Source organism: Allobosea sp. R86505 (assembly GCF_042466375.1).
Lineage (GTDB): Bacteria > Pseudomonadota > Alphaproteobacteria > Rhizobiales > Beijerinckiaceae > Allobosea.
In genome coordinates this window covers 1-112130 of sequence record NZ_JAXHPY010000002.1, presented here as the reverse complement: position 1 = coordinate 112130, position 112130 = coordinate 1, and the positions used below count along the sequence as shown (strand labels likewise).

Below are 112130 nucleotides of genomic sequence, written 5' to 3'. Positions count from 1 at the left end.
CCGATCCAGCTCCTTTGACGAGTTTCACACCCGCTGCGACTTCCTGCCCCGAGTTCGTAATCAGCTTCTTGATATCATTGGCGGCTTCGCTCGATCGTTGCGCCAATGCCCGAACTTCCGATGCGACAACCGCAAAACCTTTTCCGGCATCGCCGGCGCGGGCTGCTTCAACGGCTGCGTTCAGCGCAAGGAGATTGGTCTGAAACGCTATGTTGTCGATAACCGTGATAATCTCGGCGATATCACCAGACGCTTTCTCGATCCGCTCCATCGCGATCACTGCGTCGGCGACGATTGTGCCACCACGGTTGGCGATCTCATTGGCGGCGATGCCCTGCTTGGTCGCCTCCTGCGCTCGTTCGGAGCTGTGTTTGACCGACGCTGCAAGCTCTTCTGTCGTTGCCGCTGTCTCCTCCAAACTGCTGGCCTGCTCTTCAGTGCGTTGCGCCAATGCGTGACTGTCGGCATTGATGCGGGTCGTCCCGTTGGAAATTTGGCCAGAAATCTCCGAAACCGTCCGAATAATGCCTGTAACTGTGTCGAGAAGATCGTTCACGCCGCTGCAAAGAATTGCGATGTCGCCGCTTTTGCCATTCAGCGGCACGCGCCCTGTCAGATCATTCGATTTTGCCGCCTGAACAACACGCATTGTCTCATCGACAGCCGCACTGAGCATGTCTTGGGCGTGTTTGGCGGCAGTGATGTCGGTAAGATACTTCACCACCTTGGAGGGTTTGCCGGGCGCATCGAGGATGGGATTATAGGTCGCCTGAATCCAGACCTCACGGCCAGATTTAGAAATGCGTAGATATTGCGCAGAATCATAATTGCCTTGTCCGAGCTTTTGCCAGAAGCGTTTGTATTCGTCGCTGCGGCGATCCTCCGGCCTGACAAAAATGCTATGATGTTTTCCTTTGACCTCGTCGAGCGTGTAGCCAAGAGCATCAAGGAAATGCTGATTCGCGTATAGAATATAGCCTGTCAGATCGAACTCGATGACGGGTTGGGATTTCCGGATTGCGGTTGGCTCACCTGCGAAGCTGGCGATGAGGCCCGTGATATCGGTCGCGAATTTGATCACCTTCACCGGTTTGCCCGAACGTACGCATACGAGGAGGGCCGCATGACGGAAGCCTTCGCGCGAGGGCCACGGGGGCTATGATGGCGGCACGTGAAGTTCAGGCGGCCTTCTGATCTGCGGGCTTTTCGGCTTCGCGCAGGAGGCGCCACTGCCACGGCAGCAGTTCGTGCAGACATGAGACGGGCAGATCGGCGATGCGCGCCAGGACGTCGGCGAGCCAGGCTTTCGGATCGACGTCGTTGAGGCGAGCCGTGGCGATGAGCGTGAGCATGACGGCGGCGCGGTCGGCGCCGCGCTGGCTGCCGGCGAAGGTCCAGTTGCGCCGCCCCAGAGCGATGCCTCGTAGCGCTCTTTCGGCCGCGTTGTTGCTGAGGCAGATCCTGCCGTCGTCGAGGAAGCGGGCGAAGTCGGCCCAGCGCTTGAGCATGTAGTTGATCGGCTTCAGGACCTCGGCGGAGCGCGAGAGTGTCTCTCGCTCATGCAGCAGCCAGGCATGCATCTCGTCGAGAAGCGGCTTGCTCTTCTCCTGCCGCACTGCCCGCCGCTCCTCGGCACTGCGCCCGTTGATCGCGCGCTCGATCTCGAACAGCGCGTCGAGGCGTTTCACCGCCGCCAGGGCGACCGGGGAGACCGGCTTTCCCTTCACGCCATCGCGGGCCTTTTTCGCGATGTCGGCCAGCTCGAAGAAGCCGCGCCGGGCATGGGCGAAGCAAAAGGCCGGCGTGATCGGCTGTTCCTTCCGCTGCGGGTCGAACAGCGGCTCGAAGCCATTGTAACAGTCGCACTGAAGGATGCCGGCGAACCCGGCCAGATGCTTTTGAGGGTGCTCGCCGCGGCGATCGCTTGAGGCGTAATACACCGCCGCCGGCGGCGCAGGTCCGGCGAAGGGGCCATCATCGCGGACATAAGTCCAGATCCGCCCGGTCGCGCATTTGCCCTTCGCCAGGATCGGGACCGTCGTGTCGTCGCCATGAAGGCGCTCGGCCGCCAGCACATGGGCCTCGATCAGATCGAAGACCGGCTTCAGGGCGAAGGTGCCGTGGCCGACCTGGTCGGCCAGCGTCGACAGCGGCAGGTCGATCCCCTCGGCCTTGAAGCGCGTGCTCTGACGGTTGAGCGGAGCGTGCATGCCGAACTTGTCGAAGAGGATCGTCGCCAGCAGTTGCGGGCCGATGAAGCCGCGCGGCGTCGCATGGAACGGCGCCGGCGGCTGGCTGACCTTCCCGCAATCCCGGCAGCTGAACTTCTCGCGCACCGTCTCGATCAGTTTGAAGCGGCGCGGGATTTCTTCCAGCGTCTGCGTCACGTCCTCGCCCAGCTTCGACAGCCGCGATCCCCCGCAGCAGGCGCAGGCAGAGGGTGGATCGATGATGATCCGCTCGCGCTCGATGTCCTCGGGCCAAGGTTTGCGCACCGGCCGCTTGCGCGTGAAGGCGCGCACGGTCCCGCTCTTCGTCGCCGCGGCGGCGGCGATAAGCTCGTCCTCGCTCGCCGCGGTCACGAGTTCGTCGAGCTGAAGCTCCATCTGCTCGATCAGCCGTGCCGTGCGTTCGGAACGCTGGCCGTATTTCTCGCGCTTCAGCTTCTCGATCATCAGCTGCAGATGCGCGATCAACGCCTCGGTGTCCGAGAGTTTCGCCTGCGCGCTGGCGGCCACCGCCTCGGCCTGCAACCGCGCCTCGCGTTCGGCCCGCAGCGCCGCCAAGGCACTCGCGAGGTCCGAAGGAAGATCGTCCGGCTTCACCATCACGAAGCCAGTGAATCAGATTTAGCCTGCGATTTCAAAGGCAAATCCTAGCCGACCCGCGTCGGACGCCAAGTTTCCTGGGGGCTACGCCAATCGATTCCCGACAAAAGATAGCCGAGCTGAGCCGTAGAGATCGTCACTGCCCCATCCGCCGGACTCGGCCACAAAAAGCGTCCCCGCTCCAGCCGTTTGGTGAACAGGCAGGCCCCTTGGCCATCATGCCAGATCACCTTCAAAAGATCGCCGCGGCGCCCTCGGAAACAGAACAGATGCCCGCTCAGCGGATCACGGCTAAGCACTTCCTGAACCTGCAGCGACAGGCCCGGAAAGCCACGGCGCATGTCGGTGTAACCCGTCGCAAGCCAGACCCTCACCCCCGGCGGGACCGGGATCATCGCAGCGTCTCCAGGCCGCGTATGATACGAAGCAGCGTATCAACATCAACCCTTCCGTCGACGACGACACGCCGCCCGTTCGACGTCACGATCTCGATCCGGCTGCCATCCACCGGCAGCGGGCTGGTCGTCGCCGTCACCTCCGGCACGATCACAGCCGGAATGAACCCAGCGCTTGAAGCGGGACCAAGCCGACCGGCACGTGCGGCATCGCGCCAATCGTTCAACTGCGAGCGCGTGATCGCGTACTTGCGCGCCGTCGCCGAGCCCAGTCGCCGACCCGAATAGCTCTCCTCAACGATCCGCAGTTTCGCTTCATCGCTGAAGCGCCGCCGACCGCCCCGCTCAACGATCTCAAGCCGACTGATCGGTGTGCCTGTATAGACGTCCATACAGACACATTCTCACCCCCAAGCATCAATCCTCAAGACGGCCGAGCTCGTAGGGGTACGCCCGAACGGTCGAGGACAGGGGTGTAGGTTGCTTGCAACCAAATCAGCTTTCCACCCTTCCCGACGCGCATGAATTCAGCGGTGAATGGTTCACCGCGTCCGAGTCGTTGCCAAAAGGACTTATAATCTGACGAAGCTGCGTGACTATTTTCGAGAAAGATCGAATGGTTTTGTCCGATAACTTCATCTCTGGAATAGCCAACAACCTTCAAGAAATTATCGTTTGCATCGAGAATCTTGCCTTCGAGTGTAAATTCTACGACCGCTTGGGCGCGACGAATAGCCGCGGCTTCGCCTGCAATCGAATTTGTATTATTTTTGAAGAATGAGAACGCCATTGTTTCCTCCCTTGTCCGATCGATAGATGCCGATCTGGGACGAGGCAGTTAGGTAAGGGCTTCTCAGTTAATTTTCTCGAAAGCACGGCTTTCGTCCACGTCTGGTCGACCTTGCCGAGGGCTTTTTGCCGTCAGTTTTGGGCGGATCGGGGTTCCTATCGTCGGAAAAGAGACCTTCCGCACGACCTTTTAAAACCCGCGGGTCGAGACGAAGATCGCATAAAGCGACGTTTGCGCACAAATATAGATGCGATTGCGCTTGAGCCCACCGAAGCAGAGATTCCCGACGATCTCCCCGACCGTGATCGTGCCGAGATGCGTGCCGTCGGCGGCGTAGCAGAGCACGCACCGCCCAGCCGACGTCCAGACGTTGCCGAGCGTGTCGCAGCGAAGTCCGTCGAAGAAGCCGTCCGTGCTGGTCGCGAACACGCGCGGTGGACCTAAAGCCGCCCCATCTTCCAAAACCGGATAGGCGTGAATCGTAACCGGGAGACCTGCCTGATGCGAAGCCCCGGTATCGACGACGTAGAGCAAGCTCTCGCCAGGAGAGAAGGCAAGGCCGTTAGGCTGAACGCGGTCGAACGCCATGGCCGCAAGCCGCCCGTCCGGTGTCAGCCTATACAGCAGGCTCGCCCCGATCTCGCTTTTGGCCGCGTCTCCCTCGTAGTCGCTGTCGATGCCATAGGTTGGATCTGTGAACCAGATCGACCCATCGGACGCGACGACGACGTCGTTGGGCGAGTTCAGCCGCCGTCCCTCGAACCGATCGGCCAAGACCGTGATCGAGCCGTTATGCTCGGTCCGGGTGACGCGACGATGCAGGTGTTCGCAGGTTAAGAGCCGGCCCTCTTGATCGGTCGTATTGCCATTGGCGTTGCCGGAAGGCTGCCGGAAGACCGAGACCGATCCGTCGGTTTCGTCGAAGCGCATCAACCGGTCGTTGGGGATGTCGGACCAGACCAGATAGCGCCCTGCCGGGAAATACGCCGGACCTTCGGCCCATCGGCTTCCAGTCCAGAGCTTTTCAAGCTTGGCATGCCCGATGATCAGCCGGTCAAAGCGCGGGTCGTGCGAAACGACAGTGTCCACTATATCCTCCAGCCGTACTGCTCATTGCGGGCGTCGCAAGCCGATTCCAATTGGCTTTCGACGGTTTCCCGGATGTTGAACGTCTGGCCCCCAGATCGCCTGATAGGTATCGATTGCACGGCCCTGCCGCTGGAGGATTGCGAAGCAGGCCAGGAGGCCGGCCCACCACACCGGCAGCGCGATCCACATCCAGCGCGGCGCGTTCGCGGTCCAAAGGCCAGAGAGAACGGCGGCTACCGCGAGCAGTAAGGCGAGGTATCCGACGCTCTTGTGGACATATTCGAACAGCAGGCGTCGCGGCGTCATATCGTAGTGATCGCCGCGCAGTTGCTGCTGCGTCGGTCCGCCTTTGGAGCCTCTCAGCCAACCGGCCAAAAACTGCAGGGCGCCAAAGGCAAGAACGGCGTAGCCCAGCCAAGCGTGAAGGCCTGACATCTGGCCAGTGCGACCTGTGCTCCAGATCAACCAGAAACCCAGCAGCATCGCAAACCCGGCGCTGTATTGCAGCGTCAGGTGAGAGCGCCACCAGCGCTTGTCGTCGAGTTGGTGTGGCCAGTCCTGCCCCGGCGCGATCTTGAAGAAGCGCGCAACGAGCACGCCAAGCGGGCACAGCACGGCCCAGGCCAACACCATGAGCCGTCCATGCCAGGCAACAAGGCCCGCCACTTCGTGCTGGCGGGTCGCATCAATGGGCAGGGTGAGCCAGTCCAGCATCAGCCCTTGACCGCGCCGGTGGTCATGCCGGTGATGATCTGGCGCGAGGCCATGAAGGTAAAGATCAGCGGCGGTATCGCGATCAGCGTGCCGATCGCCATGATCTGCCCCCATTCGATGTTGTGCTCGTTGATGAAAAGCGAGACCTTGACCGGCATGGTCCGGGTGAAGCGGTTGGTCAGCACGAGCGCCAGGATGAACTCGTTCCAGGCGATGCGGAAGGTGAAGATGGCAGCGGCCGCCAGCCCCGGCTTGATCAGAGGCAGCACCACCAGGAAGAAGACCTGATAAGGGTTGGCGCCATCGATGCGCGCCGCCTCCTCGAGCGGGCGCGGCACCTGAGCGATGAAACTCTGCAGGATCCAGACGACGAAGGGGAGATTCAGCGCGGTGTAGACGAGGATCACGCCTGTCAGCGTGTTGGTGAGATTGTACTGATAGGTCCAAATCGTGAAGACCGGCACGGTCAGAACGGCTGGCGGCACCATTCGCATGAGCAGCGTCGAAGTCGAGACGACGTCGCGGCCGATGAAGCGAAAGCGCACCAATGCATAGGCCGCCATGCAGCCGAAGGTCAGTGTCAGCACGGTCGAGACCGACGCGACGATCAGCGAATTGCTCAAGTAGCGCAGATTCTGCGGATCGGCGAGAACCTCTGAGTAGTTGCTCAATGTCGGCGCGAACAGGAGCATCGCGCTGCCGTCGAAGATCTGCGTCTTGAATTTCAACGAGGTCGCGAGCATCACGACGATGGGCGCGAGCGAGATCCCCGCCAGCACGGCAACAAGCAGATAGCTGCCGAGCGAGGCCTTCCGGGTCGTCGAAGCTGACATCGCTCAGACCTCCCGCGCCGAGGCGCGGCGCGCGGCGGCCTCGCGCAGCTTGGTGACTGCGACCAGTGCCAGTGTGATCGCCATGACGATCAGCAACAGCAGATTGGAGAGCGCCGAGGCGCGGCCGAGTTGCTGGCTGACGAAGGCGGTCTTGTAGATGTGCAGCGACAGGATCTCGGTCGAGAGCCCGGGCCCGCCTTCGGTCAGGATATAGACGACCTCCAGCACCTTGAAGGCGTCGATCAGGCGCAGCAGGGCCGCAACCACGATCACGGGCGCCATCAGCGGCAGCTTTATGAAAAAGATCATCTGCCAGCCATTGGCCCCGTCGATCCGTGCCGCCTCGATCGCGGAAGCCGGCAGCGACTGCAGTGCCGCCAGAGCCAGGATGAAGATGAAGGGCGTCCATTGCCAGATGTCGGCGATGATGACCGAAGCGAGCGCCATATCGGGCGAGGACAGCCAGGGTACGGTCGGGAGGCCCAGCGCCTGGAACAAGGTCGTCAGGGTGCCGAACTGCTCATTGTACATGAAGCGCCAGATCAGCCCGACGACGATCGGCGCGATCATCATCGGCAGGATGAAGATGGTGCGGATCATCGACATGCCGCGCAGTTCGCGGTCGAGCGCCAGTGCAAGCGCAACGCCAAAGACCGTCTCGAGCACGACGACGGCCGCAGCAAAGATCAACGTGACCGAAACCGAGGTCCAGAACGCCTGCGAGGCCAGAAGCCAGCGATAGTTCTCCAGGCCGACGAAACGGGTCTGGTCGGGCGGCGTGCCGATCGACCATTCGTGGAAGGAGAGCCAGACCGATTGCATAACCGGATTGACCAGCGCGACCAGCATGACGGCGGCAGCCGGCGCCAGGAAGACGTAGGGACTGGCGCGGTTGAGGGCCTGCCGCGAGATCATGCGCGAACCTTGGGAAAAAGGGGGCGACGCCCGAAAGCGAGCGCCGCCCCAGTCGACCTGTCCGCGAGGGCAGGTCCGGGAGGATCGTCGGGCGTGGCTACTTCGGCGCGTTGGCTCCGTAGTAGCCGCCCTTCTCCATCACCGCGCGCACGCGCGGCATGATCTCGTCGAGCGCGACCTTGGGCTCTTTCCTGCCGGTGACGATCTCGCCCATGGCGACGCCGAAGATCGGGGCGTTGAGCTCGTCCCATTCGCGGATGATCGGCCGCCAGTCGGGATCGGCGTGCTTGAGCGCTTCGGCAAAGGTCGCGTAGTGGGCGTACTTCTTCTGCAGGTCGGCGTCCTGGTAGGTCGAGAAGCGCGAGGGAGAGCCGCCGGCCGCCGCGACCATGCGGTCGCCCTTTTTCGAGGTCAGCCACTGCATCAGCATGAAGGCGGCGTCCTTGTTGGCGGCGTTCTTCGGGATCGCGATGCCAAAGCCGCCACTCTGGGAGCCGCGCCGGACGTCGGCGGGATGTGGCACCCAGCCGACCTGTCCGACGATTTTCGACTTCGTCGGATCCTCGACTTCGGCCGCCACGGAAATCGAGTCGAGATACATCGCGGCGCGGCCTTGCATGAAAGCAGTCTTCATCTCGTCGAAGCCGAACGCCGCGCCACCTTGCGGGCCGGTGTCGATGATCCGCTTCAAGAAAGTGGCCGCCCTGACGCCGGCCTCGTTGTTGAAAACCGGCTGCCATTTCTCGTCGAAGATCATGCCGCCCATCGGGGCCATGTGAAGAAGCCATGCATGCACGACCTGATGGCCGGTCTGGCCGCGTGAGGTCAGCGCACCCATCCCCTTCTCGGCCTCGGGGATCTTCGTCAGCAGCGCCTGCAGCTCAGCATAAGTCTCGGGAGCCTTCAGCCCGTGTTTGGCAAAGATATCCTTCCGGTAGCCCAAAACCGACGTCTCGGCGCCGAAGGGGATACCGTAGAGCTTGGCGCCGGGACCGGCGAGATAGCCCTTTCGGCCACCAACAAGGCCGAGGTTCTCGACATAACCCGGGATCAGGTCGTCGAAATCATAGTCGGGTAGGGCCAGCTTCTCGTTCTTGAAATAGGGCCCGATCTCTTCGATCAGGTTCTTGCCGGCGTAGTCGGATTTCCAGAACACGACATAGGCGAGCAGGTCATAGTCGCCATTGCCGGGCTTGGCCATTTCGAGCATCTGCTTATCGCGCATGCGCAGGTACTGGAGCTTGTCGACCTCGACCTTGATGCCGGTTTCCTCAGTAAACTTCGGCAAAACGGTAGCCACAGCGTCGAAATGCGGGTGCGCCGGGAAATTTACGACCAGCGTCTTGCCCTTGAAGGCGGCATAGGGGTTTGCACGGCCGCGCGAGGGCCATAACGCTGTAGGCAGTGCAAGCGCGGCCGCGCCGGCAAGAACGGTTCTGCGTGTCGTCATCTAGTTTCTCCCTCAGTTGAGGCCGGGTCTTGAGCGCCCGGCTCGGTTGATGGTCACAGGGCGGCTTCAGTTTTGGGATCGAAGACGTGCAGACTTTCAGGGTCGAAGCTGAACAGCGCCGGCCCGGTGCCCGCATAGGGCGCGTCGGAATTGATTTCGACGCTGACGCGCTGGCCCGCGCAGTCGGCGACCAGCACGGAATGCGCGCCGACATATTCGGTCAGCAGCACTTGCAGAGGCAGCGCGCCCTCGGCCATGCCGCCGAGGCGGATCGACGATGGCCGCAGCCCCACTATGATGCTCCGGCCGGCGGCGAGGCTGCGGCGCAGTCGTTGGGGAAGAGGCAGATCGACCCCCTCGCCGATGGAGGCAATTGCGCCATCGACATCGGCGACAACCTCGGCAGCTAGCAGGTTCATCGGCGGCGCGCCGATGAAGCCGGCGACGAAGAGATTGGCTGGGTGCTTGTAGAGTTCCTCCGGCGTGCCCTGCTGCTGGACCTTGCCGCCGTGCATCACCACGATCCTGTCGGCGAGCGTCATCGCCTCGATCTGGTCGTGGGTGACGTAGATCATGTTCTTCTCGACGCGCTGGCGCATCAGCGCGAGTTCCGCGCGCATCTGCGTACGCAGCTTGGCATCGAGATTGGAAAGAGGCTCGTCGAATAGGAAGACGGAGGAATCGCGGACGAGGGCACGGCCCATCGCGACGCGCTGTCGCTGGCCGCCCGACAATTCGCGCGGTTTGCGCGACAGCAAATGCGAGATCGACAGCATGTCGGCGACACGCCTTACCCGCTGCTCGATCTCAACTTTCGGCAACCGCGCAAGACGTAGCGCAAACGACATGTTTCGCGCCACATCCATATGCGGGTACAGCGCATAATCCTGGAAGACCATTGCGATGTCACGGTCTTTGGGGTCGAGCGCGCTGACCTCCCGATCACCGATCCAAATCTCGCCGCCCGACGCATCCTCCAGGCCGGCGATGATCCGCAAGGTCGTCGACTTGCCGCAGCCGGACGGACCGACAAGCACGGTGAATTCCTTGTCGTCCATGGCAAGGTCAAGGCCATCGATGACCGGCACGTCGCCGAAACGCTTCTGCAGACCCTGGATCCGGATCGATGGCATGCCTGTCCTTGAGCTTCCCATGTGAGCCCGGCGACGATGTCGCGGCTTCTTTTGTTATCGATAACATCGTATCCAGAATGGCGAGCTTGATGCAAGTGGGGTGTCCGTTATCCTTGTGGCAGTGAACCCGCGCAGTCGATCCGGCCGGTTATCGACCTGGTCGACACGAACCGGAGTTGTGATGACGATCAGGCCCGAACACCGCCAATCCGAGATCGCAAAGGCGGACGGCCCAATGCGGATGCGCGATGTCGCGCGTGTGGTCGGCGTCTCTTCCATGACCGTTTCTCGAGCGCTCCGACAGGATACGTCGATTGCGCCGGCGACCCGCGCTGCCGTGCTGGAGGCGATCGCAGCCCTTGGTTACGTCCCGGATCAGATGGCCGGCGCCTTGTCTTCACGGCGCTCAGGCTTCGTCGCGGCGCTGATCCCATCTCTGAACAACCCGCACTTTAGCCTGACGGCCGCAGCTTTATCCGACACGCTGCAAGCTGCGGGCCTGCAGCTTTTGCTCGGCTTCACGGAATATGACCGTGACCGGGAAACGGCGCTGGTTCGCGCAATGCTCCAGCGCAAACCGGAAGGCATCATCCTGACACATGATGGTCACGCCGCAGAAACCAAGGCTCTGCTATCGCGCGCGCGGATTCCGGTTGTCCAGATCTGGGATCTCCCAGTGGAGCCAATCGACCATGTCGTCGGCTTCTCCAACACGAACGCGATGCAGGCCTTGGTTCTGGCGCTGGGATCAAAGGGGTATCGCCGCTTGACCTATATCGGCGAGGTCGACGATGCCGGATCGCGCGGTGCCGCGCGCCGCGAAGGCTATCTTAACGCGATGCAGCAGCTTGGTTTCGAGCCTCGCATTTTGACGGCAGGCGCGCCCCCGGTAACGATGACGGATGGCGCGGCGGCGCTGGAGATGCTTCTTGCCCGATTTCCAGATACCGACTGCGCCGTCTGCGTGTCCGACCCACTCGCATTCGGCCTGGCGATGGCTTGCCTACGTCGCGGCATAGCGGTCCCCGGCAACCTTGCCATCGCCGGGTTTGGCGATTTCGAGATCGGCCGGATTTCGCGTCCAACAATCTCGACCGTAGCCGTCGATGCAAGTGAGATCGGCCGCAAGGCAGGCAACGTTGTTCTATCAGCCTTGGCTGGTCAGCATCCAGTAAATCGAAATGACACGGAAATCGCGACGTTCGTGAAATTGCGGGAAAGTACTGGATAAAATAAATATTTGTGTGTCGCATCAGTTGGTTGCAACTGGAAGTCGCCTGTGAAATTTTACTGTAACTCGATTTGAATGCTTTCATTGGGCCGGTTGGACGACAATCAGCGACGACAACAGCGGGTTCTTGAACCGTCGCTCGAGAGTGACTGCGTAGAATCGTTCGTAAAGCGATGGAAGAACAGCGGCCTCGACCAGGAGGCCTTGGGCGAGTTCGTCGCGAATAACGATCGGCGGTAGGCACGCCAAACCGACGCTCTCCCGGACGAGAAGCCGCATCATCGCCATATCTTCGACCTCGGCCGCCACGTTTGGCACGATGCCAAGCCGGTCGAACAAGGCGTCGAGATCGTCGCGCAGAGCCGACCCCACGATCGGCAGCACGAGTGGAAGACGCGATAGCAGGTCGGCAAGCGATCCGCCGACACCGACGAGATCGCGATTGCCAACGATGCTGACCGGCTGTTCGGAAATCTTGTGGGTTATCAGATTGCGTTTACCATCGGCCACCGGAGGCTGGTTGGTCAGGACGACATCGAGGAGATGGGTCGAAAGCCCCCGCAAAAGATCGGCCGGGGATCCTGAGCGCAGGACGATTTCGACATCTTGTCGGCCAAGCAGCGGTTGCAGGAACGAGAGCTGGAAATTGCGCGAAAGAGTCGCCTGGGCCCCGACGCGCAGGATCGCGCGGTCGCGCCCGCTCTCGCGCAGCGTGCTGACGAGATCCTCGCCGGTGGCGAAGATGACCTCGGCGTGGTCGAGCGCGATGCGGCCGGCCTCGGTCAAGTGCAGTCGGCGCCCGGCGCGCTCGAACAGCTTATGACCTAGGCGCTCTTCCAGGCTCTTGACTTGGACCGATAGAGCCGACTGCGTGAGGTTCAGCTTTTGTGCGGCGCGGCCAAGGTGACCTTCGCGCGCCACGGCCTGGAAGTAACGGAGATGGTTGTAGTTGAAATGCATCGTTCGATAATAGCGAACAATGTCGCGCAAACAATGCATTTTTACCCATCGGACCCAGGTGCTATCGCAGCGCAGCCCACCGCTGCGGAGCACGACGATGACGCCTGCCGACGCCCTGATCCTGTCGCCCGCCGCGCTTATGGCGTCGGCTGTGGTGTCCGCCTTCAGCGCTCTTGAGACAGTTTAGGGGTTTTCGGGAAGGGAGGATTTCTGGATCATCGCAGCCATTCAGGAGCGCAGATGAGACAGAAATCGGGGCCGGAGAAAGCACCGGCAGAGCAAGTCGTGAAGGATATTCGCCGAGCGACGCGGCGGCAGTTCTCGGCCGAAGAGAAGATCCGCATCGTGCTGGAGGGCGTGCGCGGCGAGGAGAGCATCGCGGAGCTGTGCCGGCGCGAGGGGATCGCCTCGTCGATGTATTACGGCTGGTCGAAGGAGTTCCTCGACGCCGGCAAGCGCCGTCTCGCCGGTGACACGGCCCGCGCCGCGACGTCAGACGAGGTGAAGGAACTGCGTCGCGAGGCGCAGGCCCTGAAGGAGGCTGTGGCCGATCTGACCCTGGAAAACCGCCTGCTTAAAAAAAGCATGCTCGCGGATGGGGAGGACGACATATGAGGTATCCCGCCTCCGAGAAGGCCGAGATCATCCGCCTGGTCGAGGGATCGCACCTGCCGGCGCGTCGCACCTTGGACAAGCTCGGCATCCCGCGCGCCACGTTCTATCGCTGGTACGATCGCTATCTCACCGGCGGGATCGAGGCGCTTGCCGATCATCGCTCGCGGTCGGATCGTGTCTGGAACCGGATTCCCGACCCGATCCGGGCCGAGATCATCGACCTGGCGCTGCGCGAAACGGAGCTGAGCCCACGCGAGCTGGCGGTGCGCTTCACCGACGAAAAACACTACTTTGTCTCGGAAGCATCGGTGTACCGGCTGCTGAAGGCGCATGATCTGATCACCAGCCCGGCTTACATCGTCATCAAGGCGGCGTCCGAGTTCAAGGACAAGACGACGGCGCCCAACCAGCTCTGGCAGACCGACTTCACCTACCTGAAGATCACGGGCTGGGGCTGGTATTATCTCTCGACAGTGCTCGACGACTTCTCCCGCTTCATCGTCGCCTGGAAGCTCTGCGCCACGATGCGGGCTGACGACGTCACCGCCACGCTCGATCTGGCTCTGGCGGCATCGGGGCTCGACCAGATCACGGTCGCTCATCGACCCAGGCTGTTGAGCGACAACGGCAGTTCCTACATCTCGGCCGACCTCGCCACCTGGCTCGACGGCAAGGGCATGAAACACGTTCGCGGCGCGCCCTATCACCCTCAGACACAGGGCAAGATCGAGCGCTGGCACCAGACCCTGAAGAACCGCATCCTGCTGGAAAACTACTATCTGCCCGGCGATCTCGAACGGCAGGTTGCCGCCTTCGTCGAGCATTACAACCATGCCCGCTACCACGAGAGCCTCGGCAACCTCACCCCGGCCGACGTCTACTTCGGCCGCGGGCAGGCCATCCTCACCGAACGCGAAAGGATCAAGCGCCAGACAATCCAGCGCAGACGCTTGCAGCATCAGCTGCAGGCCGCATAACCTCAAACCCAGATGAGCCAGAACCTCCGTTCCTGAGACGCCGCAACAGTCTCAAATCATCTGACGACGGACACTCGGTTCTTGCGGAAACCCTACTGGCCGAATGACGTAATTTCGGCGCTTGAGGCTGCCGCCTGAATATCGCAAGGGGGCGTTGTCACCTTAACTCTGGCGAGACGCGCTGGCCGCACTCATCACATGATCAAGCAGCGATGGTGACCGCTTTCCACTGGGCGAACGCATTGAGTCGGTGGAGATGGATGCCGAGGGCGGAGCGTTTCTGGCGAGGCGGGACGAAGAGGTTTCGGAAGGCTGAGAAGACGGAGACGAAGCGTTGCAAGGCTCCGGCCGCTCAGAAATGCTGCGGGATCCGTTCTCGCTTTCGTAGAGGGACGTGGCTGTTCTCGGCCCGATTGTTCAGGCCCTTGTGGGATCGATGCTCGACGCCGGGCATGACCTGCTTCCTGGCCGCGCCGTAGGAGCCCAGCTTGTCGGTTATGATGCGCTTGGGTCTGATGCCCTGCTTCTGCAGCAGGCGGGTGAGCAGCCGCTTGGCAGCCTTGGTGTTGCGGCGGGTCTGCACGATCTCGTCAAGCACATAGCCATCCTGATCGACCGCTCGCCACAACCAATGCGTCTTGCCGGCGATCGTGATCACGACCTCGTCAAGATGCCAGATGTCGTCTGACCGCGCCGGCTTGCGGCGGAAGCGGCGGGCGTAGTCCGGCCCGAACTTCAGAGCCCAGCGCCGGATCGTTTCGTAGGAGACGACAATGCCTCGCTCGAGCAGCATCTCCTCGACCATGCGTAAGCTCAGCGGGAAGCGGTAGTAGAGCCACACCGCATGGGCGATGATCTCAGGCAGGAAACGGTGGCGCACGTAGCTGACGGGTGTGATCATCCGACCCGCGATAGACCTTCAACCTTCAGCCGAAGTTCAGTTGATAACGCCCCTTCCTCGGCGTCGTCGTTGTTCAGGCCGCCATCTACCGGTTCCTCGCCGAACAAAACCTCGAACCGAGGCATTTTTCGCGCAAACAGGCGCATCGGAATGGGAGCGAGATACTAGCCCGAGCGCCTCTCGATCCTCGACGAGGTTTCAAGCACACAACGGCGGTGGACAAAGACGGACTTGCGCCCCGACGGTATTTCATCGTATAACCTATTAGTTAAATTTTAACGCAGAAAACCGTGCCCTATGCGCATCTAAATCCCAAAGTGGCTGCGGGTCTGCGCGCCATGGAGCCCCGTGAGGCTGTTGAGACAGCAATCAAGCTTACGGCTTCTCTAGTGGCGGGCGTTGCATTCATTGGATTCAATCTTGATAAGCAGCACCCCATCAATCGAGCTATAATCGATTTGATTGCGTGGGTAAATCAGCATGCAGACAACGAGACCGTCTCACTCGAAGACCTTATCGCATTGCTGGAGCGCGTCTGTTTCCAGATATGGCGTCTTGCAGCATTTCAGAGTGGCGATAATAAATTAAGATTGATTGAATTAGTCGATGTCATATCTACGAAACCAAATATAATGTTGGGTTAGTTGATTACACGGCGTCTTGCGTGCGCCCCGTGAAGAGCGCTTGCCATAGGGCATCTCCTCCTGACGATTTAGGATTGTTAGGCGCCACGACAAACTGCCCCTCTGACGCCATGAGGAACTGACCCCTCTGGAGCGGAGGTCGGCATGGAAGAGCAAGAGGTTCAGAGTTCGCCGCGGTCGGGTTTGCCGCGGAGGAACGAGATGAAGACGCCGGACAACGTGTCGGCGATTGTGCGTCTGAAGGGGTTGGGGCGGGGCACGAAGCGGATCACGGCCGAGCTTGCCTGCTCGAAGAACACGGTGAAGCGCTGGCTGAGATACGGCGATTAGCGACCTTGTGTGACGCCGTCGCGCTCGAAGGAGCTGGACGGTCTGTCGGATTGGTTGGCCGAGCGCTTTCGGCGCCATCGCGGGAACGCCGACGTGATCCGCCAGGAACGGGCGCAGGAGAAGGACATCCACGTCAGCCTGCGCACGGTAGAGCGGACCGTTGCGCCGTTGCGCCGGGAGTTGGCTGCCGAGGCGCGGGCGACGGTTCGCTTCGAGACGCCGCCCGGCGAGCAGCTGCAGATCGATTTCGGCGAGCGCCGTGTCGAGATCGCAGGTGTCGCGACCAAGGCTTTCTTCTTGTCGCGATGCTGGGCTATTCGCGCCGACACGTCGAACCTCTCGATGACGTGGTCGATGCACCGACCGCGCCGGGCGGGGCTCAGTAGTTTCCCGAGGCAGTTTCCTTCAGAATGAGCTTCTCCAACGTCAGATCCGCGACGGCTTTGCGGGGGCGATCGTTCTCCTTCTCCAGGTCCGTCAGCTGCTTCAACTGATAAGACTTCAGCCCGCCAAACTCCTTGCGCCAGCAGTGATAGGTGAACGCCGTCATGCCGATGGCCCGGATCGCTTCCGCGGCCGGGCGCCCCTGGGACAACAGCATGTCGACCTGACTTAGATGTTTGATCCCGGGATTTGATGGTGCATTATTTTCGCCGGCAGCGAGGGATGCGCTATGGGCCAGGTTCTTCACGGGAGCGCCACGACGACTGATACCAACGGCCATAGCGGCTGACTCACGGGGGTCTTTTCGGCGGCTCGTTTCGCTGATTCCATGTGCGCGAGGAGGATTCGCGCCATGGCTGCTGCGGTGAAGCTTCGAACGGACTACTCGGCCCTCGACCTGCGTCGGCTTGCGGCGGGGTCGAGGCACGCCAACCAGAGCCGCCGGCTTCTGTCGCTGGCGGCGGTTCTCGACGGTATGGATCGGGAGCAGGCCGCGCGGATCGGCGGCATGGATCGCCAGACGCTGCGCGACTGGGTTCACCGGTTCAACGAAGGCGGCCCCGACGGGCTGAAGGACATTCGTTCCAAGGGACATCCGCCCAGGCTCTCGACCGATCAGCTCGCCGCCTTGGCGGCCATCGTCGAGACGGGCCCCGACCGGGCCGTCAATGGCGTGGTGCGCTGGCGGCGCATCGACCTGCAGAAGGTCGTTCGTGAGCGCTTCGGCGTTGATTATCACGAGCGCACGATCGGGAAGCTTCTGAAGCAGATCGGCTTTTCCCACATCAGCGCGCGCCCGCACCACCCGGCGCAGGACGCGCGCGTGATCGAGGCGTTCAAAAAAACTTCGCGGTGACGCTGGGGGCCCATCTCGCCCATGTGCCGAAGCGCAAGCCGATCGAACTCTGGTTCCAGGACGAAGCCCGCATCGGCCAGAAGAACGGCCTGGTCCGGCAATGGGCCAGGCGCGGAACCAGGCCGCGCCAGCCCGCCGACCAGCGCTACGAGAGCGCCTATCTGTTCGGGGCGATCTGCCCGGCCCGCGGCGTCGGCGCGGCGCTCGCCATGCCCTTCGCCGATACCCACGCCATGCAGGCCCATCTCGACGAGATCGCCAGGACGGTCGCGAAGGGCGCCCATGCCGTCCTACTGCTCGATCGCGCCGGATGGCACACCACGGCCAAGCTCGTCGTGCCGAAAAACATCTCGCTGATCTTCCTGCCCTCGCGCTCGCCCGAACTGAACCCGGTCGAGAACATCTGGCAGTATCTGCGCGCGAACTGGCTCTCAAACCGCGTCTTCGACACCTACGACGACATCATCGACGCCGCCTGCGACGCGTGGAACCGCCTCGTCGATCAGCCCAGGACCATCACATCCATCGGGAGGCGTGAATGGGCGCATATCGGTCAGGAATGAGGGCCGTTGGTATGAGGCTGTCCGTCGAGCGATACAGCATAGTCAAGAGAGCCTGAGGACGCTGGCGAAGCGCCACGGGATCAACCAGAAGACGGTGGCGAAGTGGCGCAAGCGAACCTCGGTCGCCGACGAACGGACCGGTCCGAAGGAGCCGAAGTCGACGGTGCTGACCGTTGAGGAAGAGGCGGTGATTGTCGCCTTCCGACGGCATACGCTGCTGCCTCTCGACGATTGCCTCTACGCTCTACAGGCGACGATCCCGCGTCTGACGCGCTCGTCCTTGCACCGTTGTCTGCAACGCCATGGCATTGGCCGGCTCCCCGACGTCGATAGCGAGAAGGTCGCGAAGAAGAAGTTCAAGGCCTATCCGATCGGCTTCTTCCACATCGACATCGCTGAGGTGCAGACGGCGGAAGGCAGGCTCTATCTTTTGGTGGCGATCGACCGGACGTCCAAGTTCGCCTTTGTCGAGCTGCACAAGAAGGCGACCCGGCGCGTCGCAGGCGACTTCCTGCGCCACCTGGTCGAAGCCGTTCCCTACAAGGTCCATATCGTGCTGACGGACAACGGCACGCATTTCACCGAGCCGACCGGCGACGGCTGGACGCCTGCCGAGATCAAGGCGATGCGGGCCGAGGGCGTGCTGTTCCGCTGCCATTCCTTTGAGGCCGCCTGCGCCGACCTCGACATCGAGCATCGGCTGACGAAGCCCGCGCATCCCTGGACGAATGGGCAAGTCGAGAGGATGAACCGCACCATCAAGGAGGCGACCGTCAAGCGCTACCACTACGACGACCATGCACAACTCGAACGGCATCTCGCCGACTTCATCGCAGCCTACAACTTCGGGCGGCGGCTGAAGACCCTGAAAGGCCTCACGCCTTATGAGTTCGTCTGCAAGCGCTGGGCTGCTGAGCCTCATCGCTTCAGGCTAAACCCGCTCCACCAGATGCCGGGACTAAACATCTAGCTTAGCGACGATCTCTTCGGACTTATACTAATTCTGCGGCATCAGGCGTCCTCAAAAAGGCTCAAAAGCATACTTCACGGAGGGCCACTTTGTTGGGGTGCAGGCCACACCCCAACCGCCGGCTAAGGCGAAATTCGCTGTACAGGATTAACTCCCCTGAGGCGCCCCATCTCCAAAGCCCGACGCTGATTAATTCACGCGCATCAACCAATTGTCGACGATTGTCCGTTAACGGTAGGTCCTTGGTACTCCGGCCGGAGCTCGGATTGGGACAGACATGAAGACACGTGCTCCTAAGGCAGTCCTTTATGATCCTGAACTCCGGAGCGTCATGGTGCGTGCGCTTTACGGCACGCCGTTGGCGATCCCGGTGGGGATGGCGATCGCCACAACGGTCATTGCGGCTTGCGCGGGCATCACAGGTGACTTGAATTTTGCCCTCTTAAGTGCGGCGATGGGCTTGATCGGCGCATTCCGCCTCGTTGCCCAATATCTTTACAGACGGAGACAATCATCAATCTCAACGGTTGCGTTCGAACGCCTGGCCTATGCTGGTGCATGGGCGACTGCCTTCACGATGAGCTGCTTTGGAGCCTATGCCGTCACGGCCCACGCTGACGACCGTATAGCGACTTTGGCCGTTGCGCAGACCATAGGCTACATCGCTGGAATTGCCGGTCGGAATAGCTCACGTCCGTTCATCTCGAACGTTCAAGTTACCTTCGCAGCACTCCCGTTTGCCGGCGCATTGATCGCGTCCCAGATACCAGCTTTCGTCGTGATTGCGGGCGCGCTATTGATGACGGCCATGCTGACCATTTCGTCTTCAAACGTGATTCACCGCGTATTCGTCTCCAATTTCCTTAAAACGCGCGATCTGCAGACAATGGCAACGACGGACAGCATCACCCTGCTCCTCAACAGGCGCGGGTTTATCGTTGAAGTCGAGAAGCGGTTGGCGTCCCGCGAGCGCGTCCACATACTGTCGGTCGATGTCGACGACTTTAAAAAGATCAATGACACATTGGGACATGACGTTGGCGATGCGCTCCTGTCAGAGGTTGCCCTGCGGATCGCATCCGCGCTGGCACCCTGCGACAAAGCGGCGAGGATCGGGGGCGACGAATTCATGATTGCCTGTGGCCGCGCGAGCGATGAAGTCGCTACCCTGGCCGCGCGGATCGTGGACCTGTTCGAAGAACCCGTCAGCATCGCTAACGCTACGCTGTCTGTGTCGGTCAGTATTGGCGTGACCAATGCCACCGGTGAATCGGTCGAGCGTGCGCTTAAGCACTCCGATCTCGCTTTGTACAAAGCCAAATTTGAAGGCAAAAACCGCTGGCTCTCGTATGCGCCTGAAATGAGTGAAGCTTACGACAACCGCGTGAGACTAGAGAAGGATCTTTCAAAGGCTATCACTGATAATCAAATGACTCTTCACTACCAAGCGATCTACAATCTGCGCGGTAGAACGATCATTATGTGCGAGGGCTTGCTTCGCTGGAATCATCCTACGCGGGGCTTGATCAGTCCATCAGACTTCATTCCGCTCGCGGAGCAGAACGGCTTCATCAAGATCCTTGGAGCTTATGCGATCGAGCAAGCCTTGACGGATGCGATGACCTGGCCGGAGCCGATCGGTGTCAACGTCAACGTCTCTGCCAAGCAATTCCATCGCGATCATGATCTCGTCGGCATCATTCAAGATGCACTGCGAAGGACCGCCGTCGCACCGCACCGGTTGACGATGGAGGTCACCGAGACGACGCTTGCGGAAGACAAGGATTTCGTCATTGAAACCCTGCATCGCATACGGGCGCTGGGTGTCAAAATTGCGCTGGACGATTTTGGCACGGGATACTCGTCGCTCAGTTATTTTGCCGAGCTCCCGATCGATCTGTTGAAGATCGATCGCGCCTTCGTCGGCAGCATCGCCATCAGCAGCAAGGCGAAATCCTTGATGAAGGCCATCACGGGGCTGGCTGGCGACTTGAATGTACCGATGGTCGTCGAGGGCGTCGAAACACCCGAGCAGTTCGACGCAGTGACCCGCTTCAAACCCCATGGCATTCAGGGCTTCCTGTTGGCGCGCCCGCTTCCGAAAGACGCCATCGATTTGATCATCGATCGGCGCGTCGCACTTCCTGCGGTCGACCGGCCTGCTCCCTCGGTGGCCCATCAGGACCGTTCCTCCGCTGCATAATCAGGCTATGTTTGGCTTTCGAGCAACGGGAGCCAGATCCGATGACCGGCTTTAGCGTCAAAGATCTCCTGTCGGCCGATGACATCGACGAAGCCGATCTGGCCGACGTCCTGAGCAGGGCTGCAGCCATTGCGGACGGCGCGGCGCCCGATAAGACAGGCGCCAAGATGATCGGCCTGTTCTTCGAGCAGGAGAGCACGCGCACCAGGATTGGTTTCGACGTTGCGGCTTCCCGGCTCGGCCACCATGTCGTGGATGTCTCAGCTTCGCCAGGCAGTCGGCTTGGAAAGGCCCAAGGCGAAGATCTCGAGGATCACATCCGGACCATATCAGAGTACTGCGACCTCATCGTCGCAAGGACGCAGCACGTGGCGACCGTCGAGGAGATGGCGCGCTTGACGCATCTTCCCGTCATCAATGGCGGAAACGGAATCGGCGAGCACCCGACGCAGGCACTCGTGGACCTCTTTACGATGCAACGACGGCTCGGCGATGTCCGACAGCTGTCAGTGGCGCTGTCCTGCGATCCAACCGCGCGCCATGCTCTGTCCTTCATGAAACTGCTGAGGTTGTGCCCCCCGAAGCGGTTCACGCTCTGCCTTGCGCCAGAGACCAAGTTGTCGAACGTCGCCGCGGCGGTGATCGATGATCTGCGCCAGAATGGCACGATCATCGACCGGGTGGACAATGTCGAAGGCGCGCTCAACCATGATGTTCTTTCAATTCAGACTCAGAACGCATCGAGCATCATCAGTGGGCGGATCGGCGATACTGATGCGGCCCAGCATGTCGAGGACGAAAAATTTACTCTGACTGCCGAGAAGATACTTCGATTACAATCTAAAACAATGATCCTCAATCCTTTGCCCCGGCATTCCGAGACCGATAAGTCATGCGACAGCCTTCCAAACGCCGCCTATTTCGAACAGGTTCGGCTCTCGGTCCCCATTCGGATGGCGGTGCTCAGCCGCATGCTGGCAGGCCGGCGTTGGGCGGGCCGATCCCGCTTGCACTTGCAGCCTGGATGGCCGGCAACATCGTCGCCTATCTCCTCCTCGCTCTCGCCATCCGTCAGCTCAAGTTAGACCTCTCGTTTCCTGAGATCCTCGCCATACGCTCGGCAGGCGGGCTCGCGATCGGGATCGTCCTTGGGGTCCGCGACCCGACCCTGTTTCGAGAGGTTTGGCACTCCCGCCTTCCGTTACATGTCTTCCGCAGCGCGTTGCATGCCGCAGGCTCGCTCGCTGTCGTTTGGAGCGTTGCGAACCTGCCTCTTGGCCTTGTGGCCAGCATTGACTTCAGCGGCCCGTTGTTCGCGGCCGCCATCGGCATCCTCGGATACAGACATTGGCCGGCCCGATGGACATGGATCGGGCTGGTTTTGATATTGGCCGGCGCGACGATCATCGTTCTTCAATATCAGGAAGCGATCGGGCCGGCGATCATCATCCCCTTCATTGGCGTGTGTGTGCTCACATCCACAAATATCCTTCTTGCGGTCCTCAGCCGCAGGCAATCAACCCGGTCAATTCTGTTCTTGATGAACGGAACGCAATTGGTGATTTTTGCGATCCTGAGCGTTCTGGGCGCCGAGCATCTCAATCTGCCGAGCTCTGCTCTGGCGGGCGTGGCCGCGCTGCCTCAGGGATCGATCACTTTCGCCCTCGCCATCCTCGCGATGGCTGCCTCGGGCTACATGACGCAAGCATCTTTGAGCCAAGCGACGCGGCATGGAACGGTCGTTCAGGTGTCAGCGCTCGATACGCTTCGCATTCCGGCACTCGCGGTTGCTGGCGCACTCCTCTTGGGCGAGCCGCTCAATGAGACGCTCATCGTCCCAGCTACTGTGATCATGTGTGGTGCGATTCTCACGGCAGTGCTCGATCATTCGAGACGACGACAATAGCGCGGTGTTCTCAGGCCACGGCCTTGAGCGGCGGTGTGGCGTAAGCCCATGGCAGCAGATCGTCGATCTGGCTCTGGGGATGGCCGGCGACAATGCGGGCGATGACGTCGGCGAGGTAGGCTTGCGGATCGACGCCGTTGAGTTGGCAGGTCTCCACGAGCGAGGCGACGACGGCCCAGTGCTCGGCGCCGCCATCGGATCCGGCTAAGAGCGCGTTCTTGCGGCTCAAGGCGATCGGTCGGATCGCGCGCTTGACGACGTTGGAGTCGATTTCGACGCGGCCGTCGTCGAGGAAGCGGCTGAGGCCCGCCCAGCGCGAGAGCGCGTAGCGGATGGCCTCGGCAAGCTTGCTCTTCTGGCTGACGAGGAGAAGCTTGGCGTGCAGCCACGGCTCCAGCGCTTCGACGATGAGGCGGCTTCGGGCCTGGCGGGCGGCACAGCGTTCCTCGGCCGAGCAGCCTCGGATGTCGGCCTCGACCTGATAGAGCGTCGCGATGCGCGCGCGCGCTTCCATGGCGATTGGCGCGGGGCCACCTTGCGCGAGATCGTAGAACTTGCGCCGGACGTGTGACCAGCAGAAGGCCAGGCACGGCATTCCTCTCGGCCAGCGCCTTGTAGCCGGCGTAGCCGTCGACCTGGAGCACGCCGGTGAAGCCTTGAAGATGCCGGATCGGCTGCTCAGCCTTGCGGTCGGGCGCATAGAGATAGGCCACGCCAGGCGGGTCGCCATCCTATCCTCGGGCCTTCGAGGTCTGGTACGCGCATCTGTCGGGCGCACTCCCGGCGCTGAGCGCAGAACTGCAACGGGTTCTGGACAGCGGCGGCTTCGTTGGCGCGGCGGTCATCGACGGCCTGTACCATCGATACCTGGCCACCGAGCGTCTGGCTCAAGAAGCGAACCGGACCAGTTCTCAAATCTTGGAGGAAATCGCTGGGCTGACCCGCCAGATCAACGAGGCCGTGGACGCCAGCGAACTCTACCACAGCGAAATCTCTGCCCTCTCCGAACAAGGCCCAGCTTCGGCGGATCGAACCATGCTCCGCAAATGGGTTGAGACCCTGCTGCTATCGACCCGGAGCGAGGTTGCCAAAAAACGAAGCTCGAATCGAAGCTGCGCGACAGTGCACGCGAAATCAGTCACCTGCGAGATGCCCTCGAAACCACCCGGATCGAGGCACAGACGGACGCGCTCACGGGTCTCGCCAATCGGCGGCATTTCGAGGAGAGGCTGCAGGCGTGTTTCGAGGTTGCGACCTCAGACGGCATTCCTCTCACCCTGGTCATTGCCGACGTTGATTACTTCAAGCGCTTCAACGACGATCACGGGCATGCCACAGGCGATCAGGTTCTGCGGCTGGTCGCCCACACCATGACGGAACACATGGTCGATCGCGCTGTCATCACGCGCTTCGGTGGCGAGGAATTTGCCATCATCCTACCCGATACGAACCTGAATGACGGGAAGCTCTACGCTGAGTCCGTGCGGCAGGCTCTGTTGAAGCGCGAACTGATCAAACGCTCCACCAACGAGAAGCTCGGCCGCATCACGATCTCGTCTGGTGTCGCGGCCTATAAACTGGGGGACACCCCAACTTCGTTGATCGAGCGCGCGGACCAGGCACTTTTGGCTGCCAAGCGCACTGGGCGAAATCGAACAGTCACCCAGGACGCGCTGACCCGGTAAGGACAACTGCCCGAATCCGGCGCTATGAGTGAAGGCGTCGACCAAGCTCTTCGCCGACGAAACTACGGCGCCGGTGCTCGATCCCGGCCGCGGTCGGACCAAGACCGGTCAGCTCTTCGCCTACGCGCGCGACGAACGGCCCTGGGGCGGCGCCGAACCGTGCAGGCGCATCGCCGCAACGACGCGATCAGCAAGTTTGTCCTCGTCGACTCTCTTCGCAACGGCGTTTGTCATGCCACACCGCGATCTCAGAACTCTTCCCAGCCCGCATCACCGGCGCGGCTGTTGGCGACCTTCCTGGCGGGTGCCGGCGCCGGGCGCGGGGCGGGAGCCGCCATGCGGGGCGCCGGAGCCTTGTGAGCGAAGGCGACTTCCGCGAGCTGGCGCAAGCGGGCGGGCTCGCCGGCAGGCGCCGGCGCCGCCGCGGCCCGGCCGTCGTCGGGCCCGGTCTTGAAGGCGGCGACGAGGTCGTTGAGCTGGGCGATCTTGCCCGAGAGCGATCCGGCCGACGCCGCGCTCTGTTCCGACAGCGCCGCGTTCTGCTGGGTCATCTCGTCAAGATGCGCCACCGCTTGGCTCATCTCGTCGATGCCGCTGGCCTGTTCGCCCGAGGCGGCTGAGATTTCCGCGATGGTGGCCGCGACCTTCTCGGACGCGGCGAGGATCTGGCTGAGCTGTTCGCCGGCCTGACGGACGAGCTTGACGCCCTCGCCGACCTCGCTGTTCGACGAAGAGATCAGCGCCGAGATGTCCTTTGCCGCCTCGCTCGACCGCTGGGCGAGCGTCCGGACTTCGGACGCGACGACCGCGAAGCCCTTGCCGGCATCGCCCGCACGGGCCGCCTCGACGGCCGCGTTGAGGGCCAGCAGATTAGTCTGGAAGGCGATGTCGTCGATCACCCGGATGATGTCCGAGATCTTGGTCGAGGCGCTCTCGATGCGCGACATCGCGTCGACGGCCTTCCCGGCGATGGCGCCACCGGTCTGCGCCGCCTGCATCGCATCATTGGCGACGCTCGCCGCCTGGCGCGAGGCCTGGGCGGTGGCCTTGACCGAGGCCGCAAGCTGCTCGGTCGTCGCCGCGGTCTCCTCCAGGCTCGAGGCCTGATCCTCGGTGCGCTTCGACAGGTCGTCGGCACCCATGTTGATCTCGCGAGCGGCGAGACCGACATCGGCCGAGGTCAGCTGGATGGTGCGGACGGTCGAGGACAGGCGGTCGACGGTCTCGTTGATCGCCGTCTTCAGGGTCGCAAAGACGCCGTGATAGTCGCCCGAGACCGGGCGCGTCAGATCGGCGGTGGCAATGGCCTGCATCGCCTGGGCGAACTCGGTCGTCGACTGCTCGACAACCTCATTGATCTCGTTGATGCCATCGACAAGCTTCTTCAGCTGCTCATCGGCCTGGTCGGTGCGCACACGCGCCGAAAAGTCGCCTGCAGCCGCGGCCGCCACGACCTTGCCGACATCCGACACCACCGCCTCCATCGACTGCGCCCGCGCAAGGCGCACCGCAGCGGCCTCCTCCAGCTCTTCGAGTCCGCGAATGCGCTGAATATTGGCCTGGAAGACCTTGAGCGCGACGGCTATCGCTCCGATCTCGTCCTTCTGGTCCGCGTGGGTGATGTTCACATCGTGCACGCCGCGAGCGAGAGCATCCATATCCGCGATGACCTGACCGATCGGCCGGGTGATACTGCGACCCATTAGGACAGCGCTGATGAGCGAAGTGAGCAAAACACCTGCGGCCAGAGCCCCCGAAATCAGCAGTTTGCCAGACGCATCGCCCGCCACGCGCGTCGCGGTTTCCACTAGGGTCGCCGACGCTTTGTCCTCGACGGCCTTCAGCAGGTTGATGCGGTCGGTTGTTTTGCGAAACCAATCGGGCGCAGCGATCTTCGAAATGTCGCCGCCGAACGGCGCCGCATAGGCGGCGCGGCGCATGGAATCGACCTCCTGCGAGGCAGGCGCGGCCAAGGCAGCGTCGAGCAGCGCGATGGAAGCCGAGTTTCCGGCGGAGCGGAACTGTTCGAAAAACTGGCTTTGCGCCGCTCCCAGCCCAACGAAGTTTCGAAACAGCGCGGCCTCGAATCGGCCCGCGGCGAAAGCGTTTGAGCCCAAAGCCCGCTCCTGTCCAGCGCGCTCCTTTCCTTCCATGATCATCGCATAAGCGCGTGCATCTCCCTTGAGCGCGGGGTTAGACGCCACATCCTGGACGCTGCTGATCAGCATCAGGATCCGACTGATGGCGGTGGAGTATCGCCCTGCCGCTTCGGCCACGGGAATGGATAGCGCATCGACTTGTTGGCGCGTCGCACGCAGTTCCCCCAGAGCGCTTTCGATCGCTGGACGCTGCGCTAGCATCGGGCCCGCGAGTTCGACGGCAGCCACAGACCGGAAGATGTTGTCGAATGCCGCGAGCGCCGTGTCGGTTTGCTGACGCTGGGAGATCAACTCGGGCGCGAAGTTCTGACCTTTCGCCCCGATGAACAGGGCGGACGATCCACGCTCCTTCTGCAACTCATGGACGACCTGACCAGCCCTGGGCAACTGGCGTGCGACCATCGCGATCTCACGCGCTTCCTTTGCCTTCACCCACAATATCACACTGTTGCTGATGACAAGCGCCATGATGGCGAGGAGGGGAATGGCGACGACGAGCGCCAACTTGAGGTTGATCTTGATATCTCGAATCCGAAAAAGTCGAAACATCGACATCCCAGCCCCTCTTAACTGTTACCTTAGGTCACTCTAAATACAAATCAGATCAATTCTTCATTAACGTCGTCGCGATTTTCTCGAGTAATTACCGTCCCGTCGCAGCAATTTACGCCCTGCCGCATGAGAGTGCGGACATTGGCAATCCAGGCAAAGACTGCAGCGTTTATGGGAGATGTTCCGATCCCTCCCAGATCGGCAGGGCTCGTGTCGGTCGGCGGAGCACTCTCCTGACGGCATCAGAACTCTTCCCAGCCCGCATCACCGGCGCGGCTGTTGGCGACCTTCCTGGCGGGTGCCGGCGCCGGGCGCGGTGCGGGTGCCGCCATCCGGGGCGCCGGAGCCTTGTGAGCGAAGGCGACTTCCGCGAGCTGGCGCAAGCGGGCGGGCTCGCCGGCAGGCGCCGGCGCCGCCGCGGCCCGGCCGTCGTCGGGCCCGGTCTTGAAGGCGGCGACGAGGTCGTTGAGCTGGGCGATCTTGCCCGAGAGCGATCCGGCCGACGCCGCGCTCTGTTCCGACAGCGCCGCGTTCTGCTGGGTCATCTCGTCAAGATGCGCCACCGCTTGGCTCATCTCGTCGATGCCGCTGGCCTGTTCGCCCGAGGCGGCTGAGATTTCCGCGATGGTGGCCGCGACCTTCTCGGACGCGGCGAGGATCTGGCTGAGCTGTTCGCCGGCCTGACGGACGAGCTTGACGCCCTCGCCGACCTCGCTGTTCGACGAAGAGATCAGCGCCGAGATGTCCTTTGCCGCCTCGCTCGACCGCTGGGCGAGCGTCCGGACTTCGGACGCGACGACCGCGAAGCCCTTGCCGGCATCGCCCGCACGGGCCGCCTCGACGGCCGCGTTGAGGGCCAGCAGGTTGGTCTGGAAGGCGATGTCGTCGATGACGCGGATGATGTCCGAGATCTTCTGGGACGCCGTCTCGATGCGCGCCATCGCCTCGACCGCCTGACCGGCGATCGCGCCGCCATTCTGTGCCGCCTGCATCGCGTCATTGGCAATGGCCGCAGCGTTGCGCGAGGCCTGGGCCGAGGCCTTGACCGACGCCGCCAGTTCTTCCGTCGTCGCGGCGGTCTCTTCGAGCGAAGAGGCCTGCCCCTCGGTGCGCTTGGAGAGATCGTCGGCGCCCATGTTGATCTCGCGGGCGGCCAGACCGACATCGGCCGAGGTGACCTGGATCGTCTTCACCGTCGAGGACAGGCGGTCCACCGTCTCGTTGATCGCGTTCTTCAGCTCGGCGAACTTGCCGCGATAGGCCGAATCCACCCGCACCGTCAGGTCCCCGCCGGCCACCGCCGACAGCGCCGATGCGAACTCGGTCGTGGCCATATCGACGACGGCGTTGATCTCGTTGATGCCGGCGACGAGCTTCTGCATCTGCTCGTCGGCCTGGTCGATCTGCAGCCGGGCCGAGAAATCGCCATTGGCGGCCGCCGCCACGACCTCGCCGACATCGGTGACGACGAGCGCCATGCTCTCGGCCACCCGCAGCCGGCGCTCGGACGCCGCGCGCTCCTGCTCCTCCAGCGCGCGGATCTTGACCAGGCTCTCGCGGAAGACCTGCAGGGCCTTGGCCATGGTCCCGATCTCGTCCTCGCGGTCGGTGTGGTGGATCGTGGTTTCGAGATGGCCCTTGGCGAGTTCGTTCATCGCCTGCGTCGTGGCCAGGATCGGGCTTGCGACGCGCCGGGTGACGATCAGGATCGCGCCGACGCTGACAAGGGCGGCGAAGCCCCCCAGTGCGATCAGCATGTAGAGGCTAGACTGATAGTCGCTTTCTGCAACCGCGACGACCGTGTCGCCCTGACCCGCGATATGCGTCGAGAGCTCGTTGACGGCCTTTTCCATGGCGGCCAGTGTCGGGCGCAGATCGCGAAGCTGGGCGGCAGCCGTCGCCTTTTCGCCCTTGCGCGACAGCTCCAGCACCTGTTCCAGGCCGGTGCGATAGGTCGGCACCAGGGCCTCATAACGCTTCAGGGTCTCGCGGCTCTTCTCGAGAACGAGCCGTGGCGCCAGCTTCGCGCGCGCGGCCTCGATCTTCGAGGTCTCGGTGCGGATGTCGCTTTCGATCTGCGCCATCGCCGACGCTTCGGTCGAGTTGACATGCATGTTCAGCCGCAGATGCCGGCGCAGCAATTCCGCTTCGATCTCGCTGCCCATCTGGACATTGGGCATGACCTGCTGCGCCAGGAGCCTCATGTCGTTCTTCATCGTGTTGATGCCGGAGAGCGACAGGGCGATCGTGCCGGCCAGCATTACGGCAAGGGCCGCCACGATCCCGATGAGCGAGGTGCGGATGGTGATCTTCTTGAACATGCTGTCGCTCCGGCTGTCAGGTTCGCGGGCCGATGCGCTCTCGCAACGGCAATCGCATCGTTGACAGCTACAATGCTTGTATCTTGATTATATCGTTAGCTCAGCAACGTTTAACAAAAGGTAACCATGCTTTTGACGAAACGGAACATCGCTGCCGTGAAAGTTAAGCGCGGCTATCCGGAAGACGATGCTTCGCAGTGAGCCACCACGACAGACACACGATGATCGACATTAGTCTATGAAGATGGTAACCCTCCTCTGAATGGGCATCGCAAGTTGCTGCTGCTCGGGCGCTGTCGCCCACTGGGAGATCAGGTATCCTGACCTATCAACCCGCGTGCCAACGCGTCATTCTTCTGCCGCTTTACGAACGGCTTGACGTAGGCTGCTGGGATCAGCCGCACGTCGTGACCGAGCTCCTCGATTGCGCGTCCCCATTCATGAGCAGTGGCGCAAGCTTCAATCGCGACGATGCAGCGATGCTGTTGCGCGAGGAATGGGAGCACCTGCGGTCGCGATAGTCTTTTCCGGAAGGCGACTGCGCCATCAGCAAAAGCGCCGTGCGCGTGGAACACCGGCTTTGCCAGATCGATTCCGATGTTGGTGACGTTGTTCATGTTCGCCTCCCGCTGCGGCCAATCCGCAGGCCTCAATGTTTGACACGCGAGAGCGCTGGCAGGAGGGGCATCCACTCCATTAACTTCCAAACAGGATGGAGCCATGACGAGCGTAAGCGATGTCCCGCTGGCACCTTTGCTTGAGCGGTCTGAGCGCCGATGTTTGAGGCCCCTGAGGGCTTCGACACATGACGATTTCAGAGCTTACGCTTAAATCCAGCGACGACGAGCCGGTTCGGCGGTTCGAGGTCTTCACTGGGACCGGGCGCCGACGAGATTGGTCGGACGACGACAAGGCAAGGATCGTGGCGGAGAGCTACGAGCCGGGCGCGACGGTGAGCGCGATTGCGCGCCGCCATGCCTTGTCTCCGCAGCAGCTTTTCGGCTGGCGGCGTCTTTTGCGGCGAGCACCAGAGCCGGCATCATCGCCCATGTTCGTGCCCGCGGTGGTCGATGCAGTTCGTTGCGAACCCGAGACCGTGAGGCAGCCGACCACGCGTCGTCGTCGCACTGTCGCCAGGCCGAGCGGCGGGATCGAGATCGAGATTGACGGCGTCGTGGTGCGTGTCGGAACCGGTGCGAGCCCCAAGACGATTGCCGCGGTGATCGGCGCGCTGAAGGGCGGCGCGTGATCGGCCCGACCGGCGCGGTCCGCGTCATGATCGCGACGAAGCCGGTCGACTTCCGCAAGGGCGCGGAGGGCCTGGCCGCGCTGGTGCGCGAGAACATGGGCGCCGATCCGTTCTCGGGCGCGGTCTATGTGTTCCGGGCGCGGCGCGCCGACCGGATCAAGCTGGTCTACTTCGATGGAACGGGCGTCTGCCTGTTCTCGAAGAGGCTGGAAGACGGCAAGTTCCAGTGGCCCGCCATCGCCGACGGCGTCGTGCGACTGACAGCGGCACAGCTTCAGGCGTTGCTCGAAGGCCTCGACTGGCGACGGGTGCATGAACGGCGCGAGACACGGGTCCCCGTCGCGGCAAGTTGATCGTTCCAGACTGGCAAGCCACTGTAATCCATGATTGAATCGGCTTCGTGAACAACGCGGCCAACCCACTGACCAGCGATCCGATCGCGCTTCGGGCGATGCTGGCGGAAGAGCGCGCCGAGAACGAGCGGCTGCGTCAGATCATCAAGGAGTTGCAGCGTCATCGCTTCGGGCGCCGAGCCGAGAGCCTGCCGCTCGATCAGCTCCTGCTCGGGCTCGAGGAGGCCGAGCAGATCGAGGCCGAGGCCCTCGCGGGCGAGGAAGCGGCTGATCCCGTCAAGCATGCCGACCGGGCCAGGAAACGCCGCGCCAACCGTGGAGCACTGCCGGCGCACCTGCTGCGGGTTGAGCAGATCGTCGACGTCCAGGACAAGACCTGCCCGTGCTGCCGGGGCGAGCTGCATGCGATGGGCGAGGATGTCTCCGAGCGTCTCGACATCGTCCCCGCCCAGTTCCGCGTGATCGTGACCCGTCGGCCGAAATACGCCTGCCGGGCCTGCGAGGAGGTCGTGGTGCAGGCGCCGGCACCCGCCCGGCTCGTCGAGGGCGGCATCCCGACCGAGGCAACGGTGGCCCATGTTCTGGTCGCCAAATACGCCGACCACCTGCCGCTTTACCGCCAGGCCCAGATCTATGGCCGGCAGGGCGTGAACCTGGACCGCTCAACCCTGGCTGACTGGGTCGGCAAGGCAGCCTTCCTCCTACGGCCGGTCCATGAGCGCTTGTTCGAGCGGCTGAAGGCATCGACCAAGCTCTTCGCCGACGAGACGACGGCGCCGGTGCTCGATCCCGGCCGCGGCCGGACCAAGACCGGCCAGCTCTTTGCCTACGCCCGTGACGAACGGCCCTGGGGCGGCGCAGACCCTCCTGGCGTGGCCTATCTCTATGCGCCCGACCGCAAGGCTGACCAGCCGATCCGGCATCTTCAAGGCTTCACCGGCGTGCTCCAGGTCGACGGCTACGCCGGCTACAAGGCGCTGGCTGAGAGGAATGCCGTGAGCCTGGCCTTCTGCTGGAGCCACGTCCGACGGAAGTTCTACGATCTCGCGCAAGGTGGCCCCGCGCCAATCGCCACGGAAGCGCTCGCGCGCATCGCGACGCTCTATCAGGTCGAGGCCGACATCAAAGGCTGCTCGGCCGAGGAACGCTGCGCCGCCCGCCAGGCCCGAAGCCGCCCCATTGTCGCGGCGCTGGAGCCGTGGCTCAAGGACAAGCTCGGCCTCGTCAGCCAGAAGAGCAAGCTTGCCGAGGCCATCCGCTACGCGCTCTCGCGCTGGGCCGGTCTCTCACGCTTCCTCGACGACGGCCGCGTCGAGATCGACTCCAACGTGGTCGAGCGCGCGATCCGACCGATCGCTTTGAACCGCAAGAACGCGCTCTTTGCCGGATCCGATGGCGGCGCCGAGCACTGGGCAGTCGTCGCCTCGCTCGTGGAGACCTCCAAGCTCAACGGCGTCGATCCGCAAGCCTACCTCGCCGACGTCATCGCCCGTATCGTCGCCGGCCACCCGCAAAGCCAGCTCGACGATCTGCTGCCTTGGGCCTACGCCTCACAGCCGCTCAAGGCCGTGGCCTGAGAACACCGCTTACTGACGAGCAAGACGACGAACAAGTTCTTTTCCGAGATGCGCGAGCGCGCTTTGCGATTTCACGAGGACGATTACCCGTCACGTTAGGCGGCATGCCAATCGGTTTCCGCCAAGATCGGCTGCACTGCGCACACGCTGTTTGAATGGGTCAAAAAGGCTGAGGTCGTCAGCGGCAAGCTGGCTGGCACTTCGATCCCCGCAGAGGACCGTATGGTCGAACCATCGTCATTACGACCTTGCGAGCGACTCCGCGATGACTTTCGCCAACTCCTCCTGCCGGAACGGCTTAGCCAAGCGCGGCAGGTCCGTCGTCTGGCCGTTCGGAAGGTCCGCGTAGCCCGTCGCTAGGACGACCGGCAGCTCCGGCCGGCGTCGGCGAACCTCGTCCGCAAGTTGCAAGCCGGTCATGCCCGGCATCGACTGGTCGGTGATCACGATGTCGATCTCCGGATGCTCTGCCAGTCGCGACAGCGCCTCCTCGCCCGAAGATGCCTCGATCACGCTGTGGCCGAGGTCCTCCAACATTGCTGCGGTCCCCATCCCGACGAGCACGTCGTCGTCCACGACGAGTGCCGTGAGAAGTCCGTGAATGGCCCGAGCTGCGGCCGGCGCCTCTTTCCGGCTCGCCGCGCCGTCGGCCTGAGGCTCCGCCAGCGGAAGGTAGATGACGATCGTCGTGCCGCGCCCGATCGTGCTTTCGATGCTCATCAGGCCGCCAGACTGTGCCGCAAGGCCCTGCACCATGGACAGTCCGAGGCCGGTGCCCTTGCCGACGCCCTTAGTGGTGAAGAATGGTTCGGTGGCCCGCTTGACAGTCTCCTTGTCCATGCCGTGTCCGGTGTCGGACACCGAAAGGCGCACGTAACGGCCCTCGGCCAGCCGATCGTCCCTATTGGAAGACGCCGCATGCGGCGCTGCTTCGATAGTCAGCGCGCCGCCATCCGGCATGGCATCACGCGCGTTGATCGCGAGGTTCAGCAACGCCATCTCCAGCTGGTTTGCGTCGGCCAGCACCGGAGGCAGGCCGGGGGGCATTTTGACGGAGACGGCGATGCCCGCGTGCAGAGATCGACCCAACAGGTCCTGCATGCCCTGAACGAGCCCGGCGAGATCGATCGGCCCGGTCTTGAGGTCCTGCCGACGGGCGAAGGCGAGCAGGCGACCCGTCAGCGCCGCGCCCCGCTCCGCGCCCTTTATGGCGCCGTCGAGAAGCTTCGTCGTGTTCACGTCGTCGATGCGCTTCCGGGCCAGATCGAGGTTCGACAGGATGGCCGCCAGCAGATTGTTGAAGTCATGCGCCACGCCGCCGGTCAGCTGCCCGATCGTCTCCGTCTTCTGCAGATCGTTGAGCTTGCGCTGCTCGGCCAGCCGCTCCGTGACGTCGGTCACGAACTGATAAGCGCCGATGCGCCGTCCGTCGGCGTCGAAGAGATTGTAGGAACGCACCTCGTGCGCGCGCCGATCGAACGCTGGATCGCCGAACTCGGCCGTCTCGACGAACTCTTCGCCCCCCAGCGCGCGCGCCCAGACGGCCTCCACCGCCTCCACGGCTACGCGGCGCTCCGGCTGCGCTTGAAGCAATCGCCGCATGTCGTCGCCGGCTTTCGGGCGCACCCCGTGGATGCGTGCGAATTCTTCCGCAGCCGCCCGGTTGATCGCCAGCCAGCACCAATCCAGCCCGACGATCTGGACTTGCATGGCCGTGTTGTCGATGATTTCGGCCAGCAGCCGCCGTTCCGCCAAGGCCTGCCCCACCCGCCGCTCGAGCTCGGCGTTCAAGCTCGACAGAGCCTGCGTCGCGTGGCGCTCAGCGTCGATGTCGAGGATCGCGACGAGCGCGCCCACGATCCGCCCATCTTCGTCGCGCACGGCGGCGCCAATGAGAGAGAGCCAGATGCGCGATCCGTCGGGACGCCGGTAGTGCACCTCGAGGGACGGATGCTCCTCCCCCGCGAGGGCCCTGGCCAGCGGATATTCGTCGCCCGAGACGCGGCTACCGTCCGCGTGGAAGCTCACCCATTCGCCATAGCTGTCCTTGTCCTTCGAATGGAAGATCGGGTGGCCGAAGATCGCCTCCGCCTTGGCGTTGCCGTCATAGATGGCGCCGTCCTCGTCGGCGAGGACGATGCCGATCGGCGCGCTCGCGATGATGGCCTCAAGCTTCGCCTCGCTCGATTGCAGCGCCCGCTCGGCCACGCGTCGCTTCGTGACGTCGGCCACGACGTTGACGGTGCGCGACGGCCGGCCTGTAGCATGGCGCTCGATCACCCGTGCATGGCCATGCAGGTAGGTGACGGCGCCTCCGGGCCGGCGTATGCGGTATTCGAAGTCATGCTCGTCTTGGCCCAACAGGCTCGCCTGGATCGCCTCGTCAATGTCGGTGTCGTCTTCGTGCAGTGCGGCGCGCCATTCGTCGTCAGGCCCGCCCACCTGGCCTATCCCGCCGGGAAGCGAAATTCCGAAGATCGCCATGGCCTCCGACGACCACAGCCGCTCGCCCTTGGCAAAATCAGTTTCCCAGGAGCCGATCTTGCCGACCTCCAGCGCCTGGCGGTAGCGCGCCTCGCTCTCGCGCAGCGATTTTTCGCGGTCGCCGCTCTCGCTCGCCGCACGCATCAGCGCAGCGCCGATGGCGTCGGCTTCCACGAGCCCTGTCGGCGGCAGGACCACCGCCTGCCCCCGGCCCATCTTGCCGGCTGCGGCCGCGACCGCTTGGAACGGCCGCGCGATGCCGCGGGAGACGAGCGCCGCTAGTAGGAGTGACAGCGCGAGCGCCGCCCCCGCGGCCGCTAGCACCTGCCTGGTCGACTGGATGAGCGGCGCCCTAATGACGGCCATCGGCACGGCGGCCGCGACGCGCCATCCCGTTGTGGAGGAACGGGAATAGGCACTGAGTACCTCCACGCCGTCCAGCGTGGTTCCAACATAAGACCCCCCGTCGCCGACCGCGTTTTTGCGGAAGGTTTCCGTTGCCTCGTTATTGACGAAGCGTTCGTGCTGGCGCGAGCGGGCGATGATGCGGTTGCGGCGGTCGATCAGCGACACCGTCCAGTCTGCCGGAGCCGCGTCCGCCAGAAGCTTGGCGAGGCGCGCCGGGTCGATGGTCAAGCTTAGCGCGTACGCAACCTCGCCGCCCTGCCGGACTGTTTCGCTGATCATCACCAGCGGAGTCCTCGTCGTGGTGCCCAAGAACATGTCCGAGTAGAAGACGCCGCCTGTCGCGAAGATGCGCGCGTCAGTCGCCAACAGCACGGGATCGGTCGCGATCGGCAGAGCCGCGCCGAAGGGCAGGTTGGAGTTGACGACCTGCTGGCCGCTTCGGTTGCGCATGCTGATGAAGCGACCGCGCGTCTGCAGCACGGCCCGCGCTTGCGAATCGAAGGCGGCCAGGTCGCCGCTCTGCAGAGACGGCGAGGTCGCCAGCACCTCGAGCGCCGCCGTCATCTCCGCGATCTCGCGGTCGACGATCGCCGAGGCCCGCCGCACGACGTCGAAGGCCGCCTCCTCCGCCCGCCCGCGCTCGCTTTGCTGGAAACCCCAGAGCAGCAGGAACGCGAAGACCATGACTGGGCCGACAACCGCGCTCACGAGCAGTGTGAGGCGTGCGCGGATCGAGAGCCTGATCAAGAGGTATCTTCCGGGGTTTGGTGGAGGATAAACGGACAAATTCTTGAAAACGATAACACAGATCCGGGCAATGGCCATGGAAGGGGCGTATGGCAATTTTGGTGACGAATGGGCGGCTATCAACCCGTAACTGCGATTGATCTCATGTTCGTAGAATGAGGCTTTCTGGACGCCGGACTTCAGATTGTCGCGCACGACGAAGCGAGCCACGCCACCGAGGAAGCGGAAGGTCCGGACATGGGCTTCGATCCAGTCGGGCAGCGTCTGCGTCCAGGTCGCCTCGGCATTGGATGAAGAGCGGGCTGCCGCCTTGGGACGGCTGCATGAGCTATCCATTCGTGTATCGAAAACTGCGGCCGAGGTTGCCGCGTTGGCGGACTCTGTCGCTGTATTGCGAAAAGTGTGGCTTACTCTGGCCACTCGCCGCCTGATGCCCTCTAGTTTCCCCACCCCGGGGCGGTGATCGCTTCCTTGATTTCGATGATCCGGTCACAACCGTCTTCGAGGACGAGGGGCACTAGCCGGGATCAGTGACAGACCCTGTGCATCATTTGGGCTAGCGTCAGCTCATTGCCGTGCTACACGTTTGGCACACGGTCATTGCAACTTCGCTTTGACACCTGAAACAGTGGCACCATCGTCAATCCGTTGTAATGCAATGCTTTTTTGTCTTGAGTGGAGGTTCGAGTCCTCTCCTGGGCAGTCTTCTCTTCTATCGCCCAGTCCTATCGATTGTTTGCGGGGTGAGCGAGGCTAGCAAGCTTCTCCGGCCCCAGCGCAACCAACGCCGCTGCATTCAGAGCCCGTGCCCATTTTTCCCCGACAGTAGCATCAGCACGACGTCCGGGTGACCACATCAAGCCCAGTCGCTATCGACTTCTCATCGGAGCGCATCTTGCCAAGAAGATCGCGCGCGCAGCCTCGGACGATGGTTTAAACCACACCTACCGTTCGCCTCGAGGTTTCCCCGGTTCGCGGTTAGCTTCGCCTCGTGCCGGGTCGGTGCGTTTGCGTTGCGCATCGGCTGCCAATTCCCGCATCAACTGCTCCCGTCGCGTTTCCGGGTCCGGCATCTTCGCCACGAATTCCCGGACCTTCATCGCGAGAGCCCGATCGCTCCCCTTGCCCGTACGCTCTAGCTCTTTGGCGTGAGCCAGATACTGCGCACGGATTTTGACCTGGCGCTCGCGCGCTTTCGCCTCCCAGGGCCGCGGACCTATGACCCCTGCCTTTGCCGCGCGAACCACATCCTCCCGTGCACCTCTGTCCGTGTCAGGCACCACACCGCGACGGCGCAGCGCGACCACCGTTCCCTTGTCGTGCTTGCGTACCTTTCCCCGGGTGCGCCGTGGGGTGGCCTCGGCCGCGACGCCCCGCAACCGTAGCTCGCCGGCAAACCGCTCGCGCCAGGTTGCCAGATCGGCCTTCCGTGGGTTCAGACGCTTTCGATTGTAGCCCTGCGACCGAACCGTCAGATGCACATGCGGGTGCTTATCATCGAGATGCTGCACGAAGACATAGTCGTGGTTCGCTTCGAACGTCTCGATAGCGAACGCCCGCACGGCGTCTTTCACCGCGATCGGATTGGTGCCCGGCGGCATCGACAGGATGATGTTGACCGACACGCTGCCATCTCGGCGGCGCTTGTCGTCGAGCGCCGTATCCTCGGTCCAGCGAGCCTGCAGATCCTTGAGGCCCTCCCGGCCCTGCATCAGCGAACCCTGCTCGGTCTCCGCCGTCAGTTCGCCATTGCGCATGATGTATTCGAGATGGGATTTGAGATGCCCGGCGTCCTTGGTCCGTCCGGTGATCTTGACCATCACCTCCGGCGCACGACCGACAATCCGCTCGAGCCGCGCCCGCATCGCCGGCGTGACCCGCTGAGGCGTGACTGGGTCTGGAATGTCGGCCTCGGACACACGCGGCCGGCGTACTGGCGTCCGCCACACGTAGGAGATCGGCGGAAGGTCATCGAGAAGCTCTTTGGCATGCTTCCCGCTCATCATCGGCCTTCCCAATAGGTGCTGGTTCGATCCAGAACCTCTTTCAATTCGCCCTGAAGCGCTTCCAGTGCGACGCGGGTTTCGTTCAACATCCTCCAACTGTCGGCGCCTGGATCGAGCTCGCTACGGTTTGCTGCTCGGGCGATCTGATTGACGTTGCCGCCAATCCGGTTGAGCTCGCGCGCGATCGCCCGCAACGCCTCGCGCTCGCCGTCCGACTGCTGAGCCGGTGCGCCCAGTCGCGACCGAACCAAAGACGTGATCCATTGCGTCCGCGTCATCCCTCGCGCAGTCGCCAGCTCGCCAAGCTGACGCAGCTCGCTCTCGCGGAAGCGCACTGTCACCTTCTGCGGAGCCCCGACCGCGACCTGTGCGCGCTTCGATTCCGGTACGCCGACTGCGCCCTCGAGCAACCGTCGGATCAGCGCCGACTTACCGCCCTCGGTCGCGGCCAGGGCAGCGAACTGTAGCGCCAGATCATCCGAAACCCGCAACGTCAACGTCGGCATCTGGGCGCTCCCTAATCGCGACAAGATCCATCGAAGCGCAGCAGCGCCTCTGACCGCCAAAATGGCGTAATAATTCGCTGGCGGCAAGCCTATCCTGCACTAGAACCCCAACCCATGACTCTCAACAATCCACCTCGGTTAACGATTCGAGAAGGGGCGTGTCACGAGCGCCATCGGCAACCCACAGCAAACCGACGCGGCGTCGTGGCCTTCGAGCCGCCTTGAAACGACGCAGTGTGGTTCAAACCACATGTCGGTCGTGGCGCTCCTCCGACTGCCTCAGCGGATGACAACCGATTCGACCCGAAGCGCGGTCACGCCCGCATCCTCAACCGAGCCGTCATCGAATGCGACGCGCGCGAACCCTTGGCTGCTCGCCAAAGTATCGTCGAGCACCAAAGCGCCGTGCCGCTTGCCGACGCGTACCCGCACGACAGCCAAACCCTTTGCAGCAGGACGCGATTGCGATGTTACTGCCACTGGAGCGCGCGCATTTTGAGCAGATCGCCGATCGGGCTCGGCGTTCGGCATCGAGCCAGCCGGCTCCTCAGCCTTCGCATCGATAGCTACTGGCGGCGTGCCGGATGATCGGACCGTCGCCGCAAACTCTCTCGCCTGGGCATCGGTGAAGGCCGTGCGATCCTCAACCGCGCGCTCGACATCTTTCGGCTCCTGCCGCCACGCCTGATAAAGTTCGTAGACCGCGCGGATCGAACTCGTCGCCAGCATCTCCTGCAGGAATGGCGGCATCTTCGGCACCGCGCCATAGCGCGAAACCCAGTCACGGGGTTTGCCGAGACGGCGCGCGATCTCGGTCTGCTTTTCACCAGCATCGAGCCGCGCCGTGATGAAGCGCGCTGGCCTGCTGCCGGTTTTGTGGACACGCAGTTAAGCTAATCCCACGTTCCGCTCGAACTCAACCGGGCTGAGATAGCCGATGGTCGAGTGCCTGCGGATGGTGTTGTAGAACCTCTCGACGTAGTCGAACACATCTGCCCTGGCCGCGTCGCGCGTGCGGTAGATCTGGCCCCTGATCCGCTCGGTTTTCAGCGAGGAGAAGAAGCTCTCCATCGCGGCGTTGTCCCAGACGTTGCCGGATCGGCTCATCGAGCAGGTGACCCCGTTTTCGGCCAGCAGTTCCTGGAAGTGCTGGCTGGTGTATTGGCTGCCCTGATCCGAGTGGTGCAGCAGGGCGTCGGGCTTGCCACGGCGCCAGATCGCCATGATGAGCGCATCTGTCACGAGCGCGGCCGTCATTTCGGCCTTCATCGACCAGCCGACGACGCGCCGCGAGAACAGGTCGATCACGACAGCGACGTAGAGCCAGCCCTCGGCCGTCGAGACATAGGTGAAGTCGGCGATCCAACGCTGATTCGGCCGCATCGCCGTGAACTGGCGATCGAGAACATTGGGCGCGATAGCCGAGATCGGCCGCTCGCCGCAATCTTTTGGAAGGCCTCGCCGGCGGGGACGTGCCCGCAAGGCTTGAGCGCGCATCAGTCGTTCGATCCTGTGCAAACCGCAGGAGACGCCCTCCGCCAAGACATCGCGCCAGACCCGACGAGCGCCATAGGTTCGGTCGCTGGCCTTGAAGCTCGCGCGGACCTTGGCGCCAACCACCTCGTCGTCCACGGAGCGCTGGCTCGGCGAGCGCGTCAGCCAGGCATGGAATCCGGAGCGGGAGACATCCAGCGCGTCGCAAAGCCATGCCACCGGCCAGATCGAACGGTGCCTCGCGATGAAAGCAAATCTCATATCGCTTCCCTCGCGAAGTAGGCTGCGGCCTTTTTTAGGATGTCGCGCTCCGCCTTGAGCTTGGTCACCTCACGCCGTAGCCGCTCGATCTCGAGCTGCTCGGGCTTCAACTGACCAGGTCCGGGAAAGGCCTGCGCCGGATCGGCGGCAAATTCCTTCACCCATTTGCGCAGCTGGTTCTCGTGGACCTCCAGATCCCGAGCCGCCTGCGCGACGCTCACACCGCGATCCTTGATCAGGCGAACCGCCTCGATCTTGAACTCACGCCCAAATCGTCTTCGCTGCATCTGCCACCTCCGGCTTCATGAAACACCCAATCTCGGTGTCCACGAAACCGGCAGCAGGCCAATGGGTCAGCGTGCGCACTCAGTCACAGAAGCAGCTTATTTGAGAATGAGCACCCGCCCATTCTCATGATTAAATGCTCACCCCAGTTCGGAAGCGGCCATTCTTACATTTAACTGCAAAGCGACAGACACCAGCGCATGGGAATTGCAGCCGGACTGGCAGGCCAAAGCGAAGGCGGTGGGGTGGCGCAAAAAGGACATCGCCGCGGTCAGGGCGCGACGTCCCGATCCCACCGCTGCTCCGCTCGTACAGGAAACGGCCGACTATTTTTTCGAGGAGATCCGCAGGATGGCCGGCACCGCTGTCCAGACGGCCGCCTATGCGAACGGGCAGACCGTGCTGACCACCGTGAAAGCGAAGGATATCGGGTTCACGCGTGTAGGGCTCGAGGAGGAGATCGCCGCATTGCTGAAGCTGCAGCAAAACCGCTGTGCTCTTTCAGGCTATGCGTTCAAACCTTCCATCACCAACCCCCATCTTCGCCCGAGCCTGGACCGCAAAAACTCCGCACTCGGGTATGTGCCCGGCAACCTGCAGATCGTCACCCGTGCAGCGAACTTCTTCAAATCCGCCAGTGACGACGCAGACTGGGCCCTGAAGTGTCCGCCTTCAGCGCTCTTGAGACAGTTTAGGGGTTTTCGGGAAGGGAGGATTTCTGGATCATCGCAGCCATTCAGGAGCGCAGATGAGACAGAAATCGGGGCCGGAGAAAGCACCGGCAGAGCAAGTCGTGAAGGATATTCGCCGAGCGACGCGGCGGCAGTTCTCGGCCGAAGAGAAGATCCGCATCGTGCTGGAGGGCGTGCGCGGCGAGGAGAGCATCGCGGAGCTGTGCCGGCGCGAGGGGATCGCCTCGTCGATGTATTACGGCTGGTCGAAGGAGTTCCTCGACGCCGGCAAGCGCCGTCTCGCCGGTGACACGGCCCGCGCCGCGACGTCAGACGAGGTGAAGGAACTGCGTCGCGAGGCGCAGGCCCTGAAGGAGGCTGTGGCCGATCTGACCCTGGAAAACCGCCTGCTTAAAAAAAGCATGCTCGCGGATGGGGAGGACGACATATGAGGTATCCCGCCTCCGAGAAGGCCGAGATCATCCGCCTGGTCGAGGGATCGCACCTGCCGGCGCGTCGCACCTTGGACAAGCTCGGCATCCCGCGCGCCACGTTCTATCGCTGGTACGATCGCTATCTCACCGGCGGGATCGAGGCGCTTGCCGATCATCGCTCGCGGTCGGATCGTGTCTGGAACCGGATTCCCGACCCGATCCGGGCCGAGATCATCGACCTGGCGCTGCGCGAAACGGAGCTGAGCCCACGCGAGCTGGCGGTGCGCTTCACCGACGAAAAACACTACTTTGTCTCGGAAGCATCGGTGTACCGGCTGCTGAAGGCGCATGATCTGATCACCAGCCCGGCTTACATCGTCATCAAGGCGGCGTCCGAGTTCAAGGACAAGACGACGGCGCCCAACCAGCTCTGGCAGACCGACTTCACCTACCTGAAGATCACGGGCTGGGGCTGGTATTATCTCTCGACAGTGCTCGACGACTTCTCCCGCTTCATCGTCGCCTGGAAGCTCTGCGCCACGATGCGGGCTGACGACGTCACCGCCACGCTCGATCTGGCTCTGGCGGCATCGGGGCTCGACCAGATCACGGTCGCTCATCGACCCAGGCTGTTGAGCGACAACGGCAGTTCCTACATCTCGGCCGACCTCGCCACCTGGCTCGACGGCAAGGGCATGAAACACGTTCGCGGCGCGCCCTATCACCCTCAGACACAGGGCAAGATCGAGCGCTGGCACCAGACCCTGAAGAACCGCATCCTGCTGGAAAACTACTATCTGCCCGGCGATCTCGAACGGCAGGTTGCCGCCTTCGTCGAGCATTACAACCATGCCCGCTACCACGAGAGCCTCGGCAACCTCACCCCGGCCGACGTCTACTTCGGCCGCGGGCAGGCCATCCTCACCGAACGCGAAAGGATCAAGCGCCAGACAATCCAGCGCAGACGCTTGCAGCATCAGCTGCAGGCCGCATAACCTCAAACCCAGATGAGCCAGAACCTCCGTTCCTGAGACGCCGCAACAGTCTCAAATCATCTGACGACGGACAGCCCTGAAGGCCGCCGCCATGGAGCGGATGGCGATTGCCATCCAACAGCGGCGGAACGAGGCGATCCCGTAGTCGCCTTGCCCTCGCTTGTGGCACAGTCCTGCATCAGCGATGAAAGTGGCGATCGGCGGCGCAACCTCCTGCAGGGCGGGTGCGGCTCACGACAGCCCGCCCCTGGGTACGGGAGATGTACCGAGGCACCTACAGTTTATAGACTGGTTTCAGGCTACGGAAATAAGCCCATAGACTGATTATTACGTGTGTGATATCATACTGCAGACTGAAGGTGCATATTTAGAAACAGAGCATAGTATGAATGGTTCCACCCGACAGCATGCCCGTCAACGGCTCGACGACCGGCTCGGCCGCCTGAATCCGGTCGAGCGGTTCAAGGAGCCGCCGAAGGGATGGATCAAAGCCATCCGTGAAGCACTCGGCATGACCGGCGTGCAATTCGCGGAACGGCTCGGTGTCCGTCCGCAGACGGCCGATGCCTTGGAACGTTCGGAAGCGACCGGCGCCATCAAGGTAGCGACGTTACGGCGCGCCGCGGAAGCGCTCGACTGCACGTTGGTCTATGCGCTTGTTCCCAAAAAACCCTTGGAGCGCACTGTGAACGATCGCGCGCGCGCTATCGCAATACGCGATCTCGGTCGCGTCGCGCACAGCATGAAACTCGAGGCGCAGGGCACCGGGGATGCCGATCTCGAAGCAAGGATCGCAGCCTATATCCGCGATACGCTGACCGAGCGCGATTTGTGGCGGCAGCTATGACGGATCTGTTTCAAGAACCGGCTGACGCCACACCGCTCGATCCGTCAGAGCGCGATGAGCTGAAGCAGAGCTGGATCACCCATCGCCGCGATCTCAATGAAGCGGAGCAGGCCAATATCGTGAGCGGGGCGGTGTGGGCACGCCGCCGGCGTGACACCCGCATCGCTTCCCTCCTCACCGAGGATTTCGCGCGGGAACTCCACCGCCGCATGTTCAACGATGTCTGGGCCTGGGCTGGCACCTACCGGATGACCCCGCGCAATATTGGCATCGAAGCCTACCGCATTCCCCTGGAGCTGCCATCGCTGTTCGACGATGTACGCTACTGGGTGGAGCACGAGACCTACGCCCCGGATGAAATCGCGCTTCGATTGCATCACCGCCTGGTGTCGATCCATCCGTTTCCCAACGGCAACGGACGCCATGCCCGGCTCATGGCCGACCTGCTGATCGAACGCCTCGGCAGAGCATCGTTCAGCTGGGGCGGCGGCGGCCTTGCCGAGGTTGGCACGCTACGCCGCGCCTATATCGACGCATTGCAGGCAGGCGACCGGCACGACATCGCTCCGCTCCTGGCATTTGCAAGATCCTGAGCGGCCCCGGCCGGAGGTAGGCGATCGGGTGTTAAGGCACAGATCGGCACGACCTCGGTCACGGCGCGCCGCCGCCTTTGAGTGATGGCCCGATAGCCGCGGCAGCCGTGTCTATCGTTGCAAGCTTCCTCTTCGAGATCGTCGAGCGGCAGGCCATGGAGGCTTTGGCGCGGTCAATGCCCCGGTCCGGGCGGCGGCGCAGGCCCTGGCGGAAGGTCGGCTTGGCGGGTTGGGCTGGTTCGAGCGCCGTGCGCTGGCGGACGGCGCCGCCGCCTTCGCGGATATCGACGCCGGCAGGACCGCGGCCGCCAAGATCGTCTTGCAGATGTGAGCCCGGCCGCATGGCGCCGACGAAAGTCGTTCGGCCGGGTCGGACCAGCCAGCCAACGCACTCTGCCGTCATCCTCTGAGCCGACGTCGGAGGCTAGCTTGCTGGCCTGAGCCGCGCCTGGCTGCTGCGCGGCGTCGCCAGCAGCAGGTTGGTCTCGGACCCCAGGATGCCGGGAATATGCCGGATGCGCCGCAACACCAGATCGAGATCGGTCAGGCTCGCGGCGCCGAGTTCGGCGATCAGGTCCCATCATCCGTTGGTGGTGTGCACGGCCGAGACCTCGGGAAAGCCGGCGAGGCTGTCGACGATACGGTCCGCCGCCCGCCCCTCGACCTCGATCAGCATGATGCCGCGCACCGGCATCGCGATCGTGTCGGCCCGCAGCACGACGGTGTAGCCGACGATCTCGCCCTCGCGTTCCATCCGCGCGATCCGCTCGCGCACCGTGGCGCGGGAGAGCCCCAACTCCGTCGCAAAATCGGAGATGCTGCGCCGTCCGTCATGGCGCAGCAGGGTGAGGAGCTTGCGGTTGATCTCGGGCACGAATAACCAAAACGGCAGGTTGGATTATCAATTCGATAGATTAGCTTGATCGATTTGTCTATTCGATCTGTTCATTCCGCCGCGACGGGCTGGTAGCCTCCAGATCAGTTTCTGGAGGGCGGGATGGACGCGACACATTGTATTCTGCTGGGTGCGCCGGTGCAGGATGGCGCCGGCCGCTTCGGCTGCGATATGGGGCCGAGCGCCTTTCGCGCGGCAGGGCTCGGCCCGGCGCTCGAATCGCTCGGCCATCGCGTCGAGGATCGCGGCAATCTGATCCCTGCGCCGCTGCGCCCTGTCAGCCATAGCAATGCCGCGATCCTCGCTCTGCCCGAGATCGTCGCCTGGACCGAAGCGATCGCGGCCGCGGTCCATGAGGCGAGCGCCGCCGCGATGCCGCTGGTGCTCGGCGGCGACCATAGCCTCGCGGCCGGCACGCTCTCGGGGCTGGCAAGGCGGGCGGCCGGGCGCGGGCGCAAGCTCTTCGTGCTCTGGCTCGACGCGCATCCCGATCTTCACACGCTGGAGACGACCCAAAGCGGCCATCTCCACGGCGTGCCGATGGCTTATGCGCTCGGCGCCACAGGCTTTGCTGGCGTCTTCCCGCCCCTGCCGGTGACGCTGGAGCCGTCCCGCGTCTGCATGATGGGGCTGCGCAGCGTCGATCCGGCCGAGCGCCGCGCGCTGGCGCAAAGCGGCATCCGCGTCCACGACATGCGCTCGATCGACGAGCACGGCGTCGCTGCGCTGCTGAAGCGCTTCCTCGACGAGGTCGCGGCCGCCGGCGGCGACCTGCATGTCAGCCTCGACGTCGATTTCCTCGATCCCGAGATCGCGCCCGGCGTCGGCACCACCGTGCCCGGCGGCGCGACCTTCCGCGAGGCGCATCTGATTATGGAGATGCTGCATGACAGCGGCCTGGTCACCAGCCTCGATCTGGTCGAGCTCAACCCGTTCCTCGACGAGCGCGGGCGCACGGCGCTGCTGCTCGTCGATCTCGTCGCCAGCCTGATGGGGCGCAGCGTCCTCGACCGGCCGACGCGGAGCTATTGAGCCATGGACCGCCAGCTCAACATCGTGCGCTTCGTCAGCGTCGATCACATGATGCAGATCGTGCTCGGCCGTGGCGTCGAGCGCGTCCTGACCGATCTCGCCGCCGGCATCGAGGCCGATTTCGCGCGCTGGGAGATGTTCGACAAGTCGGCACGCCTCGCCTCGCACAGCCGCGACGGCGTCATCGAGCTAATGCCGACCAGCGATGGCGGCCAATACGCCTTCAAATACGTAAACGGCCACCCGAAGAACACGCGCGACGGCCGCCAGACCGTGACGGCCTTCGGCGTGCTCGCCGATGTCGCGACCGGCTATCCCGTGCTGCTGACCGAGATGACGATCCTGACCGCGCTGCGCACGGCTGCGACCTCGGCGATGGCGGCGAAGCATCTCGCACCGGCGGGCGCGCGGACCATGGCGCTGATCGGCAATGGCGCGCAGTCGGAGTTCCAGGCTCTTGCCTTCAAGGCGCTGCTCGGCGTCGACAGGCTGCGCCTCCATGACATCGATCCTGCCGCCAGCGCCCGCTGCGCCCGCAACCTCGAAGGCTTCGGCTTCGAAATCGCCATCTGCGAAAGCGCGCAGGCGGCGATGCTGAAAGCGGAGATCGTCACCACGGTCACCGCCGACAAGGCCAATGCGACGATCCTGACCGACAACATGGTCGGCCCCGGCATCCACATCAACGCGGTCGGAGGCGACTGCCCGGGCAAGACCGAGTTGCACCCGGACATCCTGCGCAGGTCGGACATCTTCGTCGAATATCCGCCCCAGACGCGGGTCGAGGGCGAAATCCAGCAGCTGTCGCCCGACCATCCGGTCACCGAACTCTGGCGCGTGATCGCCGGACAGGCGGCCGGCCGGCGCGATGCGAGCCAGATCACGCTGTTCGATTCGGTCGGTTTCGCGATCGAGGATTTCTCGGTGCTGCGCTGGCTCGCCGATGAGGCGGCGCGCACCGGCCGGTTCGACGAACTCGACCTGCTCGCCGATCCAGACGAGCCGCGCGACCTGTTCGGCATGCTGTTGCGCGCGCAGGCGGCCTGAGCCGCCGGGCTCAGCGTCCTCGCATGGGCTGCGAGACGAGATACGCCGAGATCGCCTCGGTCAGCCGCGCCGCCTTGGTGACATTGTCGGCGTTCGAGACCATCAGCGCCGTGACCAGCGCCTCGATGACGAGCAGCGCGGCGACGTTGCTCGACGACAGCACCGGATGCGCGCTCTGCGCGATCAGCGTCTCGCCGGCGAGCGGGGCCAGCGGCGAGGCGGCGGAATCGGTCAACGCCACGATCGCGGCGCCGCGATCGGCGGCGTAGCGGGTGAGATGCACGGCGTCGGTGGCGTAGCGCGGAAACGAGATCGCGATCAGCACGTCCTCGGCTCCGAGATTCATCAATCGCCCGGCGGCGTTCTCCGTCCCGCCGAACTCCACCACATTGACGAGTTGCTGGCAGAAAGGCTGCAGCCCGAGCGTCATCAGCCCGGCGAGATGGGCCGAAAGCCCGAAGCCCATCACATAGACGCAACGCGCCGCCACGAGGCGGGCCACGATGCGCTGCAGCGCCGCCGGCTCCAACCCTTCGGCGGTGGCGCGCAGATTGGCGAGCGTATCCTCCAGACCTTCGCGCAGGGGCGCCGCACCCGCGGCGCGGTCGAGCGCGCCGCGCAGCTTCTCGACCGGCCGCAGCACCGCCTGGAGCGTGTCGGCGAGCGCGGCGCGCAGATCGGGAAAACCGCCGAAACCGAGCGAACGCGCGAAGCGCGAGAGCGTCGCCGTAGAAACCCCGCTGGCCGCTGCCAGATCCTCGATCGAGAGCGCCGCGCCGCGCACCGGGTTGCGCAGCAGGTGCTCCGCGATCATCCGGTTCGAGGCCGAACCGGCCGCCTGCAGCGCCAGCAGCTTCTGGCCGAGTTCAGACGCGGCGAAAGCGACGTCGCTCGCGCCACTGCCACCATTTTGAACATGAAGAGATATTTTCATAGATTGACCTTATGAAAATAATTCGCCAGTGTGAAGCCAGAGCGGGACATAAAAATCCATTCCAGTCGCATCGGGAGACATCAACATGCTGAAGCGCTACGTCCTTGCCGCCGCCGGCGCGGCCATCCTCTCCGCCATCATCGTCCAGCCCAGCTTCGCCCAGGCGACGAAGCTGCGCATCGGAGTCGAGGGCAATTATCCCCCGTTCTCGATGATCGCGCCCGACGGCAAGCTCGGCGGCTTCGACATCGACATCGCCAATGCGGTCTGCGCGCAGATGAAGGCCGAATGCAGCTTCGTCCAGCAGGAATTCGACGGAATGATCCCGGCGCTCAATGCGAAAAAATTCGATCTGATCGTCGCCTCGATGACGATCACCGAGGCGCGCAGGAAGTCGGTCGATTTCTCCGACCCTTATTACGACGTGCCCTCGCGCTTCGTCGCCAAGGCGGGCGCCTTCGCCGATCACTCACCGGCTTCGCTGAAGGGCAAGACCATCGTCGTGCTGCGCAACTCGCCGCGCGCGGCCTATCTGGCGGAAACCTACAAGGACAGCACCATCGTCTTCGCCGGCAAGGAGACCGAGGTCTACATGGAGCTCGCCGTCGGCCGCGCCGATGTCGGCTTCGGATCGTCGGTGGTCTCGGGAGAGGCGTTCCTGAAGAAGCCGGAAGGCAAGGGCTACGCGCAGATCGGCCCAGCGATCCGGATCGGCGCGGGCTCGGGCGTCGGCATCGCGGTGCGCAAGGACGACGAGGCGCTGCGCACGCAGATCAACGCCGCGCTTGCCGCCTTCAAGGCCAATGGCGGCTACAAGGCGCTGGCCGACAAGTATTTCGACTTCGATATTTCGGGGTCGTGAGCGTCTAGCGCTCTCCTCGCCCGTCATCCTAATCCCGTCATGGTCGGGCTTGTCCCGACCATCCACGTCTTTGAACCGCGCAATCGTCCCCAGCGTCGCAAGACGTGCATGCTCGGCACAAGGCCGAGCATGACGGGGGCGGGTCGCGCCGATCGGACGCCCCCATGTTCCTCCACGGCTATTTCCCCGCCATCCTCGAGGGCCTGCGCTCGACGCTGCTGGTCTCGGCCGTATCCCTCGCCATCGCCTGCGTCTTCGGGCTGATCGGCGCTGGCGCCAAGCTCTCGGCCTCGCGGCCCGCCAACATCGCCGCCGACGCCTACACCACGCTGATCCGTGGCCTGCCGGAACTCGTCCTGCTGCTGCTGATCTTCTATGGCGGCCAGATCATGATCAACACGCTCGCCGACAAGGCCGGGCTCGGCTATCTCGACATCAATCCTTTCATCGCCGGCACGACGACCCTGGGCTTTATCTTCGGGGCCTATCTGACGGAGACCTTTCGCGGCGCGATCCTGGCCATCCCGCGCGGTCAGAGCGAGGCCGGGCAGGCTTATGGCATGAGCCGCCTGCAGATCCTGCGCCGCATCGTGCTGCCGCAGATGGTGCGCCATGCCATTCCCGGCTTCACTAATAACTGGCTGGTGATGATCAAGGCCACCGCACTGCTCTCGATCATCGGGCTCGACGACATGGTCCACCGCGCCAATCTGGCGTCGGCCGCGACGCGCGAGCCTTTCACCTTCTACGCAGCGATCGGCGGGCTTTACCTCGCGGTCACGACGGTCTCGATCCTCTTGCTGGGCTGGGTCGAGAAGCGCTTCTCGCTCGGCGTCCGGAGGGTCGAGTTCTGATGATCGACTGGGCGCTCGTCACGGAATCATGGCCGCTTTATCTGAACGGGCTCAAGGTCAGCCTGATCCTGATGGCGATCTGCGTCTCGGCGTCGTTCCTGCTCTCGGTGCCGCTGGCGATCGCGCGCGTGTCGCCGAACCCGTGGCTGTCGAAGCCGGTCTTTCTCTACACCTATGTCATCCGGGGCACGCCGCTTCTGGTGCAGCTCTACATGATCTATTTCGGGCTGGCCCAGTTCGAGTGGTTGCGCGAGAGCGCCGCCTGGCCGCTGTTCCGCAATGCGTGGTTCTGCGCCTGGCTGGCGTTTGCGCTCAACAGCACCGCCTACACCACCGAGATCCTCGCCGGCGCGCTGCGCCAGACGCCCAATGGCGAGCTGGAGGCGGCGCGCAGCCTCGGCATGTCCACGGCGTCGATCTACCGCCGCATCCTGCTGCCGAGCGCGATCCGCCGGGCGCTGCCGCAATATGGCAACGAACTCGTCATGGTGATGCACGCGACCTCGATCGCCAGCGCCGTCACCATCGTCGAGCTGACCCGCACCGCGCGCGACGTCTACTACAACAACCTCGCCCCGCTGGAGGCCTTCGGCATGGTGGCGGTGTTCTACTTCACCATGACCTTCACGCTGGTCGGCATCGTCAAGCTGCTCGAAGGGCGCTTCCTGAAACATCTGCGGCCCAAATCCGCCGAGCTGAAACCCGCCTGACGCCATGCTGACGCAAACCATCCCGATTGCCGCCGCCAGCTCCGGAACGAGCCATGATCTCACCGTGCATCGCTTCGGCAGGTCCGGCGCTGGCCCTTGCGTCTATATCCAAGCGGCGCTCCATGCCGACGAGATTCCCGGCATGATCTGCGCCCAGGCCCTGCGGCGCGAACTTCTCGCAATCGAGGCTGCGGGCGATCTCTCAGGCGAGGTCGTGCTCGTGCCGGTGGCCAATCCGCTGGGGCTGAGCCAGCAGGTGCTCGGCCAGCCGGTCGGGCGCTTTTCGCTCGGCGATGGCTGCAATTTCAACCGCGAGTTCCCCGATCTCGGCGCGACGCTCGGACCTATGCTCGCAGACAGGCTGACCGACGATCCCGACGCCAATCTCGCGACCATCCGCGCGGCGCTCCGTGACGCGCTCGCCGAACACAAGCCGCTGACGCCGGCACAGCATCTCAAGACGGCTCTGCTGGGGCTGGCGCTCTCGGCCGATCTGGTCCTCGACCTGCATTGCGACGCCGAAGCCGCGATGCATCTCTACACCCACACCGCCTCCGCCGGGACGTTCGCGCCGCTGGCGGCGCTGCTTGGCGCACGCGCCGTTCTGTTGGCGGAGGTCTCGGGCGGCGATCCGTTCGACGAGGCGGTGAGCCGGCCCTGGGCGGACATAGCCCACGCCTTCCCGGACAAGCCGGTCCCCTTCGGCTGCCACTCGATCACGGTCGAACTGCGCGGCCAGCGCGATGTCGATCACGCCATGGCGAACCACGACGCCGGCGCGATCCTCGACTTCCTGCGCCATGCCGGAATCATCGCCGGCGTCCCGGCCGCCCTGCCGGAGCCGCTCTGCCGCGCCACGGCGCTGGAGGCGTCCGAGCCGATCATCGCGCCGGCTTGCGGCATTCTGATCTACCGCCATGAGGTTGGTGCGCCGGTAGAGGCCGGAGACATCATCGCCGAGATCATCGATCCGCTGAGCGGCGAGGCGACGCCGGTCGCGACGCAGTCGAGCGGCGTCTTCTATGCCCGCTCCTCGCTGCGCTTCGCCATTCCGGGCAAGCGGCTCGGCAAGGTCGCGGGCACGACGTCGAAACGATCGGGGCGATTGCTCAGTCCGTAAGGCGCTGGAAGAAACCCTCTCCTGAAAGGAGAGGGGTAGAGGTGAGGCGACGGACGCTGGACCAGTGAAGCGCAGCGGCCAAAGCACGGTGACGACAATGCAAGACACTCTATTCGGCCTTCCCCTCACCCCTGCCCCTCTCCCTCCGGGAGAGGGGTTGCCCGCGCTTGATCCGGCAATGACGGCAACGGAAAAACTCCGCGCCGAGGGCCTGCGCAAGAGCTTTGGCGCGGTCGAAGTTCTCAAGGGCGTCTCGCTCTCGGCCAGTTCGGGCGATGTCATCGCCATGATCGGCTCCTCCGGCTCGGGCAAGAGCACCGTGCTGCGCTGCCTCAACCTGCTGGAGCGGCCCAATGCCGGGCGTATCGTCGTCAGCGGCGAGGAACTGCGCCTGACGCCCGACCGCAAGGGCGAGCTCAACGCCGCCGACCCCGCGCAGCTCCAGCGCGTCCGTGCGCAGCTCGCAATGGTGTTCCAGCAGTTCAACCTGTGGGCCCATATGACGGCGCTGGAGAACGTCATCGAAGCGCCGATCCGCGTGCTCGGCCTGACGAAGGCCGAGGCCGTCGAGCGCGCCGGGCGCTATCTCGCCCGCGTCGGCGTCTCGCATCGCAAGGACGCCTATCCGGCGCATATGTCGGGCGGCGAGCAGCAGCGCGTCGCCATAGCCCGCGCGTTGGCGATGGAGCCGGAGGTGATGCTGTTCGATGAGCCGACCTCGGCGCTCGATCCCGAACTTGTGGGCGAGGTGCTGCGCGTCATGCGTTCGCTGGCGGAAGAGGGCCGCACCATGCTCGTCGTCACCCATGAGATGGGCTTTGCGCGGGAGGTCGGGAGTCGGGTCATCTTCCTGCATCGCGGCGTGATCGAGGAGGAGGGGGCGCCGGCAGATCTGCTCCGCCGGCCCCGGAGCGAGCGGCTGCAGGCCTTTCTGGCGTCGAGCCTGAAATGAAGCAACGCGGCGACGCAGCGGCGAGGCTCGTCAGTCGCGATGCATCATGGCGGCCTGTGTCCGGTTGGCGGCCCCGAGCTGCTTCAGAACGGCTGCGACATGCAGCTTCACCGTTCCTTCGGTGATGCCGAGCGCCGCTGCGATCTCACGGTTCGACCGCGCTTCCGCCAGAAGCGCCAGCACGTCGCGCTGCCTGCCGCTCAGAGCCGATAGCGGCTCCGGCCGCTCTGCCGACAGGCGCGCATCGTCCAGCGTGACCGCGCCTTGTTCAAGCGCGCGACGCGCATTCGAAAGCCGTTCCAGCACGTCCTGAAACGCGACCTCGGCCCGCGTTCGCCGGGCCGCCTGACGCAGCTCGCCGAGCACGTCTTCAAGCATCGCGCCGACCGCTGCGATGACGCGCGCCTTGCCGGCCTCGGCGGCATCGGCCTCCATCTTGGCGAGCCGAAGCGCGTCGAGCGCCTCGCGCTTTTCCGACACGTCGAGCGCGATGCCGTCCCAGACGACTGCACCGCTGGCGACCCTGCGTGGATTGCCGATAGAGCGGATCCAACGCACCCGGCCATCGCCACCGATCACGCGCACCTCCTCGTCAAGCGTGTCGAGCGTTTCCGCGGAGGTCAGCAGCGCGGCCCGCCAGCGCCCGGCATCGTCGGGATGGATCCAGCTCTGCGCCGAAGCCAGCTCGGTCATGATCGCCTCGCGATCCAGTCCGAGTGCCGATAGTCCGGGACTGACATAGCTGTAGCGGACGCGCCCGTCGGGCTCGAGCACGCGCTGCATCACATGGCCCGGGAAATGCGCCGACATCTGGTCGAAGAAGCGCACGAGTTCGCGGGTCAGAACGCCGTCGTCGTCTGGTTGAGCGCGCATGGCCACCCTGCCCCACAAAATACGTTGACGGCCGAGCCGAAATAGATATCCATCGTAAGGTATAGAAAAATAAGCGCTTGTCTATATCTTTAGATATAATTTAGGTGCAAACCGGGGAGGGTAGCTCTTGCGAAAGCTCATCATCGAGGCGCGCGTCAACGAGTACATGATGCGCGAACAGGGCAACCCGAACGTGCCCTACTCGCCGGACGAGATCGCAAACGACGCCGTAGCCTGCCAGCAGGCCGGCGCGGCGATCCTGCATTTCCATGCACGCCAGCCCGACGGATCACCCGAACACGCCATCGAGAGCTATCAGAAGACGGTCGGCCTGATCCGGTCCAGATCCGACATCCTCGTGCATCCGACACTCGGCTACGTCACGCTCGACCAGCCGGCGGAGCGGCGGCTCGACCACATCCTCGATATGGCCAGGAACCCCTCGCACGCGCCGCATTTTGCGCCGATGGACATGGGCAGCGTCAATGTCGATCGCTACAACGCGCAGGCGCGGCGGTTCGAGACCACCGACCTGATCTACAAGAACTCGACCGCGACGCTGACCTACTTCGCCCGCCATATCCGAGCCTCCGGCCTGAAGCCCTATCTGGTGTCCTGGACCATCGGCTTCACCCGCTATGTCGAGGCCTTCCTCGACATGGGCCTGCTCGACGAACCCGCTTTCCTCTGCTTCTGCCTGACCGACAACACCTTCCTCGGCGGCCACCCCGGCACGCTGAAGGGGCTTCAGGCGCATCTCGATTTCCTGCCCCCCGGCCGGCAGGTCGAATGGACCGTGGTGAATTTCGGCGGGAACCTGTTCTCGCTCGCCGGCGCGATCATCGCCCAGGGCGGGCACATCTCGATCGGGCTTGGCGACTACGCCTATCCCGAACTCGGCCAGCCGACCAACGCGCAGATCATCGCCCGCATCGCCGAGATGGCGCGCGAACTCGGCCGCGAGATCGCCACGCCGGCAGAGGCCAAGGCCATCCTCGGCATGAAGTGAACCACGCATGCCCGTTTCACAGCAGAGCCGGACCACCGGCCGCATCCAGAGGAGAGAACGTCATGACGACCCGTAGAACGCTTCTGAAATCCGGCGCCTTCGCCCTCACGGGAGCGATAGGCGCGCCCTTCGTGATCTCGCCAGCGCGCTCGCAGAGCTTTTCGCTGCGCATGCAGGGCTTCCTCGCCGCAGCGTCGCCGACGCATCGCGCCTTCGAGAAATTCGCCGCCGATCTCAAGGAGAAGTCCGGCGGCAAGCTTCTGATCCAGGTGCTGCCGGCCGGCGGAGCGGTCGGCGCGACGGAGACGATCAACGCCATCGCGGCAGGCATCCTCGACGGGCACTACTCGTCCTCGTCCTTCTTCGCGGCGCGCGACCCCGGCTTCACGGTGTTCGGCGACACCGGTGCCTCCTACGACACCGTCGATCAGCGCGACCGCTGGTATCTGGAGGGCGGCGGCGAGGATATCGGGCGCGAGCTCTACGCGCAGCATGGCCTGGTCTATGTCGCCAACATCTTCTGGCCGTCGGAGCAGATCCCGGCCAAGAAGGCGATCCGCGGCGTCGCCGATCTCAAGGGCCTGAAGATCCGCGTCCCGCCCGGCTTCGTCGCCGAGTATTTCGGCAAGGCCGGAGCGTCGGTCATCAACCTGCCGGGCGGCGAGGTCTTCAACGCGCTGCAATCTGGCGTGCTCGACGCCACCGACTGGGCGAGCCCCGGCCAGAACTACGAGGTCGGCCTCTACAAGGCGGCAAAGTTCTCGGTCGACGCGGCGCATTCGATGCCGGCGACCGAACTCGGCTTCGCCAAAGCGAAGTGGGAGGCGCTGCCAGCCGAACTCAAGCAGCTCATCCTGGCCGAAACACGGGCGATGAGCGCGGCGCTGAAAGTCCAGATCAGGAAGGACGACGACGAGGCGCTGGCGAAGATGAAGGGCGAGGGCATCGAGATCGTCAGCTGGTCGAAGGAGGAGATCGGCAAGCTGCGCGCCTTCACCGGCGAAGTTCAGGATGCGCTGGCGGCCAAGGGGCCGATCGCCAAAAAAGTGGTCGAGAGCCATCGCGCCTTCCAGAAGAAGATCGGCTGAGGCCGGTTGCAGCGCCGTTCCCTGATCCCGAACAGCCGGGCAAGCGGCGTTTCGAGTCAGGGTTCGGGAGGCTCCGGATCGCTCTGGAGCCTCCTCTTACACGGGCCTCTCGGACCGGCCTTGGGCTGGGTCGCTTAAGGGATACTAAACGCAACTGGAGGAGCGGGCCGGACAATGGACCAGTTCGAAGCGCTGCTGGCGCCCGCCGTCGATCCGGCCGCGCCCTCGCCCACCCTTGCCGACAGGATCGCCACGGCGACCGGGCAGGCCTTCGCCTGGCTCGTCGTCGTGGCGATCCTGCTCTCGGTCTATGAGGTGATGATGCGCTATGTCTTCGGTGCGCCGTCGTCCTGGGTGCTGGCGACGACCACGACGCTGTGCCAGATCGGCTTCGCGCTCGGCGGCGCCTTCTGCATGGCGCGCCGCGAGCACATCCGCATCAGCTATTTTCCGGACCAGATGGGCCCGCGCACGCGCTGGTTTGCCGAACTGTTCTCGCTCGTCATCGGCGCATTCTATCTCTGCGGGCTGCTCTATGCCGTCTATCTCGACGCCCGGACCTCGATCTGGAAATTCGACTTCCAGGGCCGCTGGGCTCCGGAACTGACGCCCGGCCCACCGAACTGGCCGCTGCCTAGTCTCGGCAAGGCAGGGCTCGTAATCGGCGCGGCGCTCTTCCTCGCCGTCGTCCTGAGCCATCTCGTCGCCCATCTGCGCCGGCCGAGGCGCTGACCCCATGCTGCTGGGCATCGACATCGCGACATGGTCGCTGCTGATCCTCTTCGCCATGGTCGGCCTGCTGGTCGTCGGCGTGCCGCTCGCCTTCACGACAGGCGCAATCGCGGTCGCGCTGTGCCTGTCGCTCTACGGGCCGCAGAGCCTCTATCTGATCGGCACGCGCACCTTCGGCTTCCTCGACAGCTATGCGCTGGTCGCCGTGCCGTTCTTCATCTTCATGGCCTCGATCCTGGAGCGATCGGGGCTGGCGCGCGAACTCTACGACGCGATCCGCGTCTGGACCGGTCGCACGATCGGCGGCGCCGCCAACGTCACCACGATCTTCGCCATCATCATCGGCGCGATTATCGGCGTCGCCGGCGGCGAGATGGTGCTGCTGGGGCTCGTCGCGCTGCCGCAACTCCTGCGGCTAGGCTATGACCGCAAGCTCTCGATCGGCCTGGTCTGCGCCACCGGCGCGCTCGGAAGCATGATCCCGCCGGCCCTGACGCTGGTCTTCTTCGGCCTCGCGGCGGGCGCCGACATCGGCGATCTCTTCACCGCCTCGTTCATCCCGGGCCTGATGATGGCGGCGATCTTCATCGGCTATGTCCAAATCCGCATCAGACTCAACCCGGCCCTCGCGCCGGTCAGCGACGATGGCCCGCCGCTCGGCATCCGCGAGAAATTCGATCGCTCGAAGGGCGTCGCCCTGCCGCTCGTCGTCCTGCTCTCGACGCTGGGCTCGATCTATCTCGGCGTCGCCTCGGTGACCGAGTCGGCCTCGGTCGGCGCGCTCGGCACGGTGCTGGCCGTGGCATGGCGGCGGGAGCTGAGCTGGTCGCTGATGCGCGCCGCGATCAACCAGACCATGGCCGCCTGCGGCATGGTGCTGTGGCTCGTGATCGGCACCAACGCGCTGGTCGGCGTCTACACCATCATGGGCGGCATCGATTTTTCGCGCGCCCTGCTGACCGGCCTGCCGATACCGCCCTTCGCCGTGCTCGCCTTGATGATCCTGGTCTGGGTCTTTCTCGGCTTCTTCATCGACTGGATCGCGATCCTGCTGCTGACGGTGCCGATCTTCATGCCGGCGGCGAAATCCTTCGGCTACGACCCGATCTGGATCGGCATCCTGTTCAACATGGCGGTACAGATCGGCTATCTCACGCCGCCCTTTGCGCCCGCCTGCTTCTTCATCAAGGGCGTGACCCCGCCCGAGATCACGATGGAGGAGATCTTCGCAGCGATGTGGCCCTTCGTCGGCCTGCAGATCGTCGCGCTGCTGCTCGTCCTGTTCTTTCCCCAGATCGCACTCTGGCTGCCACGCGTGCTGTGAGGAGTTTTCCCATGACCCAACGCCGCATGATCGTCCCGCCTGGCATGGAGAACATCGTCGAACGCTACCGCTACGCGCCCGGCGTCCTCATCGGCGACACGCTCTACGTCTCCGGCCAGGTCGGCCGCGACGAGAACCTGCAGGTCGTCGCAGACCGCGAGCAGCAGTTCGAGCAGTGCTTCCGCAATATCGGAAAAGTGCTGGATGCCGCCGGCTTCGGCTTCTCCGACATCGTCGAGCTTGAGAGCTGGTTCCTCGCCTTCCCGGCCGATCTGCCGCTGTTCATGCAGGTCAAGGACCGCTGGATCAAAGGCCCGGTCTTCCCGACCTGGACCGGCTTCGGCGTCGCCGCCTTCTCGATGCCGGGCATCGTCTGTGAGGTGAAGGTCTCCGCCATTCGCGGCGGGCCGACGCTGTGAACCGCCGCGTCGCACCACCGCTGCCGGAGACGGCGCTCGACACCGCGACGCTGGAGCGCTTCTATCGCGATCTCTGCCGCATCCGCCGTTTCGACGAGCGCGTCATCGAGCTGTTCAACACCGGCGTGGTCAAGGGCACGGCGCATTCCTGCGTCGGGCAGGAAGCGATCGCGGTTGGGGCCTGCGCGGCGCTGGACGAGCGCGACTACATCGTCTCGCACCATCGCGGCCATGGCCACTGCATCGCCAAGGGCGCCGACATGACGAGGATGATGGCCGAGCTGATGGGCCGCGCCACCGGTTATTGCGGGGGGCTGGGCGGCTCGATGCATATCGCCGCGCTCGACAAGGGCATTCTGGGCGCCAACGGCATCGTCGGGGCCGGCATCGGGCTCGGCTCCGGGGCTGCGCTCTCGGCCCAGATGCGTAAATCCGGTCAGGTCGCGCTCGCCTTCTTCGGTGACGGCGCGGCCAATGAGGGTCTGTTCCACGAAGCTTTCAACATGGCGGCGCTGTGGAAGCTGCCGATGATCTATTTCTGCGAGAACAACCAGTATGGCCTCTCGACCCCGATGGCGGCCTCGACATCGATCGACCGGCTCTCGAAACGGGCGGCAGCCTACGGCATGCCCGGCGAGACCATCGACGGCAATGACGTCGTGGCCGTCTATGAGGCGGTGGCAAAGGCCGTCGCGCGCGCGCGCGCCGGGGACGGTCCCTCCTTCATTGAGGCGATGACCTGGCGCTGGGGCGACCACTCGATGCGCGCCAACCTGCCGAAATACCGCGCTGACGCCGAGGAGGCGGAATGGCGTGCCAAGGATGCACTCCTGCGCGCAGCTACGCGCCTGTCGGAGCGGCAGGTGCTGCCAGCGCGGATCGCGAGCCTGCTGGACGAGGCCAATATCGAGATCGAGGCCGCAATCGAAGAGGCCAAGGCCGCGCCCGAGCCGACGATCGAGGCACTCCTGCCCGCCGTCAGCGCGCCGCATGCCGTTGTCGCGAGCGAGCCCGGCCCGGCTGCGGCCGACGGCCGCGACATCTCCTATGTCGAGGCGATCCGCGAGGCGATCGATCAGGAGATGGCGCGCGACGACAGCGTCTTCGTCATCGGCGAGGATGTCGGCCGCATCGGCGGCATTTTTGCCTGCACGCGCGGGCTGATCGACAAGTACGGCCCCGAGCGCCTGCGCGACACGCCGATCTCCGAGAACGCGATCTCGACCTTCGCGGTCGGTGCGGCGGCGACCGGCCTGCGCCCGATCGTCGAGATCCAGATCTTCGACTTCGTTACCCTGATGATGGATTCGATCGTCAACCAGGCGGCGAAGTTCCGCTACATGCTCGGCGGCGTGCCGAAGATGCCGATCGTGTTTCGCGGGCCGCAGGGCGGCGGCATCCGGCTGGCCGCGCAGCATTCGCAGTCGCTGGAAGCCTGGTTTTGCCATGTGCCCGGGCTCGTGGTGATGGCGCCGTCGACTCCCTACGATGCCAAGGGCCTGCTGACGGCGGCGATCCGCGACGACAACCCGGTCGTCTTCCTCGAGCACAAGCTGCTCTATGTGCAGTCGAAAGGTCCGGTGCCGACCAGTCCTTACGCGATCCCGATCGGCAAGGCCGATATCAAGCGCGCCGGCTCCGACGTCACCGTTGTCGCCACCATGGCGATGGTCGCGCCTGCGCTGGCGGCGGCACGCGAACTGGCGCGGGACGGCATCGAGGTCGAGGTCATCGACCCGCGCACCCTGCGCCCGCTCGATACGGAAACCATCCTCGAATCCGTGCGCAAGACCCACCGTCTCGTCGTCGTCCATGAGGGCTGGACGAAATGGGGCTTTGGCGCGGAGGTCGCGGCCATGGTGATGGAGGAGGCGTTCGACTGGCTCGACGCCCCCGTCGCCCGCATCGGCATGCGCGATGTTCCCATGCCCTATAACGACACACTGGAACGCGCCGTCATTCCCTCGCAGGCCGACATCGCCGCCGCCTGCCGGGCGGTGCTCTATCGCTGAGTTCAGGACGCACCCTCATGCCGCGCCGCGCATTCGCCGATCTCCTCGCCTTGCCTCGCCCGGCGCTTGGCACATGGTCCCAGATCCGTTCGGAAGAAGTGATCGACATGCTGGGAGCTGCCGGGCTCGATTTCAGCATCGTCGATTGCGAGCATGGCGCCTTCGGCATCGAAACGGCCGAGAAGCTGTTCCGCGCCTGCGACGCCAATGGCATCGTGCCGCTGGTGCGCGCCCCTGTCGCCGATCCGGTCTTCGTCGGGCAGGCGCTCGATGCAGGCGCAGCAGCTATCGTCATACCAGGCGTCGCCTCCGCGCAGCAGGCGCGGACCATGGTCGCCGCCACCCGCTATGCACCCGAAGGCACACGCGGAGCCTGCCCCTGCGTCCGCGCCGGCGAGCACTTCATTCGGGACTGGCGAAGCTATTCCTCTCGCCAGCGCGAAACCGTCGGAGTGATCGCGCTGGTCGAGACCAAAGCCGGGCTGGAAGCGATCGAGGAAATCTGCGCTGTCGAGGGGCTGCTCGCTTTGCTGATCGGCCCGTTCGATCTCGCCGTTTCGCTCGGCCTCGCCGGCGACTATCTCCATCCCGAGGTCCAGGCCGCGATCGAGCGGATGCTCGCTGCGGCAAAGGCACATCATCTGCCGGTGATCGCGCCCGTGTTCAATCCCGATCCGGTCGAGGCCCGCCGCCAGCGTGACGATTGGCAAAGGCGAGGCGCGGCGATGTTCGTGGTCGGCACCGACAAGATCATCGTTTCCGATGCGCTCAAGACCTACTCCGACGCACTCAGCTGATCGGCCGGGTCGATCTCACCAACAATCGGAAGTTTATGCCATCCGCGTGAGCATGCAGATCTCTAAATATGCGCATCTATGTATGGCTTTTCATGGCGATGCAGCGGCTAGTTCATGAACGGTTGTCCCCGGGCATACCCGCCGCGCGATCTCGCAAAGATGCGGGTGATGCGTGAGGTATATCACCTGACCGACGGCTGACATCTCGCCGAAGAGCCGGAACGCCTCCTCGGCTCGGAAATCATCAAACGTCTCCATGATGTCGTCGGCGATGAACGGAACCGGCTGCCGTGAGGCGACGAATTCGTAGTACCCGGCGACGCGCAGCGCGAGATAGAGCTGGAAGCGCGTCCCCTTCGACAGTTCCGCGGCCTCTTTCGAGCCCCCGCCAGTTGCCCGCGCAATCAGGATCTCACCGTCTTTCTCCGGCTGAGCGGCGAGCCCGGTATAGGCGCCACGGCTGATCGTCGCGAAGGCTTCGGAGGCTCTCGCCATCATCGAACTGCGATGCCGGTCGCGATAGGCGCGCAGCGCCTGTTCGGCTGCGGCAGCGCCGAGCTTCAGCCTGAGATAGCGGAGCGCACGATCCTCAATGTCGAGTAGCAGCGTGCGTTTCTCCTCCTCGATCTTCGCCACCGCGCCATCGCCGCCGACGGCCTCGACCCGGTCGAGCGCCTTGCTGTGGACCGAGAACATGTCACGGCTGCGCTGGTCCTGATCATCGAAGCGAGCCTTCAGCTCGACAAGCTCAGCCTCCAGGGCGGTGTGATCGGCACAATCGAGGACCGCTTCCGCCTCGTCTATCGTGGGCAGCCGAAGAGCAGCGAGGATGTCACGCTCGGCAGCCTCGACCTGCGCCGTCAATCCCGCCCTTTTCTCGATGGCTGACAGCATGCCGGAGACCTCCGCCAAGGTCGCGACGCTGAAGAACGTGGTCATCTCCACCTTGCGACGATCGTGAACAGCCAGGGTCTCGGAGAGCATGCGTTGCCGGGTCCCGGCAGCCTCCAGGTTTTGAGTCGCGGTGCCCCGCCGCGTGCGTTGGGCGTGGGCTTCCTGAATCCGAGCGCTGACTACCTGTGCCAGATCCAGGATATCGCCCGAGGGCGCAACGATCCCTATCTCACCGGCAAGCGCTTCAGCCTCGTCGCGGAATGCGGCCTGGTCCTTCTCCATCTTGCCGATCCGGTCGACGAGGCCAGCCTTCTTCTCCAGCACGGGGCCTAGTTCGGTAATGTCCACGAGGATTTCGCGAACTGTGGCAAGCGTCGGCACTGTGCCGCCCTCTCCCAGCCAACAGGTCGAGCAGGCTTTGGTCCATGAGGCGTTCCAGTCCCGGTCGGCCTCCGTGGCCTTTTCGACATCACGCTCGCGGCTCGCTACGTCTCGTTGCCGCTCATCCACGCTGGCCCGCAACGCCCTCAGCTCGACCTCTCGATCGATCGCCCCCTGCCCTGCTACCAACAGCGCCTGGAGGCCGGCATCCGCATCGTGCGGCAGACCAGCCGCGCTCAGCGCGGCGGCCAACCTATCTCGCACAGCCACGGCGTCGGCTTCCGTCTCACGGAGATCGCTTTCCGCTGCACGGACGAGCGCTCTCGCCTCCAGCGTTGTGTCACGCCGGCCGAGCCAGGTTTCAAACTGAGGCAGCGGCATGCTGTCCGATAGCGCCGGGCAGGTCACAGCTACGGCCGCCGCGATCTCGCGCTGGAGGCCTTGCATAGCCGTTGTCGCGACATCCCGAAGTTCGATGGCGCGATGGCACTCTGCCTTGGCAATGGCCAGCGCCTGGCTCACCTGATGGAGTTTTGCGACATCCGCCATATGACCGAGCCGTCCGCTCGTGACGATATCGTCGCGCCGAAGCGCCGCCTCGAAGCCGTCGGCCGAAGCAATATCGAGCGTGCCTCGATGAGCGGCCCAGGCCTGCTCCCGGATGGCACGAATGCTCGCGGCTTCCTGATCAGAGACGAGACCTGAGATCCCACTCAGCGCGTCCAGCTCGGCCGTCAGGCGGATCTGCTCCGTCGTCAGACGCTCGACGTCGCGGGCATGCTGATCGATCCGCTTCTGTGTCTCAGTGATCGCCAGCGTCCAGCGCTGAATCTCCGCCGCAGCGGGAGCAGGCAGATCGACGAGCTCGTCGATGTCACCGTTCCAGGGCCGCAGCTCGCGCAGGCGATCCGCCAACGTCGAGCGGGCGGCATCACGAGCCCGTTCGGCCAGCCGGCGACGCGCCGCATGGTCGTCCGCCCGTGCGGCCGCAACGGTCGCCGCGAGCGATGACATCCGTGTCTCTCGCCCCTGCCCCGTCTCCGGATCGCCGCCGGCGTCGCGCAGCCTGGCCTGGGCCTCGTCCAATCGCCGGCGAGCCTCGGACAACTCGTCGGCAGCCGATTTCAGCGCGGCCTCAATGCCGGAGCGCGTCTCGATCAGAGTGCGAAGAGTGCCGACGACCGAGGCTCCCAGCACGAGGCGATGGGGATCTGCCTCTCCGGTCCGCTCGATGCGGCCCAGAATCGTGGAGATCGCGAATTCGGCCTCGCGCAGTTGCAGGCGGCGCTCCGGGATATCCTTCTCGGCTGTGACATGGCGGGCACGAAGATCAGCAAGCCGCTCGACCTTGTCGGCCAGCCGCAGCGCCGTCTCGTCCACCACGATCGCATCGAGTTGCCCCGACAGCTCCGCAATCTCCTCGGTGAGACCTTGCGCGCGAATGCCGAGCTCGATCTCGTCCTTCTGCAACTGCGGCAGCTCCTCGGCCCAGCCGCGCGGAGCGTCGGGAAGGTCGGCCAAGGGCGCAATGCGCTGGCGGAGACCGCGCAGATCCGCCAGGCGCGGCAAAGCGTTCAGATGGCGCTGGATCTCGTCCAAGCGCGCCTGGATCCTCCCGCGGCTGCCGATCGCCTCTTCGTACTGGATGGCAGCCCGATCACGAGCTTCGATGAGCTGGGCATAGTCGGACGCCAGGGTGTCGATCCGCTCCCGTTCCGCCTTGAGTTCCGCGAGCCGGGCCTTGAGGTCCGGCAGCTCGCCGCTACGGGCGCGGTACTTATAGATGCCCTCGGCCTCGGTCTTGAGATCGACAAGGCCTTTGCTGAGATCGGCCAAGCCGGCGCTTGCGGAAAACAGGAGCTGGCCGAGATCGCCCTTGCTCGACAGGATGCTTTCGCCACCTGCCTCCAGCGTCGCATCGTCGAGCGAGAACATCGTGCGATACGAGTCGCGGTCGATGCCACCGAGTTCTCCCAGGAGAACGCCTTCTGCAATCGGCTGGTCGCGCGCATCGAGCAGGCTGTTCTGTGGCCGCTTGATCCGGACCAGCTCCTGGGGACCGCCTGCAAGCTCCATGGTCCCGCCGACGCGCATCGTCGGATAGGGGTGGATGAAGTTGAAGCGGCTGCGCGTCTCGATCCCGAAGAGGAGATCGAGAAAGCCGGCCAGGGCCGTCGATTTGCCGGCCTCGTTAGGTCCGTAGACGATATGTAGGTCGGGCTGGCCTTCCACCCGCTCGCCAAACTCGATGCGATGATCGGTGAACTTGCCGTAGCGTGTGAGATCAAGGCATTTTAGGCGCATCAGGAAACGCCGCCTTCCGCGCCGGCGTGAAGGCGGGCGAGCACGTCTTCGGACCCGTCCTTCACTAGGCCCGCGATCATGGCCTTGAACGCGTCCTCGTCCGAGCCGAGCAGGCCGCGACATTCCTGCGGAAGCTGCGTCCTGAGCTCCTCGGCAATGGCAGCTACCTCCGCCTGGTAGGCGTCGGAGCCGATGACCTCCTCGTCGATCAGGCGGCGCAACTCAGTGAGCGGATCAGCCGAAGCGCCGGCCACCGCACTGGGCGCCCGGCAATCGACCTCGAGCTTCTCGACCCAACAGCTCCCGATGACGGATGCCCGGTCGTCAGCTTCCGTCTTGAGGAGATCGAGATCGCGGCGGATGCGCCAGGCCAGCGGGGTCGCTCCCGTCACCCGCAGGCGGACGACAAGGTGCTCCGAGGCGACATCGCCGCGCGCCTGCTCCAATGCTCGCGCCAGCGAAGCGACAAGATCGCGCCAGTCGTCGATCCCCGTCGCATTAACGCCAACCCTCTCGAACTGCGCGATGCTGGTGACGCGCTCCTCGATCCGGACCGAACGATCGTCGCCGATCGTGACTAGGCTCACGGATTTGGCGCCGGCCTCGTTGATGTCGCGGCCCTGCGGCATGCCGGGCATCACGATCGCGCAGCCGCCCTCGACGACCGAGCGCTTGTGGACGTGGCCGAGCGCCCAGTAGCGAAAGCCGGTGCTCTGAAGATCAGCCAGGCTGCATGGTGCGTAGAGATCATGTCCGGCAGCGCCGGCGAGGCTGGTGTGCATCAGGCCGATATTCACGGCGCCTTCGACCGGCGGCCTGTACTTGCCGAGCAGGCTTTCGGGAGCATGGGGCTGCGCGAAACTGAGACCGTGGATCGCGACTGAAAACTGGCTGGCTTCCCGCTCGATCGCAATCACCTCAGCGCGGCCGCCGAACAGCTTCACGGAATCCGGCAAGCTCAGTTCCTTACTGATCCGCGACAGCGCGTCATGATTGCCGCGGATGACGAAGACGCGGATGCCCGCCTCATGCAATCGGCGGAGCTGCTCGGCCAGGAACCGCGCCGTCTTCATCGAGGTCTGGTCGCCATCATAGAGATCGCCGGCCAGCAGCAGCGCATCGACCTGCTCGTCGAGACAGAGATCGACGACGCGCACGAAAGCGCGCCGGGTCGCGTTTCCGATTAGATCGGCAAGGTCTGGATCACGCAGTGCGAGCGAGCGCAGCGGCGAGTCAAGATGGATGTCGGCAGCGTGAACGAAGCGGTACGTCACGGTCCATTTCCTATTTATCAGCCCGCTCGATGATTGAACGGTTTCACGGCAGTGCGCCACCACTGACGTGCGCCAAGCGGGTGAATCGCGCCATTGGACTAAGCCGCTCTCGCGGCAGGGTGCTGCGGCGCGGTCATCGCTGAGATTTCGCCTGTGAGGCGCTGCATCCGAGGATTTGGGGTCGTTTCCCCTGATCCCTGGAGGTTTCCATGATCGATGCCGTCACCGTCAGCCCGCTGCGCCAGCGGATGATCGAGGACATGACCATCCGCCGGTTCGGCGAGCACACGCAGCGCGACTATGTCCGGCAGGTGCGTGAGTTCACGGCCTTCCTTGGGTTGCCGCCGGACCGGGCCGAGCCCGAGGATCTACGGCGCTATCAGCTTCACATGGCTTCGCTCGGCGCCAGCTATGCCCGGATGAACCTGGCCTGCACGGCCCTGCGCTTCTTCTTCCACGTCACGCTGGGCCGGACCGGCTTTGGTGACCGCATGGCGCGGATCCCGACGCCCGATCGCCTGCCGGTGGTTCTGGACACGCAGGAGGTGGCGCTGCTGTTGGCGCATGCGCGGAGCCTGAAGGACCGCGCCGCGCTGAGCATCGCCTATGGCTGCGGCCTGCGCGTCTCGGAGATCGCCAACCTCAAGGTCACCGACATCGACAGCGCCCGCATGCTGATCCGGGTCGAGCAGGGCAAGGGCCGCAAGGACCGCTATGTCATGCTCGCGCCCGACCTGCTCGATCTGCTGCGGCAGTGGTGGCGGGTGAAGCGGCCGCGCGGCTGGCTCTTCCCCGGCCAGCAGCCGGGCCAGCCGATCACGACGCGCCAGCTCAACCGGGCCTGCCATGCTGCAGCCGAGGCAGCCAAGCTCGACAAGCGGGTGTCAATGCACACGCTCAGGCACAGCTTCGCCACCCATCTGCTGGAGCGGAAGACCGATATCCGCGTCATCCAGGTCCTGCTCGGGCACAGGAAGCTCGACACCACCGCCGTCTACACCCGCGTCGCGCTGAAGACGCTGCGCGAAGTGACGAGCCCGCTCGCGCTGCTGGCGCCGCCGCCACCGCCATAGCGGTCCCGCGCCGATCATGGCGCGGCCTTCGCTGGAGGTTGCGGATATCCTGAACCGGCATGGCGAGGCCTATCTCGCGCGCCATCGGCTCAGCCGCGGTCAGCTCAAGGTGATGGGTGCCATCCGGGCCTGCCGCACGGCTGCGCTCGGCGGCCATGTCATGGCCTGCGGCGACTGCGATCACGCGGCCATCGCCTACAACTCCTGCCGCAACCGGCACTGCCCGCGCTGCCAGGGCGCAGCGGCAAAGGACTGGCTCGCGGATCGCCAGGCCGATCTCCTGCCCGTGCCCTACTATCATCTCGTCTTCACACTGCCGGCGTCGATCGCAGCGGTCGCCTACCAGAACAAGGCCGAGGTCTACGGCCTGCTGTTCAGGGCTGCAGCCGAGACGCTCGCCACCATCGCGAGCGATCCCCGGCATCTCGGCGCCCGCATCGGCTTCACCAGCGTACTGCACACATGGGGATCGGCGATGACGCACCATCCCCATCTCCACATCATCGCGCCCGGCGGCGGCCTGTCGCCGGACGGCGCTCGCTGGATCTCATGCCGATCCGGCTTCTTCCTGCCCGTGCGCGTGCTCTCGCGGTTGTTCAGACGGCTCTTCCTCGAAGGGCTCGCGGCCCTGCACGCGGCCGGGCGGCTCGCTTTCCAAGGCAATCTCGCCGATCTGACTGAGGCCGATGCCTTCGCCTCCATGCTGGCGCCGCTGCGGCGCGCCGACTGGGTCGTCTATGCCAAGCGCCCCTTCGGTGGCCCTGAGGCCGTGCTGGCTTATCTCGCCCGCTACACCCACCGTGTCGCCATCGCCAACAGCCGCATCATTGCCGTGGATCGGCACAGGGTCACGTTCCGCTGGAAGGACTATCGCGCCCGCTCCACCGGCAAGGGCCGGCGCAAGACCATGACGCTGACGGCCCACGAGTTCATCCGCCGCTTCCTGCTCCATGTCCTGCCCGACGGCTTCCACCGCATCCGCCATTACGGCCTGCTCGCCTCGAGCCGCCGTGCCGACACCATCGTCCGCATCAGGCAGATCATCGCGGCGACGACGCCGGACGACATCGCCAGAGACGACGTCCCGGTCGCCGCAGCGCAACCCGAGCAGGCCTCTGAACCCCACCCGCCATGCCCATGCTGCGGCGGCCGCATGATCCTCGTCGAGCGCTTCGCGCCGGGCACAGCGCCGCGAACCATCCTCGCCGTCAGGATCGACACATCATGACGATGGCCCCATGGCGGCATCTTCAGGAAGCACTGCCGATCTCGGCCAGAGAGCGGGCAATCCCGTTCGGCCCAATCGCGGAAACGGAGATGGCCGCGGTCTCGGATCCACCAAATGTGCAGCTAAACCTCAGCTTCGGGGCCGCTCGGTCGGAGCATCGCACCGTCGCCTCGCGCCTCGCACGATCTCGCAGACCATACCGCGCGGCGAAATCCCCATAGCCCACGGCCCCGGGCCGCGGCTTCCTCCCTTGGAGGCTTTCGGACGCCGGCCCTCAGCCCAGTCCGAACCCGCTCGCATGGGCCGGCATCCGAAACCCTTCACAAAAGCTGAAACTGGCGCTAAGCCCGAAAGCAGAAGTCGCAGAATGCGCCTAGCATCTGCCGTTCTGACAAACGACCGTGCGATGGGGCTCTTGCTGCGGAACGGTCAATCTCTGTCCCCATAGGCCGACAGTTTAGGATCGAGTTCGAATTCGTGGGCAAGGAAGTCGATCATAGCGCGAACCTTGATCGCGAGGAATCTGCGGGACGGATAGACGACCTGTGTCGGCAGGGCGCGCGGCTCAAAGGCCGATAGAATGACGACAAGGCGGCCCGAGGCAATCTCGTCAGTGAAGTGCCAGACCGGAACGACGCCGATTCCGAGTCCGCCGAGCACGCCTTCGCGCACGCCCTCCGAGTTGTTGACGCGGTATCGTCCCGACACAGCGACGCTTACCGGACCGTTTTCGCCTGAAAATTCCCAGCGATTGCCGGTCGCCAGCCGCGAATAGACAATGCACTCGTGGTGGGCAAGGTTAGCTGGTTGCGAAGGCTCGCCCCGCGCCGCCAGATAGGCCGGGCTTGCGACCGTGACCCGGCGTGTCATGCCGATGCGCCGTGCAATGAGGCTCGGATCGGTTATGTCGCCGATCCGCACGGCAAGATCGATGCCCTCCTCGATCAGATCGGTGAAGCCATCGTTCATGATCAGGTCGATGGAAACCTCTGGATAGCGTGATAGAAAGGCGTCTAGACGCGGGACGATGTGGAGCCGGCCGAACACGACCGGGCAAGCCAGTCGAAGCGTCCCGCTTGGCGCGCCTCGTCGCCGGCCGACCGAGCCAAGCGCCTGCTGCACGCTGTCCAGCGCCTGCCGAGCCTGTTCGTAAAGAACGCGACCATCATCGGTCAGGGTCAGGGCGCGGGTCGTGCGCTGAAACAGGAGCGCTCCCAGTTGGTCCTCCAACGCCGCGATCTGGCGCGAGATGGTCGGCTGGCTCGTGTTGAGTTCCTGCGCGACGGCCGTGAAGGAGCCCGCCTCGACAACGCGGACGAAGGTGCGGAACAGGGCGACCAGATCGGACATTCATACATCTTACGTATCAATGTTCTGCATTCAAGCAGCGTTATCGCCGCAAGACGAATGAAGCATAGTCTGGACATGGACGACGGCGAGGCCGCCGCCCGGAAACCCGGAGACAGACCATGACCGAATTCACGCTTCACACCGTCGAGACCGCGCCCGCAGCCGCCAAGGAGCAGCTCGCCGGCATCGAGAAGGCCTGGAAATTCATTCCCAACCTGCACCGCACCCTGGCCGAAAGCCCGGTCGCCCTGCAGGCCTATGACATGCTGTTTGGGCTCGTCGCCCAGACAAGCTTCACGCCGGCCGAGCAGCAGGTCGCCTTCATGGCGATCAATGTGCTGAACGAATGCGAATACTGCGCCTCAGGCCATTCGGTTCTGGCCAAGATGGCCGGCGTCGAGCCCGAAGCGATCGCGGCCCTGCGCGACAGCGCTCCGCTCAAGGATGCGCGCCTGCAGGCGCTGCGCAGCTTCGCCGAGCGCATCGTCTCCGAGCGCGGCTTCGCCGGCGACGACGCCGTCGACGCCTTCATCGCAGCGGGCTTCAGCAAGGCCCAGGTGCTCGAACTGGTGGTGATCGTCGCGACCAAGACGATCTCGAACTACGTCAACCACCTGACCCACACCCCGCTGGACGACTTCATGGCGCAGACCAAATGGGTTTCGCCGCGCAACCGCAAGCTGGCGGCCTGACCCTGTCCGGCCGGCGGCGTCCGCCGTCGGCCGCCCCCTTTCCCGGAGCAGACTCAATGACCCTTCAGACCGAACTCGATGAGTTTCGCAGCGCCTGGACCCAGCGCGTCGGCCCCGAGATTTCAAGCCTGGTCGCCAGTGATATCGACGATCTGCGCAGCTCTGGCCTGCTCGATCGCGTTGCGCGGCCCGGCGATCTCCTGCCGGCGCTGACGCTGCCCAACGCGTCCGGCGCGAGCATCGACCTGCGCGCGCTCAGCGCCGTCGGCCCCCTCGTCATCACCTTCTATCGCGGCGGCTGGTGTCCGTACTGCAATCTCGAACTGCGCGGCTATCAGCAGCGGCTCGACGCCTTCGCCAGGCTCGGCGCGAGGCTTGTCGCCGTCTCGCCCGAGACGCCCGACGATACGCTCGACACCGCGCAGAAAAACGCGCTCGCCTTCCCGGTGCTGTCAGATGTCGAGGGCAGGCTCGCCGACGCGCTCGGCATCCGTTTCCAGCTCTCGCGGGACATCAAGTCGCTCTACCAGAAATTCGGCCATGATCTGCCGACGCGCAACGGTGATGGTGGCTGGTCTCTGCCGATGCCGGCGACTTTTATCGTCGCCAAGGGCGGCGTCATCACGACCGTCTTCGCCGATCCCGACTACCGCAGGCGGCTCGACCCCGAGCAGGCCCTGGCTGCGGTCGCGGCGCTCTCCTCCGCCAACGCTGCTTGAGAAGGATTGAGATCATGTCGTTCATATCATTGCAGTCGGCCGCTCCCGGGGGCCGGATTCCCCGGCTCTCGATTGCCCAGGCGCAGCCGGTGTTCAGCGGCTTCGCGCTGGGGCTGCTTGCAGCCCTGATCTGGGGCAGCTATCTCGCGCTGGCGCGGGCCGGCGTCGCGGCAGGCCTTGCCGCAAGCGACATCGCCTTCATCCGCTATGCGGTCGCTGGCCTCGTCATGGCGCCCTGGCTGCTGGCCCACCAGCCGGCGACGCTCGCCGGCGTCGGCTGGCGGCGGGGGCTGATCCTGACCGCACTCGTCGGCCCTCTCTTCATCCTGATCGGCGTCGGCGGCTACAGCTATGCGCCGCTCGCCCATGGCGCGGTGCTGCAGCCGGCCGCACTGACGCTCGCCGGAATGGGCCTCGCCGCTCTGGTGCTGAAGGACCGGCTTACGCGGGCGCGCCTGACCGGCGGTCTGGTCATCATCCTCGGCCTTGCCGTAATCGCCGGGCCGGGCCTGCTGAGTGGCGGCGCATTGACGCCGCTTGGCGACGCCATGTTTGTCGCCGCGGGCCTGATGTGGGCCGGGTTCACCGTTCTGACGCGCCGCTGGGGCATCGCGCCGCTGGCAGCGACGGCGGCCGTCTCGGTGCTGTCCCTGCTGATCTATGGCCCGATTTATCTTGCCTTCGTCGGCGTCGAGCGCCTGCTCGCCCAGCCCTGGAACGTCCTCGCTCCCCAGATCGTGGTGCAGGGCCTGCTCTCAGGCGTTGTCGCTGTCATCGCCTTCTCGGCGGCGGTGCAGCGTCTGGGTGCAGGGCGAGCGGCGGTGTTTCCGGCTCTGGTGCCGGCCGTCGCCATCATCCTGGGCATCCCGATCGCGGCCGAATGGCCCACCGGCGTGCAACTGATCGGACTGGGCGTGGTCACGACTGGTCTCGCTTTTGCGTCCGGGCTGCTGCGGGCTCGGCAGCCTCTGCCGTGCCGATTTTGAGCGTTCCGCGACAGAGTGGAAAATGCCGTGGGCAGCCGACGCATTGCGTAAAAATGAGCATTTGCTCGGTTCACACCCTCATATAGTCGTGGATCTTGCGCCCAAACGGGAGCGTCAAGTCGGCGATGAAGTGATGCGCGCCGAGCACCCTGCGCACCGGCAGGTCGGCGACGGGTGCGTTGACATGCGGGATCAGGTGCAAGCGTCCGGGCCCGATCCAGGAGCCCTTGACGGTGATGTCGGTCAGGTTCAGCGCGACGAGCTGGCAGATTTCCGGCTCGCCGTCGACGCCGGGAATGATCTTGAGGTTGACCTGCGTCTTCGAGAGCATGGCGGTGGTCCTGACGCCGTTTCCCGCCAGGCTCTCATGCTTGTAGCCCATCGTGCCCATGGCGACCTGCTGGCCGGCATATTCGAGCGTGCCGGTCAGCGTGTCTTTCACTGTCTCGAGTTTGGGGTGGGCGTATTTCTTGGGAAAGCCCCAGATCTCGCGGCCGGCCGAGATCGGCGGCTCGATGTCGAGATACATCTGCGAGACGAAATTGACCTCCTCCTCGCCGAACAGGCAGGGGATGACGGTGCCGGTCTCGGTGTAGCTGCCGAAGCCCGAGGAATCGGGCATCTTGATCCATTCGTAATGCACGATCGGCTGCGCGATCGGCATCAGCGGCTCGGGCAGATGATGGCGGATCAGATCCGGATCGGTCTCGTAGCTGATGATCATGTATTCGCGGTCGATGAAGCGATACGGGCCGGCCGGATAGCTCGGCCCGGCGAGCGGCATCGAGGGCAGATCGAGGATGTCCTTGCGGTTCATGGTGCTGTCCTCACTGCGCGGTCCAGCCGCCGTCGATCGGCAGGATCACGCCGGTGATCGACTTCGCCGCATCCGAGGCGAGGAACACCGCAAGCGCCGCGACCTCCTCGGAGGTGACGAATTCCTTCGTCGGCTGGGCGTGCAGCAGCACGTCGTTGATGACCTGCTCCTTGGTCAGGCCGCGCGCCGCCATGGTCTCGGGGATCTGCTTTTCGACCAAGGGCGTCCAGACATAGCCCGGGCAGATCGCGTTGACGGTGACGCCAAAGGTGGCGGCTTCCAGCGCGACCGTCTTGGTCAGCCCGGCGATGCCGTGCTTGGCGGCGACATAGGCCGACTTGAACGGTGAGGCGACGAGCGCATGCGCCGAGGCCGTATTGATGATGCGGCCGAATTGGCGCGCCTTCATGCCAGGCAGCGCCGCGCGGATCGAATGGAACGCGGCCGAGAGGTTGATCGCGATGATCGCGTCCCATTTCTCGACCGGGAACTCCTCGATGGCCGAGACGAACTGGATGCCGGCATTGTTGACGAGGATATCAACCGAGCCGAACTCTGCTTCCGCCTGCTCGATCATGGCCGCGATCGCGCCGCCATGGGCCATGTCGGCTGGGCTATAGCGCGCTCTCACGCCGAAATCGGCCTCGATGCCGGCGCGCTCGGCCTCGATCTCGTCAGGCTTGCCGAAGCCGTTGATGACGATGTTGGCGCCCTGTTGCGCATAGGCGCGCGCAATCGCGAGCCCGATGCCCGAGGTCGAGCCCGTGACCACGGCGGTTCTTCCCTTGAGCATACGGTTCTCCAGATGCGAGACGCCAAATCGACTGAGCGTGCGCCCACGCTGCTCCGGAGCCCCGCTACGCCATGCGCCGCAACATTCAATTATGATGCGCTGCAATATGTGACTGGCGTGCGAATGATGTCACCGGACCAGGCGAGGGCAAGAACACCATTCTTGCGATTTTTCGCAGGAGCGGCCCAGCACGATCAAGCTACGAGGCGGCGCGCGACGCTTCGATGTCGCCATGTCCGGCCGCCGGCTCGAAAACGGGCTCCGGCAGGCTCTCGACGAGCCTGCCGAGACCGGTGCTGTAGCGATCGCGCAGATCGGCCCAGTACGGGTGCTGCGCCGTGAACTTGGCGATCTGGCGGGCCGCGAGGCTGCCTGTCTCATAGCGCAGCAGGTCGATCGGCGGCGCGACCGACAGGTTGCTGCGGATCGTGGCGTCGAAAGACAAGAGGGCGAGCTTGGCCGCCTCGTCGAGGCCGCTTTCCGTGGTCAGCGCCCGGTCGAGGATCGGCTTGCCGTATTTGGTCTCGCCAAGTTGCAGAAACGTGTTCCGGCTCGACGCCTCGACGAAGTTCCCCGCCGAATAGATCTGGAACAGCCGATGCTTGTCGCCGACGATCTGACCGCCGACGAGGAAACTCGCGCCGGGATCGCCATAGGGTTCGACGAAACTACGATTGGCGCGCATCACCTCGCGCAGGATCGCGCCGACGATCTGGGCGACGTCGAACAGGCTGCGCGCGGTCATGATGTCGGCGGCCGACCATTCGACGGCGCCGCCGTGGAGGCCGAGCCGATTGGCTGCCTGGCCGGCGTTCTGGCGGATCGTGCTGATGACGGCCTGTGTCGTCGCGAGGTTCCCGGCCGAGAGGATCGCGATCATGCGCTCGCCTTGCTGCTCGAACACCGCCAGCTTCTTGACCGTCGCGATCTGGTCGACGCCGGCGCTGGTTCTGGAATCGGACGCCAGCACAAGCCCGGCCGGCAGCCAGATGCCGAGGCAATAGGTCATAGCCGCTGTGCTCCCGCTGACTGGACCGCGCTCATGATGCGCCCTGAGCTGGGCCGTGCCGCCGCACCATGGCGCGCATTGCGCGGACGCTCGAAAAGCCCGATTGCCGGGCGATCTCGTCGGCCGGCATATCCTTGCGCGCCAGCAGCCGCAGGGAGCGCTCGGCGCGCCGCTTCTGGATGAACCGATAGGGCGAGTCCCCCATCTGGGCATGGAACTCGCGCACGAAGTGGAACAGGCTCAGGCCGGCCACCGACGACAGCTCCTTCAGCGACAGGTCCTGTTCGAGATTGCCCTCGATATACGCCAGCACCCGCCTGACCTCGATCCGGCGATAGGCGGTCTTCTCGGTCTGCCGGGCCGCGCATCGCAACAGGCTGCCCGCCAGTTGCGACAAGGCGCTGTCGAGGAACAGGCGCGATGCGGCGTCGTTGCGCGCCATCTCGACCCAGAGCGTCCGGCAGACCTGCTCGACGACGTTGTTCTTGAAATAGCGCCCGATCAGGGGCCTCAGCGCCGCCTCCTCATCCGCAAAGAGTTCGTCGTCGAGATCGGTCAGCACGCCGCCGGCCCAGGTCAGCACCAGCAGGCGCGTCGGCCCGGCGATCTCGTAGCGGACCTCCGTGCCGGGAGGGACCAGCAGGAAATCGCCGCGTCCGCGCTGCCGCTGCCGCCAGCCATCGCCATAGTCGAAGCGGGTCGGGCAGGCGGCCCTGAGGGGGAGGCCGAGCACCCAGTCGGACGACGCGATGTCGGTGAAGTCGTGAGGTTTCTGGTCGACGATGAACGCCTTGAAGCCGCTCCAGGCATGGGAGCGGTGTTCCTGCGGAAACCGGGAATAGGCCGACGACCGGTAGAAGTCGGCGAATGACCGGGGCTCGCGGCAAGATGCCGTGCTGGACTGCGGATGCATCGATCTCCTCCCTTGACCGACCATAGCGATGCTCTCCGCGCGCAAAGAAGAGCCCGATTATCGCGACGCGCGATCTTGCTGCATCACCGCCCGACTTCGCCGCAAGATGGCGACCTCACGTCATCGAAACATGATTTGCGTTCCGCTAGCCTCTCGCAAGTGCAAAAGGCCCGCGAGGAACGCAGTCGTGATGTTTGGTGCCCTAGCCTTGTTCATTTGGACGATTCTGCCTTGCCGGAGCGCGATATGATCGACGCGTTCGGGTCGGAGCATGCGACCGGACACACCGTCGCGGTCGCGGCGTTCGCAGCCGCGGTCAAGGCGCTCGCCAGCCACAGGCCCCACGCATCGATGCATCTCGAAGCCGCCCTGAACGCCGATCCGGGACTGACCGCCGCTCATGCGCTGTCGGGCCTCGCCGATGTCATTCTGGCGAGCGAGGACCATCTCGCCGGCGCCCGGGCCAAGCTCGCCCGGGGCCGCGCGGCGCTCGCGGCAAACGACGGGGGGACGGGCTTCGAGCGGGCGCTGGTCACGGCGCTCGATCATGCCGTCGAAGGGCGGCTGCGGGCCGCGGGCGACAGCCTCGACGACTACCTGTACGGCGACCCCAACGCCTTCGTGGCGGCCAAGCTCTCGCATGCGTTCCGGTTCCTGATCGGCGATGCCGACGGCATGGTCAGCCTGACCGCCCGCCTGAGCGTCGATTGCGAACCGGGCAATGCCGGCTACGGCTATCTCCTCGGCTGCCATGCCTTCGGGCTGGAGGAGGTCGGACGGCTGCACGAGGCCGAACGCGTAGGCCGGCGGGCGCTCGAACTCTGCCCCGACGATGCCTGGGGGCTGCATGCGGTGGCTCATGTCTACGAAATGCGCGGCCAGACGGCCGACGGCATCGCCTGGCTGGAGGGCAACCGCCTCATCTGGTCGCGCTGCAACAACTTCTCGCGGCATGTCGCCTGGCATCTGGCGCTGTTCGAGCTTGAAAAGGGTGACCACGACGCCGTGCTGGCGGTCTACGACCGGGACATCGCCAATGATCTCTCCGGGGATTGCCGCGACTTCGCCAATGCGGCCTCGATCCTCTGGCGGCTGCGACAGCTCGGCGTCGACCCCGGTTCAGGCCGGTGGAATGCCCTCGCGGCGGTCGGCGACACCCATGCCCGAAGCGCGACGCTCGTCTTCGCGCAGCTCCATGTCCTCATCGCCCAGATCGCGGCCGGACGGCTGGACGAAGCCTCGGACATGGCCGAACTGATCCATGACAGGAGCCGCACAACCACCGATCAGGCGAATGTCGCGCGCAATGTCGGCTCGGAGCTGGCGCATGCCTTGCTGCAATCGGCGCTCAGTGGTGGACAGCAGGCGCCGGTCGGCTTGCTTGCGCGTCGCCTGCATCGCCTTGGCGGGAGCCACGCCCAGCGCGATGTCTTTCTGAGGTCGCTGGCGCTTATCGCGCGCGATTCCGGCGATGTCGCGGGGCTGCGGCAGGTTCTGGCGGTGCGACGACGCAACAAGGCGGATGACAGCTTCGTGGCGCACCAACTCGCGCTGACGGCCACAAGCACAGCCGACCTCGCCGCACGAGCGAATTGACGGAGATCGACGATGACGATGACGGCCGAAGCCAGACCCGCCATTCCCGCCATGCGAACCCTGATGCATCTGTTCGCCGGCGGCCTGGCGGGCCTGCTCATCTGGGAGGTCTGGGCGCGCGTCCTGACCAAAGCGGTGCTGGGCTATCCTCTGGAGCCTGCAGGCCTGATCGACGCCATCGCCCAGCATCGGCTGGGTCTGTCGGTTCCCTATCTGCTCCGGGAAGCTCTGCATTACGGGGTCGGCATCGTCGGCTATCCCGTCGCCTATTTCGTCATCTCGCGCCTCGTTCCGCGCTGGCCGGTCGTGCTCGACGCGATCGTCTTCGTGACCTTCAGCGCGGGCGTCGCCGCCCTGATCGCGTCCGGCACGTTCGCGCCGATCCATTTCGTCTTCTGGACGGCCGCCGTCGGTCTCATCGCCACGCGCTGGATCAACCGGGACACGCTGATCGCCGACGCCATCACCTGGGGCAACTTCACCTGGTTCAACGCGCTGGGCCTGATGGCGCCGATCGGAGGGCTGTCCTTCTATCTGCTGGGGGAGGGCGGCGAGCTCTCCTATATGAGCTTCGTCGGCCATGTGATTTACGGCGCGGTCGCCGTCTGGCTCTTCGAGCGGCTCGATTCGGGCGCGGCGCGGCGATGAGAACCCACACTCAAGTTTCGCGGTTCGGGTTCGTCAACGTCACCGGAGTTCCATCGTCATGACGCAAGCGGTGCGGGCCAGACCGGCGGATTTCGACAAGAAGCTCGGGCTGGTGCTGCAGGGCGGCGGCGCGCTCGGGAGCTATCAGGCCGGAGTCTATGAGGCGCTGGCCGAGGGGGGCTATCATCCCGACTGGGTCGCGGGCATCTCGATCGGCGCGATCAACGCGGCCATCATCGCGGGCAATGCGCCCTCCGAGCGGATCGGCCGGCTGCGTGGCTTCTGGGAGACGATCACCGCGCCCGCGACCAGCTTTCCGTTCATGCCGTTCTCGGAAGCCGCGAGTCGGCGCTGGCACGCCACCAGCGCTCTGATGTTCGGGCAGTCGGGCTTCTTCGCCCCACGGCCGCTCACCGACTGGTTCGGCTCGCCCGTCAGCTTCTACGATACGAAGGCGCTGCGGAGTACGCTGGAGGCCTTCATCGATTTCGATCGCCTCAACTCCGGCGAAACCCGCTTCAGCGTCGGCGCGGCCAATGTCCGCAGCGGCGATTTCGCCTATTTCGACAGCCGCGAGATCAGGATTAGGCCGGAGCATGTCATGGCGAGCGGGGCGCTGCCGCCCGGTTTTCCGCCGGTCGAGATCGACGGCGAGCACTACTGGGATGGCGGCCTCGTCTCCAACACGCCGCTGCAATATGTTCTCGATTATGTGCCGCGCCGCAGCCGGCTGACCTTTCAGGTCGACGTCTTCAATGCAGAAGGCCCGCTTCCGGTCGATCTGGAGAGCGCCATCGAGCGCGAGAAGGACATCCGCTACTCCAGCCGGACGCGCACCGCGACCGACATGGCGCGCGTCATCCATGATGTGCGGCACAACATCAACAGCCTGATCGATCGCCTGCCCGAGGAGTTGCGCGCGAGCAAGGAAGCGCAGTTCCTCTACGAGTTCGGCTGCGTCACGCGAATGGACATCGTCAGGCTGAGCTATCGCCCCACCGAGCCGCAGGGCCAGTCGAAGGACTACGAGTTCAGCGCCGCGACCATGGAGGCGCGCTGGGCGCAGGGTCTGCTCGATGCGCGCGCGGCGCTGTCGGAAAGTCCCTGGCTCACGCCGATGCCCGACGAACTCGGCGCGCGGGTGTTCGACGGCGGCTGGGCGACCAATGGCCGGGCGCAGACGAGCCTGCTGGCGCAAAGCCGGCCGGCCGTGGCCGACGCGAGTTGAGGCGGTCGATGACGGGGGCCGCCATCACCGTCATGCTGGGTCAGGCCTGGCTTCTTGCCGGCCTGTGCATCGGCGTGGCCTTCCTGCTCTTCGGGATCGACAGGGTCGATGCCTCGGCGCGCGGCGCCTATGGCTTTCGGCCGTTGCTGCTGCCGGGGCTCGTCCTGCTCTGGCCGCTGGTGATCTGGCGCTGGCTTGATGCGCCGCAGGCTGAAACGCAGCCCTCGCTGAAGCGTCGCCACAAGCGCGCCCATGCCGCGATCTGGAGCGGGCTCGCGCTGGGGCTTATCGTGATTCTCGGCACGGCGCTGATGCTGCGGCAGCATGACGTCCCCGCATCCTCCTCGGTGCGGATCGGTCCCGCTCCATCCGGGCTTGGCGAATGAGCGTCACCTATCGCCCCGTCGGCTGGACGCGCAGCAAGATCGTCTACGATGCGGTCCTGCTCGCAGGCGTCGCCCTTTATCTGATCGCCTTCATGCGGTTTGCGCCGCGCACGCGACTGCCCGGCACGCTGCTCGACGACCAGTCGCTGGCGATCCGCGCCTATGGCACCTGCGCCTTTCTCCTGTTGACGCTCGTTTTGATGATCGGGCCGCTCGCCCGGCTCGACGCCCGCTTCCTGCCGCTGCTCTACAACCGGCGGCATTTCGGCGTCATCACCTGCGCCGTGGCGGCCAGCCACCTGATCGCGGTGCTTGACTGGTATTTCGCCTACAGCCCGCTTTCGCCCTGGGTCGCGCTGTTTGCGACCGACGCGGCCTATGGCGATCTGCGCGGCTTCCCCTTCATTCCGCTGGGTCTGGCGGCTTTCGTCATTCTGCTTGTGCTGGCCGCGACCAGCCATGATTTCTGGCTGAACTTCCTGACCCCGCCGGTCTGGAAGTCGATCCATATGTCCATCTACGCGGCCTATGCGCTGGTGGTGGCCCATGTCGCCTTCGGCGCGCTGCAGGACGCGCGCAATGCCGGCCTGCCTGCGCTGGTCATCGGCGGCGCCGGCGCGCTGCTGGCGCTGCATCTGAGCGCGGCATGGCGGGAGTGCAAGCGTGACCGGGTAGCACCGGCATCGGACGCCGAGCCTGACTGTATTGTGGCCGGCATGATCGGCGACGTCCCGGCCGGGCGCGGCCTGGTCGTCCCGCTCGCGGACGGCTCCTCGGTTGCGATCTTCCGCGAGAACGACGCGCTCTCGGCGATCAGCAATCTCTGTGCCCATCAGAATGGCCCTCTCGGCGAGGGCCGGCTGCGCGATGGCTGCGTCGTCTGCCCCTGGCATGGCTACGAATACCGCCTGCGTGACGGCTGCGCGCCGGCTCCGTTCACCGAGCGCGTCGCGACCTATACGATCAGGCTCGATGGCCGCACGATCCTGCTCGATCCGCGTCCGAACCCGCTCGGAACGGCGACGCAACCGCTCGCCATCCCCGTGGAGACGCCGTGATGCGCGAGACCGGGCAGGACGAGTTCTTCATCGGCTGGAGCGGGAAGGCCGGCCCGCGCCTCGCCCGTTTTCTCGGCCTGGTGGCGGTGCTCTGCATCGCCGGCATGGCGCTGATCGGCTTCGGCCTCGGCAGCCAGGCCGACGACCCCGCCGCGGGCCTGCTCCGGCTCGGCGAGCGCGACGCCGCTGGTGGACCGGTCAGGCCCGACGACTGGGGCGGCGAGCAGATCCTGCGCGGCTATCTTTCGCGCATCGGCTACCCGGTTCTTCATCTTCCGCCCAGCGCGGTTCATCCGCGCGGGCGGGTGATGCTGCTGTCTGGCGACGGCAAGCGCGCGCCCGAATGGTCGGGCAAGGCCGGACCGGCCGAACTGCGCGGCAGCGTGCTACGTCGCGGCGCGATCGAGATGCTGGTCGTCGACGGGTCGGTCAGACCGCTGGATGACGCCGTCGGTCTCTCGCCCGCCGGGCGCGAGCCGCTGTGGCGCTGGCGCATCGCCGGCGAGATCTGCGACGGCAAATGCTATGCGGGCGCGATGCGCCCGGGCTCCGGCGTTGCGCACAAGGCCTGCGCCAATCTCTGCCTGATCGGCGACCTGCCGGCGATCCTGGTGACGAAGGATCCCGTCGCCGGCAGCCATTATCTGCTGCTGGCCGGCCCCGATGGCGGCCCGCCGCCGTCGGCGATCCGGGATGCGGTCGCCATCCCCGTCGAGCTGGAGGGCGAGGTCGAGCGGGTCGGCAATGTGCTTGTGCTGCGTCTCGACGCGCAACGGGTGAGGCGGCTGTGATGTCACGGCTGGCGCGCATGGCGGCGACCCTTCTCGCCTTCGCCTTCGCCTATGGCGTCTTTGTCGGCTCCGCGCCTGTCGCCGGCATGGTCGGCGTCGGCGAATTGCAACTGCTGGTCAGGCTCGGCCTCACCCTTGTCGCACTCGGGCTTGGCGATGCGCTCGCCGGCAGGCTGCTCGCCAGCGCCGCCCCTCATCCCTGAAACGAGACAGCGAATGGACCAGCCATGACCGATACATCCCCCATCGTGATCGTCACCGGCGCAGCCGGCAATGTCGGGCGGGCGCTGCTGACGACGCTAGCCGGGCGCGGCGACCGCATCATCGCGGTCGACCGACAGGCATCCGCGATGGACGACATCCTGAAGCCCTTCGGCGGACAGGACCGCCATCTCGTTTTGGCCGACCTTGACCTGTTCGATCCCGCCGCCTGCGAGGCGGCGGTCCAGGCGGGTCTCGCCCGCTACGGCCGGATCGACGGCGTCGCCCATACGGTCGGCGGCTTCGCCTCGGCTGGCGCGACCGAGGGCGGGCCAGAGCTCTGGGAGCAGATGTACCGGCTCAATGTCCTGACCACGCTCAACATGTTCCGCGCCGCGCTGGCGCCCATGCAGGCCTCAGGGCGCGGCAGCCTCGTCGCCATCGGCGCCGGCGCGGCGATCAAGGCGCCATCGGGCCTCTCAGCCTACGCCGCAGCCAAGAGCGCGGTGCATCGCCTAGTCGAAAGCTTTGCCGACGAAATGAAAGCCGTCGGCGTCCGAGTCAACGCGATCCTGCCGAGCATCATCGACACGCCGCAGAACCGCGCCGCCATGCCCGACGCCGATCACAAGGCCTGGGTGCAGCCGCGCGAGATCGCCGACGCCATCGCATTTCTGCTGGCGGAGGACGCCAGCGGCGTCACCGGCGCGTTCATTCCGGTCTCGGGCCGCGTCTGACCTTTAGCGGCTCAGGCGAGATGGTCCCGCTCGAGCCGCACATCGACCTCGCGCTCGACGTAGTCCCATTCGCGGGTCGCGCGCAGCCGCGCGAGCAATTCATCGAAAGCGGGCTCGTGCTCGGGCGCGAACTCGAACCAGGTCAGGAAGTCAAAGGGCTCGCCGAGATCGCGGCTGTGATGCAGCCGCCGCGCGACAGCGGGGAGATAGTCGAGGCCGATGCGGGTGTGCTGCGACGTCTCCTCGAAGATCGCGCGCCGCTCATCCTGCGCCAGTTCCCACCACGTGGCCGATTTCCGGATCGGGATCAGGGCCGCGCGGCTCGCCTGCGGCCTTTGCAGAGGCTCCTGACGTCGACGCAGGCTCACGACCTCGGCCTGGGTCGCATAGCGGACATTGCTGAGCGTTCCCAGAAGTCGCCAGCTTGCCACCGCCTCGTCCATGCCCGGCTCGACCAGGCGTAGGCTGAGCTTTTGCGCGGGGCCAAGGCTCTCGCCGAGATAGCCAGCGATCGAGCGGATACGCCATTCTCCGCTCGTGCCGGCGATGAAGGCATAGGTCGACGGCATGGCGGTCTCATTTTCGCTGGGCGGGGCGACATGGCCGGTCGAGGCAAGTCACATGCCGCCGGCCACGGATGGGCGCGGAAGCGGGCCGCTCCGGGACAATGGGTCACGGAACGCCGACTGGGATGCTGACGGATGCTCGGGATACCAAGGCGCTACAGCCACTATGTTTTCGGCATCCTGCAATCGGGCCTGACCTCGGCCATAGCGGCCGGCATCGCGCTGTTTCCGGGCGATGGCGGGCCGGGCCTGCTGCTGCGCTGGCTCGTATCCTGGCTTCTGGCCTGGTGCGTCATGCTGCCGGTCGTGATTTTCGCCGCGCCCTTCATCCGCCGACTGGCGGTGGCCTTGACCCGGGAGGACTGAGTGCGCGCCGTCAGCCCGCCCTTGCCCGCGCCAACTCCGCCTCCAGCGCCAGGATGCGTCCGTCCCGCTCCGCGAGAAGGTCGGCAACCTGCGACGCCGCGATCAGTTGCGGAATATGCTGCGGGCAATTCGCGTCCCAGGCTTCGATGCGAAACAGGATCGCCTGTTCGGGCGTGCCGGCATAGCCCTGCGGTCTCAGTCGCTCCAGCAGATCCGGGTCGTCATCGACGACCTCCGCCGTTCCCCAGATCTTGATGCGCTGGCGGCGGACATAGTCGATCAGGAAGAGATAGGCCTTCGGATTTTCCGACAGGTTGCCGAGGCTGACATATTGGCGGTTGCCGCGAAAATCGGCGAAGCCCAGCGTGTGCTCGTCGATGACGCGCAGGAAGCCGGCAGCCCCGCCACGATGCTGGATATAGGGCTGGCCGTCGGCGCTGGCCGTCGCGAGGAAAAAGCTGTCGCGCGCGTCGGCGAAGGCGGCCAGTTCTGGCGTCACCGTCGTCTGCCAGCCGCCGCGCTCCTCCATCTTGCGGTAGCCTCCGCGCGAGCCCTTTCGGGTCTGGATCGCCTTCACGGCCGGCGTGAAGGCGATGTCGCTCGATATCCTTTGATCTGTCATTGGAGTGTTCCCACGAACCGCCGTCCGGCCCGTTCAAGGCCGGGACGGCGTCGCCACGATGGTGATCGGATGGTTGGGGCTGCTTCGCGGCTCAGGAGACGAGCCGCAGATCGACCGCCGGGAAGTCGATCGCAGTGCCGGCCACCTCGTTGACGTAGTTCGTCAGCGTGTTCAGTGCGACATGAGCGACGATCTCGATGATCTCCCCATCATCGTATCCGGCGGCCCTGACGGCATGGACAGCGTCCGGCCCGACATGGCCGCGCTCGGTCACGATGGAGACGGCGAAGCGCACCGCGGCATCGGCCTTCGGTTCGTGAGACCGGCCATTCCGATTGCGGAGAATTTCGGCGTCGTCCAGCTTCGCGAGAGTCCTGCCGAGATAGCTGTGGGCGGCGAGGCAATAGCTGCAGCCGTTGACCTGCGCGACGGCGAGCGCGATCCGCTCCCGTGTTTTGGCGTCGAGCGCGCCTTTGCCCAGCGCGCCGTTGAGCCCGAGCTGGCCTTCCAGCGCGGCGGGTGAGTTGGAGACCACGCGAAACAAATTGGGAACCGAGCCAAGCTGCTTTTCGACAGCCGCCAGCAGCGGGCGCGCGGCTTCCGGCGCGGCTTCGATTGAGGATGGAGTATGGATGGCCGACATCGTCGTCTCCCTCGCGGCGCGCCGGGATGGCCGCCTCTTGAGCGAGACAATGACAATGTCGCCCGATGATGATAATCATCTAACTTAACACTTCATCATTGCGTCAGGCGGTGTAATCGCAATGGACCGTTTCGCCACCCTGTCGGCCTTCGTCAAAGTGGCGGAACTGCATGGCTTCGCTCCGGCCGCGCGTCGTCTCGGCCTGTCGCCATCGGCCGTGACGCAACTCGTGGCGGCACTCGAAGCTCACCTCGACGTGCGCCTGATGCAGCGCACCACGCGCTCCGTTACGCTCACCGACGAAGGCGAGCGCTATCTGCTGCAGGCGCGCCGCATCCTGACCGAGCTCGAGGAGGCCGATGCCTCGATGCAGGCGGCGCGCACGGCGCCGTCCGGCCGGCTGGTCGTGTCGGCCCCGCTTGCCTTCGGGCGATTCCATGTTGGCCCGCTCTTCTCGGCCTATCTGTCGCGGTTTCCTGCCGTGCAGGGCGAGCTTCTCCTCGGGGACCGCCTGGTCAACCTCGTCGACGAAGGCGTCGATGTCGCGGTCCGCATCGGTCATTTGGGCGATTCGAGCCTGAAGTCGCGGCGCGTCGGCGAGACCCGCCGCGTGCTCGTCGCCTCGCCGGACTATCTCGCCCGGAATGGCGAGCCCGTGACGCCGGCCGACATCGCCAGGCATCGCTGCATCCATTTCGCCGGCTTCAATTCCGCGCTGGAATGGGTCTTCGAGAAGGAGGGATCGCGGCTGCGGGTCGGGATCGTGCCGAGCTTCGTCACCAACGGCGCCGAAAGTGCGGTTCAGCACGCCATCGACGGCGGCGGGCTGACGCTGGTCCTGGCCTATCAGGCGGCCGCCGCGATCAGGGCGGGAGCGCTTCGCATCCTGCTCCCGAAGTTCGAACGCGAGCCCTCGCCGATCCAACTCGTCTACCCGAATGCACGCCTGCTCTCGGCGAAAGTCCGGGCCTTCATCGACATGGCCGCGAGCGAGACCAACTGGTCGTTTGTGGCGATTGCATAGGCGATCTTACAAGGGTGCGAAGCTTGTCGAGAATAGATGCAGGCAACGCGGCGATACCCCCCGTCACCGGTTCCACAAAACCGGACTGTCCGAAAGCATACATCTCCAACGTCAGGAATGGGCGACCTCCGGAAGCTTAGGCGACTGAGGTCTGGGCCGGCGTCACGATCCGAATAGCCGACGATCCCAGTAAACGGGCTCGTGCAGGCTCGCAGTTATGGTGCCGAATTCCGGATGGGTTGGATTGATCAACACGTTGCGGTCGAGTCTAGCCACCACGCTCGGCACGATTAGAATCGCGCTTCTGCGCTCCTGACACCATTGTTGACCGAATGTTTTGCTTGCTGCGGCAGGCATGCTGTCCCAACCCGGCAAGGATGGCGGCGAGAATATCTCGTAGGACAGCCCCTTTGGCAGCGTGATTTCGATGTGATGCTGGTTGGGCGGCAGGCGCCCGCTGCCATGGACGAGTTTTTCGAGCAGCGCCGTCGAGAAATGTTCGCTGCTGTAAATCAGTGGACTGCCAGGCGTATTCCATCGTCCGGGCGCAATCGTCGAGCCTGTTGCATCGAAGATTGAATAGGTGCCGTTTGGGTCGCCAATCCTGAAGCTGAATAGCGTGCGATCGAGACGCTGAGCCGTCACGCAGCGCTGCCGTACTTCAGGCTGCCAAGGATATCCATGACAAGTTCGGCCCCGATCTCGCTTTGAATGACGACGTCTATCGGGCGCTTGTCCTCCAGCATCGAATGGGATCGAAACAGAAATTCACGCGCCTCCGTTTCGGTCCGCCAGACATCGAGAGCCAGGCTCCAGACGCGTGCGACCCGAGCCAGACGGGTCCCTTCGTCCGACGACAGCCGGAGCGCTGTCTTTCGTCGCTCATAGGTGGCCTTGGGCACCAGACGATATTTGAACTGTGCGTCGCTTGGCGCCAGAAGAAGGGCCATTCGGTCTAGCGCTCCGACCGGTAATCCATCTTCGATCCGAGACATCAAGCCGAATGGCGAGCGTGCGGCGATCTCCCTTGCCGGGAGTCCAAGAATATCCGCGACAGATCCGAATGCGAGCATCGCCGCCTCCATTTCAATTGAGGCTCAATCTAACCTCATCTGAGGCTCAAGGCAAGCTGCGAGCGCGCCTGCCACTCTCGGCATGCTGATCGACCTACTCCGTGCAGTTTACCTGCGTCGGATGAAAGCCGAGCCTATAAGATTCCCCAGGCGCGATAGCGCTTCCGGCCGGTGAGTTCGCGCGGCAGGCTGCCGCCGAGCCCCTTTAGCATCGCCTCGACGGCCTGTGGTGTGACCTGCAGACGCGCGGCCGCCAGTTGCACCGTCACGAGCGGCGAGGCGACGAACAGATCGACCAGCTCGCCGAGCTTCGAATTCCCCCTTCTATTTTCACACCTCCGCAGCATCACAGTCCGTGCCAGAGACAGCCGATCAAGATCGGCCTGCCCGAACGCAGCCGCCTCGGTAAAGGCGTCAAGCAGCCCCTTAACCCGGAGGCTGAACGCCAAATGCGGGCTCCACCGGAACTTCCCCCGCCTCAGCCCCAGCCCGAGCGCCGGCAAATGCGCCGTGGCCAACCCCCGCTGCCGCAACAGGGTCGCAGCAAGCGCAAAGCCGAGCTCGCCGGCGCGGTCCGACGGCTCGAGCCACAGCCAGGCATCGAGCGCAAGCGCGGCGGCGAGGGTTGCCGGCAGTCCCCTGCCCTCCTCCAGGATCGCTTGCCAACGTGAAAGCCGCCCGGCCGCGTCATAGCCGGGATCGCGCAAAATCAGGTTTTTGCGACCTTCGTCGGAGGACAAATCGTTCCAGGCATCGAGCTTTTTTCGCGTGCGCGCCAGCAGCGCGTCAATTTCGGCAAAGGCCGGATCCCCGTGATCGTCCTCCTCCTTCCGGACGAGATCATCCTCATCGGCATGGTCGTCATCGTCCTCTTCAACGTCGATCCGGTCCCATGGCGCCGCAACCTTTCTCGCGGTCCCCGACGGGGTCGGCACCCTGTCCGGCCGATCTGGGTCCGGTGATCCCTCGATGCCGAGCCGCATTCGCAGGGCACTCTCGCTCAACCCCTCGGCCGGCTCGCGTCGGGCCAGGCGCCGTCGTTCGTCGAGCATGGCGGCGGCCCGGGCGATCTCGCGGGTCGGGCTGCGCACATCCATGCCGGCGTCGTGCAAGACGAGATCCTCGAGCGGACACATGCCGCCGGCAAGCCCGATCAAAGCCTGGGCTTCAAAGGCGTGGCCGCGCTCGCGAACCCCCTCAGCCAAAAACGGCTCGGCGCGGAGCAAACGCTCGTCGTAGCGGGCGAGCGCGATCGCCGCGGCCTCGGCGGCTGCGGCGCAGTCCGACACCAGGGCTTGGCGCTCGACGCGAGAGAGATCGTAGCGAATTGAATTCACACCCCGAAATCTATCCTACCCAATGCAAATAGCTACTTGCTTGTTTCACATCAACACCTGTCAGGGCTCGTCCATCACTATCGATAATTATCTCTTATCGATAGTGAGCCATCTCGGAGCAAATTCTTGCTGGCTGAGCCGCCATCGTGCTAGGTTTGACGCGTGACCACGCGATCGAAGGCGCCCAGAATGTCCGAACCACAGCTTTCCATTCGCAGCGCCAAAGCCAGGACGCTCGCACGCTCTCTTTCGCGACGCACGGGACTGTCGATGAACCGCCTCGTCGAGCAGGCGCTCGAGCGCTACGATCGCGAACTGCGCGCAGGCGCCCCCGCCGCTGCCATCGATATCGTTTGGGATCTGGCCGCCGCGGGACGGATCGGTGTCACTGCGGGCGCAAGTTCCGCCCATGACGATCTCTACGACGAGCATGGCCTGCCGCGGTGATCGCGCTCGATACCTCCGTCATTCTGGCCATCGCTCTCGACGAACCCGAGGCCGACGCCTTCAAGGCCCTGTTACGCCATCAGCCTTTGCTGATCGGCTGGCCGACCCTGTTCGAGACGCGGGTGGTTTTGGCCGCGAAGGGGTTCGCGAATGCAGCCGAGATCGTCGCGCGCCTCGCCGAGGCCCCCAACGTCACCGCCCTGCCCTTCGAGGCCAAGCATTACCAAGGGGCCGAGATCGCCTATCAGCGCTACGGCAAGGGGCGCCACCCCGCCGGGCTTAACATGGGCGATTGCTTTTCCTATGCGGTGGCGGTCACGGCCAAAGCGCCGATGCTGTTCAAGGGCAACGACTTCGGGCAAACCGATCTCATCTGCCATCCCGGCTCCATCGTCCCCGAACGCCATACATGACGGATTCGCGCGCCGATCGGACAGAATTCCCCATGACCGACATCGTCACTCTCGGCGGCTTTGAGAACCGCCGCGCCCTTCAGCTCGACGCGCTGGCCGGCATTTTGCCGATGGAGCGTCGCGACAAACTCACGACCATCCTGACCGACGACGATGTCGAGACCCTGCGCCACCTCGCCCGCGAGGGAATGGGCGAGAATTCGCTGCGAGCGCTCGCCTCCGATCTGGCCTATCTCGAGGCTTGGTCCATCGCAGCGACGGGCTCACCCCTGCCCTGGCCGGCACCTGAGGGTTTAGTGCTGAAATTCGTCGCCCATCACCTCTGGGATCCGGCGCGTCGCGCGGAGGACGCCGCCCATGGCATGCCGCCCGACGTCGAGGCTTCCCTGCGCGCCGGCGATCATCTGCGCAGCGACGGGCCCCATGCGAGCTCCACCGTCAAACGGCGCCTTGCTCACTGGGCGACGCTGCATCGTTGGAAGGGGCTTGAGAGCCCACTCGGCACGCCGGCGATCCGCACCAGCGTGCGCCTGGCGATCAGGGCCAGCGCAAAACCGCGCCGGCGCAAGAGCAAGCGCGCTGTGACGCGCGACATTCTGGACCGGCTGATCGCGACCTGCCAGAGCGACCGTCTTGCCGACACCCGCGATCTCGCCATCCTGCTCGTCGCTTTCGCGTCGGGCGGGCGCCGGCGCAGTGAGGTGGCGCGCCTGCGGCTCGAGCAGCTGAGCGAGGAAGGCGATGTGCCGCTCGATCCCGATGATCCCGTCTCGCCTCGCCTGCCCTGCCTGGCGATCGCGCTCGGCCGAACCAAGACAACACAATCCGACGAAGATGCGCGCGTGCTGCTGATCGGCGCACCGGTCGCGGCCCTGCGCGAGTGGATCGAGCGGGCCAACATCAAGAAGGGGGCGGTGTTTCGGGCGATCGACCGCTGGGAGGCGATCGACGGCCGGGTGCTGACGCCCCAGGCGGTCAATCTGATCCTGAAGCGCCGCTGCGTCCTGGCCGGGCTCGATCCGGTCGAGTTTTCGGCTCACGGCCTCAGGTCAGGCTACCTGACCGAGGCAGCCCGGAACGGCGTCGCACTGCCCGCGGCGATGCGCCAGTCGCAGCACCGGTCGGTTCAGCAGGCATCGCGGTACTATAACGACGCCGATCAGGCGCTGGGAAAGGCTGCAAGGCTGGCGATCTGAGGCGCCACCCCTTCGCAAACGGCGGCGACCGGCTAACAGATGAGCGCTGGGCCTGGAGCCCCTCTCCTGCAGCCGATCGTTGCGGAGAGGATCAGGCCGATGCTTTGGCTCGCGCCGTTTTCGCGCGAGGTGCCGGCTTCGGCGCGGAGCCGACCGCAGCCTTGCGGCCCAGCCCCATCGACTTGGCGAGCGCGGAGCGCGCTTCGGCATAGGCGGGAGCGACCATCGGGTAGTCCGCAGGCAGGCCCCACTTTACGCGATACTGTTCAGGCGACAGACCATAGGAGGTGTTGAGGTGACGCTTCAGAGATTTGAACTTCTTGCCGTCTTCCAGGCAGATGATCGCATCCGGCGTGACCGACTTCCGAATCGGGACGGCTGGAATAAGAGCGGCAGCAGGAGCAGGAGCCCCCTCCGAGCCAAGCCCCGCAAGCGCCGAATAGGTGCTCGCGATCAAGCCGACGAGGTCGGCCGGCTGAACGTTATTGTTCGAGACATAGGCAGAAACAATCGAGGTCGTTAGCTCAAGAAGCTCGGCATTGTTGTCGATTTCGGGCATTGTTCTCTCCAAGGCCGCCGGAGTGTTCTGGGATATTTCCTCGAACTCCGGGATATCTATAACACCGACCAAGGTCTACCTAAATTGGGCGTGCAAGACGCGATAGCCGTGCAGAACCGGAGCGATGATCGCATCCGATTCGGCACCTCACCTGTGTCGAAATCAGATCAGGCGACGCTGTCGGCCAGATCCTTGGCAACCTTGAACTTGACGACGGTCTTTGCGGGCACGTCGATCATCGCGCCGGTCGAGGGATTGCGCGCCTCGCGCGCATCACGCTTGGCGACCGTGAGCTTGCCGATACCACCGAGCGTGACGTCGCCACCTTCCTTCAGGGTCTTCGCTGCGACTTCGGCGAGGGACGCCAACACGGCGGCGACATCAGCCTTGGTCTTGCCGGTGCCTTCGGCAACCGCTACAATGAGTTCGTTCTTGGTCATTGAAAATCTCGCTGATTCAGGGGAAATCGCGCCCCTAATATCTGAAACTGTCCAGAGGGCAAGCATTCACGCGATTATGCCGGATCGCAATCGACGGTCCCTACCCCTCGCAGTCCTATTCCGCATAGGCCGCAATCAGCGAAGTCGGTAGCCTCGCGCCACCTTACGCGTCAGCCAAACGTCGAGCGATTCAGCGGCCGCAGCATGATCGGCGTGAAGATCGAGGCGACGCCGCCCATTGGCTCCGATGCGCCCCCATTCGCGGATCAAAGCCGTGTCGCCAAACAACGTTGGTTCGATCGCCAGCACATAGAAGCGCGCCATGTTGCAGCCCTCGTCCCGGCGCTCCAGCACCAGCATCTGCAGTTTACCCGTGGTGGTCTCGCGCGCGACATCCATGCACGAAATCTCGCGCGCCGTGACAGGATCGGTCCAACGCAAAGCCTGAATCGATCAGCCCGCATTGATTCAGGTTGGTGATACGTCACCCACATCGGCGCCGAGCCTGTGACGCTCTCGTCAGTGCATTCGGCTTCGGCGATATCCCTGAAGGTTCTCGTGCGAGATGCCCAAGCTACCTCTTGCTACCAAGTCCGCGCCACTCTTACCAAAGCTGCGGGACGGCAGGCTGTGAAACAGTCTATCCTCGTCGCGGTGGCGGCCGCACCCGCCGCGCGCGATCACTGCAATATCTCGAAGGCTCCCGAATGAATGAAAAGTCAAAGCAGCGTATCGATGCCGATAACGCGTTTCTGAGGACGCAGACGCAATCGATGGTGCGCGACCGCATCCTGTCCGAAAGCGATACGATCGCCCAGACCAGAGACGCCAACACCGCCCGGCTAAGAGAATTGCGCCTGCAGAAAGAGACGCAAGCGCGCGAGGCTGCAGCGGCAATCCCGTCCAAGCCCAATCCTGGAAAACGCCCAAAGCACGACTGAAACGACGCTATCGGCCTACTCGCCGTCGAACCGAGATCCTTTTCCCGAGACAGCCTTTTCAGCGAGAACCCCTCTCCAAGCGAGGCAGGCCCGCCAGCACGCAAGGCCGAACAGCCTGATCCACACCGTCACGCTCGCTTCTTGTCGCGCTTGCGGCTGCCGATCAGTGCCATCAGCATTGGCCCGAGCGAGAATTCCCCGGCCTCGGCCCTTCGCGTCAGCCCTCGCAGATAGCCGCCAGCGCTGCTGATCGCCTCACCGCGCTGCAGAATAGCCGCCACGACGATCGAAGCCTGAACTTCGCCCATGATGCCCGCGGCCTCGTTCCAGGCACTCGGGCTGATGCCCAACATCGGTCGCACCACCGCGGCCGTTGCCAGGAAGTCTCGCCAGTTCGAGATCCTGCCCCTGGAATAGTCGAGCAGGTCAGGACAGGCGTCTAAAACCATCCCAAGAGGGAACGCCCCCTCCGGCATCCGCTTCGGTTCAAGCACAAGCTCCAACCCGCCGCCCCTGCTTTCTGGAAAGCGAGGTTCAAGATCAGAAAGGGAGTCTGGATTTGAATTCTGTATGTGACGCTCATTCTGAGACTCATTGCTGCTCATATTTTGAGTTTTAATATGAGTTTCCAGCAGGTTGAGGATCTCGTCGGCAAGCAGCGAGAGTTCCTCAGCAATCGGTTCCAGTGCCAGGCGCGATGGACTGCGCGGAATCCGCGCCATGATGCCTCGATAAAGGCCGTGGATCTCAGCCCAGTCGGCCGGGCCGCGCCCGGCTTGCTGTGTGGTGACGCTCTCTTCGAGACCCGTCGCGATCATCTTGGCGATGTCGCGCCGGCAGATCGTGATGCGCTCTTTGACCAGGCGCAAAGCCCGTGCTTCCGCCTCGACCTCGTCCGCCAGCGCTTCGAATTCTTCCGCCCGCACCACGAGCGGGGCCAGGTCGAAGCCGAAGGCGAACTCGATCTCCCCTCCCCTGCCCTTGCGGGCGTAGCGCTTGCCGTTGGGGCTGTCGCGCCGGACGATCAGCCCTGCGTCGACCAGAGCCGCCAAATGGCGCCTGAGCGTCGCCATCGGCATGCCATGCGCCCGCAACCCGAGCTGGTGGTTCGAGGGAAAGACGATCAATCCGTCGCCTGTCAGGACGGTCTCCGGGTGGAAGGACAGCAGCGCATCCAGGACAGCCAAGGCGCGCTCAGGTACGCCGAGCGCGTTCTTGGCCGTGCAGATCGCTCGGAAGATATTCCACTTGTGGACCGCTTTTTCAGGCGGTCGCGTTTTCGCGCTCGCCTGGCTTGCCACATGGGCAAGCGTCAGCGATCGCCGCCCAAAAGGCGTCGTCGAGAGTCGTGGTTCCATGATCCTTGCCTCGTTTAGGGCAAAGGAAATCGGCTCGCCGAAACGGCGCTGAATCTCACAAGAGACTCTTGACGGTGATTCGTGGAAGTGCGATTCTGTGTTTGCTTAGGACACAGAGAAGGGCTTCCGGAACGTCGTTTCGGGGGCCTTTTTCTTTTGCGGGCTAATCTCCGTTTGTGGTTGCACCCGCCCGACGCCTGAAATCATCGTACAGACGATCCAGATTATCGGACAAATAACGGCCGAACGCTTTGGCATCCGGTCCTTTGGCCTTGATGGCCAAAGTGAATTTCCGCCCCTCCGCCAGCATCTCCGCCGCGACGGCTCCGTCGTGCGGTGCCCAACTTTGCCTGTGGGGCTCGCTGCGGCTGCGGCTCTGTTTCGTCTTCAGGCGGCGTTCGACCGCAGCGAAGCGCTCTTCGGTGGGCAGTTCAGCAAAGCCTTCGCCTTCGATCACGGCGATAGCCGCATCGTAATGCGATGGGCGTTCGAGCAGGAGCTTCAACTCATACCAGCGATCGCGGCCGATGCCCTTCGCTGGTCCGATTGCCCGCAGCACCTTCTCTGGAAGGCCCGCGACGGCGAGCATCTTCGAAAGGGTCGACCGGTCCAGGGCAAGAGCGGTCATGACGATGGCGTTGTCATCGTCATAACGCAGCTTCGCCAATTCGGAGGCATACAACGCCTTCTCGATGAAGGAGAGATTCGCGCGGGCCGAATTCTCCTGACCCTGGGCAACGACATGTTCCCGGTCCTTCATCTCCTTGATGACGGCCCGGACCTTGCGGCCCAGCAGCTTGGCTACTTTCAGGCGACGATGGCCGAAGACCACCATATAGCGCTCGCTCGAAGCCGGGTGAGGGCGCACCAAAATCGGGCTGTCCTGTCCGCGCGCGCGGATAGCTTCCAGGATCTCGTTAAAATCCTGCTCGTTCTCCTCGAGACGATCTTTGATGAAGGAGGGATCGACGCTATCGGGATCGAGTTCGACTATGGGCTCGCCTTCCATGAGCCTGTCGGCGCGTGCCGTGATCTCGTTAAGAGAATTCAGGAAGGATTTCGACGCACCCTTGACCGCATAGTCGAGCGCGGGCTGCTCCTCGGAAGGAATATCCTTGACCAGCAAATTTGCGAATGGATTTTTACGAGCCACTCCGCAGCCTCCTCATCGGGCGCATGCCGTTGAAATAGAAGCCGTTTTCAACCGTTTTTACGGCGGTCAACATTACAGCCGCCCCCATGCCTGATGAATGAGCCCTTGCACTTCGAAATTGACCGCATCCATGCACTCGATCGCGCGGTCATATGTCCCACGCGTGAAGTTCGCGCGCTCCACCTCATAGAGCGTCTGCTTCGTCAAACCGGCATCCGAGATCGCGGTCGACTTCACCATCTGGGCCTTCAGCATTTCCGCCGCGAGCATGCTCTGCATGAGGCCGAGCATCTCAACCTGCGGCACGTCCGTCGGCTCGAAGCGGGTGATGAGATAGCGCAGCCAGTCCATGCGAACCTCGGCGCCGGCGTCTTTGATGGTCTTGGCGATATTCCCGAGCATCAGCAGGAACTGGCTCATGGACATGAGGTCCAGCATCTGCGGATGAACAGTGATGAGCACAGATGTCGCGGCGATTAGCGCTGTCAGCGTCAGGTAGCCGAGCTGGGGCGGGCAATCGACGACGACGACATCATAGGAAGAATCGACCTCCTTGAGCGCATTGCCGAAGCGCGTGAAGAAGCGCTTGCCCTCCGCAGAATTCTGCATCGCCAAGGGCGTGTCGTATTCGTATTCCTGAAGCTCAAGGTTTGCAGGAATAACATCCAGTGACGGAAAATTTGTCGGCAGGATAACGTCCCGAATGGACTTGCGCTGATCGTCGTAGCGGATCGCGTCATAAAGCGACGGGTTCTTGTCGAGCTCCGGCTGAAATCCATACAACGCCGACAATGAAGCCTGCGGATCGAGATCGACGGCGAGGACCCTATGCCCAGTCAGGGCGAGGTGCTGCGCCAGATGCGCCGCCGTAGTGGTCTTGCCTGAGCCGCCCTTGAAGTTGACGACAGCAATGACCTGCAACTTCTCACCCGGCTTACGGTGAGGGACGTACTTTTTGACTTCAGACCGGCCGTTCTTGTCGAGATAATGCCGCAGCTCGAGCATTTGTTCAGCGGTATAGAAGCGACGCCCCCCAGCCCCAGTCGAAGGCTCCGGCCCCTTGCCTTCGAGGTGAAGGCGCTTGAGATTGTTGGGACTGACGCCGAGATAGTGGGCGACCTCCGCCATGGGGAAACGCCTCAGCGTCTTCTGGGCGTTGGGCGGAAATTTCTCCAGACGAAGTTGATTAAGCTTGCGCGATATCTCTGCGCCCTGCTGGAGAATTTTATCATCAAACTCGAACGGAGCGAGAGCGTTCATATTTCGGATGCCAGACCAAATAGCGCCAATTCGGCATCTTTTGCCGATTTGGCGCCAGTATGTCCGATTCTCTCGCTCGCACAACAAAAATGAGGTTAACAGAATCTTAACGCACCAGCCTGCGCGGCAGCGCGAACGCAAACTATCTTTTGAGTTCCTTTAGCAAAATCAGCATACTAGGAGCAGGCTGATGCGCCTTTGTGCTCCAGTAGCCCGCTATGAAAAGCCGTTGATCCCCAAGCCGCAGACGTGAGCTTTTCCGAAAACATTTCCGACTCAGTCGCTGATAGCCCCCAGATCCGCAGCCCAGCGGCATAGCGCGTTTCATGATATCGTCTTTCCGCGAAGAGCAATCGCGACGGCTTGCGGCAGCGTATCAGCGCCGAGGCTCGCCCGCGCATTATCGAGATGAAACTTCACCGCCCGCGGCGTGATCCCCATGATCATGGCGGTCGCCTCCATGGATTTCCCCCGAGCAACCCATGTCAGGCATTCCCGCTCGCGCTGGGTCAATGGCACAGCGTCGTTGGGCGGAGACCGCAGCCCCAATTTGGCATCGGCGTGGGCGTGGAATGTCAGCCCGATCAGTTGAAGGATATCGTTCGCTTCAGTGACCATCCTTCCGTGTGCCGAGCTGACCTCGTCGACCGCAAAGGTGAAGGCAGCGAACCGATTGAACCCGCCGGCGATCGCGACCGAGACGCCATGGCGAATTCCAAACTCGTCTGCGTCGTCGAAAAGCCGCTTCTGGGCTCGCAGCGGAAACTGATGCGCGGCTTCGCGAGTCCACTGCAATATAGAGCGCCCGCTTCGCGCGAAGGCGACCACCGGATCGACGTTCTGATAGCCTTCCGCAAAATAATGCTCGCTCCATCGTTTGGGATAGGACGAGATCAAAACCGGATCGGCTTCGCCGAAGCCGAGATAGGCAAAATACCGGAACCCCATGCTCTCGGCGACGCGCTGGCCGACGCGCCCGAACTCCGCTTCCGCCGACGACGAATGCAGACCATCGACGAGCTCCTGATAGGCCATTTCTACTGATTTCATTGGGTACCCTTGCATGCGGCGCCTTGCTTCACGCGCCTGATGATCCTCTTGCGATCGATGCAAACGGCCTTTGCCGCGAAGATGTGGCGATTGCGCGGCACAACCTTAGAGAGAACCCACCCTGTCAGATCCGACAGGTTCGATGAACTGCCGCCTCTGATTGATTGGCTTCCAGATCAACGCGATTCGGAGGTGGCCATGCAGGTCGTCGAATTGAGCCGCGCCGGATATGGCGCCAACATCTCCCTGATGATGGGCATGCATCGCTTGCGCCGAAAGGTGTTCAAGGACCGGCTCGACTGGTCAGTCGCTACCACGGGCGATCTGGAGATGGATCGCTTCGACACGCTGGATGCGACCTACCTCGTTGTTGCCGATCGCGGCACGGTGCTCGGTTGTGTGCGGCTGCTCCCGACGACTGGGCCGAACATGCTGGCGGACACATTTCCGGAGCTTCTGGACGGCGGAGACGCCCCAAATTCCGATCTGATCGCGGAAAGCTCGCGCTTCTGCGTTGATACCGAGCTGACTGACGCTACGACGGATGGAGGCTTGCGGCGGGCAACGTTTATGCTGTTCGCCGCCATGCTCGAATGGGGGGAGGCGAGGGGAATCGCTTCCATCGCAACAGTCACCGATCTGCGTATGGAGCGGATTCTGCGCCGGGCTGGGTGGGCGCTTGAGCGCCTCGGCAAGCCACGGCGCATTGGATCAACCGTCGCCGTAGCAGGATTGATGCCGATCGAGGATGGCGTGATCGGTGCGATCCGACACAATGGCGGCTTGGCGTCACCGGTTCTGCCGGTCGACACGCCGCTGCCGCTGGCCGCGTGACGGCGCCGCTCATGATCAGGACCACGTTTCTTGCCGCCGGACTTATCGGCCTCTCGGCCGGCGCTGCCAGCGCCGACGATTGGGGCTGCACCGTCCTGCTTTGCCTCGCCAATCCAGGCGGGCCGACCCAATACGCGGCCTGCGTTCCGCCTGTGACCCGGCTCTGGTCGCATCTAAAGCGGGGAGGGGCCTTTCCGACCTGCTCGGCCGCAGGCCAGAGCACCTCGCCGGTTGGGTACGACCCTTACGAGCCATGCCAGGATGGATATGTCCTGCGGGAGCTTGGGCGCGATGGCGCGCCGCAGCCGGCCTGCGTCTCGAGCAAGCCAGTTCGCGACTGCAACCGCGCGGACGAAACCTGCCAGCCGCATGACGTCCAGCCCGTCCGCCATCGCGCCCAACCCAATTTCATCGATGTCACTGGAGCCGACGGCACCAGCACGCGGGTGCGATTCTGATGGAGGCGGCAGACATCACGACATTGATCGAGCGCTGCATAGAGCCCGCGCTCACACGACCGGTCGCGGCGATCATGCGCCAGGCGAGCGTGGTGGAACCCTTGCTCGTGACAATCTTCGGCAAACGGCCGATCCGGGTTCTGGCCGACACCAAGCCTGAGGCGATCGCGCTTGCCAGCGAAGCTGCCGTGGCAGGCAACACCGTCCGGGTCGGAATGGCTCAGCTTGATGTCGCGGATCTTAAAGCGGCTGGACTCACTCTTACGGCGGCGTTCGACCCGTGCGCCCATATCGCCGGCGTCGCGCGCGTATTCCAGGCGCGCCGGGCACAACTGTTCGCCCGCGGCGTCCCTGACACCGTCGCAGGCAACAAGGCGGTTGCCTCGTTCACATCAGCTCGGATGGACCAGACACCTCCGCATGAGGTCAAGCCCGGGGTCAGTGCTGAGCCGGCGAAGGAGCCTGCTTCTCTGCAAGAGGAGATTGCATCCGCTAAGGACCCGCCGTCCTGGAGCGTCTACGGCGCACGGCGCGGCTCGTCGCTCCTGATCTACAGCCGCTGACCCCATCCAGTTCCCTGTGTTCGACCGACGCAACCTGCGGCGTCGAACCCGCACGTCCCGGAGAGTTCTTCCATGCCTGTCCCGCTTCGCCCATTTGCAGCCCCTGCCATCATGGCGGCCGCGTTCGTTCTGTTCGCTGCCGAGCCCGCGCTGGCCCAGACCGCCAATATCGAGGGCGTCCTGCAAAACATCGTCACGATGCTGACGGGCAATGTCGCGCGATTGCTGGCGACGCTCGCAGTCATCATCGTCGGCATCGCCTGGATGTTCGGCTATCTCGATTTGCGCAAGGCGGCCTATGTCGTGCTCGGCGTCGCCATCGTCTTCGGCGCGTCGGAAATCGTCTCGACCCTGACCGGCGGCAGCTGAGGCGCGGCCGCGATGACGAGTGAACCCGAACGCTTGACCGAGGACACGCTGTTCCTGGCCTGTACGAGGCCTGCAATGATCGCGGGGGTCACCATGGAGGCGATGGCCATCAATGTGATGGCGTCCTGCATCCTGTTCCTGATGGCGGGTTCGATCGTATACGGGCTGATCGCCTTGCCGATCCACCTGATCTGCCGCGCGATATGCCGACACGATCCCAACCAGTTTCGCCTGCTCGTCGCCTGGCTCGAAACACGCGGCCGCGCGCGCAACGGCGCGCTCTGGGGCGGGTCGTCGCCGACGCCCTTGCGTCTCGTGCGCCGCTTCAACATTCGTGAGATCGCTCATGGCTGACGCGGCCCGCCTGATGGCTCGCGAGATCGAGCCCGACGTTCATCTGCCCTATGTCCGGCACGCCACCGAGACCGTGATCAGTCTTTCGACGCGGGCGCTGATGACGACGATCCGTCTCGACGGCATCGCCTTCGAGACCGCTGACATCGGCGATCTCAACGACCTGCACGCCAAGCTCAATCTGACCCTTCGCAATCTCGCCGATGATCGCCTGGCGCTCTGGACGCATCTGATCCGGCGCAGCGACAGCTCCTATCCGGAGGGTGAGTTCTCGTCCGCCTTCGCCCGCGATCTCGACCAAGGGTATCGTGGGACGATTAAGGGCACGAAGCTGTTCCGAAACGAGCTCTATCTCACCATTGTCGCTCATCCCGGCCGGGATCGTGCGGAAGCAGCGGTCGGGTTCGTCTCCCGGTTGGGCCAGGCGCGCCGCGGGGGAGGGGAGGTCGATGCCGCCGCCCTGAAGCGGCTGAACGATGCGGCTCGTGACATCACGGCCGCGCTCGGCCGCTACGATGCAAGACAACTTAGCCTCATCGAGCAAGACGGCATTCTGTTCTCGGAGCCAATGCGGCTCCTTCACTTGCTGGCCTCCAGTGAGGATTTGCCGACGGCGCTCCCTCAAGGCCGGATAGGCTCGGCGGTCTACACCAACCGCGTTATTTTCGGCCGCGAGGCGATCGAGGTCCGGGCGGCAGGCGGGTCCCTCTTTTCCGGCATGTTCGGCCTGAAGGAATACCCGGCCTCGACCAGGCCCGGCATGCTGAATGGCCTGCTGTCAGCGCCGTTCGAGTTCGTGCTCTCGCAAAGCTTTGCCTTTCTGTCGAAAGCCGACGCCAAGACGGTCCTGACCCGCAAGCAAAACCAACTCGTCTCGACCCAGGACGTTGCTGCCTCGCAGATCGACGATCTCAACGATGCGCTGGATGATCTCGAATCCAATCGCTTCGTCATGGGCGATCACCATCTTTCGTTGCTGGTGCGCGCCGACAACCCCAAAGCGCTGATGGAAACGATGGCGCAAGCGCGACGCGTGCTGGCCGAAGCCGGCGCGGTCGTCGCGCGCGAGGATCTTGGGCTTGAGGCCGCCTACTGGGCGCAGATGCCGGGTCTGTTCAAGCACCGCGCTCGGTACGGGGCGATCACCTCGCGCAATCTCGCGGCGTTGTCGCCGTTTCATAGCTATCCGGCGGGCAAGCCTACAGGCAATCATTGGGGGCCGTCCGTCGCGATGCTGAAGACGGCGTCGGGCTCGCCCTATCATTTTTCCTTCCACGCAGGCGATCTCGGCAACACCTTCATTTGCGGCCCATCGGGGTCCGGCAAGACAGTGCTTCAGAATTTTTTGCTCGCTCAGGCGGAAAAGTTCGGCTGCCGGCGCGTCATGTTCGACAAGGACCGTGGTGCCGAAATCTTCGTGCGCGCCTCCGGCGGCACCTATCTCACGCTGAAGAATGGCGTCTCCACCGGCTGCGCGCCGCTGAAGGCACTCGACTTGACACCGACCAATCTCGCCTTCCTCGGCGAGCTCGTCCGCAAGCTCGTCACGATCGAGGGCAGGGCGCTGTCCGTCGTCGATGAGGAGCGCATCGATTCCGCTCTCGAGGCGATGCGTGCGCTCCCGCGCCAGGAGCGCTCGCTGTCGGCACTACGCGCATTTCTCGGGCAGCAGGATCGCGAAGGCGTCGGCGCAAGGCTGGAACGCTGGTGCAATGGCGGACCTCTCGGCTGGGTACTCGATGCCGAAGAGGACGCCATCGCGCTCGACGCCGACTTCATCGGCTTCGACATGACCGACGTGCTCGATCATCCGATCGTGCGCACGCCGCTGATGATGGTGCTGTTCCATCGCGTCGAGCAGCTCATCGATGGGCGCCGCATTATCATCGACATCGACGAGTTCTGGAAGGCGCTCGGCGACGACGCCTTCCGCGCGCTGGCAAACGACAAGCTTAAGACGATCCGCAAACAGAACGGCGTCATGGTTTTTGGCACGCAGTCGCCGCGCGATGCGCTCGCGTCCCCGATCGCCCACACCATCGTCGAGCAGTGCCCGACGCAAATCTTCATGCCGAACCCGCGCGGCACGCGCTCCGACTATGTCGGTGGGTTCCATCTGACCGAGACGGAATTCCGGCTGATCAAGGAGGAGCTTTCGGCCGAGAGCCGGCGCTTTTTGGTCAAGCAGAATGGGAAGTCCGTCGTCGCGGAACTCGACCTTGGCGGGATGGATGAGGCGCTCGCCGTGCTGTCGGGCCGCACCGAAACCGTCGAGCTGCTCGACCACCTCCGTGCGGAGGTTGGCGACGATCCCGCAGCATTCCTGCCCCGCTTCCATGCCGAGAGAAGGATCGAACGATGAGAGTGTCTCGCCTCCTGATTGCAGCAGCATTGGCTGGACTGCCCGCACATGGCTTCGCCCAGCAGGGCGTACCGGTGTTCGACGCCGGCGCGATCGCCAAACATGTCGAGCAGATCAGCAAGCTGACCGAGCAGATCAAGACGATGCAGGCGCAGCTCACGCAGGCCAAGCAGCTTTACGAGTTTTTCAACAAGCTGACCGACGTCAACGACGTCGCCTCACTGCTGAGCAGCGACGAATTCCGGAAGCATCTGCCGAAGGAGTTCGGCGAGATCGAGAAGCTCGTTTCCGGCGGCGGTGGTTCGCTCGCCAGCGTCGTCGATCGCTATCTCGATCAGAATCGCGCCTGTCCGCCTTCAGCGCTCTTGAGACAGTTTAGGGGTTTTCGGGAAGGGAGGATTTCTGGATCATCGCAGCCATTCAGGAGCGCAGATGAGACAGAAATCGGGGCCGGAGAAAGCACCGGCAGAGCAAGTCGTGAAGGATATTCGCCGAGCGACGCGGCGGCAGTTCTCGGCCGAAGAGAAGATCCGCATCGTGCTGGAGGGCGTGCGCGGCGAGGAGAGCATCGCGGAGCTGTGCCGGCGCGAGGGGATCGCCTCGTCGATGTATTACGGCTGGTCGAAGGAGTTCCTCGACGCCGGCAAGCGCCGTCTCGCCGGTGACACGGCCCGCGCCGCGACGTCAGACGAGGTGAAGGAACTGCGTCGCGAGGCGCAGGCCCTGAAGGAGGCTGTGGCCGATCTGACCCTGGAAAACCGCCTGCTTAAAAAAAGCATGCTCGCGGATGGGGAGGACGACATATGAGGTATCCCGCCTCCGAGAAGGCCGAGATCATCCGCCTGGTCGAGGGATCGCACCTGCCGGCGCGTCGCACCTTGGACAAGCTCGGCATCCCGCGCGCCACGTTCTATCGCTGGTACGATCGCTATCTCACCGGCGGGATCGAGGCGCTTGCCGATCATCGCTCGCGGTCGGATCGTGTCTGGAACCGGATTCCCGACCCGATCCGGGCCGAGATCATCGACCTGGCGCTGCGCGAAACGGAGCTGAGCCCACGCGAGCTGGCGGTGCGCTTCACCGACGAAAAACACTACTTTGTCTCGGAAGCATCGGTGTACCGGCTGCTGAAGGCGCATGATCTGATCACCAGCCCGGCTTACATCGTCATCAAGGCGGCGTCCGAGTTCAAGGACAAGACGACGGCGCCCAACCAGCTCTGGCAGACCGACTTCACCTACCTGAAGATCACGGGCTGGGGCTGGTATTATCTCTCGACAGTGCTCGACGACTTCTCCCGCTTCATCGTCGCCTGGAAGCTCTGCGCCACGATGCGGGCTGACGACGTCACCGCCACGCTCGATCTGGCTCTGGCGGCATCGGGGCTCGACCAGATCACGGTCGCTCATCGACCCAGGCTGTTGAGCGACAACGGCAGTTCCTACATCTCGGCCGACCTCGCCACCTGGCTCGACGGCAAGGGCATGAAACACGTTCGCGGCGCGCCCTATCACCCTCAGACACAGGGCAAGATCGAGCGCTGGCACCAGACCCTGAAGAACCGCATCCTGCTGGAAAACTACTATCTGCCCGGCGATCTCGAACGGCAGGTTGCCGCCTTCGTCGAGCATTACAACCATGCCCGCTACCACGAGAGCCTCGGCAACCTCACCCCGGCCGACGTCTACTTCGGCCGCGGGCAGGCCATCCTCACCGAACGCGAAAGGATCAAGCGCCAGACAATCCAGCGCAGACGCTTGCAGCATCAGCTGCAGGCCGCATAACCTCAAACCCAGATGAGCCAGAACCCCCGTTCCTGAGACGCCGCAACAGTCTCAAATCATCTGACGACGGACAGTGCTATTGAAGCAGGATGGCGCCGACGGGCCGAGCGAAGCCGGCTCCCACAGACTGAAGGACACTCGCCTGAAGAGACATTCGCTCAGCTTCATCGGAATGCGCGAGCGGGCGCGTCGCGGTCGGAGATGAAGCATTGGTACGAAGCTAGGGATGCCGCGCTCAGGCCGCTCGGATCAGGTCGGTGAACTGCTGCACTTCCCGGGCAAGAGCAACGCTGTCGCGATTGAGATCGCGGGCCGCCGCGAGGACCTCGCCCACGAGGTTTCCCGAATTCTGGATCGCGGTGCTGGCCTCGGAGATCGACAGCGTCACTCGCTCCGTGCCTTGTGCCGCCTCGTTCGTCGTCGATGCGATCAGCGCCGTAGTGCCGACTTGCATCTCGATGGCCTCGCCCACGGCGCTCGCAATGTCGTCAACCTCGCCAATCGCGAGCTGGATTGCGTTTATCGTCGCGATGGCAGTGATGCTCGCCTGTTGAATTGCACTGATCTGCTGCGCGATCTGGTTGGTCGCGCCCGCCGTCTTCGCCGAGAGTTCCTTGACCTCCTGTGCGACGACCGCAAAGCCCCGACCGGAATCGCCGGCGCGTGCTGCTTCGATCGTGGCGTTGAGCGCCAGAAGATTGGTCTGGGCGGCGAAATCGCCTATGATTTCCGCGACGCTGCCAATCGCCAGTGCGGCTTCGTCCAACTCCTTGATGTCGCAGTCGGCCTTCGCCGCCTGTGCGACGGTTTGTCGAATGCGCTCGCCGCTGGCGCGGATCTGCGAACCGATATCGTTCATCGACACCGACAGATCTCCCGCCGCGTCTGCGGCACGGCTGACATGGGCTGTGGCTTCGATCGAGGCCGTCGCGACTGCCGTCGCCTGATCCGCCGCGGCGCCGCTCTCGCGCGACATGATCTCGGCGGCGCGTTCGAGGCTGTCGGCGGCATTGCTGACCGATTGGACCACCTTGCCGACACGCGTTTCGAATGTCAGCGCAAGACCGCCGAGGAGATCTCGCCTTTCGGCCTCTGCCCGCGCCCGGCCATCGTCTTGTTCATCGCGCAGGGCCTTGGCCGCGATTAGGCTCTGCCTGAAAACCGCGATCGTCTCGACCATGCGACCAATCTCGTCGCGACGTCGCATCGGCGCCATCGCGACATCATATTGGCCCGCGGCAAGCCTCTGCATGACACCATTGAGCGCGCGGATCGGGTTGACGATCCTGATATGGATGATCGCCATGATCACAATCAGAAGAAGGCTCGTCGCACCGGCCAAGGTGGCAAGCCGGGGGATGTTCGCTTCAGCGGTGCGTTCCATCCGTGCGTTGACATCGTTGACGCGCGCCGCCATCGCCTTCAGCAGAAGGGCCGCCTGTTTCGAGAGGGCGTCGAGAGCATCGGCCTGTGGGCCGCGCGCCTGCATCTCAGCCTCACCATGGCGGCCGGCCGCCACGAGCTCGTCCGTTCTTTCCAGAGCGTCGTCGAACGCTTTCAGCCGCGCATCCATGATACCGATCTTGGCCTTGACGTCCGCGGGAAAGTACACGGATAGATCCATCAGCTCGCGCCAGCGTTTCGCGTCGTCACCCTTGTCGAGATCTTGCCGGACACGGGTGTGCTTCAGGCTCGACAGCGTCTCGTGATGGCGTATCCAGCGTCCGTTGACGGTCGTGTAGACGAAGGACGCCGGGACCGAGGCCTCCCAGACCGCATCCCGCGCATCCAGGACTAGCGACTGGCTGAGATTGCGAACCAGGTAGCCGGCCGAGGCGATCAGGCCTATGATCAGGCTGCACGCGACGATCATGTAAAGCACGATTGATCGGGCCTGCATCAGCGCACGCATATGCCTTCCCTCGTCGTGGCATCAAGTCACGTAATAATCTATAAGCGGCAGGAATGGTTAACTGCGCCTTGATCGGTTCATCATTTTTCGAAGTTGAGTCACCCTTCGGCTATCAAACGGCAACCATGCGACCGCAATAACGCGACGTCGCCTGTTGCGGCCAGGCTTGCGGTAGGCTGAAGTCAATCGGTTTTGCCGTTGACCGACAGCTCCGCCTCGATGAATGCCGTTACCTCCTCCGCCGCGCCCCCATGCGCGATGAAGCTCTGGCCGATGCCCCGCGCCAGGATGAATGTCAGCACGCCGCGGCGGACCTTCTTGTCCTGGCCCATGGCGCGACGATTTCCTGCGCCGTGCCGGGCAGGGCCGGCACCTGCATCGAGGGGCGGCGGCAGTATCGGATCGATCCGGCTCATCGCCAGGGTGCGCCTGAACTGGCGATGCGGCATGGCCACGCCGGCGACGTCATCATCGGCCGACGCGGCGATCACGTCGCTCGACGCTCGCTTGCCTGCCCGCGAGGCCGGACCCCTCTTGTCGAAGAGCAGCTTGAAGCGTCCGGTCCCAACGCGCTCGGAATCATGCGTCAGGATCTAGTTCGCGAGGAGATCCAGGCTCGAAAAACGACAAAGCCGCCCGAAAGCGGCTCGATCAGGATTGCTGCCTATTGATTACGGGCAGGGACAGCCGGCGAGAGCCGGACCGGCGATAACAATCAGGGTGGTCAGCGTCAACACGACGAGCTTCATCTGCGTTCTCCCTAAGTTGACGGCAAAAGATGCCCGAAGCCGCCTTTGGTTTCCAGCCTGCGGGGCATCACGAATTCGACACGTCGCCGCCAGGGCGTCCTCGGGCGAGCCGATGCCCCAGCTTTCCTGCTCAATGCTGGAGAGCTTGCGGAGGAGCTCTTGCCGCATCAATTCGACGAACCGGCGGGCCTGGGAGGCGTCGTGTTCGGGGTTCTGACACGCTTGGTAGTCGTAGCAGGCGGCCGTGCTGGGTCGGACGCCCGGGTAGTAGCGGTGGACGTATCCGTCGATCAGACTTGCGGTGACGAACATGGCGTCCCCGAGCGGTGTCAGCGCCGACCCGACCAACAGTCCGGGGCCGGCAATTACGGCGAGGCTGAGCGTGATCATGAACACCCCGATTAGCCGAGCGCGGGTTAGCCAACAGTCGAGCGCCATGCCGCCGAGCGTCAGATTGGCAGGTTGAAGCACGGCGCCATGGGCGAGCGGAGCACAGAGATATCCGGCCCGTCGTCGGCGGCTGAAGCTGCTCGGCCGCATGCGCGCGGTCGCGTTGAGCGCCGATCTTGGCGGAGACGCTTGCCAGGGAGAACTGGTCGGTCGTCACTCGATGATCGAACCCGCGGCCTCTATCACCGGCTTCCAGCGACTGATTTCGCTGACGAGCTTGTCCTTCAGCGCACTTGGCGTTGCGGCTTCGGGACTGGCCGCCACGCCGCCGAGTTCGGAAAAGCGAGTGGTCACAAGGGGCGAAGTCACGGCCGTGCGCAGCGCATCCGAAAGACGCTCGATCAGGGCAACTGGCGTGCCTTTGGGCGCATAGAGCCCATGCCAAACCGAAATCTCGACCCCGGGTAGTCCGGCCTCGGCCAAAGTCGGCACGTCCGGCAGCGTCGAGAGCCGCTGCCTCGTTGTCAGGCCAAGGGCCCTGACCGCGCCGGCGTTGATCTGACTGGTAGTGTTGGTGGTCTGGTCGCAAAGCAGATCGACGCGCTTGCCGACGACGTCGTTCAGCGCGGCGGCGGTTCCGGTGTAGGGCACCGAGATGATCGGCTGCTGCAGGGCGTTCATCAGCACGAGCGAGCAAAGTTGCGAGGAAGCGCCGATGCCGGCATGCGCTATCGAGGTAGTGCCAGGGTTGGCACGCATGTGTTCTGCCAGACCCGCCGCATCGTGCACCGGCATGTCGGCGCGCGCCACCAACGTCATCGGCACGTCGACGACAAGACCGATAGGCGAGAAATCATCGACGGGCTGATAGGGCAGACGGCGATAGAGCGTCGCCGACGACGCATGGCCGATGTTACTCAGCAGGAGGGTGTGGCCGTCCGCCGCGGCCCGAGCGACACGCGCCGTACCCGTGGTTCCGCCGGCGCCGCCCACATTCTCGACTACGATCTGCTGGCCGAGCTTGCGGCTCATCTCCTGCGCGATCAGCCGGCCGACGAGATCGGTGGGTCCGCCCGCGGCGAAGGGTACGACGAGGACGATAGGTCGGGCTGAGCCACCCTGTGCCAGCGCCTCAGTCGACTTGTCCAGATACGAAACGATTAGGGCGCCCAGGACGGCAATGACAAATTTCACTCGTGTCGCCTTCATTGCTTATTTCTCAAGCCTAGCGAGATCCAAGGCGCGGCGCCCTCGCTGTCTGATCGCGAAGCGTCACGACTACGTGAGACAGGCGTTGCGTTGGCCGGGGAGGAAAGGGTTGGTCGCCGCGCTTAAAAACCAAACGGCGCTGAGATGCCGGCGCTTCGTTGCCGACAATCCGACGGTGTCGCCACGAGCGCTTGGTTCCAGATTGCGAACGCGCCTTTATGCGGCCTACGGATCGGCGGCTATCTGACCGGAGAAGCCGACTGGAGCGCGCCGGATGCACTCGCCTTGCCGCGCTTCTACGCCCGGTCCTAGGCATCGGCGCCGGGACGTCCCCCTGTCGCCATCGCTTGCCCATCATCCTTCAACGGGTTCAGTCGCGGGCTTGGCTCGGTGATCCCCAGGTGCGGCGAGGCGAAGCTTCCCCTCACGTCAGTCTCTTCCAATGATCACGTCGAGGCGCTTGCCGGCGTCGGTCTCGATCACGGCGCGCCGGCCCTGCAAGGCGAAGAACTTCGCGACGCGCTGCTTGACCGGGGATTGGCCAAGGAGGGCCGCGCGTTCGCCCTTGAATCCGATCGCAGTCATCTCCAGCCGAGTCAGCGAAGGGATCACGACATCGGCTGTGCCGTCCCCGTCGATATCTCCGATGCGGGCGAGATCGAGGTCGCGCTCGCCGAGGCGGTGGCTGGTGAAGCCGTCGATCCGCGTAACCTCGACGAGAGACGTGCCTGACAGACGATAGAGGCGCAGCGAGCCCGACAGATGCGGCGTGACGACGGCTGCGAGCATGGCTTGCCCCGATCCGGTGAAATCAGCGACGCCGACTGGGTTGAGCCAGCGGTTGCGCTGGCCGATGGCGGTACTCTCGGCCAGGGGTTCGATCGCGTTCCGGCCGATGCGGTAGACCGCCAGGGCCGCGCCGCGATCGAGATAGGCTTTGACCAGGATCGCTTCTGGCTGCCCGTCGCCGTCGAGATCCGCCAGCCGGACGCGACGATCCTCAAAAACCTTGCCTGTCGGGCCGTTCCACATATGAGTCAGACCCAAGCTTCGGTGGCGATCCACAGCCTACAAATCCTGCCGCAACCGGCACTGACCGAGATGCCAGGGTGGAGCGGGGAAGGCTGGCTCGCGGATCGCCAGGCCGATCTGCTGCCCCGGCCCTACTATCATCTCGTCTTCACCCTGCCGGCGCCGATCGCGGCCATTGCCTTCCAGAACAAGGCCGAGAGAAACAGGCGTGCCCCGTGCCCCGCCGCAGCCGCCTATTAGCTGATCGCGGTGACTTTCCCGGCACGCTGTGTCGATTTCCACAACGGAACGGCCGCAGAAGCCGCGGTATGAATGGCGGAAAGCAGCGGTTGCGGCTTGCCCAGAAAGAAGCCCTGAGCCTGCGTACAGCCCGCCGTACGAACGGCTTCCAACTGTGCCAAGGACTCGATGCCCTCCGCCGTCGTCCTCATGCCGAGTTCCGCGGCAAGGGATGCAATGGCGGCGACAATCGCCGCGCTGTCGGAACGATCCGTCATGTCGTGCACGAAAGATCGGTCGATCTTGATCTTGTCCAGCGGACAGAGTCGGAGATGACTCAGGCTGGAATAGCCGGTCCCGAAATCATCGAGCACGACACGAACGCCGAGCTGCCGCAGCAGCCGCAACACCTCGAGATTTCTGCTGTCGTTGGTAAAGAGCGCGGTTTCGGTGATTTCGAGTTCCAAGCGGGCAGCCGGCAGGCCTGTCTCTTCGAGAACGGCCGTCACAGTCGCGACGATATCGCCGAAGGCGAGCTGGACCGGGGAGATGTTGACCGCAATGAGCGGCGCTCCGGGAAGCCGAAGGGCATCGGTGCAGGCCTGGCGGATGACCCAGTCGCCGACTCCCACGATCAGCCTAGTTTCCTCCGCGAGCGGAATGAAGTCAGCCGGGCTGACGAGCCCGCGAACCGGGTGATACCACCGCAACAAGGCCTCGAATCCCGACAGCTGCGAGGATCGAAGGTCGAAGATGGGCTGGTAGGCAAGTTCGAACCGATGGTCCGCCAGGGCCTGCCTGAGGTCCCCCTCCATCTCGAGGCGCGCAATCAGGCCCTCGCCCATCTCGTCGGCAAAGATGCAAAAGCTTCCGCCTCCAGCCGACTTGGCGCGATAGAGAGCGAGATCGGCCTGCTTGAGCAGATCATCCGCATCCGTGCCGGTGCCGTCGCTGACTGCAATACCGACGCTGGCGGCGATAGCGATGTTATGCCCGTCTATCGAATAGGGCTCTCTGACTGCGGCGATGACGCGGGCGCTGAGTTGTTCGGCCCCATAAGGCTGAGCCGGGGTCATGCTGATGATCGCGAACTCGTCTCCGCCCAATCGGGCGATGGGCTCGGCGCTCGACACGCAGTCGGACAAGCGTTGGGCGACGAGGCGAAGGAGCTTGTCGCCCACGGGATGGCCCAGCGTGTCGTTGACGTCCTTGAAGCGATCGAGATCCAGAAACAGAAGCGCGATCTGCCTTTTCTCGACAGCAGCACGTGCCAGGGCCGCCATCATGTTAGTGCGGAACGAAAGCCGGTTGTGAAGCCCGGTCAGGTCGTCGTGATGCGCCAGGAAGCTGATCCTCGCCTCTTGCTCCACTAGTGCAGCATTCTGACGCTGGGCCTCCTCGACCGCCTCGTTTGCCCTTGCACTGGCCGCGCTCAGATCCGCGTGAGCCTGCTTGATAGCTGTTATGTCGGTGCGGATCCCCACGATTCCACCATCCGCCATCCGTCGTTCGGTGATGAGCACCCAGCGCCCGTCCGGCAGGAGGCGCTCGAGGGAATCGGGACACTTCCTGTGCGAGACGATGCATTCCTGCACGAACGCTTCCAGGTCCTCCGCTTCCAGGTCCTCTCCGGCCTGAGGATACTGCCCTGCCTGCGCTCCTTTCCGGATGATGTCCTCGAACGTCGCCCCGGCAGTCATGAATTGCGCGCTCAACAGGTAGAGATCGCGATAGCGCCGGTTGCATGTCACCAGGCGATCGTCGCGATCCCACATCACGAAGCCGTCGGCCATGGCGTCGATCGCATCGGCGAGGACTTTGGCGGACCGCAGCCGCTCGGCATCGATCCGTTCATGCTGACGCAAGGCGACTAACAAGGCCGCTGCGAAGGCCGTGATCAGGAATCCAACGATGGCAGCAACCAGAATCGTTCGCTGACTCTCGCGGCGCCAATCCGCCAGCAAGATGTCGCTGTTCGCGGTCAAAACGACATGCACGTCGCTATACAGCGACGCTCGCACGACTCTCACTTTCGCCGCTGGCGTCGATGCGTCGGATTTCCTGAACCGACCAGCGGATCAGGTCTGCTTGTGTTTCGGCAGAACTGTTCGAGGCCTTTTTGGGGGCGGCGTCGCGTTAGCGCGATGGCGGATGGCAGCCATCATGGCGAAGGCGAGCATGACGAGCGAGACGTGACGGTGCCAGCCATGCCAGGAGCGGGTTTCATTGTGATCGAGCCCAAGTTCGTTCTTGGCGGTCTCGAACCCGTCCTCGATGGCCCAGCGATGGCCTTCGACCCTGACCAGCGTGGCGATGTCGGTTCCGGCAGGGCACCAGGTTGAGAAGAAGGCCAGGGCGCCGTCGGCGATATTCTTGCGGATGAGGAGCCCGCGCGTCCAGAGGCCGGATCGGCTCTCGTCGTATGCGGCGGCGTCGAGGTCGGCGAGTTCGCAATAGGCCCAGTCGTGAAGCCGCTCGCCTTTGGTGCCGGCACCGGCCGAGAGGCGTTTCCAGAGCGAGGGGTCAAGCGCGCCCGCGATTTCCTCGGCCGCGCCGGCGACAGGGGGCTTGCCGATCCAGGAGCCAAAATGATGGTTCGCGTTGACGCCGAGCACATAGCCCTTGCCGGCCCGGCGCAGCGCCATTTCGATGTCTCCGACGCCATAGACGCTGTCGGCGGCGACCCAGCCGAAGGGCACGCAGGCGGCAATCGCCCGCCCGATCATGGCCAGGGCCAAGGCAGGCTTGGTCGAAAAGGCGGTCTCTTTGGGCACATGGGCCGCCGCCATTCGATCCGCGTCGCCCGTCCACGCCTTTGGCAGATAAAGAGCCCGGTCGATGAAGGCATGGCCATGACGCGAGACATAAGCCGCGAACACGCCGATCTGACAGTTGGTGATCTTGCCGGCCGAGCCGGTGTACTGGCGTCCCACGCCGCACGATGCCTTGCCCTGCTTCAGGAACCCCGTCTCGTCCACGACGAGGACGGCCTCCGGGTCGGCCAAGGTCTCCATTGCATAGTCGCGCACCATGTCGCGCAACGCATCGGCATCCCAGCGACCGCGCCCGAGAAGCGCCTGCTGGCGCCAGGGGCCGGGATCGCCGGCAGCCTCCGCACGCATCCAGCCGGTCTTGCGCCGCTCGTCACCGAGCAGGCCATCAAGGAACTGGCCAGCCGACGCTGCCACCCGCGCCTGCGTGAACAACGGCGCAATCCGCCCCTTCACGTCCCGCAACGCCGACGCCCAAAGCTCAAGCGTCGTCTCGATCGATCCACCCGACATCCATGATCTCCGAATCATGGTGACCGATGGATTCAGAGAGCCGCAAAATAC

Annotated in this window: 104 protein-coding genes and 10 pseudogenes (1 of these 114 running past the window's edge); 60 read left to right on the top strand and 54 right to left on the bottom strand. The window is 64.2% G+C overall.

Going from position 1 to position 112130, the window contains the following annotated elements; translation table 11 throughout:
- The 11 genes from SJY11_RS24565 to SJY11_RS24515 form a co-directional block, all read right to left on the bottom strand.
- On the bottom strand, window positions 1-1087 hold the 5' portion of the coding sequence (locus SJY11_RS24565; protein WP_376989509.1) for a methyl-accepting chemotaxis protein. The gene continues 317 nt to the left of window position 1, outside the view; 1087 of the gene's 1404 nt are visible here — the first part of the coding sequence; it begins with the start codon at window positions 1085-1087; the stop codon falls past the left edge of the window.
- A gap of 91 nt (window positions 1088-1178) precedes the next feature.
- Window positions 1179-2828 carry an IS66 family transposase gene (tnpC, locus tag SJY11_RS24560; RefSeq protein WP_376986770.1) on the bottom strand — a complete coding sequence of 550 codons (1650 nt, stop codon included), beginning with the start codon at window positions 2826-2828 and terminating at the stop codon, window positions 1179-1181.
- A gap of 47 nt (window positions 2829-2875) precedes the next feature.
- Window positions 2876-3223 (bottom strand): IS66 family insertion sequence element accessory protein TnpB, encoded by a 348-nt coding sequence (gene tnpB, locus SJY11_RS24555; protein WP_376986771.1) that lies wholly within the window; start codon window positions 3221-3223, stop codon window positions 2876-2878.
- Window positions 3220-3615, bottom strand: a complete 396-nt coding sequence (gene tnpA / locus SJY11_RS24550; RefSeq protein ID WP_376986773.1) for an IS66-like element accessory protein TnpA — start codon at window positions 3613-3615, stop codon at window positions 3220-3222. Before tnpA (SJY11_RS24550) ends, tnpB (SJY11_RS24555) begins: the two co-directional genes overlap by 4 nt.
- A 32-nt stretch (window positions 3616-3647) precedes the next feature.
- Window positions 3648-4013, bottom strand: coding sequence for a PAS domain-containing protein (locus SJY11_RS24545; RefSeq protein ID WP_376989508.1), 366 nt, complete (start codon window positions 4011-4013; stop codon window positions 3648-3650).
- Window positions 4014-4202: 189 nt separating this feature from the next.
- Window positions 4203-5102 carry an SMP-30/gluconolactonase/LRE family protein gene (locus SJY11_RS24540; RefSeq protein ID WP_376989507.1) on the bottom strand — a complete coding sequence of 300 codons (900 nt, stop codon included), beginning with the start codon at window positions 5100-5102 and terminating at the stop codon, window positions 4203-4205.
- Window positions 5103-5123: 21 nt separating this feature from the next.
- Window positions 5124-5816, bottom strand: coding sequence for a cytochrome b561 domain-containing protein (locus SJY11_RS24535; RefSeq protein WP_376989506.1), 693 nt, complete (start codon window positions 5814-5816; stop codon window positions 5124-5126).
- A complete protein-coding gene (locus tag SJY11_RS24530; protein ID WP_376989505.1) occupies window positions 5816-6649 on the bottom strand; it encodes a carbohydrate ABC transporter permease in 834 nt (277 codons plus the stop codon). Before SJY11_RS24530 ends, SJY11_RS24535 begins: the two co-directional genes overlap by 1 nt.
- A 3-nt stretch (window positions 6650-6652) precedes the next feature.
- Window positions 6653-7564 (bottom strand): carbohydrate ABC transporter permease, encoded by a 912-nt coding sequence (locus SJY11_RS24525; RefSeq protein ID WP_376989504.1) that lies wholly within the window; start codon window positions 7562-7564, stop codon window positions 6653-6655.
- A gap of 97 nt (window positions 7565-7661) precedes the next feature.
- Complete coding sequence (locus tag SJY11_RS24520) at window positions 7662-9014, bottom strand: ABC transporter substrate-binding protein (protein ID WP_376989502.1); 1353 nt, start codon at window positions 9012-9014, stop codon at window positions 7662-7664.
- Between the two features lie 53 nt (window positions 9015-9067).
- A complete protein-coding gene (locus tag SJY11_RS24515; protein WP_376989501.1) occupies window positions 9068-10147 on the bottom strand; it encodes an ABC transporter ATP-binding protein in 1080 nt (359 codons plus the stop codon).
- Window positions 10148-10328: 181 nt separating this feature from the next.
- Here SJY11_RS24515 and SJY11_RS24510 point away from each other — a divergent pair, with 181 nt between their 5' ends.
- The gene (locus tag SJY11_RS24510; protein WP_376989500.1) at window positions 10329-11378 is read left to right on the top strand and encodes a LacI family DNA-binding transcriptional regulator; all 1050 of its coding nucleotides are present in this window, start codon (window positions 10329-10331) and stop codon (window positions 11376-11378) included.
- A gap of 81 nt (window positions 11379-11459) precedes the next feature.
- Here the strand turns inward: SJY11_RS24510 and SJY11_RS24505 are convergent, their stop codons facing one another.
- Window positions 11460-12368 (bottom strand): LysR family transcriptional regulator, encoded by a 909-nt coding sequence (locus SJY11_RS24505; RefSeq protein ID WP_376989498.1) that lies wholly within the window; start codon window positions 12366-12368, stop codon window positions 11460-11462.
- Between the two features lie 210 nt (window positions 12369-12578).
- Between SJY11_RS24505 and SJY11_RS24500 the strand changes: the two genes are divergently transcribed.
- Window positions 12579-13930, top strand: a protein-coding gene (locus tag SJY11_RS24500) for an IS3-like element ISMex37 family transposase (RefSeq protein WP_376984341.1) whose coding sequence is annotated in 2 segments (ribosomal slippage) — window positions 12579-12915 and window positions 12915-13930 — 1353 coding nt in all. Because the reading frame shifts where the segments join, the coding sequence is not laid out codon by codon here.
- 202 nt (window positions 13931-14132) lie between these two features.
- Here SJY11_RS24500 and SJY11_RS24495 read toward each other — a convergent pair.
- Window positions 14133-14831, bottom strand: a pseudogene (locus SJY11_RS24495) (IS6 family transposase).
- 290 nt (window positions 14832-15121) lie between these two features.
- Between SJY11_RS24495 and SJY11_RS24490 the strand changes: the two are divergent.
- Together SJY11_RS24490 and SJY11_RS24485 are read left to right on the top strand one after the other, a co-directional pair.
- Complete coding sequence (locus SJY11_RS24490; RefSeq protein ID WP_376989497.1) at window positions 15122-15475, top strand: hypothetical protein; 354 nt, start codon at window positions 15122-15124, stop codon at window positions 15473-15475.
- Window positions 15476-15676: 201 nt separating this feature from the next.
- Window positions 15677-15805 (top strand): hypothetical protein, encoded by a 129-nt coding sequence (locus tag SJY11_RS24485; protein ID WP_376989496.1) that lies wholly within the window; start codon window positions 15677-15679, stop codon window positions 15803-15805.
- 290 nt (window positions 15806-16095) lie between these two features.
- Here the strand turns inward: SJY11_RS24485 and SJY11_RS24480 are convergent.
- Window positions 16096-16406: pseudogene (locus tag SJY11_RS24480) on the bottom strand (transposase); the annotation flags it as partial.
- Between the two features lie 195 nt (window positions 16407-16601).
- Here SJY11_RS24480 and SJY11_RS24475 point away from each other — a divergent pair.
- From SJY11_RS24475 to SJY11_RS24455, 5 genes are all read left to right on the top strand, one after another.
- Window positions 16602-17668, top strand: a protein-coding gene (locus SJY11_RS24475) for an IS630 family transposase (RefSeq protein ID WP_376984777.1) whose coding sequence is annotated in 2 segments (ribosomal slippage) — window positions 16602-17088 and window positions 17088-17668 — 1068 coding nt in all. Because the reading frame shifts where the segments join, the coding sequence is not laid out codon by codon here.
- Window positions 17652-18638 carry an IS481 family transposase gene (locus SJY11_RS24470; RefSeq protein ID WP_376989521.1) on the top strand — a complete coding sequence of 329 codons (987 nt, stop codon included), beginning with the start codon at window positions 17652-17654 and terminating at the stop codon, window positions 18636-18638. The genes SJY11_RS24475 and SJY11_RS24470 overlap by 17 nt, the downstream gene beginning before the upstream one ends.
- A gap of 277 nt (window positions 18639-18915) precedes the next feature.
- Complete coding sequence (locus tag SJY11_RS24465; RefSeq protein ID WP_376989495.1) at window positions 18916-20841, top strand: putative bifunctional diguanylate cyclase/phosphodiesterase; 1926 nt, start codon at window positions 18916-18918, stop codon at window positions 20839-20841.
- A gap of 41 nt (window positions 20842-20882) precedes the next feature.
- Window positions 20883-21926: an aspartate carbamoyltransferase gene (locus SJY11_RS24460; protein ID WP_376989494.1), complete on the top strand. Its 1044-nt coding sequence runs from the start codon at window positions 20883-20885 to the stop codon at window positions 21924-21926.
- Window positions 21866-22747, top strand: coding sequence for an EamA family transporter (locus tag SJY11_RS24455; protein WP_376989493.1), 882 nt, complete (start codon window positions 21866-21868; stop codon window positions 22745-22747). The genes SJY11_RS24460 and SJY11_RS24455 overlap by 61 nt, the downstream gene beginning before the upstream one ends.
- Before the next feature lie 10 nt (window positions 22748-22757).
- On the opposite strand, the pseudogene tnpC (SJY11_RS24450) reads toward SJY11_RS24455, so the two are convergent.
- Window positions 22758-23472: pseudogene (gene tnpC / locus SJY11_RS24450) on the bottom strand (IS66 family transposase); the annotation flags it as partial.
- A gap of 342 nt (window positions 23473-23814) precedes the next feature.
- On the opposite strand from tnpC (SJY11_RS24450), the gene SJY11_RS24445 reads away from it, so the two are divergent.
- Both SJY11_RS24445 and SJY11_RS24440 read left to right on the top strand, forming a co-directional pair.
- A complete protein-coding gene (locus SJY11_RS24445; protein ID WP_376989520.1) occupies window positions 23815-24432 on the top strand; it encodes a GGDEF domain-containing protein in 618 nt (205 codons plus the stop codon).
- Window positions 24433-24460: 28 nt separating this feature from the next.
- Window positions 24461-24592 (top strand): annotated as a pseudogene (locus tag SJY11_RS24440) (IS66 family transposase); the annotation flags it as partial.
- An 88-nt stretch (window positions 24593-24680) separates the two neighbouring features.
- Here SJY11_RS24440 and SJY11_RS24435 read toward each other — a convergent pair.
- The 3 genes and pseudogenes from SJY11_RS24435 to SJY11_RS24425 form a co-directional block, all read right to left on the bottom strand.
- Window positions 24681-27140, bottom strand: a complete 2460-nt coding sequence (locus SJY11_RS24435; RefSeq protein WP_376989492.1) for a methyl-accepting chemotaxis protein — start codon at window positions 27138-27140, stop codon at window positions 24681-24683.
- A gap of 245 nt (window positions 27141-27385) precedes the next feature.
- On the bottom strand, window positions 27386-29464 hold the full coding sequence (locus SJY11_RS24430; RefSeq protein WP_376989491.1) for a methyl-accepting chemotaxis protein: 2079 nt from the start codon (window positions 29462-29464) through the stop codon (window positions 27386-27388).
- Between the two features lie 347 nt (window positions 29465-29811).
- Window positions 29812-30081: pseudogene (locus tag SJY11_RS24425) on the bottom strand (IS110 family transposase); the annotation flags it as partial.
- 188 nt (window positions 30082-30269) lie between these two features.
- Between SJY11_RS24425 and tnpA (SJY11_RS24420) the strand changes: the two are divergent.
- From tnpA (SJY11_RS24420) to SJY11_RS24405, 4 genes and pseudogenes are all read left to right on the top strand, one after another.
- A complete protein-coding gene (gene tnpA, locus SJY11_RS24420; RefSeq protein WP_376986911.1) occupies window positions 30270-30713 on the top strand; it encodes an IS66-like element accessory protein TnpA in 444 nt (147 codons plus the stop codon).
- The gene (tnpB, locus tag SJY11_RS24415; RefSeq protein ID WP_376986912.1) at window positions 30710-31066 is read left to right on the top strand and encodes an IS66 family insertion sequence element accessory protein TnpB; all 357 of its coding nucleotides are present in this window, start codon (window positions 30710-30712) and stop codon (window positions 31064-31066) included. The genes tnpA (SJY11_RS24420) and tnpB (SJY11_RS24415) overlap by 4 nt, the downstream gene beginning before the upstream one ends.
- A gap of 98 nt (window positions 31067-31164) precedes the next feature.
- Window positions 31165-32643: an IS66 family transposase gene (tnpC, locus tag SJY11_RS24410; RefSeq protein WP_376989519.1), complete on the top strand. Its 1479-nt coding sequence runs from the start codon at window positions 31165-31167 to the stop codon at window positions 32641-32643.
- Between the two features lie 48 nt (window positions 32644-32691).
- Window positions 32692-32868: pseudogene (locus tag SJY11_RS24405) on the top strand (IS3 family transposase); the annotation flags it as partial.
- 15 nt (window positions 32869-32883) lie between these two features.
- Here the strand turns inward: SJY11_RS24405 and SJY11_RS24400 are convergent.
- The 5 genes from SJY11_RS24400 to SJY11_RS24380 form a co-directional block, all read right to left on the bottom strand.
- On the bottom strand, window positions 32884-36618 hold the full coding sequence (locus SJY11_RS24400; RefSeq protein WP_376989490.1) for a PAS domain S-box protein: 3735 nt from the start codon (window positions 36616-36618) through the stop codon (window positions 32884-32886).
- 608 nt (window positions 36619-37226) lie between these two features.
- The gene (locus SJY11_RS24395) at window positions 37227-38288 is read right to left on the bottom strand and encodes a relaxase/mobilization nuclease domain-containing protein (RefSeq protein ID WP_376989489.1); all 1062 of its coding nucleotides are present in this window, start codon (window positions 38286-38288) and stop codon (window positions 37227-37229) included.
- Window positions 38285-38794, bottom strand: a complete 510-nt coding sequence (locus SJY11_RS24390) for a plasmid mobilization protein (protein WP_376989488.1) — start codon at window positions 38792-38794, stop codon at window positions 38285-38287. Before SJY11_RS24390 ends, SJY11_RS24395 begins: the two co-directional genes overlap by 4 nt.
- Before the next feature lie 279 nt (window positions 38795-39073).
- Complete coding sequence (locus SJY11_RS24385; protein ID WP_376989517.1) at window positions 39074-39643, bottom strand: KorB domain-containing protein; 570 nt, start codon at window positions 39641-39643, stop codon at window positions 39074-39076.
- 39 nt (window positions 39644-39682) lie between these two features.
- Window positions 39683-40836, bottom strand: a protein-coding gene (locus SJY11_RS24380) for an IS3 family transposase (RefSeq protein ID WP_376988016.1) whose coding sequence is annotated in 2 segments (ribosomal slippage) — window positions 39683-40587 and window positions 40587-40836 — 1155 coding nt in all. Because the reading frame shifts where the segments join, the coding sequence is not laid out codon by codon here.
- Window positions 40837-41582: 746 nt separating this feature from the next.
- On the opposite strand from SJY11_RS24380, the gene SJY11_RS24375 reads away from it, so the two are divergent.
- The 3 genes from SJY11_RS24375 (at window position 41583) to SJY11_RS24365 (ending at window position 44374) form a co-directional block, all read left to right on the top strand.
- A protein-coding gene (locus SJY11_RS24375; RefSeq protein WP_376984341.1) for an IS3-like element ISMex37 family transposase occupies window positions 41583-42934 on the top strand; the annotation gives its coding sequence in 2 pieces (ribosomal slippage) (window positions 41583-41919 and window positions 41919-42934; 1353 coding nt in all).
- Window positions 42935-43319: 385 nt separating this feature from the next.
- The gene (locus SJY11_RS24370; RefSeq protein WP_376989487.1) at window positions 43320-43781 is read left to right on the top strand and encodes a mobile mystery protein A; all 462 of its coding nucleotides are present in this window, start codon (window positions 43320-43322) and stop codon (window positions 43779-43781) included.
- Complete coding sequence (locus SJY11_RS24365) at window positions 43778-44374, top strand: mobile mystery protein B (protein ID WP_376989486.1); 597 nt, start codon at window positions 43778-43780, stop codon at window positions 44372-44374. The genes SJY11_RS24370 and SJY11_RS24365 overlap by 4 nt, the downstream gene beginning before the upstream one ends.
- 58 nt (window positions 44375-44432) lie before the next feature.
- Here the strand turns inward: SJY11_RS24365 and SJY11_RS24360 are convergent, their stop codons facing one another.
- Together SJY11_RS24360 and SJY11_RS24355 are read right to left on the bottom strand one after the other, a co-directional pair.
- On the bottom strand, window positions 44433-44777 hold the full coding sequence (locus SJY11_RS24360) for a hypothetical protein (RefSeq protein ID WP_376989485.1): 345 nt from the start codon (window positions 44775-44777) through the stop codon (window positions 44433-44435).
- A gap of 21 nt (window positions 44778-44798) precedes the next feature.
- A pseudogene (locus SJY11_RS24355) lies at window positions 44799-45248 on the bottom strand (Lrp/AsnC family transcriptional regulator).
- A gap of 123 nt (window positions 45249-45371) precedes the next feature.
- Between SJY11_RS24355 and rocF the strand changes: the two are divergent.
- Both rocF and SJY11_RS24345 read left to right on the top strand, forming a co-directional pair.
- The gene (gene rocF, locus SJY11_RS24350) at window positions 45372-46301 is read left to right on the top strand and encodes an arginase (RefSeq protein WP_376989484.1); all 930 of its coding nucleotides are present in this window, start codon (window positions 45372-45374) and stop codon (window positions 46299-46301) included.
- Window positions 46302-46304: 3 nt separating this feature from the next.
- Window positions 46305-47348, top strand: a complete 1044-nt coding sequence (locus SJY11_RS24345) for an ornithine cyclodeaminase (protein ID WP_376989483.1) — start codon at window positions 46305-46307, stop codon at window positions 47346-47348.
- Window positions 47349-47358: 10 nt separating this feature from the next.
- On the opposite strand, the gene SJY11_RS24340 is transcribed toward SJY11_RS24345, so the two are convergent.
- Entirely contained in the window at window positions 47359-48282 is a 924-nt protein-coding gene (locus SJY11_RS24340; RefSeq protein ID WP_376989482.1) for a MurR/RpiR family transcriptional regulator, read from the bottom strand.
- Between the two features lie 85 nt (window positions 48283-48367).
- Here SJY11_RS24340 and SJY11_RS24335 point away from each other — a divergent pair, with 85 nt between their 5' ends.
- From SJY11_RS24335 to SJY11_RS24315, 5 genes are all read left to right on the top strand, one after another.
- On the top strand, window positions 48368-49144 hold the full coding sequence (locus SJY11_RS24335) for a transporter substrate-binding domain-containing protein (RefSeq protein ID WP_376989481.1): 777 nt from the start codon (window positions 48368-48370) through the stop codon (window positions 49142-49144).
- Window positions 49145-49308: 164 nt separating this feature from the next.
- The gene (locus SJY11_RS24330; protein WP_376989480.1) at window positions 49309-49998 is read left to right on the top strand and encodes an ABC transporter permease; all 690 of its coding nucleotides are present in this window, start codon (window positions 49309-49311) and stop codon (window positions 49996-49998) included.
- Window positions 49998-50708, top strand: coding sequence for an ABC transporter permease (locus SJY11_RS24325; protein ID WP_376989479.1), 711 nt, complete (start codon window positions 49998-50000; stop codon window positions 50706-50708). Before SJY11_RS24330 ends, SJY11_RS24325 begins: the two co-directional genes overlap by 1 nt.
- A 4-nt stretch (window positions 50709-50712) precedes the next feature.
- Window positions 50713-51828 carry a succinylglutamate desuccinylase/aspartoacylase family protein gene (locus tag SJY11_RS24320; RefSeq protein WP_376989478.1) on the top strand — a complete coding sequence of 372 codons (1116 nt, stop codon included), beginning with the start codon at window positions 50713-50715 and terminating at the stop codon, window positions 51826-51828.
- A gap of 178 nt (window positions 51829-52006) precedes the next feature.
- Window positions 52007-52780 (top strand): ABC transporter ATP-binding protein, encoded by a 774-nt coding sequence (locus SJY11_RS24315; RefSeq protein WP_376989477.1) that lies wholly within the window; start codon window positions 52007-52009, stop codon window positions 52778-52780.
- A gap of 30 nt (window positions 52781-52810) precedes the next feature.
- Here the strand turns inward: SJY11_RS24315 and SJY11_RS24310 are convergent, their stop codons facing one another.
- The gene (locus SJY11_RS24310; protein ID WP_376989476.1) at window positions 52811-53653 is read right to left on the bottom strand and encodes a LuxR C-terminal-related transcriptional regulator; all 843 of its coding nucleotides are present in this window, start codon (window positions 53651-53653) and stop codon (window positions 52811-52813) included.
- 127 nt (window positions 53654-53780) lie between these two features.
- Between SJY11_RS24310 and SJY11_RS24305 the strand changes: the two genes are divergently transcribed.
- The 7 genes from SJY11_RS24305 to SJY11_RS24275 all read left to right on the top strand — a co-directional run bounded on the left by SJY11_RS24305 (window position 53781) and on the right by SJY11_RS24275 (window position 61034).
- The gene (locus tag SJY11_RS24305; protein ID WP_376989475.1) at window positions 53781-54662 is read left to right on the top strand and encodes a beta-keto acid cleavage family enzyme; all 882 of its coding nucleotides are present in this window, start codon (window positions 53781-53783) and stop codon (window positions 54660-54662) included.
- Between the two features lie 62 nt (window positions 54663-54724).
- Complete coding sequence (gene dctP, locus SJY11_RS24300) at window positions 54725-55750, top strand: TRAP transporter substrate-binding protein DctP (protein WP_376989474.1); 1026 nt, start codon at window positions 54725-54727, stop codon at window positions 55748-55750.
- 174 nt (window positions 55751-55924) lie between these two features.
- On the top strand, window positions 55925-56482 hold the full coding sequence (locus tag SJY11_RS24295; protein ID WP_376989473.1) for a TRAP transporter small permease subunit: 558 nt from the start codon (window positions 55925-55927) through the stop codon (window positions 56480-56482).
- 4 nt (window positions 56483-56486) lie between these two features.
- Complete coding sequence (locus tag SJY11_RS24290) at window positions 56487-57806, top strand: TRAP transporter large permease (RefSeq protein WP_376989472.1); 1320 nt, start codon at window positions 56487-56489, stop codon at window positions 57804-57806.
- Between the two features lie 11 nt (window positions 57807-57817).
- Window positions 57818-58225 (top strand): RidA family protein, encoded by a 408-nt coding sequence (locus tag SJY11_RS24285; RefSeq protein ID WP_376989471.1) that lies wholly within the window; start codon window positions 57818-57820, stop codon window positions 58223-58225.
- A complete protein-coding gene (locus SJY11_RS24280; RefSeq protein ID WP_376989470.1) occupies window positions 58222-60237 on the top strand; it encodes an alpha-ketoacid dehydrogenase subunit alpha/beta in 2016 nt (671 codons plus the stop codon). The genes SJY11_RS24285 and SJY11_RS24280 overlap by 4 nt, the downstream gene beginning before the upstream one ends.
- Window positions 60238-60254: 17 nt before the next feature.
- Window positions 60255-61034 (top strand): HpcH/HpaI aldolase family protein, encoded by a 780-nt coding sequence (locus SJY11_RS24275; RefSeq protein ID WP_376989469.1) that lies wholly within the window; start codon window positions 60255-60257, stop codon window positions 61032-61034.
- Between the two features lie 90 nt (window positions 61035-61124).
- On the opposite strand, the gene SJY11_RS24270 is transcribed toward SJY11_RS24275, so the two are convergent.
- A complete protein-coding gene (locus SJY11_RS24270) occupies window positions 61125-64613 on the bottom strand; it encodes an ATP-binding protein (protein ID WP_376989468.1) in 3489 nt (1162 codons plus the stop codon).
- Window positions 64613-65887: a metallophosphoesterase family protein gene (locus SJY11_RS24265; protein ID WP_376989467.1), complete on the bottom strand. Its 1275-nt coding sequence runs from the start codon at window positions 65885-65887 to the stop codon at window positions 64613-64615. Before SJY11_RS24265 ends, SJY11_RS24270 begins: the two co-directional genes overlap by 1 nt.
- A gap of 209 nt (window positions 65888-66096) precedes the next feature.
- Here SJY11_RS24265 and SJY11_RS24260 point away from each other — a divergent pair, with 209 nt between their 5' ends.
- Window positions 66097-66960, top strand: a complete 864-nt coding sequence (locus SJY11_RS24260; RefSeq protein ID WP_376984330.1) for a tyrosine-type recombinase/integrase — start codon at window positions 66097-66099, stop codon at window positions 66958-66960.
- A 16-nt stretch (window positions 66961-66976) separates the two neighbouring features.
- Window positions 66977-68188 (top strand): IS91 family transposase, encoded by a 1212-nt coding sequence (locus SJY11_RS24255; protein ID WP_376984328.1) that lies wholly within the window; start codon window positions 66977-66979, stop codon window positions 68186-68188.
- 429 nt (window positions 68189-68617) lie between these two features.
- On the opposite strand, the gene SJY11_RS24250 is transcribed toward SJY11_RS24255, so the two are convergent.
- Complete coding sequence (locus SJY11_RS24250) at window positions 68618-69538, bottom strand: LysR family transcriptional regulator (RefSeq protein ID WP_376989466.1); 921 nt, start codon at window positions 69536-69538, stop codon at window positions 68618-68620.
- Window positions 69539-69657: 119 nt separating this feature from the next.
- Here SJY11_RS24250 and SJY11_RS24245 point away from each other — a divergent pair, with 119 nt between their 5' ends.
- Genes SJY11_RS24245 through SJY11_RS24235 form a run of 3 tightly spaced genes read left to right on the top strand, consistent with a single transcriptional unit; the run spans window position 69658 to window position 71935 of the window.
- Entirely contained in the window at window positions 69658-70230 is a 573-nt protein-coding gene (locus tag SJY11_RS24245) for a carboxymuconolactone decarboxylase family protein (protein ID WP_376989464.1), read from the top strand.
- 56 nt (window positions 70231-70286) lie between these two features.
- Window positions 70287-70949: a peroxiredoxin-like family protein gene (locus SJY11_RS24240; RefSeq protein ID WP_376989463.1), complete on the top strand. Its 663-nt coding sequence runs from the start codon at window positions 70287-70289 to the stop codon at window positions 70947-70949.
- Window positions 70950-70963: 14 nt separating this feature from the next.
- Complete coding sequence (locus tag SJY11_RS24235; RefSeq protein ID WP_376989462.1) at window positions 70964-71935, top strand: DMT family transporter; 972 nt, start codon at window positions 70964-70966, stop codon at window positions 71933-71935.
- A 70-nt stretch (window positions 71936-72005) separates the two neighbouring features.
- On the opposite strand, the gene SJY11_RS24230 is transcribed toward SJY11_RS24235, so the two are convergent.
- From SJY11_RS24230 to SJY11_RS24215, 4 genes are all read right to left on the bottom strand, one after another.
- Window positions 72006-72752 (bottom strand): acetoacetate decarboxylase, encoded by a 747-nt coding sequence (locus SJY11_RS24230; RefSeq protein WP_376989461.1) that lies wholly within the window; start codon window positions 72750-72752, stop codon window positions 72006-72008.
- A gap of 10 nt (window positions 72753-72762) precedes the next feature.
- A complete protein-coding gene (locus SJY11_RS24225; protein ID WP_376989460.1) occupies window positions 72763-73545 on the bottom strand; it encodes a 3-hydroxybutyrate dehydrogenase in 783 nt (260 codons plus the stop codon).
- Window positions 73546-73744: 199 nt separating this feature from the next.
- Complete coding sequence (locus SJY11_RS24220) at window positions 73745-74554, bottom strand: proteasome-type protease (RefSeq protein ID WP_376989459.1); 810 nt, start codon at window positions 74552-74554, stop codon at window positions 73745-73747.
- Window positions 74555-74585: 31 nt separating this feature from the next.
- The gene (locus tag SJY11_RS24215) at window positions 74586-75467 is read right to left on the bottom strand and encodes a helix-turn-helix domain-containing protein (RefSeq protein ID WP_376989458.1); all 882 of its coding nucleotides are present in this window, start codon (window positions 75465-75467) and stop codon (window positions 74586-74588) included.
- Between the two features lie 246 nt (window positions 75468-75713).
- Here SJY11_RS24215 and SJY11_RS24210 point away from each other — a divergent pair, with 246 nt between their 5' ends.
- From SJY11_RS24210 to SJY11_RS24175, 8 genes are read left to right on the top strand one after another with little or no spacing between them, the layout of a single operon-like run.
- Window positions 75714-77063: a tetratricopeptide repeat protein gene (locus tag SJY11_RS24210; protein ID WP_376989457.1), complete on the top strand. Its 1350-nt coding sequence runs from the start codon at window positions 75714-75716 to the stop codon at window positions 77061-77063.
- Window positions 77064-77075: 12 nt separating this feature from the next.
- On the top strand, window positions 77076-77711 hold the full coding sequence (locus SJY11_RS24205; protein WP_376989456.1) for a hypothetical protein: 636 nt from the start codon (window positions 77076-77078) through the stop codon (window positions 77709-77711).
- Window positions 77712-77769: 58 nt separating this feature from the next.
- Window positions 77770-78939, top strand: coding sequence for a DUF3734 domain-containing protein (locus SJY11_RS24200; protein ID WP_376989455.1), 1170 nt, complete (start codon window positions 77770-77772; stop codon window positions 78937-78939).
- Window positions 78940-78947: 8 nt separating this feature from the next.
- Entirely contained in the window at window positions 78948-79325 is a 378-nt protein-coding gene (locus SJY11_RS24195; protein ID WP_376989454.1) for a hypothetical protein, read from the top strand.
- The gene (locus SJY11_RS24190; RefSeq protein WP_376989453.1) at window positions 79322-80383 is read left to right on the top strand and encodes a Rieske 2Fe-2S domain-containing protein; all 1062 of its coding nucleotides are present in this window, start codon (window positions 79322-79324) and stop codon (window positions 80381-80383) included. The genes SJY11_RS24195 and SJY11_RS24190 overlap by 4 nt, the downstream gene beginning before the upstream one ends.
- The gene (locus SJY11_RS24185) at window positions 80383-81174 is read left to right on the top strand and encodes a hypothetical protein (protein WP_376989452.1); all 792 of its coding nucleotides are present in this window, start codon (window positions 80383-80385) and stop codon (window positions 81172-81174) included. The genes SJY11_RS24190 and SJY11_RS24185 overlap by 1 nt, the downstream gene beginning before the upstream one ends.
- The gene (locus SJY11_RS24180; RefSeq protein WP_376989451.1) at window positions 81174-81377 is read left to right on the top strand and encodes a hypothetical protein; all 204 of its coding nucleotides are present in this window, start codon (window positions 81174-81176) and stop codon (window positions 81375-81377) included. Before SJY11_RS24185 ends, SJY11_RS24180 begins: the two co-directional genes overlap by 1 nt.
- A gap of 24 nt (window positions 81378-81401) precedes the next feature.
- A complete protein-coding gene (locus SJY11_RS24175) occupies window positions 81402-82112 on the top strand; it encodes an SDR family NAD(P)-dependent oxidoreductase (protein ID WP_376989450.1) in 711 nt (236 codons plus the stop codon).
- An 11-nt stretch (window positions 82113-82123) separates the two neighbouring features.
- On the opposite strand, the gene SJY11_RS24170 is transcribed toward SJY11_RS24175, so the two are convergent.
- Window positions 82124-82681, bottom strand: a complete 558-nt coding sequence (locus SJY11_RS24170; protein WP_376989449.1) for a chlorite dismutase family protein — start codon at window positions 82679-82681, stop codon at window positions 82124-82126.
- A 132-nt stretch (window positions 82682-82813) separates the two neighbouring features.
- Here SJY11_RS24170 and SJY11_RS24165 point away from each other — a divergent pair, with 132 nt between their 5' ends.
- Complete coding sequence (locus SJY11_RS24165; protein WP_376989448.1) at window positions 82814-83044, top strand: DUF2798 domain-containing protein; 231 nt, start codon at window positions 82814-82816, stop codon at window positions 83042-83044.
- Between the two features lie 10 nt (window positions 83045-83054).
- On the opposite strand, the gene SJY11_RS24160 is transcribed toward SJY11_RS24165, so the two are convergent.
- Together SJY11_RS24160 and SJY11_RS24155 are read right to left on the bottom strand one after the other, a co-directional pair.
- Window positions 83055-83666, bottom strand: a complete 612-nt coding sequence (locus SJY11_RS24160; RefSeq protein WP_376989447.1) for a pyridoxamine 5'-phosphate oxidase family protein — start codon at window positions 83664-83666, stop codon at window positions 83055-83057.
- A 91-nt stretch (window positions 83667-83757) separates the two neighbouring features.
- Window positions 83758-84309, bottom strand: a complete 552-nt coding sequence (locus tag SJY11_RS24155) for a carboxymuconolactone decarboxylase family protein (protein WP_376989446.1) — start codon at window positions 84307-84309, stop codon at window positions 83758-83760.
- 121 nt (window positions 84310-84430) lie between these two features.
- On the opposite strand from SJY11_RS24155, the gene SJY11_RS24150 reads away from it, so the two are divergent.
- Complete coding sequence (locus SJY11_RS24150; RefSeq protein ID WP_376989445.1) at window positions 84431-85333, top strand: LysR family transcriptional regulator; 903 nt, start codon at window positions 84431-84433, stop codon at window positions 85331-85333.
- A gap of 162 nt (window positions 85334-85495) precedes the next feature.
- On the opposite strand, the gene SJY11_RS24145 is transcribed toward SJY11_RS24150, so the two are convergent.
- From SJY11_RS24145 to SJY11_RS24135, 3 genes are all read right to left on the bottom strand, one after another.
- The gene (locus SJY11_RS24145; RefSeq protein ID WP_376989444.1) at window positions 85496-85978 is read right to left on the bottom strand and encodes an RES family NAD+ phosphorylase; all 483 of its coding nucleotides are present in this window, start codon (window positions 85976-85978) and stop codon (window positions 85496-85498) included.
- Window positions 85975-86406: an antitoxin Xre-like helix-turn-helix domain-containing protein gene (locus tag SJY11_RS24140; RefSeq protein WP_376989443.1), complete on the bottom strand. Its 432-nt coding sequence runs from the start codon at window positions 86404-86406 to the stop codon at window positions 85975-85977. Before SJY11_RS24140 ends, SJY11_RS24145 begins: the two co-directional genes overlap by 4 nt.
- A 134-nt stretch (window positions 86407-86540) precedes the next feature.
- Window positions 86541-87743 (bottom strand): RHE_PE00001 family protein, encoded by a 1203-nt coding sequence (locus SJY11_RS24135; RefSeq protein WP_376989442.1) that lies wholly within the window; start codon window positions 87741-87743, stop codon window positions 86541-86543.
- A gap of 189 nt (window positions 87744-87932) precedes the next feature.
- Between SJY11_RS24135 and SJY11_RS24130 the strand changes: the two genes are divergently transcribed.
- Genes SJY11_RS24130 through SJY11_RS24120 form a run of 3 tightly spaced genes read left to right on the top strand, consistent with a single transcriptional unit; the run spans window position 87933 to window position 89799 of the window.
- On the top strand, window positions 87933-88190 hold the full coding sequence (locus SJY11_RS24130) for a type II toxin-antitoxin system VapB family antitoxin (RefSeq protein WP_376989441.1): 258 nt from the start codon (window positions 87933-87935) through the stop codon (window positions 88188-88190).
- On the top strand, window positions 88187-88603 hold the full coding sequence (locus SJY11_RS24125; RefSeq protein WP_376989438.1) for a type II toxin-antitoxin system VapC family toxin: 417 nt from the start codon (window positions 88187-88189) through the stop codon (window positions 88601-88603). Before SJY11_RS24130 ends, SJY11_RS24125 begins: the two co-directional genes overlap by 4 nt.
- Before the next feature lie 32 nt (window positions 88604-88635).
- Window positions 88636-89799 carry a tyrosine-type recombinase/integrase gene (locus SJY11_RS24120; RefSeq protein ID WP_376989437.1) on the top strand — a complete coding sequence of 388 codons (1164 nt, stop codon included), beginning with the start codon at window positions 88636-88638 and terminating at the stop codon, window positions 89797-89799.
- Window positions 89800-89890: 91 nt separating this feature from the next.
- Here the strand turns inward: SJY11_RS24120 and SJY11_RS24115 are convergent, their stop codons facing one another.
- The 3 genes from SJY11_RS24115 to SJY11_RS24105 form a co-directional block, all read right to left on the bottom strand.
- Complete coding sequence (locus SJY11_RS24115; RefSeq protein WP_376989436.1) at window positions 89891-90358, bottom strand: Ros/MucR family transcriptional regulator; 468 nt, start codon at window positions 90356-90358, stop codon at window positions 89891-89893.
- A gap of 167 nt (window positions 90359-90525) precedes the next feature.
- Entirely contained in the window at window positions 90526-90798 is a 273-nt protein-coding gene (locus tag SJY11_RS24110) for an HU family DNA-binding protein (RefSeq protein WP_376989435.1), read from the bottom strand.
- Window positions 90799-90933: 135 nt separating this feature from the next.
- Window positions 90934-91197, bottom strand: a complete 264-nt coding sequence (locus SJY11_RS24105) for a WGR domain-containing protein (RefSeq protein ID WP_305682610.1) — start codon at window positions 91195-91197, stop codon at window positions 90934-90936.
- A gap of 308 nt (window positions 91198-91505) precedes the next feature.
- Between SJY11_RS24105 and SJY11_RS24100 the strand changes: the two genes are divergently transcribed.
- On the top strand, window positions 91506-91739 hold the full coding sequence (locus SJY11_RS24100) for a hypothetical protein (protein WP_376989434.1): 234 nt from the start codon (window positions 91506-91508) through the stop codon (window positions 91737-91739).
- A 128-nt stretch (window positions 91740-91867) separates the two neighbouring features.
- Here the strand turns inward: SJY11_RS24100 and repC are convergent, their stop codons facing one another.
- The 4 genes from repC to SJY11_RS24080 form a co-directional block, all read right to left on the bottom strand.
- Window positions 91868-93097: a plasmid replication protein RepC gene (gene repC, locus SJY11_RS24095; protein ID WP_376989433.1), complete on the bottom strand. Its 1230-nt coding sequence runs from the start codon at window positions 93095-93097 to the stop codon at window positions 91868-91870.
- 163 nt (window positions 93098-93260) lie between these two features.
- Entirely contained in the window at window positions 93261-94250 is a 990-nt protein-coding gene (gene repB, locus SJY11_RS24090) for a plasmid partitioning protein RepB (RefSeq protein ID WP_376989432.1), read from the bottom strand.
- A 72-nt stretch (window positions 94251-94322) separates the two neighbouring features.
- On the bottom strand, window positions 94323-95510 hold the full coding sequence (gene repA, locus SJY11_RS24085) for a plasmid partitioning protein RepA (RefSeq protein ID WP_376989431.1): 1188 nt from the start codon (window positions 95508-95510) through the stop codon (window positions 94323-94325).
- 324 nt (window positions 95511-95834) lie between these two features.
- Window positions 95835-96545 (bottom strand): LuxR family transcriptional regulator, encoded by a 711-nt coding sequence (locus tag SJY11_RS24080; protein WP_376989430.1) that lies wholly within the window; start codon window positions 96543-96545, stop codon window positions 95835-95837.
- A 213-nt stretch (window positions 96546-96758) separates the two neighbouring features.
- On the opposite strand from SJY11_RS24080, the gene SJY11_RS24075 reads away from it, so the two are divergent.
- From SJY11_RS24075 to SJY11_RS24045, 7 genes and pseudogenes are all read left to right on the top strand, one after another.
- Window positions 96759-97394: an acyl-homoserine-lactone synthase gene (locus SJY11_RS24075; protein WP_376989429.1), complete on the top strand. Its 636-nt coding sequence runs from the start codon at window positions 96759-96761 to the stop codon at window positions 97392-97394.
- A 457-nt stretch (window positions 97395-97851) separates the two neighbouring features.
- Window positions 97852-98415: a lysozyme family protein gene (locus tag SJY11_RS24070; protein ID WP_376989428.1), complete on the top strand. Its 564-nt coding sequence runs from the start codon at window positions 97852-97854 to the stop codon at window positions 98413-98415.
- Window positions 98416-98487: 72 nt separating this feature from the next.
- Window positions 98488-98784: a TrbC/VirB2 family protein gene (locus tag SJY11_RS24065; protein ID WP_376989427.1), complete on the top strand. Its 297-nt coding sequence runs from the start codon at window positions 98488-98490 to the stop codon at window positions 98782-98784.
- A gap of 12 nt (window positions 98785-98796) precedes the next feature.
- The gene (locus SJY11_RS24060) at window positions 98797-99138 is read left to right on the top strand and encodes a VirB3 family type IV secretion system protein (protein ID WP_372690875.1); all 342 of its coding nucleotides are present in this window, start codon (window positions 98797-98799) and stop codon (window positions 99136-99138) included.
- Entirely contained in the window at window positions 99131-101500 is a 2370-nt protein-coding gene (locus SJY11_RS24055; protein ID WP_376989426.1) for a VirB4 family type IV secretion/conjugal transfer ATPase, read from the top strand. The genes SJY11_RS24060 and SJY11_RS24055 overlap by 8 nt, the downstream gene beginning before the upstream one ends.
- A pseudogene (locus tag SJY11_RS24050) lies at window positions 101497-101853 on the top strand (type IV secretion system protein); the annotation flags it as partial. The gene SJY11_RS24055 and the pseudogene SJY11_RS24050, both read left to right, overlap by 4 nt.
- Window positions 101854-101932: 79 nt before the next feature.
- A protein-coding gene (locus SJY11_RS24045; RefSeq protein WP_376984341.1) for an IS3-like element ISMex37 family transposase occupies window positions 101933-103284 on the top strand; the annotation gives its coding sequence in 2 pieces (ribosomal slippage) (window positions 101933-102269 and window positions 102269-103284; 1353 coding nt in all).
- Window positions 103285-103519: 235 nt separating this feature from the next.
- Here SJY11_RS24045 and SJY11_RS24040 read toward each other — a convergent pair.
- Together SJY11_RS24040 and SJY11_RS24035 are read right to left on the bottom strand one after the other, a co-directional pair.
- A complete protein-coding gene (locus SJY11_RS24040) occupies window positions 103520-105196 on the bottom strand; it encodes a methyl-accepting chemotaxis protein (protein ID WP_376989424.1) in 1677 nt (558 codons plus the stop codon).
- Window positions 105197-105378: 182 nt separating this feature from the next.
- A complete protein-coding gene (locus SJY11_RS24035; protein ID WP_376989423.1) occupies window positions 105379-105528 on the bottom strand; it encodes a hypothetical protein in 150 nt (49 codons plus the stop codon).
- 45 nt (window positions 105529-105573) lie between these two features.
- Here SJY11_RS24035 and SJY11_RS24030 point away from each other — a divergent pair.
- Window positions 105574-105708, top strand: a pseudogene (locus SJY11_RS24030) (IS21 family transposase); the annotation flags it as partial.
- A gap of 159 nt (window positions 105709-105867) precedes the next feature.
- On the opposite strand, the gene SJY11_RS24025 reads toward SJY11_RS24030, so the two are convergent.
- From SJY11_RS24025 to SJY11_RS24015, 3 genes are all read right to left on the bottom strand, one after another.
- Window positions 105868-106335 (bottom strand): hypothetical protein, encoded by a 468-nt coding sequence (locus SJY11_RS24025; protein ID WP_376989422.1) that lies wholly within the window; start codon window positions 106333-106335, stop codon window positions 105868-105870.
- Window positions 106336-106548: 213 nt separating this feature from the next.
- Entirely contained in the window at window positions 106549-107529 is a 981-nt protein-coding gene (locus tag SJY11_RS24020) for a tripartite tricarboxylate transporter substrate-binding protein (RefSeq protein WP_376989421.1), read from the bottom strand.
- 444 nt (window positions 107530-107973) lie between these two features.
- Window positions 107974-108591 carry a hypothetical protein gene (locus SJY11_RS24015; RefSeq protein WP_376989420.1) on the bottom strand — a complete coding sequence of 206 codons (618 nt, stop codon included), beginning with the start codon at window positions 108589-108591 and terminating at the stop codon, window positions 107974-107976.
- Between the two features lie 19 nt (window positions 108592-108610).
- Here SJY11_RS24015 and SJY11_RS24010 point away from each other — a divergent pair.
- Window positions 108611-108771, top strand: a pseudogene (locus SJY11_RS24010) (transposase zinc-binding domain-containing protein); the annotation flags it as partial.
- Between the two features lie 41 nt (window positions 108772-108812).
- Here SJY11_RS24010 and SJY11_RS24005 read toward each other — a convergent pair.
- Both SJY11_RS24005 and SJY11_RS24000 read right to left on the bottom strand, forming a co-directional pair.
- Entirely contained in the window at window positions 108813-110816 is a 2004-nt protein-coding gene (locus SJY11_RS24005) for a putative bifunctional diguanylate cyclase/phosphodiesterase (RefSeq protein WP_376989419.1), read from the bottom strand.
- Between the two features lie 57 nt (window positions 110817-110873).
- Window positions 110874-112097 (bottom strand): IS701 family transposase, encoded by a 1224-nt coding sequence (locus tag SJY11_RS24000; protein WP_376989516.1) that lies wholly within the window; start codon window positions 112095-112097, stop codon window positions 110874-110876.
- Between the last annotated feature and the right edge of the window lie 33 nt (window positions 112098-112130).

What these genes read in the sequence shown, in the direction of transcription:
- SJY11_RS24180 (WP_376989451.1), top strand. Translation starts at nt 81,174, where the DNA reads ATGTCACGGCTGGCGCGCATGGCGGCGACCCTTCTCGCCTTCGCCTTC.
- SJY11_RS24340 (WP_376989482.1), bottom strand. Translation starts at nt 48,282, where the DNA reads ATGAAAATATCTCTTCATGTTCAAAATGGTGGCAGTGGCGCGAGCGAC.
- SJY11_RS24200 (WP_376989455.1), top strand. Translation starts at nt 77,770, where the DNA reads ATGACGCAAGCGGTGCGGGCCAGACCGGCGGATTTCGACAAGAAGCTC.
- SJY11_RS24395 (WP_376989489.1), bottom strand. Translation starts at nt 38,288, where the DNA reads ATGATGAGCGGGAAGCATGCCAAAGAGCTTCTCGATGACCTTCCGCCG.
- SJY11_RS24260 (WP_376984330.1), top strand. Translation starts at nt 66,097, where the DNA reads ATGATCGATGCCGTCACCGTCAGCCCGCTGCGCCAGCGGATGATCGAG.
- SJY11_RS24130 (WP_376989441.1), top strand. Translation starts at nt 87,933, where the DNA reads ATGTCCGAACCACAGCTTTCCATTCGCAGCGCCAAAGCCAGGACGCTC.
- SJY11_RS24290 (WP_376989472.1), top strand. Translation starts at nt 56,487, where the DNA reads ATGCTGCTGGGCATCGACATCGCGACATGGTCGCTGCTGATCCTCTTC.
- SJY11_RS24215 (WP_376989458.1), bottom strand. Translation starts at nt 75,467, where the DNA reads ATGCATCCGCAGTCCAGCACGGCATCTTGCCGCGAGCCCCGGTCATTC.
- SJY11_RS24240 (WP_376989463.1), top strand. Translation starts at nt 70,287, where the DNA reads ATGACCCTTCAGACCGAACTCGATGAGTTTCGCAGCGCCTGGACCCAG.
- SJY11_RS24390 (WP_376989488.1), bottom strand. Translation starts at nt 38,794, where the DNA reads ATGCCGACGTTGACGTTGCGGGTTTCGGATGATCTGGCGCTACAGTTC.
- SJY11_RS24360 (WP_376989485.1), bottom strand. Translation starts at nt 44,777, where the DNA reads ATGACGGCAGAGTGCGTTGGCTGGCTGGTCCGACCCGGCCGAACGACT.
- SJY11_RS24485 (WP_376989496.1), top strand. Translation starts at nt 15,677, where the DNA reads ATGAAGACGCCGGACAACGTGTCGGCGATTGTGCGTCTGAAGGGGTTG.
- SJY11_RS24520 (WP_376989502.1), bottom strand. Translation starts at nt 9,014, where the DNA reads ATGACGACACGCAGAACCGTTCTTGCCGGCGCGGCCGCGCTTGCACTG.
- SJY11_RS24065 (WP_376989427.1), top strand. Translation starts at nt 98,488, where the DNA reads ATGCCTGTCCCGCTTCGCCCATTTGCAGCCCCTGCCATCATGGCGGCC.
- SJY11_RS24400 (WP_376989490.1), bottom strand. Translation starts at nt 36,618, where the DNA reads ATGGATAGCTCATGCAGCCGTCCCAAGGCGGCAGCCCGCTCTTCATCC.
- SJY11_RS24165 (WP_376989448.1), top strand. Translation starts at nt 82,814, where the DNA reads ATGCTCGGGATACCAAGGCGCTACAGCCACTATGTTTTCGGCATCCTG.
- SJY11_RS24220 (WP_376989459.1), bottom strand. Translation starts at nt 74,554, where the DNA reads ATGACCTATTGCCTCGGCATCTGGCTGCCGGCCGGGCTTGTGCTGGCG.
- SJY11_RS24510 (WP_376989500.1), top strand. Translation starts at nt 10,329, where the DNA reads ATGACGATCAGGCCCGAACACCGCCAATCCGAGATCGCAAAGGCGGAC.
- SJY11_RS24070 (WP_376989428.1), top strand. Translation starts at nt 97,852, where the DNA reads ATGGAGGCGGCAGACATCACGACATTGATCGAGCGCTGCATAGAGCCC.
- SJY11_RS24140 (WP_376989443.1), bottom strand. Translation starts at nt 86,406, where the DNA reads ATGCTCGCATTCGGATCTGTCGCGGATATTCTTGGACTCCCGGCAAGG.
- repC (WP_376989433.1), bottom strand. Translation starts at nt 93,097, where the DNA reads ATGGAACCACGACTCTCGACGACGCCTTTTGGGCGGCGATCGCTGACG.
- SJY11_RS24255 (WP_376984328.1), top strand. Translation starts at nt 66,977, where the DNA reads ATGGCGCGGCCTTCGCTGGAGGTTGCGGATATCCTGAACCGGCATGGC.
- tnpC (WP_376989519.1), top strand. Translation starts at nt 31,165, where the DNA reads ATGCTGGCGGAAGAGCGCGCCGAGAACGAGCGGCTGCGTCAGATCATC.
- SJY11_RS24515 (WP_376989501.1), bottom strand. Translation starts at nt 10,147, where the DNA reads ATGCCATCGATCCGGATCCAGGGTCTGCAGAAGCGTTTCGGCGACGTG.
- SJY11_RS24210 (WP_376989457.1), top strand. Translation starts at nt 75,714, where the DNA reads ATGATCGACGCGTTCGGGTCGGAGCATGCGACCGGACACACCGTCGCG.
- tnpA (WP_376986911.1), top strand. Translation starts at nt 30,270, where the DNA reads ATGACGATTTCAGAGCTTACGCTTAAATCCAGCGACGACGAGCCGGTT.
- SJY11_RS24160 (WP_376989447.1), bottom strand. Translation starts at nt 83,666, where the DNA reads ATGACAGATCAAAGGATATCGAGCGACATCGCCTTCACGCCGGCCGTG.
- SJY11_RS24315 (WP_376989477.1), top strand. Translation starts at nt 52,007, where the DNA reads ATGACGGCAACGGAAAAACTCCGCGCCGAGGGCCTGCGCAAGAGCTTT.
- SJY11_RS24245 (WP_376989464.1), top strand. Translation starts at nt 69,658, where the DNA reads ATGACCGAATTCACGCTTCACACCGTCGAGACCGCGCCCGCAGCCGCC.
- SJY11_RS24105 (WP_305682610.1), bottom strand. Translation starts at nt 91,197, where the DNA reads ATGGATGTCGCGCGCGAGACCACCACGGGTAAACTGCAGATGCTGGTG.
- SJY11_RS24455 (WP_376989493.1), top strand. Translation starts at nt 21,866, where the DNA reads ATGGCCGGCAACATCGTCGCCTATCTCCTCCTCGCTCTCGCCATCCGT.
- SJY11_RS24465 (WP_376989495.1), top strand. Translation starts at nt 18,916, where the DNA reads ATGAAGACACGTGCTCCTAAGGCAGTCCTTTATGATCCTGAACTCCGG.
- dctP (WP_376989474.1), top strand. Translation starts at nt 54,725, where the DNA reads ATGACGACCCGTAGAACGCTTCTGAAATCCGGCGCCTTCGCCCTCACG.
- SJY11_RS24100 (WP_376989434.1), top strand. Translation starts at nt 91,506, where the DNA reads ATGAATGAAAAGTCAAAGCAGCGTATCGATGCCGATAACGCGTTTCTG.
- SJY11_RS24115 (WP_376989436.1), bottom strand. Translation starts at nt 90,358, where the DNA reads ATGCCCGAAATCGACAACAATGCCGAGCTTCTTGAGCTAACGACCTCG.
- SJY11_RS24310 (WP_376989476.1), bottom strand. Translation starts at nt 53,653, where the DNA reads ATGCGCGCTCAACCAGACGACGACGGCGTTCTGACCCGCGAACTCGTG.
- SJY11_RS24025 (WP_376989422.1), bottom strand. Translation starts at nt 106,335, where the DNA reads ATGATCACGCTCAGCCTCGCCGTAATTGCCGGCCCCGGACTGTTGGTC.
- SJY11_RS24330 (WP_376989480.1), top strand. Translation starts at nt 49,309, where the DNA reads ATGTTCCTCCACGGCTATTTCCCCGCCATCCTCGAGGGCCTGCGCTCG.
- SJY11_RS24545 (WP_376989508.1), bottom strand. Translation starts at nt 4,013, where the DNA reads ATGGCGTTCTCATTCTTCAAAAATAATACAAATTCGATTGCAGGCGAA.
- SJY11_RS24430 (WP_376989491.1), bottom strand. Translation starts at nt 29,464, where the DNA reads ATGTTCAAGAAGATCACCATCCGCACCTCGCTCATCGGGATCGTGGCG.
- SJY11_RS24185 (WP_376989452.1), top strand. Translation starts at nt 80,383, where the DNA reads ATGCGCGAGACCGGGCAGGACGAGTTCTTCATCGGCTGGAGCGGGAAG.
- repA (WP_376989431.1), bottom strand. Translation starts at nt 95,510, where the DNA reads ATGAACGCTCTCGCTCCGTTCGAGTTTGATGATAAAATTCTCCAGCAG.
- tnpA (WP_376986773.1), bottom strand. Translation starts at nt 3,615, where the DNA reads ATGGACGTCTATACAGGCACACCGATCAGTCGGCTTGAGATCGTTGAG.
- SJY11_RS24110 (WP_376989435.1), bottom strand. Translation starts at nt 90,798, where the DNA reads ATGACCAAGAACGAACTCATTGTAGCGGTTGCCGAAGGCACCGGCAAG.
- SJY11_RS24075 (WP_376989429.1), top strand. Translation starts at nt 96,759, where the DNA reads ATGCAGGTCGTCGAATTGAGCCGCGCCGGATATGGCGCCAACATCTCC.
- SJY11_RS24525 (WP_376989504.1), bottom strand. Translation starts at nt 7,564, where the DNA reads ATGATCTCGCGGCAGGCCCTCAACCGCGCCAGTCCCTACGTCTTCCTG.
- SJY11_RS24250 (WP_376989466.1), bottom strand. Translation starts at nt 69,538, where the DNA reads ATGTCCGATCTGGTCGCCCTGTTCCGCACCTTCGTCCGCGTTGTCGAG.
- rocF (WP_376989484.1), top strand. Translation starts at nt 45,372, where the DNA reads ATGGACGCGACACATTGTATTCTGCTGGGTGCGCCGGTGCAGGATGGC.
- SJY11_RS24370 (WP_376989487.1), top strand. Translation starts at nt 43,320, where the DNA reads ATGAATGGTTCCACCCGACAGCATGCCCGTCAACGGCTCGACGACCGG.
- SJY11_RS24435 (WP_376989492.1), bottom strand. Translation starts at nt 27,140, where the DNA reads ATGTTTCGACTTTTTCGGATTCGAGATATCAAGATCAACCTCAAGTTG.
- SJY11_RS24195 (WP_376989454.1), top strand. Translation starts at nt 78,948, where the DNA reads ATGACGGGGGCCGCCATCACCGTCATGCTGGGTCAGGCCTGGCTTCTT.
- SJY11_RS24285 (WP_376989471.1), top strand. Translation starts at nt 57,818, where the DNA reads ATGACCCAACGCCGCATGATCGTCCCGCCTGGCATGGAGAACATCGTC.
- tnpB (WP_376986771.1), bottom strand. Translation starts at nt 3,223, where the DNA reads ATGATCCCGGTCCCGCCGGGGGTGAGGGTCTGGCTTGCGACGGGTTAC.
- SJY11_RS24000 (WP_376989516.1), bottom strand. Translation starts at nt 112,097, where the DNA reads ATGATTCGGAGATCATGGATGTCGGGTGGATCGATCGAGACGACGCTT.
- SJY11_RS24235 (WP_376989462.1), top strand. Translation starts at nt 70,964, where the DNA reads ATGTCGTTCATATCATTGCAGTCGGCCGCTCCCGGGGGCCGGATTCCC.
- SJY11_RS24170 (WP_376989449.1), bottom strand. Translation starts at nt 82,681, where the DNA reads ATGCCGTCGACCTATGCCTTCATCGCCGGCACGAGCGGAGAATGGCGT.
- tnpC (WP_376986770.1), bottom strand. Translation starts at nt 2,828, where the DNA reads ATGGTGAAGCCGGACGATCTTCCTTCGGACCTCGCGAGTGCCTTGGCG.
- SJY11_RS24190 (WP_376989453.1), top strand. Translation starts at nt 79,322, where the DNA reads ATGAGCGTCACCTATCGCCCCGTCGGCTGGACGCGCAGCAAGATCGTC.
- SJY11_RS24325 (WP_376989479.1), top strand. Translation starts at nt 49,998, where the DNA reads ATGATCGACTGGGCGCTCGTCACGGAATCATGGCCGCTTTATCTGAAC.
- SJY11_RS24230 (WP_376989461.1), bottom strand. Translation starts at nt 72,752, where the DNA reads ATGAACCGCAAGGACATCCTCGATCTGCCCTCGATGCCGCTCGCCGGG.
- SJY11_RS24460 (WP_376989494.1), top strand. Translation starts at nt 20,883, where the DNA reads ATGACCGGCTTTAGCGTCAAAGATCTCCTGTCGGCCGATGACATCGAC.
- SJY11_RS24060 (WP_372690875.1), top strand. Translation starts at nt 98,797, where the DNA reads ATGACGAGTGAACCCGAACGCTTGACCGAGGACACGCTGTTCCTGGCC.
- SJY11_RS24275 (WP_376989469.1), top strand. Translation starts at nt 60,255, where the DNA reads ATGCCGCGCCGCGCATTCGCCGATCTCCTCGCCTTGCCTCGCCCGGCG.
- SJY11_RS24155 (WP_376989446.1), bottom strand. Translation starts at nt 84,309, where the DNA reads ATGTCGGCCATCCATACTCCATCCTCAATCGAAGCCGCGCCGGAAGCC.
- SJY11_RS24365 (WP_376989486.1), top strand. Translation starts at nt 43,778, where the DNA reads ATGACGGATCTGTTTCAAGAACCGGCTGACGCCACACCGCTCGATCCG.
- SJY11_RS24080 (WP_376989430.1), bottom strand. Translation starts at nt 96,545, where the DNA reads ATGGCCTATCAGGAGCTCGTCGATGGTCTGCATTCGTCGTCGGCGGAA.
- SJY11_RS24150 (WP_376989445.1), top strand. Translation starts at nt 84,431, where the DNA reads ATGGACCGTTTCGCCACCCTGTCGGCCTTCGTCAAAGTGGCGGAACTG.
- SJY11_RS24530 (WP_376989505.1), bottom strand. Translation starts at nt 6,649, where the DNA reads ATGTCAGCTTCGACGACCCGGAAGGCCTCGCTCGGCAGCTATCTGCTT.
- SJY11_RS24175 (WP_376989450.1), top strand. Translation starts at nt 81,402, where the DNA reads ATGACCGATACATCCCCCATCGTGATCGTCACCGGCGCAGCCGGCAAT.
- SJY11_RS24055 (WP_376989426.1), top strand. Translation starts at nt 99,131, where the DNA reads ATGGCTGACGCGGCCCGCCTGATGGCTCGCGAGATCGAGCCCGACGTT.
- SJY11_RS24535 (WP_376989506.1), bottom strand. Translation starts at nt 5,816, where the DNA reads ATGCTGGACTGGCTCACCCTGCCCATTGATGCGACCCGCCAGCACGAA.
- SJY11_RS24225 (WP_376989460.1), bottom strand. Translation starts at nt 73,545, where the DNA reads ATGCTCAAGGGAAGAACCGCCGTGGTCACGGGCTCGACCTCGGGCATC.
- SJY11_RS24120 (WP_376989437.1), top strand. Translation starts at nt 88,636, where the DNA reads ATGACCGACATCGTCACTCTCGGCGGCTTTGAGAACCGCCGCGCCCTT.
- SJY11_RS24205 (WP_376989456.1), top strand. Translation starts at nt 77,076, where the DNA reads ATGACGATGACGGCCGAAGCCAGACCCGCCATTCCCGCCATGCGAACC.
- SJY11_RS24335 (WP_376989481.1), top strand. Translation starts at nt 48,368, where the DNA reads ATGCTGAAGCGCTACGTCCTTGCCGCCGCCGGCGCGGCCATCCTCTCC.
- SJY11_RS24295 (WP_376989473.1), top strand. Translation starts at nt 55,925, where the DNA reads ATGGACCAGTTCGAAGCGCTGCTGGCGCCCGCCGTCGATCCGGCCGCG.
- SJY11_RS24320 (WP_376989478.1), top strand. Translation starts at nt 50,713, where the DNA reads ATGCTGACGCAAACCATCCCGATTGCCGCCGCCAGCTCCGGAACGAGC.
- SJY11_RS24270 (WP_376989468.1), bottom strand. Translation starts at nt 64,613, where the DNA reads ATGCGCCTAAAATGCCTTGATCTCACACGCTACGGCAAGTTCACCGAT.
- SJY11_RS24345 (WP_376989483.1), top strand. Translation starts at nt 46,305, where the DNA reads ATGGACCGCCAGCTCAACATCGTGCGCTTCGTCAGCGTCGATCACATG.
- SJY11_RS24040 (WP_376989424.1), bottom strand. Translation starts at nt 105,196, where the DNA reads ATGCGTGCGCTGATGCAGGCCCGATCAATCGTGCTTTACATGATCGTC.
- SJY11_RS24035 (WP_376989423.1), bottom strand. Translation starts at nt 105,528, where the DNA reads ATGGGCCAGGACAAGAAGGTCCGCCGCGGCGTGCTGACATTCATCCTG.